Origin of the sequence: Apibacter mensalis (assembly GCF_001418685.1) — a bacterium.
Lineage (GTDB): Bacteria > Bacteroidota > Bacteroidia > Flavobacteriales > Weeksellaceae > Apibacter > Apibacter mensalis.
This window is the reverse complement of sequence record NZ_LIVM01000001.1, coordinates 57,672-173,014: the sequence shown is the minus strand read 5'-3', so window position 1 is coordinate 173,014 and position 115,343 is coordinate 57,672. Positions and strand designations below refer to the sequence as shown.

Genomic DNA, 115,343 nt, shown 5'->3' with positions numbered 1-115,343 from the left:
GAAAATAATGGAACAGCAAAGTTCCGGAGGAACAGGAAGGTTGATCACTTCCAACGGATGATAACTTCTGATTAAGGTAATTCCCCCCATTAGGGAAGGTGCTACATTATCGGCGTGACCATGTCCACAAGCCAGTTCTTCACCTTTTAGAGCAAAAGGCAATAATTCTTTTTTAGACATTGGTTCTCCTAAAAGTCGGTTAATTGCAAACAGACCGGCTATTGTACTTGCAGCACTTGATCCCAAACCGCTGCCGATAGGCATTTTTTTATGAAGTTCAATTTCAATTCCGTAATTTTTTTTACCCAAAAAATCGAGAATCATTTTCACACAAGCACTGACCGTATTTTTGTCCGGATGAGTGGGTAAAAGCCCTTGATCTCCGATTATTTTAGTGATTCTTATTCCGGGTTTGTCTACGCGTTTTAAATATACCTCATCTCCCGGTTCATTTAATGCTAAACCTAACACATCATATCCACAAATAAAATTAGCTGAAGTCGCCGGAGCAAATACATGTACACTATCTTTTTCTTTCATCGAAATTTGAAAACGTTCCATTTTTAGTTCGACAAATGTAAGCTAATTATGTTTGATATCAAAAGCCTGACTTTTTTTAAACAATATGTTTATTGGGTTGAAAATACTATAAAAAATAATACTATTTCGTTGATATATACGTCCAACTTGTTTAAATATTTTCTTATACCTTTTATTTTTCAAAAAAAGTCGATATGTTAAACCTATAAATTAATTCGTGGTAATATTAAGTCTGTAATTTTTCGTAAATTAAAATCCTATAAAATCCACTAGTAAAAGTGAATTATGTTTCTTTAATTATTAATTGGATCCCACGTTAATTAAATCAGCAAAAACTCCTGCTGCGGTAACCTCTGCACCTGCACCCGGTCCTTTTATTACTAAAGGATTAAATTTATATCGTTCCGTGGTAAAAGAAATAATATTATCACTTCCCGTTAGGTTATAAAAGGGATGAGAAGCATCAACCAATTCCAAACTGACAGAAGCTTTTCCATTTTCCAATTTTCCGATGTAGCGTAATACTTTATTTTCCATTTCAGCTTTTTCTTTCAACTCGTTGAAATAAGAATCAGATTTTTTCAATTCTTCATAAAATTCGTCAATAGAAGAAGCATTCATACAGCTTTCAGGAAGGATAGCTCCTAACTTAATATCGTTTTCTTCCATTTTATAACCGGCATCTCGTGCAAGAATCATCATTTTACGCATAAAGTCTTTTCCGCTCAAATCCTCACGAGGATCCGGCTCTGTATAACCTAACTTATGTGCTTTTTTGACTACTTCATAAAAGGATATATCGCCGATAAAATGGTTGAAGATATAAGAAATAGTACCGCTTACAATTGCCTCAATTCTAATGATTCTGTCCCCGCTGGTCATAAGATCTTTTAAAGTTCGTATGATTGGTAATCCGGCTCCTACATTCGTCTCATAAAAGAAATCTACTCCTCTTCTTCTGGCAGTATCTTTTAAATCTTTATATTCCTTATAGGAAGATGAATTGGCAATTTTGTTGCAAGTAACTACTGAAACATTGGATTCAAAAAGCTCCTTATAATACGTTCCGGTAACAGGACTTGCCGTATTATCTACAAAAATACAGTTGGAAAGATTCAAAAATTTTATTTTTTGGATAAATGTTTCCATATCGGAGGGTTCTCCACCGTTTATTCTTTCTTCCCATTGAGTTAGATCAATTCCTTCTTCATCAATGACCATTTTTCTGGAATTTGCAATTCCGGATATTTTTACCTCAATACCATTATTTTTACGTAAAAAGTTACTTTGAGCCTCAATTTGTCGTAACAGGGTGGATCCTATATTTCCGGTGCCTATGCTGAATACATGCAGCGTTTTGGTTAATTGAGTGAAAAATGCATCATGAACCGCATTGAGGGCTTTGGATATATTTTTACGTTTAATTATCACCGAAATATTATACTCAGATGAACCTTGTGCAATGGCATGTATGTTGATCCCGTTACGTCCTAAAGCTTGGAAGAGCTTACCGGATATGCCCGGGGTTTGCTTCATATTTTCACCAACTATGGCTAATACGCATAAGTTTTCTTCAACGACAAGTGGGTTTAGTTTATTGGTTTCCAGCTCTAATTCAAATTCGCTGTTGAACAATTGTTTAGCCTTTTGTACATCCTTCGGCTCAATGGCAAATGTAATGCTGTGTTCGGAAGACGATTGGGTGATAAGGATTACATTGATCTGTTCACGTGCCAATAAGGAAAAAAGTTTGCCGCTGAAGCCAATTTTACCAATCATTCCGCTTCCCGTAATATTGATCAGGCTTATTTCATCTATGGAAGAAATACCCCGAATCGGGTAAGTATTCTTGTGAGTATGTTCTTCAATTCTTGTTCCTTTAAAAGAAGGATTAAAGGTGTTTTTCAGTACAATAGGTATTTTTTTTCGAAAAGCCGGAATCATGGCAGGGGGATAAATAACCTTCGCCCCAAAATAAGATAATTCCATGGCTTCTGTATAGGAAAGTTCAGAAAGTGAAAAAGCTTTTTTCACTACGCGAGGATCAGCAGTCAGCATACCGTCTACATCAGACCATAGCTCTATTTCCTCGGCATTCAATGCAGCTGCCAGTATTGCAGCCGTATAGTCACTTCCTCCTCTTCCTAAGGTAGTGATCCGATTGTTCTCATTGGAGGCAATAAAGCCGGTAAAAAACAGGACTTGATTGGAATGTTTTTTATAAAATTCTTGCAGTAAATGTTCCGTAACCGAAGTATGCACTCGAGCATTTCCAAAATTACTGTCAGTTTTTATAAGAGTGGAGGCGTCTACATAAAGACTCTCCGAAAAATATTGTTGGGCTATTTGACTCAATAAAAAAGTGGAGCATTTTTCTCCATAACTTAAGATTAGATCTTTACTTTGAAGGCTGAGTTCCCTCAAGCTACAGACCCCTTGCAAAAGATCTTCCAGTTCATTAATAAAAATTTTAATTTGGGTAAATGCCGGATTTTGATTTTTTACCGTAATCATTTCTTTAATAACCGTAAAATGTCGTTGTTCAATTTCAATAAGTCCCTTTTTAAAATCATTTCCTTTAGAAGCAGTTTCTGCCAGTTCCGTTAAAATATTGGTAACTCCAACCATTGCTGACGATACTACTATAAATTTTTCTCCTGAAGTATATTTGTTTTGTAGAATATTAAGTACATTGTGTATACTTTGACCGGAACCGACTGATGATCCTCCAAATTTTACTATTTTCATACGATTACTATCAATTGGTTACAATTTTAGTGATTTTTTATAGGATTAAAAAATATTGCTTGAAAATGCATTTAAATAATTTATATCTGACCGGTAATGTAAGGTATGAGCTAATCATTTAAGGGGTATTAATAATTCGAAACATTGAAATTTGCTAAAAAATCTGGAGTTGATCGGTAGGCAAGTGGTTATTTTGTTCCGGTGTAATCTGCATTTTATTTTGCCTTTTTTATAGTTAAGGTATAATTAGGACTAACAAATTTGTTCACATAACACAACAACTTTCACACTTGAACCCTCAAAATAAGAGGATGAATAAAAAATAAACACTCAAATTTTTTAAAATTAGCAAAAAAAATTATATTTGAAAGATAAATATTTCTTAATTTTATAATACAATGGATGGTGTTTCTTTGTTTTTTACCCCTTACTCTCAAAATTCAAAAGAGCCTGTATTAAAGGTGGATTTTTCTTCCTTATATCATGAGTATGAAGTCGTCATAGATATGGAAAAAGAAAATACCAATACTAAAATAGAATATACAACCGGAGTAAAATATGAAAAACGTTCTCCTTCAGGAAATGCTGTAATCAGCATACACAAGCTGACCAAAACCTTTATCAATGGGATAGAAACTGACCTTATATCAGAAAAAATATCTGCATTAGCAGGCAGTATCTTTACCCCCTTACAAATAGAACTGAATCGTAAAGGAGAAGCTATTCAGTTAGCTGATTATGAATCTATTTTAAAGAAATGGAAAAAGGTACAAGAAGACCTGAAAAAAAATTATGCCGGACAGACGTTGAATAGCTATATAGAATGTATTAATCACGCCTTAAAATCTCCGGAATCGGTTTTTGAAAAACTGAAAAAGGACTGGTTTCTATCTTTGTACTGCATACCCCTGTATACCAAATATACAAATCCCCCTGAAAAAGAGATATGGAGACTTCCCTCCTTGCTAAAAGGAGAGGAAACAAGAGGATACTTTGTTTCTAAATCTTCTGAAAATTTAGAAGATTCAGACAACTCTATTTTAATTTTTGTACAAAATATAGATAATCCTGATGCTTTTGCTAATATCTATACCTTAGATAATAAGACCAAGCTGATAAAAAACATAGAAGCCGTAATTACTGAAAAAGAGGGCTATACCCTTAGGACAAAAATCCAATGTATAAAAATCCATAAAAAAGAAAAGGAAAATACCCCGATACCCGAAAAAAAGAAAGATTTTGACGAAGAAGCCGCATGGCAGAAATACCAGAGGAAGAAAAAGGGTTTTTGGGGGCGGTTGTTTGATGAATAATAGAAAAATGCCTGTTGGTAAATATAGATGAATGACTAAAAAGAGATAGAAACCTAATAAAAGACTATGAGCAAAAAATATTTTGTATGTCAGGGAGCTATTTGTCAATGTAATTTTGGAAATACACCCGACAAACTTTTAGTTAAAACCCAAAAATCTGTCTATTTGAATGACGGAGAAGGATTGTATAAACTGGCAGCTACAACCAAAGAACTGGGGCAAACCTTTTAAAAAAACACTTTCGGGAGCTGTTCTAAGAAAAATGGGAATCCTTGTATGGTTAATGTAACCGCATGGAAAGATTATAAAGACAATCAGAAAATTGTAGAAAATGATTCTTGTTTTCTGTTGGAAGACAGTGCAGCAGAATGTCCGGTAGGAGGAAGCGGCTGTATCAAGATTATTTTTCATGGTCAGGTTATCGATGTCCATTCCCAGCACTTTGAAAAATCTGATGAAACGGTATTGCAACAATTGATGCCCTTAACTGATGTAAATGAAATCATTAATGATATAGAAGATTGGGTAGAATAAAATAAGAAGTAACAACATAAGAAATAAGAATGTAAAGCATAAGTTCCTTAGGTCTTACTTTCTATTTCTAAAAACTAATAAAAAATATAAAAGTCATGCCTGAATATATTTACCTTAACCATACCGTAAAACAAGGAGAAACCCTGTGGGGAATAGCGAGGCATTATAAAGTAGAAGAACATAAGATAATTCAGTCAAATCCGGAAATAAAGATCATCCCCCAAGGAAATGGGAGATATGAAATAGCCAAGCTAAAAGAAGGACAGATACTACGAATTCCTCAAGAAAAAAAAGAAGCAAAGAGAGGCGTAAAAACCATAACCGGCAATACTATGCCCCAAGCGGGAGTAAAAGAAAAATACCGGGTAACAGAATGGTATGCGGGCACTCCTGAAAACCAACGAGATTCCACAAAAGTAAAATGGGCAGTTTATTACCAAAAAGAAGGCAAATATATACTCAAACTACAAAAAGAGATCGGAGAATTTACCTTTTACGAACAAGCCATCGGGAAAGACATTAGAGTAGTTGGCTATTTATATAGCCCCGAACTGGATAATGACAGCGCTTTGCCCATAAAAGTAGTATCTAATCCAACCCCCTCCATCACAAGCCTATCTTTGTACGACATCAATAAAACCAATCCCTTGCCTCGCAATGCGAAACTGAAACTAGGTCAGTCTCTTTATGTAGTAGCCAATACAACCAACAGTGTAGGCAAGAAAATAGAATTTACCCTACTAAAAAAAGAAGAAAAAGCAGCAGGGTCCGAATATATACCCATAACCCAAAAAACAGAAAAAGTATGTACGAAAGGCACAGCAACAACGGTATTTTATTTTGATGACCTAAGGTTATTGATGAGTGGCGAGAAAAGGCAGAAATATCGTGTAAATGCGCAATTAGAAGATTCAGAAACCACATATATATTCGAAAATGGAGTAGAAATAGAAAACCCGCGTCCCTCACAACCCACGCTCCGAAAAGAGACCGTTTTATACAAAGGCACCTCAGCCATACAAGAAGGATGGAACAAACTAAAAGAAAGCTACAAAAAACTGACCACTTCTGAAGAGCCACAAATACAAAGAGTAAGTTTATACATACCAGAAAATAAAACAAAAGTATCGTACGGAGAATATATAAAACTGAAAATAGAAGGTAAATATTTAAAAGGTCAAAATGTAGAATACACAATTTACGAAGATGACACCTATAGCAGAGAAGAGTTGGACGCAGGGGTTGTGCAGATGCAATCAGATGAACAAGAAGTAACTCTTCAGCTGACTCAAGAAATGTATAAAAAAGGCGGGACAGATTGGTATGAACTTATGGATGGAAAACATGAAATCTTTGTAAGGGTAAAATTAAAAGGGAAAACCCCAATACAAAGCACGGGAATCATAGAAGTAGATACCACGGTCATGAAAATGGAAACCATACCGGGGAACCGAGCAGTAACTACAGGAAAACCCGATAGAAAAGAAGAGAAAAAGGAAAGTAAATGCCCAAGATGCGATAAAGATATAACATTAGAAGAAATTAAAAATATATGTGTAGACAGTAAAGGCAAATGCTTAATTAAAGATGAAACATTAATTAAGGCAGCTATTCCATATTTAAATCAATATAGAAAAAAAGTAGGTATTAATACTTGTATAAGAAAAGCTCATTTTTTATCACAGATAGCTCAAGAAAGTAAATTTTATAGTACAGAAGAAAATTTTAACTATTATTGGGAGTCTCTAGTATTAACTTTTGGAGCTTTCAATACAGAGGAAGGGAAGAAAAAGGCAAAGTTGTGGGGAAGAGCTATTAAGGATAAAAATTCGAAAGGATATGTGGCTGTTTCTAAAACAAATCAAATTAACATAGCTAATTGGGTCTACAAGGATAAGAATAAAAATGGAAGTTTTAGTTCTGGGGATGGCACTACTTATAGGGGAAGAGGTTTTAAGCAAATAACATGGAAAAGTAATTATGAAGATCTATCCAATTATTTTAATAAAAATATGAAAATCGGAAATGAAGCTAATGTAGATTGGGTTAAAAATCCTTTGGATTTAACCAATAAACCTAAAGAGGCTATTACTTCTGCATTAGCTTATTGGGGTAAAAATAATATAAATAGTGTTGCTATAAAAAAATCAGAAGAATGTGTAAAATCTGTTACTAGAAAAATAAATCCAGCTTTAAAAGGACTTAATGAAAGAATCAGATTTTTTAAAAAAGCTGTTGATATTTTAAAAGTAGATGAATGTTTAAATGGAGTAAACAAGAGTAATAATAATGGTAAAGGAACTATAGTTGTTATATCTGGAATTGGAAATAAAATAAAAAAATCATGGGTTGTTTATGAAACAAATGTTTACAAAGATATTTCCCTTGAATCATATAAAAAACTAAAAAAGGATAGTAAATTACCTAAACCTAATTATAGTACATACCTTGCAAGAGATGCACATGGAGAAAAATATGGGAAGCATTCAAATAAAAGATACGGACCTAAAAATGAAACTCCTCCGGGTGAATATTTCTTAATTCCAGGTGTTTCTGGACAAAAATACAAAATGTATATTAGTAGTAATGGAACATCTGCTTCAATTAATGGAATTAATGGGATTAGAGGTGGGATTGCTATACATCAATATAGTCCTAAATATGCAATTGGTTGTCTAACAACAATTACTGGGAAAGATACTACTATTATCAATGAGCTTTTAGAAACTTTGACTGATTTACCTTTAAAAGATAATAAACCTGTAAGAATAATCATTGAAGAGCGTCTTGTAAAAGAAGAAACTTGGGAAGATCCAAAAATTGGTACAATTAAATGGACAGGAATTTTATAATTTATAAAGAATGAAATATATTTTCTTAACTCTAACAATATTCTTTTTTTACTCATGTAAAGGGCAAAAGGATAAAATCGATAATAAAAATACAATGAATACAAACAATAGAGAAAATGCTCCTTATAATGTTTATAAGGATGGAGAATTGGAAGTTAATTATGATGAAGTAATTACTAAAAATAAGAATCAAATTAAAAAAGAATTTCAAAAGTACAATTACCAATATCCCTCTATAAGTTTATTTATTGAAAAAATAAAATACTACTACAGTTTTGATATTAATAAGTATAAAGATACAACAGTAGTTTTAGATCAGAGCCTATCTCCCGTTATAGCTATTAAAGATTTACCCGCCCTTTATGTAGATAATCTTGAAGGAGAAGTAGATGGATTAACTTTACTCAATTACAATCAATTTATTTTTTATGATAGCAAAACAGCTCTACTATGGTTAAAAAAAGAAAGACCGGATTTAATTATAGATTTGGTAAAAACTTTTGGATTTGATAAGGATGATAATATTTTAAAATTTGTATTTGGTAATGTTGATTTTAAAAATAAATTTGCTTTAAAGGAATTAATTTTTGAAGAAAAAGATAATCTATATACTTTAAGAAATCATCTAGTTAAAAAAATCAGGAAAGTTGAATATAATAATCAAATAATTAATTCTTTTTCAGAAACAATTCAAGGTGATTTCTATTATACACTGTCTGATATTATTAAGGAAATGGCCGATACACCAAATGATTATAAAAATAATAATTATACAACAGCTTTTCTATTAAATGAATTAGCTCTATCAGGCATAACTGGATATATTGATTATTTTTATGAAAATTATCCTGCTTATAAAGAAAGCATTATAAATAATGGTTTTTACAATTTAAAAATGCTAAGAGAGTATACAGAAAAGGTTTATGAAAATAATAAATCTAATTTAGATAACAATGATATTTCTATTGTTAATTACATTCAAGACCCAGACGGCTATACGAATTTACGCAAAGAAAAAAGCACAAAATCAGAAATAGTTCAACAGCTCAAAAACGGAGAAGAAGTAGAAGTTCTAAATACATCAGATAAATGGTATTTAATAAAAACCAGAGAGGGAAAAGAAGGATATGTATATTATGATAGGATAAAAATAAAATAAAACATTTATACAGAACTTAATTAATAGAGAATAGGGAACTTTAAAATAGTTAATGGAAACCATACCGGGGAACCGAGCAGGCACAGCATTAGCCCCGAACTCTAAGAACTATACCGCCCCTAAAGACCCAAACGGAACACCCAAATGCAAACCTACCAAAGAAATATTTAAGGTTAATGACTGTATTTTACTCAGCTCAGAGAAAAAAGAGATGAATATAAAAAAAGGGAAAAAGAGCACCTTGGCTGAAAATTGTCTTGGATAAATCTAAAAATTAAAGAAAAAAAACAATCTTTTCTACAAAATTGAGTTTCAATTTATCGTAAGAAAGGTACAAGTTATAAAGGAATATAAGCTTTATGGTATGTATTATTCTTTTGCCGGTTGAAATCTTTAAAAATCAACTTCATCTTTTGGAACACAATGTCCAGTGGTTTCAGACACATTTATAAATTATAAAACATAGAAACTCATAAAACTTAATAAAAAAATAAATATTTATTTATTTTTGTGACGAAAAATAAAAGCTTATAGATAAAAAATTATGAATTGGATACTCTTAATTATCGGCGGTTTATTTGAGGTCGGATTTACTTTTAGTTTAGGACAAGCAAAAAATTCACAAGGAAATGCCGTGTATTATTGGTATATCAGCTTTTTAATCTGTATGATTTTGAGTATGTTACTATTGATTAAAGCCACACAAACCCTTCCTTTAGGTACTGCTTATGCAGTATGGACCGGAGTTGGGGCAGTGGGTACGGTGTTGTTAGGGATATTTGTATTCAAAGAACCGGCAACTTTTTGGAGAATATTTTTTATTATCACGCTGGTTAGCTCAATCGTAGGTCTCAAAATGGTTTCGAACCACTGAATATGTTTGAATTATAATTATACTTTTTTATTGATAAAAAGTTTTCTCTATTATTTTTTTCAATAAATAATAGCCTATTTTTTATATTTAAATTTGTAAAGTGTTTTTATATACTTTAGAATATAATTTCTTTAACCGATCATTATTCAATTAAACTCTTAACAATATAATTCACATAATCATTTTGTCAATTGAAGCAGTAAAGTTGGATGTTAAGTCTCTCATTTTAATTAACAGATCCTTATCATGAAACAAATTACTGTCAATTTCTTTTTACTATTTTCAAATTGTTTTTATGATTTTTGCTGGTATACCTCCAACAATTGTATTATCAGGTACATCTTTCGAGACGACTGATCCTGCTGCAACAACAGAATTTTCACCGATTGTTATACCCGGGAGAATAATAGCTCCGGCGCCAATCCAAGCGTTCTTTTTTAAATGGATATGTCCGACTTTTAATGAATGCCTATCCTTAGGAGAAACCGGATGTCCTTCAGATAATAGGTTTACATTAGGAGCAATGAATACATCATCGTCAATCGTAATGCCACCTAAGTCCAAAATGCAACAGTTGAAGTTGATAAATACATTCTTGCCTATTTTAATATGTTTTCCATAATTGATGTACAAAGGAGTAAACACAGTCACGCTTTTATCAATTATGCTATTTGTTATCCTACTTAATAGTTCTCGGATTTGGTTAGGATCTGAAGAATTGTTCATCTGAATCAAAAGCTTTTTTGTTTCATAAGATGCTTCGCGCATTTTATAAGCTTGTGGGTCATCAGGATGAACGGTTTCTCCATTTCTTAAACGTTCAAAAATATCTGTTTTACTCATGTTCTAATCTATTTATGCGGTTGAAAAATATTTATAAACCCTATCAGCGATAAAAAGAAAATTAAAATTATTCTTATACTATAAAACAAGATAAGGTCTTGCCAAAATAAGATGCTCTTGATATTTAATAGCTGAAACTATTTTATACTTACAAAGTTACGATAAAATGAATGAGTTGTCAACTGAGTCACTCATTTTAATTTTTCGACAGGCTCATTCCTTGCCACATCTATCTTCTTTCTAAGGTATCCTTATAAATCGCGTATGCTGCAAACAAATTGAAAAATTTTGAATCCTTAATTAGATAACAGAAGTATAAATCGGATACTCTTAATTATCATTGGTTTATCGGATATTGGATTTACAATTAGTTTAAAACCAGTAAAAAAATTTTTAAGGAAATACTGTGTATTATTGGTATGGAATCTTTTTAAACTATATGATTTATAGTGTGTTACTATTAATAAAAGTATGTACTGTGTCGTTAGGAATATTGGTGTTCAAAGAATCGGTAACTTTTTGGATAATATTTTAATTATTACGTTAATGAGCTCAATTATAGTTCTAAAATTCATTTCGAACCATTAAAATAGATTGTTATACTTGCTTTTGATGAATTCCTGTATATATAATATGGTAAATTCACTTTCAAAAATTTTTCAGATACTAAGATAAATTTTATCAACGAATTAGGCACAACCCCTGTAATACTACACATAAAAGAATTTATAATTAATCATTGAGTAGATTATGTTTTTATAAAATAAAAAAGCAACTAACCTTTATTCAGTTAATTGCTTTTTATTTTTGTACGGATGAAGAGAGTTGAACCTTATAATTCTTTTATATTTGATTATTATTAAATATATTTATATAAAATGTATAAATCTAAATTGGTGTAAAATAATCTAATTAAATACTTTATAATCTTGCAAATATCATGCATATTCTTGCTTTTATATTAGCGTAATTTTAAATCACAAAATCAAGGCTAATATTAATCCTTTCTATCAAAGGCAAAATAAAACAAGGTAGTAGAAATCGAATTTTAAGAGCAATAATCAGAACTTTAATAGCTTTGAACAAAACAGAACCAAGAGACTGGATTGAAAATATAGTTTTTGCTATAAATCGTGATAAAATGAAAAATCCTTTATCAGCGATATAAGTTATGCGAATAGTAGACAGAACTAACAAAAACTATTGATGTGATAAAATAATTATCTAATGCAACTAAAAGGTTTTTCTTTAATAAATATTTACAATTAATCAAATAATCAAAGGATAAAAAAATCCTTTGTTGATGCATAAGTAAGGGGAATCTTTGAAATCTCAGATTATAATCAGAGAAGGATTAAAAAAATTCGGAGTATGAAGAATAGGTGAAAAAAGCTTCAAAAAAGTAATAGAACTTTTAGGATTAAACAAGAAAACAGTTTATAAATATTATAAGGGAATGGTAAATGAACTGAGAATTAAATAGCGACAGCCCTTGTTTTTGCCCTGCACAATTAACAAATTACGTCATTTGATTATGAAAAGTTAGTATAAATTCACTTTGAAAGAAAATATTCCAAAATTGTTGGGTTGTGCTGCTAATATAACTACACTTATCAAAAGAAAATTTCAAAAATTTTAACGAAAAGCTAAATTGTTATTTTATATCTTCTTTTTATCTAAAATCATATAAATATTATTCATATTGAAGTAATATTTTATTAAATTAACAATAATGTAGCTATAATAAAATAAATAAAAAAAATATTAATTATATAATTTTAATATATTTATTGTTTTTATTTATATTTATTTTATATTTGTATGCTGTATTTATAATATTAGTTCGATTTTATCGCAAATATTAAATATATAAAAAATGAAAAAAACTAATCAAGAAAGAGAAAAAAGAATTGAAATTGGACAAGAAATTAATTACCAATTTAAATCAAAAAGAAATGGAAGTCATTAAAGGTGGAAATAAATCTTTAAATGAATCTTTAGATAAATCAATAACTATATCAATTACTGTTACTGTAACATACAGTTGGACTTGGTCTTGGTAAAAACAAATTAAACTTCAAAAGCCAAAGAGTTAAAATTAGATAAGAAACTAATCACCAATTTGAATCAAAAGGAAATGGAGATGATTAAAGGTGGAGCTAACTCTAATAATAATGAATTTTTAACAATAACATTGACCATTACAATTACAATCACCATTACAATTTAAAAAAAATTAAACATGATTTGAGTACAGTTATTCTAAATTATTTAGAGATAATTGTGCTCAAGCTTTATTTTAAGTATATAACATATGAAGAGCGTATCATTAATTGGAAATAATATAGATGTTTCCGAAGATATCCAGTATATAGGAACTTTCAGATTAGAAGGAGAAAAAATAAACGTTGGATTGGTTGAAGAAGAAAATTTAATTTTAAAAAGCTCAAGTGATCCAGATAATAGGGTCTTAGTTAAAAAAAGAGGATTCTCTTGTAATTATAGGGATAAAACGTTGATTTTGAATTATGATAATCAAATCAAATCATTAGGAGATAAAGGAGAATATACGTTTTCGTATATCGGATCTGAATTCGTGGGTGAAGTTATTGGGATTGGAAAAAATATAACCAATTTAAAAATTGGTGATAGGGTAGTTGCTAATGCATCATATCCTTCCTATTCTGCCGATTATATTGCAGGGTTACCATCTAATCATGCATCAAGGCGAATAGATGATTTTAAAGAAAATAAATTAATTAAAATACCTAATATATTATCAGATGAAATAGCTTCATCTTTTGTTATTGCTGCATTTACAGGATATTCCATGATTAGAAAGGTTGTTAAGGAAAATGCTAAGGTACTTGTTACGGCAGCTAAATCCAATACATCATTAGCTGTTATAAATGCTCTTAGGAATTTTCCGGTTGAAGTATATGCCATGACTTCTTCCAGTAAAAATAATGATATGCTTTATGAACAAGGGGTTAAGCAAGTTTTTGTTATAGATCACAATCTTAATGATTATCTAGAAGATGAAAATATAATTAAGTTTATTCGTGAAAAAGGATTTTTTGATGCTGTTATTGATCCATTATTTGATGTTCATTTAGGGAGAGTTATAAAACTAATGAATTATGATGCCAAATATGTTACATGCGGTCTATACAATCAATTTTCAAATTTTTCAGAAACAAATTTTAAAGAACATGGTACTCTTAATGAAATTATAAAATTAGCGATGATAAAGAATATATCTATAATAGGAAATTGTATTGGTTTGAAAGAAGATTTTGATTTGGCACTTCATCATTTTGAACGAGGAAAATTCAATATATTAATTGATAAGATATTTTCTATTGGACAAGAGGCCGATTTTTTTGACTTCACTTATAACTTTAAAGAACGATTAGGAAAAGTAGTGTATTTATATGAAAATTAAAAACCTATTAAATGAAGAAAATTCTTGCATTTATAAGTATATGTTATCTTATATCAGGTATAATAGGGGTGATTATCTGGAATATTCCGAAGTTACAAAGTCCTGTTAATCCCATTCAGTTACTATTCACATTATTATTAATGATTACTCCTGCTTTAGTAGCATTTATAGTAGAAAAAAGGAAATTTTTGGTAACATCAGAAAAATTTCAATTAAATTTTAAAAATATTAACTGGAAACAAACTATTAAATATCTATTAATAACCAACTTATTACTTCCAGTTTTAGTGATGATTTATGGGTATTTATTAGGGAATGTATTAGAAATTGAACCCTTTGGAAAACTAATTACAAGTTATCGACAACTAAGTCCAGAAATTTTACAAAAAATACCATCTATATTAAAAATTGACTATTTATTATTCATATTAGTTCCTATAATGTTTTCCGCAAGTTTAATGTCTTCAATATCTATAAATGGTTTTATTGCTTTGGGGGAGGAAATTGGTTGGAGAGGCTTTTTAGAGAAAAATTTAAATTTTTCTTTTTTTAAAAAAAATATAATAATCGGGATCATTTGGGGGGTATGGCACACATCCATAATAATATCTGGACATAATTATCTTAACCACCCTTATTGGGGGATTCTTATGATGGTTATATTATGTATTGCTATGTCATTTTACTTTTCATTTGCCTTAAAAAGAACACAAAGTCTTTTTGTCATTGGTGCTTTACACGGAGGAGTTAATGCTGTTGAACAAACTTTAGCTTTTATACAGATTGAATATATTGACTTATTTGGCCCTGTTGGATTATTGATGTTTTTTTCAATATCAACAGTATTTTTAATAGATTATACTTTAAGTAAAAAAAACAAATGAACAATTACATTTTGGAATATTTGCAGGAGTTGGTCTTGGTATATTTTCAAATGATGAGAATCAAATCATACTAAATAAGTTAGAACTCTATAAAAATCATGTTCAGTTGGACATGAACGTACTATTTTCAATTACTCAGGAAATAAATAAACAGCCTCTAAATAGGCAATTTTTCAAATATTATCCTAATACATCCATAAGCGAATATTCTTATAATGAGACGTTAAAATATATTGAATATGTTTACAAGGATGGTATTAGAAACCATTTGTTGACATCAGTAACAAATTCATATTATCTGGAAATAATTTTGAATAATTCTACAAAAGGAAAAAAAATAGATGAATTAGTAAATTTATTAAATCATATCTAAGTTGAAACACTATAATAATTTTAATATTTATCTAATTTTTCTTTAAACATATTATCTTAGAACATAATTATAGATGGGTAGCATGGATTAATTATATTTTGTGTTGCAGAATATTTAGGTAGTTTATAATTATTTATTCTACTTAACATGAATTTAAAATAAGATAATTAGGATTTAATGAGAATATATTTAATGAAATCTAACAAGAAGAATAGATAAAAGAAGGTTTTGTATTAAAAAATAAAATTTGAATCAATTTTTTGTTGTAACAATCACTTTAGATTTTAAGGGAAACAATATATCCATATCCCTTTTAGGTATTATTGATAATTATTTAAAATTAGCTGAATGGAAATTGAAAATTTTATTATTCAATAACCTCGACGTAAAAAATGTAGTAAAATCAATATATAGAGAAGGTCTTTATCTAATTCACTAAAATATAAACAAAATATAGATAGTAGGTATAAGGTTTAAAATTTGGGAAAATAGTACTAGTATATTTAATGAAAAATAATCTGTAAACATTAATTATAGAAATTATTCTATCAATCCTATTCTTACTATGCTTACTCTATTGTAAATATGGATTTTATAAATTAGTTATGTTTTTAGGAATGATAGATTTTTTTATTTGACTTATCAAGAAAGAAATATTAAAAACTTTTGGTTTTATTTATTGCTGTATTCAGCTTTATTAATCTACCCATTCTTTAAAGTAGCGTTAAGCCAAAACTATTTGGAATATAAATAAAGTAGATGTTATTTGGATTTGTTACTTGTTAGCAGTATATTTTTATGAAAACAAAAAGTTTGAACTTGTATCATCGTTTTACGAATGATATTTTATTAAATGATAAATGTATGCCAGAGATTTAAGAAAGTGTCTTAAACAGGTGTGCATATTATTGAGCATCTCTTTGAAATATATTTAATTTCTATTTCACAAAAAACATCAAATAAATTATCTAAATTCAAGAGATTAAGGTCTATATAAAGTTACTACCTTGATTAAAAAATGGAAATTGGATTTCTTTCGAGGGGGGCTTTGCTTATTTTTACTTTTTGTTTGAAATTTTTCAACTTTTTTATTTAGTTTCCTTACTCAAGTTACTATTTTAACTGGTATAGTATTCTATTGTAATTTTGTACAAAACAGTTATACAAAAGGAAAATTTATATTTCTTGAATTCGTCATTAAAAGAAGGTTTAAATATATTTTATTATTGAGGAAATGTGAAAATCAATGTCATGTGATTTTTGGTTAACTAAAATTTAATTATCTTTAAATTATGTGCATTCACTTTGTTCAAAGTCTTTGTTGTAATCTTAGTGTTAATATAATAGTGCAATAGTCTTGCAAATTCTACAAAATAAAAAAGCAACTAGCTACTATTCAGTTAATTGCTTTTTATTTTTGTACGGATGAAGGGAATCGAACCCCCACGCCTCACGGCACTAGATCCTAAGTCTAGCGTGTCTACCAGTTCCACCACATCCGCATACTGTATTCGGATTGCAAATATACATTTATTTTATAAAATGGAAAATAATATTTAAATTATTTTTTAATTCATAAGGTAGATCATTTTGATCACGCTAAAGAATTAAGTTTAATATAAGTTCGCAAAAAACATACATACTTTAAAACCTTTTATAATTAAATAATATAGTATCATACCAGGAATACTTATATATATTTTGAATTACAAAAAGTTATGATGAGTTTTCAATTAGTCTAAAAGTAAATTTTAATATATTAATATTTTGAATAAGCATCTGGTGAAATGGTTGTTTATACTACTCAAAATTACTAGTAATCGATACGTATAAAAATTTAAATGCAAATCATATAAAGTTTTAATTTTAGTACTATATAAGGTGAATCAATGATATTATAGAGCAAGTTTTATCTATAAGGTAGTAATTCTGTGTTATTTATAATGATTCCAGATTGTTAAATATAAATTAAAAACACCGACTTAAACTTTTTAAGTAAAATTCAATATCGTATATTTGCAACCTAACATTAAAATAAAAATGACTAAAAACGGTGTAAGCCCTAATAAAGAGATAGTTTTTAGCACTGAATCCTTACATAAAGTCCATGAAATTATTGCAAGATATCCGGAAGGTAAGCAAAAATCAGCCTTAATTCCAATTTTGCATATGGCACAAAAAGAATTTGGAGGATGGCTAGATGTCCCTGTTATGGATTATGTGGCTTCTTTATTAAATATTTCACCAATAGAAGTGTATGAAGTAGCTACTTTTTATACAATGTTTAATATGCAACCTGTAGGAAAATATGTATTGGAGGTATGTAGAACTGGACCATGCATGTTGAATGGAAGTGATCAAATAATAGAACATATTAAAGAGAAATTGCAGATAAAAGAAGGTGAGACTACTAAAGATGGTATGTTTACTTTAAAACCGGCTGAGTGCTTAGGCGCTTGTGGGTATGCCCCTATGATGCAAATTGGTAAATTTTATCATGAACATTTGACCAAGGAAAAAGTGGACGAAATTATTGACCTTTGCAGGGCAGGAAATATTGCAATAGATTAAACAATAAGTAAGAGGCATATACTATAATATAATGAGTAAAAAATTATTGCTTAAAAATATTGATGTAGAAGGAATAAAAACTTTTGAAGTTTTTAGGAAACATGGGGGATACAGTGCAGCGGAAAAAGCTTTTAAAATGACGCCGGATGAAATTTTGGAAGAAGTTAAAATCAGCGGTCTTAGAGGTCGGGGTGGAGCCGGATTTCCTACCGGATTGAAATGGAGTTTTTTGGCTAAGCCGGAAGGAGTGCCGCGTTATTTAGTGGTTAATGCAGATGAATCAGAGCCGGGTACATTTAAAGATCGATACTTGATGGAATACATACCTCATCAATTAATAGAAGGTATTCTAATATCGTCTTTCTGTTTAGGAGCTAATGTTTCCTATATTTATATACGAGGAGAATATTCTTGGATTCCTGAAATTTTAGAATATGCAATACAAGAAGCTAAAGCCCATGGTTTTTTAGGGAAAAATATAAAAAATACAGGATATGACCTGGAAATTTATGTTCAACGTGGAGCCGGTGCCTATGTATGTGGAGAAGAAACCGCTTTGTTGGAATCCTTAGAAGGGAAACGAGGAAACCCAAGATTGAAACCGCCTTTTCCGGCAGTTAAAGGATTGTATCAATGTCCTACCGTGGTCAATAATGTAGAAACCATTGCAGCAATACCGGCAATTATTTCGATAACCGGTGCGGAATATGCAAAAATGGGAGTAGGAAGATCAACGGGAACAAAGTTAATTTCGGCATGCGGAAATCTTAATAGACCGGGCGTATATGAGATTGATTTTAACTTAAGTATTGAAGAGTTTATTTATAGTGAAGAATATTGCGGAGGAATACCTAAAGGTAAAAAATTGAAAGCCTGTATACCCGGAGGATCATCAGTTCCAATTTTACCGGCAAAATTACTCTTAAAAACAGCAAATGGAGAAACGCGCCTAATGAATTATGAAAGTATGGCTGATGGAGGATTTATTACAGGAACGGCGTTAGGTTCAGGGGGATTTATAGTTTTAGATGAAGACCAGTGTATAGTAAGGCATACTATGACTTTGGCACGTTTTTATAACCATGAAAGTTGTGGACAATGTACACCTTGTCGAGAAGGTACCGGGTGGATGTACAGAATACTAAAAAAAATAGAAGAAGGACGGGGAACATATGACGATATCGATTTGCTATGGAATATACAAAGTAAGATAGACGGTAACACAATATGTCCTTTAGGAGATGCAGCTTCCTGGCCGGTTGCAGCAGCTATTAGACATTTTAGAGATGAATTCCAATGGCATATAAATAATCCGGAATGTTTAACAAAAAATTATGGTATAGCTGAATATGCAACTATTTAACAAAAGTAATTTATTGTTTTTATTGGCAATATTTGCAGTGGGTGCATCAGATGCCCAAGAACAAGAAAAAAACAAAAGAAAAGCTCACAGAAAAGGCGAAGTATATGCCTACTGGGGGTGGAACCGAGCTTATTATGGAAGGTCGTCCGTCCATTTTACAGGAAATGATTATAATTTTACCCTACATGGAGTAAAAGGTGACGATAAGCCGATTGGGTGGAACTTTCATGATTTTTTAGACCCAACCAGAGTAACTATACCGCAAGTAAACTATAGAATCGGTTATTTCTTCAAAGATAATTGGGCAGTTTCTTTAGGTATGGATCATATGAAATACGTAGTTAGACCCGGACAATGGGTTAAATCAACGGGAACAATAAATACTCCCGGATTTGAAAATGCAATTGTAGATGGGGAATACATTTATTTAAATGATGATTTTTTACATTTAGAACACACGGATGGTCTAAATTACCTGAATGCTGAATTAGAATATTACCATAATTTCATAAACTCCGGTTTTTTTAAATTTAATAGTATAGCAGGGGGAGGTTTAGGATTGCTTATTCCAAAAACCAATGCAACTATTATGAACCATGAAAGACATGATAAGTTTCATTTAGCAGGATGGGGATTAGATGCAAAAGTAGGAGCAGAATTACTATTCTGGAATCTTTTTTTCCTGAGAACGGAATTAAAAGAAGGACTGATATCCATGCCGGATATTAGAACAACTTCCAATAGCTCAGATAAAGCTTCTCAAAACATTTTGTATCTCCAATGGAATTATACATTCGGATTCAGTTGGCATTTTTAATGCACTAAGTTATATAAAAATCTAATGAACGAAGAACCCAATAAAATAAAAGTAACAATAGATGGAATTACTGTTGAAGTAAATCCAGGGATTCCAATTGTAGAAGCAGCACGGCAAATAGGAGGAGCCTCTGTTCCGCCCACCATGTGCTATTATAGTAAATTGGAAGGAAGTGGTGGACGTTGCCGCACCTGTTTGGTAGAAGTGACTAAAGGGTCAGAAAAAGATCCTCGACCTATGCCTAAGTTAGTTCCGGCTTGTCGTACTAATGTAATGGATGGTATGGAAGTAAAAGTTCTTACTTCAGAAAGAGTAATACAAGCCGTACAAGGAGTTACGGAATTTTTATTGATCAACCATCCTTTAGACTGCCCAATATGCGATCAGGCAGGAGAATGCAAGCTTCAAGATTTAGCCTATGAGCATGGTTTAGAAAAAACCCGATCTGAATTTCCAAGAAGGACTTTTCAATCCGATGATTTAGGTCCGTACATAAAATTAAACATGAATCGATGTATTCTTTGTGCAAGATGTGTATTAGTGGCTAATCAACTTACCGACCAAAGAAATCAGGGAATACTATTTAGAGGAGATCATGCAGAAATAAGTACGTACTTAAGCAAAGCCATTGAAAATGACTTTTCGGGGAACATGATTGATGTTTGTCCGGTAGGAGCTTTAACAGATAGAACGGCAAGATTTAAAAGTAGAGTTTGGTTTACAGAGCCGGTAAATGCTACTTGTACCTGTGAAAAATGTAGTGGCAGAGCAGTTTTATGGATGAAAGGAGATACCATTATACGGGTAACCGCACGTAAGGATGCATACAATGAAGTGGAAGAATTTATTTGTAATGATTGTAGATTTGAAAGAAAAGATTTAAAATATTGGAATATAGAAGGTCCAGCCCATATCAGCGATCATTCAGTAATTTCGGTAAATCATTACGAATTACCATTACCTAAAAATGATCCGCATTATAAAATAGGAAATTTTAAAGCTAAAACATTAGAATAAAATATAGTAATATGTGGTTTACAATAGTATTGGTGGTTATTTTATTTGTATTATGTTTAGGAGCTGCAGCTTATGAAACATTAATGGAACGAAAAGTAGCAGCCTTTTTACAAGATAGAATAGGACCCAACAGAGCAGGAATATTTGGTTTAATGCAACCTTTATGCGATGGTGGAAAGCTTTTTTTTAAAGAAGATTTTGTTCCTAAAAATGCAGAAAAATGGTTGTTTATTATATCACCGGGGATATTAATGCTTATAGCATTAAGCACAGGAGCAGTAATTCCTTGGGGGAAATCTTTATTCATAGCAGGCGAGTCTCATTTAGTTCAGGTAGCAAATATTGATGTAGGTGTTTTGTATATTATGGGGATAGTATCTATAGGGGTATATGGAATTATGCTAGGAGGTTGGGCATCCAACAATAAATATTCATTGTTAGGAGCAATAAGAGCTTCCTCTCAAATGATTTCATATGAATTGGCTATGGGATTGTCACTTTTATCAATTATTATGATGACCGGAACCCTGGATCTAAGAGCTATGGTTGAACAACAAGCTTCTAATTTATACGGATTTTCATTCTTCAATGGGATGGCTTGGAACGTATTTTACCAACCCTTAGCATTTATATTGTTCGTTACCTGTTCGTTTGCAGAATTAAACAGAGCACCTTTTGACTTAGCAGAATGTGAGTCCGAGCTAATAGGAGGGTACCATACAGAGTATGGTTCGATGAAATTCGGTACGTTCCTATTTGCAGAATATATAAATATGTTTATTAGTTCAGCTTTAATAAGTACCCTGTTTTTTGGAGGCTACAGCTTTCCGTTTATGAATGAATTGGCAAAAAACGGAACATTGGGAGAAAATGCGATAGGAATTATAAGCATAGTTGTATTTTTAATAAAAATAATCTTTTGTATATTCTGTTTTATGTGGGTAAGATGGACATTACCGAGATTTAGATACGATCAGCTGATGCGTTTAGGTTGGAGAGTTATGATCCCCTTGTCCATACTCAATTTATTAATAACTGCAACCGCTGTAGTATTCAGCTAAAAATAAAGAAAAAAGTAAAGAAAGATATTAAATTTATGCAGAGGCTTACCAATAAATCTAAGATAATTTCAAACAAAGAAATGACCTTAAAGGAAAAGATATATATACCTGCAATTTTAGGCGGTTTGAAAATTACTTTCAGTCATTTTTTTAAAAAACCGGTTACCACTTCCTATCCAGAAAAGAAGAGGGAATTCAGTCCCGTTTATAGAGGACGGCATGTACTTAAAAGAGACGATGAAGGTAGAGAACGATGTACAGCATGTGGATTATGTGCATTAGCTTGTCCTGCAGAAGCCATCACCATGGTTGCCGCTGAAAGAAAGCGAGGAGAAGAGGACCTATATAGAGAAGAAAAATATGCGGAAAAATATGAAATCAACATGTTGCGATGCATATTTTGCGGAATGTGCGAAGAAGCATGTCCTAAAGAAGCTATATTTCTTACCGATCGTTTAGTAATGCCGGAACATTTACGAAATGAATTTATATATAGAAAAGATAAGCTTGTAGAAAGCATGGACAGTAGGATAGACGTTTCACAAAGGCAAATAAAAAAATATACGGTAGAAAAATAATAAGTATGGAAGCAATTTTGTTTTATTTAGTATCTACATGTGCAATTGTGAGTGCATTATTTGTTGTATTCAGTAAAAATCCTATGTACAGCATCATTTCATTAATCATAACCTTTTTTTCCATATCAGGTTTATATATAATGTTAAATGCTCAATTTTTAAGTGTAGTCCAAATTATAGTTTACTCTGGAGCCATTATGGTATTATTCCTTTATGTTCTTATGATGTTAAATTTGAAAGAAAAAGACGAACCTTTGAAAGGAAGTGCCTTTCGAATTTTGGCAACCGTATGCGGAGGATTAGTATTCGTTGGCTTTGTCGGAGCATTAAAAGGATATCAACAAATAGATTTTCCTAACAATCCGGATAGTCAAATCGGGTTAACTAAAAACTTAGGTCACTTATTATTTAGTCAGTACGTATTGCCCTTCGAACTAGCTGGGATTCTATTTTTAGGAGCATTAGTTGGTGCAGTTATGATAGGGAAAAGAGATTTATAAAAAAAATATTTATTTTCTTGAAATAAAAAAGAAATGGTTAATAGTTTATTACAAAGTATACCGATAGATTATTTTATATACTTATCCGCATTACTATTTTGTATTGGAGTTACAGGAGTATTAGTAAGAAGAAATGCAATCATAATTTTAGGATGTGTAGAGTTGATGTTAAATTCAGTTAACTTATTGTTAACAGCTTTTTCTACCTACAAAGGAGATGCAGATGGACAAATATTAGTATTTTTTATTATGGTTGTAGCGGCAGCAGAGGTTGCTGTAGGGTTAGCCATCATCACCATGATGTATAGAAATACTCGATCTGTAGACGTTAGCTTATTTAATAGATTAAAGGGATAAGAAATGGAAAATATCATATATTTAATACCAATTTTACCACTTATTGGATTTATTATTTGTGGAACCTTTGGAAATAAAATGTCTAAAACGATTATAGGGACAGTAGCTAATCTAGCTGTTTGGGTACCTTTTTTCCTATCCGTGTATTTATTCAACAACTTTACAGAACCTGTAAAAGCATCTTTCTTTAACTGGTTTGAAGTAGATAATTTAAAAGTAAATTTTTCCTTTCAAATAGATCAATTATCCTTGGTGATGATGATGATTGTAACAGGAATAGGATCCTTAATTCATTTATATTCTATCGGATATATGAATGAAGATGAAGGCTTTTATAAATTCTTTTCCTATTTAAATCTTTTTATATTTTCCATGCTCTTATTAGTAATGGGAAGCAATTTCCTAATATTATTTATAGGATGGGAAGGAGTAGGATTCTGTTCGTATTTACTTATCGGCTTCTGGTACACTAATAAAGAATATGGTTATGCAGCCAGAAAAGCATTTATAATGAATAGGATAGGAGACTTAGGCCTGTTAATAGGAATATTTATTTTGTTTTATTATTTTGGAAGTGTGGAGTATTCTGACATAGCAGCAAAAGCCTATTTATTCCATTTAAATGATCCTATATTAATAACCGCTACCGTATTTCTTTTTGTAGGAGCCATGGGAAAATCTGCTCAAATACCTTTATATACTTGGTTACCGGATGCTATGGCAGGACCTACACCGGTTTCTGCATTAATACATGCCGCTACCATGGTTACTGCAGGTATTTACATGATAATCAGATCCAATGCCATTTACAATTTGGTGCCGATTACTTTAGACTTTATCATGTATATCGGTTTAGCCACTTCTATACTTGCAGCATTCATCGGCTTAAGGCAGAATGATATAAAGAAGGTGTTGGCGTATTCAACCGTTTCACAGCTAGGCCTCATGTTTACCGCCTTAGGAGCAGAAGCCTATACTACCGCTTTATTCCATGTAATCACTCATGCATTCTTTAAAGCATTATTATTCTTAGGAGCAGGAAGTGTGATTCATGCTATGAGTGGAGAACAAGATATGCGTTACATGGGAGGACTAAGAAAAAAAATCCCGGTTACCTATTGGACTTTCTTAATTGGAACTTTGGCTATTTGCGGAATACCGCCATTAGCAGGAATGTTTTCAAAAGATGAAATTTTAGTGACATTATGGACTAAAAATAAAATTATTTGGGGCTTAACTTTATTCTCCGCAGCCTTAACATGTATTTATATGTTCCGTTTACTATTTCTCACCTTTTTCGGAGATTTCAAAGGTACAGAGGAACAAAGAAAACATCTACATGAAAGCCCTGCAATTATGACTATTCCTTTACTAATTTTAGCCTTATTAACCCTAGTAGGAGGTGGATTAAACCTGCCACATTATTTAGGAGAAGGCATATCTCAAAAGTTAGCACACTGGTTACACCCCATTTATGTAGGTTTACCTGTACATCAAGAACCTTCATTTGGAACCGAAATGATGTTATTAGGAATAACTTTAGCTGTTATTGCTGTAGTTGCCACAGTTAGTTACAATAAATATGTTACTAGAAAAGTGCATGCAAATATGATAGAAAATATGAGCGGGTGGGAAAAATTTTCAGCACATGCAGCCTATATCAATGAATTCTATAATGAAGCCATTGTAAATCCGATTTTAAACTTAGGAAAATTTTTGAAAAATACAGTTGATAAATATATAATAAACGGAATTGTAGAAGGAATTGCAAAAACTGTTAAAGGATGTGGAAGCGTTCTTAGATTGATACAAAACGGTAACGTAGAATATTATGTTCTTGCAATGTCCTTGGGTATATTCATTCTATTATTAGTTGCAGAATTATTAAGTCATTAATTAAATACAAAAAGTAAAAAGATATAATGTTAACATTAGCAGTACTACTTTTACCAATCATAGGATCGGGCTTATTATTTACCTTAAGAGGGAATGTTTCAAAATATTTAGCTTTTATAATTGCAATATCCGAATTGGTATTAACCGCTATAATTTGGTATAATTTCAAAGCAGATTCGGGATTTCAATTTGAATTCGGAAAAGAACTGTATTTCTCACCGATTAAGTCTACGTTACATTTCGGAGTTGACGGCTTAACCCTATTGATGCTTTTATTAACCAATATATTAACGCCAATTATAATATATTCATCTTTAAAAGATAAACGTCCTTCCAGCTTTTATGCCCTAATTCTTTTAATGCAATTTGGATTACTAGGAATTTTCACTTCCTTAGATGGTTTGATGTTTTATATATTTTGGGAAGTAACTTTAATTCCGATATGGTTTATATGTGGAATTTTTGGTACAGGTGAAAACAAATTGAAAATAAACTATAAATTTTTTATTTACACTTTTTTTGGGTCTTTATTTATGCTTGTAGCATTAATATATATTTATTTACAAGCTGGTGCATTTGATTTAAATGCATTATATTCAGTTAAAATTTCTTCACAAGCACAAACGTTTATTTTTTGGATGTTTTTTCTGGCCTTTGCAATCAAATTACCTATATTTCCTTTCCACACTTGGCAGGCAGATACCTATACTATGGCACCTACCCAAGGATCCATGTTATTATCCGGTATCATGCTTAAAATGGGTGTGTTTGGAATAATAAGGTATTTATTACCTCTCTCACCTGAGGCAGTAGGAGGGACATCCGGTTCCATAGCTTTGATTTTATCTATAATTGGAATCGTATATGCCTCTTTAATCGCTATCGTTCAAAAAGATATCAAACGGCTTATCGCATTTTCTTCGATGGCACATGTAGGATTGATAGCTGCCGGTATTTTTGCAAGTGCACTAGTTTCCAAGCATTGCGGTGTTGACATAACAGGGATAGAAGGAGCCTCTATTCAAATGTTGGCACATGGAGTTAACGTAGTAGGACTATTTTATGTTGCGGATATATTAATTAAAAAGTTTGGTACCAAAGATTTAAGCAAAATGGGAGGATTAGCAACTAAAGCTCCTTTCTTAGCAGTTTTATTCATGATTATATCCGTTGGTACTATGGCGGTGCCGTTAACCAATGCTTTTATCGGTGAATTTCTTTTATTGAAGAGTATCTTTACTTTAAGTATATGGGGAGCAATTATTGCCGGATTAACCCTAATATTATGTGCGGTTTATGTTACTAAAATGTATGGAATGTCTATGTTTGGCAAAGGAAATAGAGAATTTTTAGAAGGTCAAAAGGATATTTGTTTACAGACTAAATTAGGATTGATCGTAATAACAGTATTAATTATAGTTTGTGGAATCTATCCTCAGCCCTTATTGTCATTATCTTCTCAAACAGCACAACAAGTGATATCTCTTTTAGTTAAATAAATTACATTATCAATTATAACAGATATTATTAGGTCCTAATAGAATAGTATATATCCTATTTTATTCAAAATATTAGAAAAAAAAATTAAACTAAATCCACTTAATGAATTAATAAAAATTTTTTTCATTAAAAAATATACAACCGAAAGACAATATTTGATAAAAAATAGTATATAGTCAGAAATCTTTCTACCCATAAAATATCATACTAAATGAAGTTGGTTAAAATATAAAAAAAGAATCTAAGGAAAATTGTTTCATATCACTGTGATTCCTTAATCGCCCTGCGATTTTACTATTAAAACTTAATCTACGTGGACTTTTTGGAATTACTGGGATCCACTCTCCCAATCCTGATTTAATTAATTTAATGGTTGTTGGATGTTCCATACCTAGTAATGACCATATAATTTTTCCAGTATCATAGTAAGATATTCATAAATAAAATACAAATGTTAATAAATTAGATGTTGAGGAATCCATACACCATCGTTTACGACATTACCAACTTTTAGCTTATACTACATCTAAATCGGTACTTTTAAACTGTGTAAATCATCCATTTTATTTAGCTTAAGAGTGGCAAAAGTGATGTTAAAAAGGACCGAATTGATTATTTTTAATCTTGTTTGCTTTTTAAATTTCTTCAGATGTTTTAAATTTACAGAATGTCAGATTTATTGAATCCGGATAAAAATAAATATTCAAAAGAAGATATTGCTCAGGAAGAGCAGGTACGTCCTAAAAATTTTCATGAATTTGTAGGACAATCTCATATTATGACTAATTTGGAAATTTTTGTTAAGGCTGCCATGCTAAGACGTGAATCTTTAGATCATGTTTTATTACATGGTCCTCCCGGTTTGGGTAAAACTACTTTAGCTAATATTATCGCAAATGAATTAAATGTTGGAATAAAAATTACCTCAGGACCGGTTTTAGATAAACCGGGCGATCTGGCGGGATTGTTAACCGGATTAGAAGAAAATGATGTCCTGTTTATTGATGAAATCCATAGGCTTTCTCCGATAGTTGAAGAATATTTGTATTCAGCAATGGAAGATTATAAAATAGACATTATGATTGAAAGTGGACCCAATGCAAGATCCGTACAAATTAATCTAAACCCTTTTACATTAATTGGAGCAACGACCCGTTCAGGATTATTAACAGCACCTCTTAGAGCGCGCTTCGGAATTAACTTCAGATTTGAATACTACCATACCGAATTATTAAGCACTATTGTGGAAAGAAGTTCACGCATTATGAATATGCCGATAGAACAACAGGCAGCAATAGAAATAGCATCTCGAAGCAGAGGAACTCCGCGAATCGCGAATGCTTTGCTAAGAAGAATTCGAGATTTTGCACAAATTAAAGGTAATGGAAAAATTGATGTTACCATTTCAGAAATCGGTTTGGAAGCATTGAAAGTAGACAAACATGGACTGGATGAAATGGATAATAAAATCTTAAGCACCATTATTGAAAAATTTAAAGGTGGACCTGTAGGATTAACGACCATAGCAACTGCTGTAGGGGAAAATCCGGGAACATTGGAAGAAGTGTATGAACCTTTTTTAATACAAGAAGGCTATCTTATGCGTACACCCAGAGGAAGAGAAGTAACAGAAAAAGCCTATAAGCATTTAGGTAAAATAAAAATGCTGGGTGATCAATCAGAATTATTTTAACATGAAATTTTATATTTATTTATTCATAGCAATATGTTTAGAAACGGCGGGAACATCTTTGCTTCCCATGACAAAAGAATTTACCAAATGGAAGCCTACGATCCTTTTTTTTGCTCTTTTTTTTGCAGCTTTATATAGTTTAACTAAAGCAATCCGAGCAATACCAATTGGTATAGCCTATGCTATTTGGTCAGGAATAGGAATCGTTTTAATTAGTCTTTCCGGTTACTTTTTATATAAACAAAAATTGGATATTCCTGCTATTATCGGTATAGTATTTATTATAATAGGAGTACTTATTATAAACATATTTTCTAAAACAGCAGGACATTAACTTTACTTAAATGAAAAAACAAAATGATACTTATAGAAAACGCTACAATTATAAATGAAGGACAATCATTTATAGGATCGGTTTTGTTGGAGAAAGATATCATTTCCGAAATATACAGAGGCAAAGTTCCTTCAGAAATTAGTGTTAAATCAACTAAAATTGATGCAAAAGGATTATGGCTGATTCCGGGAGTTATTGATGATCAGGTTCATTTCAGAGAGCCGGGCCCAACTCATAAAGGAGATATAGAAAGCGAGAGTCGTGCGGCAATTGCAGGTGGGGTCACTTCTTTTATGGAGATGCCTAACACCCATCCGCAAACTGTCAGTATTGAAGCGTTAGAAAATAAATGTAAAGTTGCTTCACAGAGATCTTTTGCTAACTATTCCTTTTATCTTGGGGCTACCAATGATAATATTAATGAGCTTAAAAAAGCAAACCCTAAAAAGATATGTGGGATAAAAATATTTATGGGATCATCAACAGGAAATATGTTAGTTGATAATAAAAGAACTTTAGAAGTTATTTTTTCTGAGATAAATATACCTGTAGCAGTTCATTGCGAAAAAGAAGAAATAATTAGAAAAAATATTGAAAAATATAAAGCCCTATATGGAGAATATATTCCTATATCTTGCCATCCTTTAATTAGAAGTGTCGAGGCCTGTTACCAATCCTCATTCGAGGCAATTGAATTAGCTCATAGATATGGAACACGCCTTCATGTATTACATATATCCACAGAAAAAGAATTAAGCTTATTTGAAAACAAACCGTTATCAGAAAAAAAAGTAACCGCAGAAGTCTGTGTGCACCATTTGTGGTTTACGGATGAAGATTACGAAAAATTAGGATCTAAAATTAAATGGAATCCGGCGGTAAAAACGATACAAGATCGCAATTCATTAATTAAAGCAGTTGCAGATAATAAATTAGACGTTATTGCAACAGATCATGCCCCTCATTTATTAAGTGAAAAAGAAGGAGGATGCTTACAAGCAGCTTCAGGAGGTCCTTTAATACAACATTCTCTATTAATGATGCTAGAATTAGTGAAACAAGGAAAAATAACCAGAGAAGAGGTTATTACTAAAATGTGCCATGCTCCTGCTCAATTATACCAAATTAAAAAAAGAGGCTATATACGTAAGGGATATTATGCAGATTTAGTTTTGATTAATCCTGATAAACCATATACCTTAACTAAGGGAAACATACTTTATAAATGTAATTGGTCACCTTTGGAAAATACAACATTTAGCTCAACCATTGAAAAAACATTCTTAAATGGCGAATTGGCTTATAGTGATGGAGAGGTAAAAAAGGTAAGAGGAAAGGCATTAGATTTTGACAGATAACACCTATAAATAAACATGAGCAAAAACATTAAATAATTCTTGATAAAATAAAAAATAAATTGTTTACATGAGTAAGCAAAGAGCACATAAAACTAATGTCGCCAGATTATTAGATCAATATAATATTAATTATGAGTTGATCCCTTATAAAGTGGATGAATCCGATTTAAGCGCTATGCATGTTGCACAATCCTTGGGAGAAAACATAAAACAAGTATTTAAAACATTAGTTTTACAAGGAGATAAAACAGGATATTTAGTTTGTATCTTGCCAGCAGATGAAGAACTTGATTTGAAACATATAGCTATAATCTCAGAAAATAAAAAATGTAATTTAATTCCGATGAAAGAATTATTTAAATTAACAGGTTACATTAGAGGAGCTTGTTCACCTATAGGAATGAAAAAATTTTTTCCATCCTATATAGAAAAATCTTGCTTAAGCTTCGAATCCATTTACGTTAGCGCCGGACAGAGAGGATTGCAAATACAAATAAACCCGAATGATTTAATTAAATTAATTCAAGCAAAAATATTTAAAAATCGTTCATGCAAATAAAATCTATGAGAATTTTTCTAAAAATAAGATTCTGTCCTATCTTTAGATTTTAGCAAATTTAAAAATGAGATAAAAATATCTCTATCTATGAAATATCATATAAAACGGAATGAATATGATAAAATATTTAATATACATAGTCTAAACAATTTTCTAAACATAAGTAAAGATAAAAGATAAATATATCAAATTGACCATGTAAGAAAAGGATTCTTGCAGATTAAAAAATAAAAAAATATTTTCATTATATTTAAAAACCGCAATAATTTCATTGATAAAACTTTCGTAAATTTGTATCCTAAAAATTTTAGAAGAATGATAAAAATTACTCTTCCTGATGGAAGTGTGAAAGAATTTGAAAATTCCGTAACACCGTTGGACGTTGCCAAATCAATATCTGAGGGCTTGGCTAGAAACACGATTTCTGCATTAGTAAATGGTAAACAAGTTGAAATTACTGATCATATTTCGGAGGATGCAACGGTTCAATTATTAACATGGAATGACCATTTAGGAAAGAAGGCATTTTGGCATTCTTCTGCCCACTTATTGGCACAGGCCATCATGGAATATTACCCTAATGCCAAACTGACTATAGGGCCGGCAATTGAAAACGGATTTTATTACGATGTTGATTTTGGAGAGGAAGTTTTTTCAGAAAAAGATTTTGAAAAAATAGAAAAGAAGATGTTGGAGAATGCAAAGAAAGATTCTACCTTCACAATCCGTTCTGTTTCTAAAAACGAAGCATTGGAAGCCTATAAAGACAATCCATTTAAGACAGAATTAATTGAAAATTTAGAAGACGGATACATAACTTTTGTAACACACGATAATTTTACAGATTTATGTAGAGGAGGACATATTCCTTCTACCGGAATCATTAAAGCGGTAAAAGTTCTAAATGCAGCAGGAGCTTATTGGAGAGGTGATGAAAAAAATAAGCAGCTGGTTCGCGTATATGGGATTTCCTTCCCTAAACAAAAGGAATTGACTGAATACTTAGAAAGAATAGAAGAAGCAAAAAAGCGGGATCACAGAAAATTAGGAAAAGAATTACAATTATTTACTTTCTCCGAAAAAGTAGGGGCCGGATTGCCTCTATGGTTACCTAAAGGAGCAAAACTAAGGCAAAAGCTTATAGACTTTTTAGGAGCAGCACAACAAAAAGCAGGATATGAAATGGTTGCTACCCCACATATTGGGCATAAAGATTTATATGTTACCAGTGGACATTACGAAAAATATGGAGCCGATAGTTTTCAACCTATAAAAACCCCCAATGAAGGAGAAGAATTTTTATTAAAACCAATGAATTGTCCACATCATTGTGAAATTTATCGATCTTCACCCTGGTCCTATAAAGATTTACCCAAGCGGTTTGCAGAATTTGGAACTGTGTATAGATATGAACAAAGTGGAGAATTGCATGGATTAACCCGAGTAAGGGGATTTACCCAAGATGATGCCCATATCTTTTGTACACCGGATCAACTGATCGGTGAGTTTGAAAATGTAATCGATCTTGTTTTATATACATTTAAATCGTTAGGATTTAAAGAATTTACAGCCCAAATATCATTGCGGGATAAGGAAAATAAGGAGAAATATATTGGAAGTGATGAAAATTGGGAAAAAGCCGAAAATGCCATCAAACAATCAGCCGAAAAGAAAGGATTGCCTACTGTGGTGGAATATGGCGAAGCTGCTTTTTACGGTCCAAAGCTTGATTTTATGGTCAAGGATGCCTTAGGAAGAAACTGGCAGTTGGGTACTATTCAAGTAGATTATAATTTACCGGAAAGGTTTGATTTATACTACATAGGAGCAGATAACGAAAAACACCGCCCTGTGATGATCCATAGAGCTCCTTTCGGCTCTTTAGAACGCTTTGTAGCCATTCTGTTAGAACATACCGCCGGAAATTTACCATTATGGTTAAGTCCTGAACCATATATTATACTTCCTATTAGTGAAAAATATATAGATTATGCAAAAAAAGTTTTGGATTTAATGGAAAATTCGGATATTTGCGGACGGATTGACGATCGTAACGAAAAGACAGGTAAAAAGATACGAGATGCAGAGATCAATAAAATTCCTTACATGTTTGTAATAGGAGAGAAGGAAGCATCCACTAATACCGTGTCAGTTCGTAAACGCGGAGAAGGAGATTTAGGTACTTTTTCTTTAGAAGAAGTAGTAAAGATGATGAAAAAAGCAACAAATAATCAATAAAATTTAAATACCATAGCACTTAACAGAAATAATTCAAGAGGGAAATATATCCCAAAGAAGCAAGAGCCAGAACACAAAATTAACGGAAAAATTGATGTTCCGGAAGTTCGTTTAGTAGGAGATAATGTTACTCAAGGAATATATCCGATAGAGAAAGCATTGTCCATAGCTGAAGATTTAGAATTGGATTTGGTAATGATCACAGAAAGTGCAAATCCACCCGTTTGTAGAGTTGTTGATTATAAAAAATTCCTGTACGAACAAAAAAAGAAACAAAAAGAACTCAAATCCAAGCAAACTAAAGTAGTGGTTAAAGAAATTCGTTTTGGACCGCAAACCGATGAGCATGATTTTGAATTTAAAAAGAAACATGCACAAAAATTCTTGGAGGAAGGTTCTAAATTAAAAGCATATGTATTCTTTAAGGGGCGTTCTATTGTGTTTAAAGATCAAGGACAAATTTTATTATTAAGATTAGCGCAAGAATTAGAAGAATGGGGTAAAGTAGAACAAATGCCAAAGCTCGAAGGAAAAAGAATGATAATGATGATGTCACCCAAAAAATAAGATAAAGTATAAATAGCTATCAAGTAAAGCTATTTATTAGTAAGTATAAAGTAAAAGAGCTCTTTATTTTTAATTTATGTTTTTCAGATATTGAAATAATTTTATTTCTGATAGATTTCAATTAGGATTAAAGTTGGTGGAAAATTTAAAATTGATGATCTAATTAAAATCTGAATAATTTTACTTACTATTTTTATAGACTTTGATATCATCCTTTGAATGCAAAATGGATACTTAATTTTTAATGAATTTTTTTTAAAATTGAAAATCCAGAAGTATTGTTAAAAATGCAAACTATTGCATGAAGAGGTTATGTCTTCTTTTCAATAACCATTTAAATAATAATTAACTCAAATCAAAAAAAACATTTGCAACGAAATTCATACAAATTTAAATTATATTCTAATAAAATTATATAAATATAAAAAAACATTCATAATTCTATAAACAATGTATTAAAACCATAAAAGAGATGTCTATACAAGAAATAAGTTAAAGTCTGAATGATTTGTTTATTTTTTAAAAAGTATATAATTTTGTAAGATTGATAACGAGGTAAATAAATAAGAAAATGCCAAAATTAAAAACAAAATCAGGTGCTAAAAAGCGTTTTTCAATTACCGGATCAGGGAAAATAAAAAGAAAACATGCATTTAAAAGTCATATTTTAACAAAGAAAAGCACAAAACGTAAACGTAATCTGACTTATTCTGCTTTAGTAGATATTGCAGATGAAAAAAGCGTTAAAAGACAATTATTAATTAAGTAAGAGAGAATATCTTTAAAAAGATGTTCCGGTTTTTTTAAATCATTTAAAAGTTTAACCCTGGAATGGGTAAAAAAGAGAAGATAAATGCTTCCACCCACTTCAAAAAAAACAAAAAAATATGCCAAGATCAGTCAATTCAGTAGCGTCAAGAGCACGCAGAAAAAGAATCCTAAAATTAGCTAAAGGTTATTATGGGAGAAGAAAAAATGTATGGACAGTAGCAAAAAATGCTGTTGAAAAAGGTTTACAATATGCCTATGTAGGTAGAAAGCAAAAGAAAAGAAATTTCAGAGCTTTATGGATACAGAGAATTAATGCAGGTGCAAGACAATATGGACTTTCTTATTCTAAATTTATAGGCTTATTAAAAGAAAAAAATATAGGTTTAAATAGAAAGGTTCTAGCAGATTTAGCTATGAACCATCCAGAGGCTTTCAAAGCTGTTGTGGATACTGTTAAAAAATAAATTTAATAATATTTTCGTTATCATATAAAAACACTCGCTTTAACGTGAGTGTTTTTTATTATGAGTATAATTGATCCAAAATGCTAAAGGATACTTAGAACAATTCTCTGATTTATCAAATATTTTAAAATTATTTTAGTAAAGTTCTGATTTATTAAAAAGTTTAAAATGGAATATCAGAATCCGGATCATCGATGTTGTCATCAATTCCAAAAGAATCACTAGGGTTAATGGAAGGTATATTTATGGAACTGTCAAAAGAAATTTCATCATTAATTTTACTTTCAAAAGTCGTGGAGCTTATACTTTCCTGCACTGAAAAATAATCTTCATCAATATCCGAAAACTTAGCTTGAGAACTGGTAAATCGTAAACGAATATCTTCTAAAGCTCCATTTCTGTGTTTAGCAATAATGAATTCTGCCTGCCCTAAACATGGGGATCCGTCTTCCCATGTATCCAATTTGTAATATTCCGGTCTATATATAAAGGCCACTATATCGGCATCTTGTTCAATAGCCCCTGATTCCCTCAAGTCTGAAAGTAAAGGTTTTTTGCTCCCTCCTCGAGTTTCCACAGAACGAGATAATTGTGACAGTGCAATAACCGGTATTTCAAGCTCCTTGGCAATAGCTTTTAATGAACGAGAAATAGTTGCTATCTCTTGTTCTCTATTTCCTATACCTTTCCCTCCGGCTGACATTAGTTGGAGGTAATCGATCATAATCATTTTTACGCCATGCTGTGAAACAAGTCTACGGGCTTTAGCTCTTAGATCGAAAACGGAAATTCCTGGCGAATCATCTATAAATATCGGTGCGTTTTCCAATTTATTAACTCTGGAATAGAGTTGTTGCCACTCTAATTCAGATAAATTTGCTTTTCTTAACTTTTCAGATTCTATTCCGGTTTCACTAGATATCATACGCATCATTAATTGCTCTGCAGACATTTCTAATGAAAATATCCCTATAGGAGTTTCGGCATTAATGGCAATGTTCCTCGCCATTGAGAGAATAAAAGCGGTTTTACCCATACCGGGTCTTGCAGCAATAATTATAAGATCTGATGGTTGCCAACCAGCAGTAATTTTATCAACATGCTTAAACCCCGAAGGAATTCCGCTCATTCCTTGTTTAGATTCCAATGATTTAATCTTTTTTAATGCATTGGATACTAGATTTTTAGCTTCATTGAAAGTTCTCTTCAAAGTACCGTTGGTAATTTCGTATAGTTGACTTTCAGAATAATCTAACAAATCGAAAACATCTGATGTTTCATCATACGATTTTTCAATCATATTAGAGGATATTTCGATGAGTTTTCTAAGTATATATTTTTCAAGAATAATTCGTGAATGATATTCAATGTGAGCTGATGAGGAAATTTTATTGGAAAGTTGAATCAAGTAAAAATCTCCTCCTGCAGCTTCCAAATTACCTTGGGACCGTAATTTATTGGATATGGTAAGAATATCAATGGGGTCTGTTTGCTTAAATAGATCCTCAATGGCTTCATAAATAAGTTGATGCTCTTTTTTATAAAATACTTCCGGAGATAAAATATCTATAATTTCATCTAAACCTTTTTTATCGATCATCATGGCACCTAGCACAGCTTCTTCTAAATCAATAGCTTGAGGGGGTAGCTTTCCTTTTTCTAAATGAATGATTTTGTTGGATTTAGGGGAATTATTGTATTTAGATTCTAGTTGTTCCATATTAGTTCCAAAAATATGCAAAATTACAAGGTAGACCTATCTTTTTTAAAAACAAATTTTTATAAGCTAATTGATAATATTTCCTTAATCCTTACAATAATTATTCATTTGTACAAATAAATTAAAATAATTTATTAAAAATTCTAGGGGCATAACATTTTTAATATTTAAACAAGCACGATAAAAGATATTCTAAATCGAATACTCAATATTTTAAAATTTTGGTTAAATGGGTAAATAAAATTATAAAATTCAGCTATATTTTTCATTAAAAAAAACATATTTATTTGACTTAAGAAAAAATATATAAATAATTTAGTAATTCAATTACATAAAAGTAATGGAATTAGAAAAGTTAATCTATCTTTGTTTACATGAAATGGGATGATATAATTGGTCAGCAGAATTTAAAAAAGCAATTGCAAAATTCAATAAGTGAGGATAGGATTAGTCATGCCCAACTTTACATAGGAAAATCAGGTTATGGGGTTTTACCTTTAGCACTTGCTTATGCATCGGAAGTAATTTGTAATAAATCCGAAAAATGTTTATTACAGACCAATCGATTGCAACATCCTGATTTACATTTATCGTTTCCTACGATTAATAATTCAACTGAAAAAAAAGTAGCGATAAGTTCCGACTATATAAAACAGTTTAGAGAATTTCTTATTGAAGACCCATACCAAGATATAAATCAGTGGTATAAATATATAAATGAAGATAAAAAACAAGGAATTATCTCTGTAAAAGAAATTGAGAATATTATTGATGGATTAAACTTAAAAAGTTTTGAAGGAGGATATAAAGTACAAATTATTTGGATGATAGAAACTATGAGAGTTGAAGCCGCCAATAAATTGCTTAAAATATTAGAAGAACCTCCCGCTAAGACTTTATTTATACTTATAGCTGAAGATGATAAAAAAATTCTTCCGACTGTTTTATCGAGATGTCATAAAATAACCGTTAATGCTATAAAAAGTAATGAAATATACGATATTTTGCAAAGCAGGTTTTCTTTAAAAAAAGAAGCTGCTGAAACCGTAGCGAGAAGAGCCGAGGGAGATTGGGGTCTGGTTTGTAAATTATTAAAAAATAATACAATACAAGAAGAATTTGAAAAATATTTTATTAGATGGAACCGTGCGGCGGTAATGGCTCCTAAAAAGCCTCAATATTTAAGAGAAATTGTAGATTGGTCTTTACAAGTATCTGCCTGGGGAAGAGAAAAACAAAAGAATTTTCTTCAGTTTTGTGCCGAAACGTTTAGACAGGCGTTACTTCAAAATTACGAATCTTCCAGTTTAGTGAATAACCCTTTAACCTACGAAAATTTTAAATGGGATCATTTTAGTCGTTTTGTTCATGGGAAAAATATAGAAGATATCTTAGAAGAGATTAATAACGCATTTTTTCATATTGAAAGAAATGGAAGTGCTAAAATTATATTTTTAGATATGGGAATCAAATTAACTCGATTTTTAGCTAGAAAAAATGACTAAATTTTAATTAAACAAGGTAAAAAAATCTTTTTTTGTTTAGTTGTCTGTAATGTTATTTGTATGTATTTCAACTTAATAACCTGTTTAACAGTGAGATAAATATAATTATTATTTAGAATAATTACAAATTAACAAAAAGTAAATGATATGTTAAAAAAAAGATTTGGCAATATAAAGCATATTTATATTTTTGCATAAGTCGCTTTTAATGGGACAATTATATTATAAATAAGTTTCATTCAATTGAAATCAATTATTATGAATAAAATTATAGCAGTATGTATGCTGACTCTCTTAACAAGTGTTTCTGTTTTATCGCAGAAAGTAAATGGAGATGTAAAAAATGGAGAGAAATTATTCAAAGACAATTGTACCGCTTGTCATGCTTTAGATCGTAAACTTACAGGGCCTGCTCTTAAAGGAATTGTAACTAAATTAACTGAAGAGGGCGCTGATGTCGGATGGATCCAAAAATGGATCATGAATAATGAAGCCCTAAGAAAAAGTGGAGACAAACGTGCGAATAAAATATTCGAAGAGAACAATCAAATTGCTATGGATGTTTTCGAAGGTAGATTATCAGAACAAAATATTGATGATATTTTAGCGTATTTAGAAAATCCACCTGTTCCGACTCAAGAAGTTACTCCCGTAGTAGTTGAAAAGAAAACTTCCAATGATCTAAACTATATTTTACTTTCTTTTGCCTCCATAGGAGTAATACTTATTTTCACCTTAATCAAAGTCAATAAATTAGTAAAATTAAAAACTTCAAGTGCAGAATTAACAGAACTTGAATCTACTAGAATTAAGAATTTTTCACAATTTTATGTACAGTATAAAGGCGTATTATATGCATTAGTAACTTTATTATTGGCTTTATCCTTTTATGGGGTATGGGCATGGTTAATGGGAATAGGTGTTGATAAAGGATATGCACCTGATCAACCCATTTATTTTTCACATAAAATTCATGCAGGAGAAAATAAAATTAATTGCCAATTATGTCATTCAGGTGCAAAATATGGAAAGGTATCCGAAATTCCTTCTCTGAGCGTATGTATGAATTGCCATAGAAATATCAGCGAATATACCGGTAAGTATATAGAGCCGGGTAAGTCTAAAGAATTCTATACTGCTGAAATAAAGAAAATTTATGAGCATATTGGCTGGGATGAAGAAAATCAAAAATATACCGGGAAACAAAATCCTGTGAAATGGGAAAGAATTCATAATATGCCGGATTTCGTGTATTTTAATCATTCTCAACACGTAGTAGCAGGAGAAAAAACGATAATAGCCAATTACAACAAGAAAAATCCAAATCATCAAATTGATGTGGTTTGTAAAGCTTGTCATGGCTCCATAGACACCATGAATGTAGTAAGAATGGCAAATGACTTCACTATGGGATGGTGTGTAGACTGTCACCGTACAACAGAGGTTGATATGAATAATGGATATAATGCAGCTTACTTTAATAAACTTCATGAAAAGCTGAAAAAAGAGTATGGTGAGGATAAATCTAAAATAACAGTAGATGCAATAGGAGGTTTAGAATGTGGTAAATGTCATTATTAATAAATTAAAATCATCAGAAGATCATTATGGCTTCAAAAGATAAAATAAAATTTAGGAGTTTAGAAGAATTGCAAGATCCTTCACTAACAGAGAAACTAGCAGCAAATGAATTTGTAGAAGAGCTTCCTATAGATGAATTTTTAGGAGATGATCAAGCAATGTTTTCTACAAAAACATCACGAAGAGACTTTTTGAAATTCTTAGGTTTTGGAACAGCGGCTGTAACTTTAGCTGCCTGTGAAGCTCCCATTATAAAATCGGTTCCTTACGTGGTTAAACCCGAGGGTATAATTCCAGGAGTGCCTAACTATTATGCCTCAACTCTTTATAATGGATTTGATATTGCCAGTGTATTAGTAAAAACAAGAGAAGGAAGGCCAATTAAAATTGAAAGTAATAAAAATGCTTCCCTGTTTGGTGGAAGCAGCGCTAGAAGTCAAGCTTCCGTTCTTTCCTTATACGACAATAATAGAGCAAAAGCACCTAAGCTGAACGCCTCCGAATCCGATTGGAAAACTTTAGATGATTATGTAAATAAAGGATTACAGGCAGCTAAGACGGCAGGTAAAAAAATTGTTATTTTAACCCCGTCTTTACCTTCTCCTTCAACTAAAAAAATTATTGAAGATTTTACAAAAGTATATCCAAGCACAGAACATATCATTTATGATGCAGTTTCTTACTCTCCTGCTTTGGATGCAGCTGAAGAGGTTTATGGAGTGAGAGCTTTGCCCTTATACGATTTGACAAAAGCCGAATTATTGGTTTCTTTTGCTGCAGACTTTTTAAATGATTGGAATGGAGGACATTTTGAAGAAGATTATGCAAAAGCAAAAACCCCGGGTAAAAATATGCTTAAGCATATACAAATTGAATCCAATTTAAGCCTATCAGGAGCAAGTTCGGATGAAAGATTACCATTAAAGCCTTCTGAAGTTCAAAAATTATTAGGTGAAGTTTATAAAGCATTAGAAGGATCTTCATCAAACCCAACCGCTAAAAAAATAGCTAAAGAGCTAATAGCGAAGGGGTCTAAAGCGGTTGTATTTGCTGAAGGCGATAAATCAACTTATGTCTTAGCAAATTTAATAAATCAGAAATTAAACTCATTAGCAGTTAGAAAAGATAAAGTATTATTGACTAAAGAATCCAATGATACACGTTTTACGGAACTACTTTCATGGTTATCAAGCGGACAAGTAGGTGTATTGCTTAATTTCAATACTAATCCGATATATTCTTATTCAGAAGGAGAAAAACTAAAAGAATTAATAAAAAAGGTGAGTTGTACCGTTTCTCTTTCAGAATATGAAAATGAAACAGCATCTTTATGTAAAGCCATTGCACCGGTTCCTCATTGGTTAGAATCATGGGGAGATATAAATCCGGCAACCGGTGTTTACTTATTATCACAACCAACAATCCAAAGAATTTTTGATACTCGGCAATTTCAAGATTCATTATTAGTATGGAAGAATGCAGGAACATTAACTAATACTGTTAAAACACAATCCGGAGTTACTCCGAAAGGAGCAACCCTACCGGCTGATTCCTTAGCTTCCCAATCAAAAGAGGCTATTCAAGAGGTAACGACCCCATTTAATTCCACCTATACTACAACAGCAACACCTCAACAAACTAATGCTTATTATAATTATTTAAAACAATATTGGCAAACACAACTAGGAAATAAGTTGGGATATAGTTTCAATCGGGCCTTATATAATGGATATAATGAAACTACCGAAACCATAGAATTAAAAGTAATTGGTGGAAATGTTGAACAGGCATTGTCGAATATAGCCGGTATTAAATCGGGAGCGTTAGAACTGAACTTATATCTTAAAACAGCTATTGGGGATGGAGTTCAAGCTAATAATCCCTGGTTGCAAGAGCTGCCTGATCCTATTTCTCGTTTAACGTGGGATAATTATATTACCATTTCATTAGATGATGCTAACCAATTGGGAATAACCAATGAGACTAATGGAAGAATGCAACTAGATGGTTCATTAGTAGATTTAACGGTCAATAGAAAAGTTATAAAGAATGTTCCCGTATTAATTCAACCGGGGCAGGCTAAAGGGTCAATTGGATTGGCTTTAGGATATGGCCAATCAAAATCAGGGAAAGTAGGTCAAACAGGAATTAATGCATATCCGGTTTATTTTAAATCAAGTTTAATACAATATAATGTAAATATAAAGCTGACTCAAGGGAAACATGAATTCGCATCGATGCAAATGCAAGGTACTTTAATGGGAAGATATGAAATAGCAAGAGAAGTTTCATTAGATACCTTTCTAAACGTGGATCCTAAAGAATGGAATGAGCCACTAAAAATGAATTCATATGTAGGAGAAGTTCCTATGAATAAGGTGGATTTATGGAGAGATTATGATAGTACGGATGGTCCTCATTTTAATCTTTCAGTTGATTTAAATGCGTGTACCGGATGTGGTGCTTGTATTATTGCTTGTCAAGCGGAAAATAATGTTCCCGTAGTTGGTAAAGAGGAAATAAGAATGTCTAGAGATATGTATTGGTTACGTATTGACAGATATTATTCTTCTAAAAAGCAAATTGAGCAAAAAGAAGAAATCTTAGAAAATTTGGATCAAGTTCCTATGTATAAGGAATTGATAGAACCTAATCCTACCAATCCGGATGTAATTTTTCAACCGGTTATGTGTCAGCATTGTAATCATGCCCCTTGTGAAACAGTTTGTCCGGTAGCAGCTACCTCTCATGGAAAACAAGGACAAAACCATATGGCTTATAACCGATGTGTAGGGACTCGTTATTGTGCTAATAACTGTCCTTATAAAGTTCGTCGTTTCAATTGGTTTAATTATGCACTTAATAATAAGTTTGATTATAATATGAATAATGACTTAGGCAGGATGGTATTAAATCCTGATGTTGTTGTTCGTTCCAGAGGGGTTATGGAGAAATGCTCCATGTGTATACAAATGACTCAATCAACCATTTTAGAAGCTAAAAAACAAGGTAGAAAAGTTGAGGATGGAGAATTCCAGGTAGCTTGTTCACTGGCTTGTTCTAGCGGAGCAATAAAATTTGGAGATGTTAATGATTCTTCATCAGAAATTGCAAGGCTATCAAAAGATAAAAGGAAATATGTACTGTTAGAAGAAGTAGGAACAAAACCTAATGTATTCTATCAGCACAAAATAAGGAATAGAAAAGAATCATAAAAATTTTAAGAAAGTTACTATGTCAGGACATTACGAAGCACCTATTCGCGAGCCGTTAATTTTAGGAAATAAAACCTATCATAACATTACGGAAGATATTGCCCGTCCTATTGAAAATAAAGCCGGCAAACTTTGGTGGTTTGCTTTTTATATTGCATTGGTAGCCTTTATCTATGGAGTGGGTTGTATCGCATATACGGTAGGTACTGGAATAGGAGTATGGGGGCTAAATAGAACGATAAATTGGGGATGGGATATTACTAATTTTGTATGGTGGGTAGGTATAGGACATGCAGGAACATTGATTTCAGCTGTATTATTGCTGTTTCGTCAAAAATGGAGACTTTCCATTAACCGTTCGGCAGAGGCTATGACCATATTTGCAGTGGTTCAGGCAGCCATGTTCCCATGTATACATATGGGACGTATTTGGTTAGCCTATTTTGTATTCCCCATTACTAATCAATTCGGAACTTTATGGCCTAATTTCAATTCGCCTCTATTGTGGGATGTATTTGCAATCAGTACCTATTTTTCCGTATCTGTGGTTTTTTGGTATATCGGGCTAATTCCTGATTTTGCCATGATTAGAGATAGAGCAGTTAAACCGGTAACCAAAAAGATTTATACTATCTTAAGTTTTGGATGGGGTGGAAAAGCCAAACATTGGCAGAGATTTGAGGAAGTATCCTTAGTATTGGCAGGTCTTGCAACTCCTTTAGTATTTTCTGTACATACCATTGTTTCCTTTGACTTCGCTACTTCAGTTATTAAAGGATGGCATTCAACGGTATATCCGCCGTATTTTGTTGCAGGAGCAATATTTTCGGGGTTTGCCATGGTACAAACCTTGCTTAGTGTAGTAAGAAAGGTATGCCATTTGGAAGATTATATTACTCAAAAGCATATCGAATATATGAATATTGTAATTGTTGTGACCGGAGGTATGGTAACAGTTGCATATATTACTGAATTTTTTATCGGATGGTATTCCGGAAGTAGATATGAAGATTTTACTTATTTCTCAGTGGGAGCGGCAACAGGACCTTATTGGTGGGCGTTTTGGTTATTAATTCTTTGCAATGTATTAATTCCGGCCTCTCTGTGGATAAAAAAATTAAGAAGAAACTTTTTATGGACCTTTATTGTTTCCATTGTTATTAATATAGGTATGTGGTTTGAAAGATTTGATATTATAGTAATTAATCTTTCAAGAGATTATTTACCGAGTGCATGGACCATGTTCCAACCTTCTTTTGTAGACGTAGGAATATTTATCGGAACTATAGGTTTCTTTTCAGTATTGTATCTGTTATATGCTAGAACTTTCCCGGTAATAGCTCAGGCAGAGTTGAAGACTATTATAAAAACATCAAGTGAAGGGTACAAAAAACATCATTTAGAAAATGAGCACCACTAAGACAATTATTTACGGTTTATACGGAGATGATGATCTCCTTATAGATGGGGTTAAACAACTTCGTGATAGAGGAATAAAAATCAATGAGGTTTATACACCTTTTCCAGTACATGGGTTAGATAAGGCGATGGGATTGAAAGAATCGAGAATGTCTGAATTTGCTTTTTTCTATGGAGCTTTAGGATTGACAGTTGCTACTTTACTTACTTGGTATACTATGAATTATGATTGGCAACAAAATATCGGTGGAAAACCGAGTTTTACTTGGACTGAAAATATGCCAGCTTTCATTCCAATTATGTTTGAGCTGACTGTATTTTTTGCAGCTCACCTAATGTCAATTACTTACCTTATTTTAAATAAGCATTATCCGGGACAAAAACCTCAAAATCCCGATCCAAGAACAACCGATGATAAATTTTTAGTTGAAATTTCAGACCAAAATTACGAACAAGTGAAGGAAATTTTGATTGCTACAGGAGTTGAGGAAATAACTGTAAAAAAAATTGAAGATGAAAAAATTAACTAAATATATTCTTTTTATTATAACAGGAAGTTTATTAATAATTTCTTGCAATAAGAAAAAACCCAGTTTGGTTTATTTTCCAGATATGTACTATCCGGTAGCCTATGATCCCTATCAAGAGGCAGTAATAGCTTATGGCGAACAAGGAACCACTGTTCCATTATTTTCTAAGCATGGAGGAGCAACCGCATTAGCTCCTGTTCCCGGAAGCATATCTCAAAATCCGGAAGGAATTTTACCTATGGATTTACCGAACACCCCTGAAGGATACGATGCATCTAAAAAAGTAACCGTTTCACCGCTAAATCCATTAACTAAAGATAAGGATTTAGCAAGAGGAAAAGATTTATATATAAAAACATGTTCGGCATGTCATGGAACAGCCGGAGACGGACAAGGAGACATCGTTCAATCCGGAGCATTTTCTGGAGTACCTAATTATAAAGATAGAGATATAACAGTCGGATCTGTACATTATGTAATGGAACATGGAAGAAATGCCATGGGCTCTTATGCGGGGCAACTATTACCTGGTGATATGTGGAGAGTTGCAGAATATGTTATAAATGAATTTAAACCTTCTGCAAAAGCAACCCCTGCAGAACAGACACAAACAACAGTACAATAATAACAGCTATGAGATATACATTTTCATCAAGTCTTAAATTAACATCCATAGTATTAATCGTAGTAGGATTGATAGCCTTTGGTATAGGGTATTATCAGAATTCACGTATAGATGAACATACCGTTAAAGAAATACTACACAAAAATGAAGAATTATCGAGTGCTCAACCCATGAATTCAGTTTATAAAGGAGATGTTATGTTTTCTAAAGATCATATACAACATGCAGAACATCAAATACATAACAGACCCTGGTCAGCATTTTTTGTGTCTTTAATGTTATTTTTTGGTATTTCAGCTACAGCCTTGTTTTTTGCTGCCGTACAGCATGCCGGTAATGCAGCTTGGTCCATTGTTGTAATTAGAGTAATGGAAGGTATTGCTTCGTTCTTACCGGTGGGAGGATTATTAATGATTACTTTTATTTTCCTTTCCACATATGGTGGTGAGCATGGCGGATTGAATCATTTATATCATTGGATGGATCCTGCTTTAACTGATCCTAACTCATCGCATTTTGATTTACTGATAAAATCAAAAGAACCATTCTTGAATAGACCATTTTTTGTTATAAGAACTCTAATTTATGTTGCAGGATGCCTATTCTTTTTATGGAAAATAAAATCATTAACCAGAAAGTTGGATGAAACCAAAAAAGTAGCCGACTATAAAAAAGTATATAATTGGAGTGTTGGGACTATTGTTTTCTTTGCTTTGGCATCTGCTTGTTGGGCATGGGATTGGCTTATGTCTATTGATCCCCATTGGTATTCTACCTTATATATGTGGTATGTTTTAATCAGCTGTTTGGTTTCATCAGTCGGTGTTATGTTGATTATCTCCATATATCTTAAAAAGAAAGGTTTTTTACCTGCATTTAATGATAATCATATGCATGATCTTGCTAAGTTTTTGTTTGGATTTAGTCTTTTGTGGTCCTATCTATGGTTTGCACAATTCATGCTGTATTGGTATGCTAATGTACCGGAGGAAACCGTATATTTCTTTGGAAGGTATAAATTATACGGATCTACTTATTTTACCATGTTGATCCCGAATTTAGTATTACCGTTTTTAATATTAGTTAGCAGTAAAGTGAAGAGAAATTACATAATTGTTCCCATCATGGCTTGTGTAGTGTTATTCGGTCATTATATGGATTTATTTAACATTATTATGCCGGGTACAGTTGGTGCGTTTTGGGGTATAGGGTTATTAGAAATCGGAGCTTTTATTTTTATGCTGGGATTATTTATTTTTACTGTAATGTATTCCATAAGTAAACTTGATCTTGAGGCGAAAGGTAATCCATACTATCATGAAAGTGAATTATTTGAATATCCTTTTTAGTAAATGAAAATATTTTCAATAAAAAAGCATCTCATTACAGAGATGCTTTTTTATTTATTATAAAATTTATTTTTGTCTGAAATATATTTCTATCGGAACTCCTGTTAACTCAAAGTTTTGACGTAATTTATTTTCTATAAATCTTTTATAGGGTTCTTTAATATATTGGGGGAGGTTTGCAAAAAATGCAAATTGAGGGGTTCGAGTAGGAAGTTGGGTACAGTATTTAATTTTTATATATTTACCTTTAATACTTGGTGGTGGTGTTGATTCGATAATGGGAAGCATAATTTCATTTAGTTTGCTGGTCTTGATTCTTCGTGAACGATTTTCATAGACTTTCATGGCTGTTTCAACGGTCTTATATACCCGCTGCTTAGTAACAGCAGAGGTAAAAATAATAGGTACATCGGTAAATGGAGCAATCTTTTCTTTTATAAAATTTTCAAAATACTTTAAGGTATTAGTTTCTTTTCCAACCAAATCCCATTTATTGACAACAATGACTACCCCTTTTCTATATTTTTGGGCTAAGAATAAGATATTCATATCTTGTTTTTCCCAACCTAATGTAGCATCTATCATTAAGATTACAACATCCGAATCTTCAATTGAACGTATGGAACGCATTACGGAATAAAACTCAAGGTTTTCATTTACTTTAGTTTTTTTTCGCATACCGGCAGTATCTATCAGTACAAATTTATATCCGAATTTTTCGTACAGGGTTTCAATGCTGTCTCTGGTAGTACCGGCTATATTTGTAACAATATTTCGTTCATTTTCCAATAAGGCATTGGTTAAAGTTGATTTCCCTACATTGGGTCTTCCTGCAATAGTTATTCTAGGTAAACCTTCAAAAGGATCTACGTAATTATCTTCTTTAAATGTAGCTACAATATCATCCAGTAGATCTCCTGTACCGCTACCGGTCATTCCTGAAATGGTATAATATTTTTCTATTCCTAAAGAATAAAACTCCATAGCTTCCGTTTCTAACATGGCATTATCAACTTTATTAACTACTAAAAAAACAGGTTTATCTGTTTTTCTTAACAGATTGGAAACCTCTTTATCCATATCTGTAATTCCTTCCGTAACGTCAACTAAAAATATAATAGCAGAAGCTTCATCAACGGCAAGTTCTACTTGTTTTCGTATTTCTTCTTCGAAAATATCTTCTGACCCAACCACATATCCTCCTGTATCAATAACAGTAAAATCGATTCCGTTCCAATCGCTTTTCCCATAATGCCGATCACGAGTAACACCGGCCACACTATCAACAATTGCTTCCCTCTTTTGTAATAAACGATTAAAAAGAGTAGATTTTCCTACATTAGGCCTTCCTACAAGCGCTATAATATTTGACATATCATATTTTTTGCAAAGGTAAATAAAAATAAAAAGCAGATTTATATAACTTTTATATAAACGTTAATGCTGATTTTATAAATGTATTAAGTTTTTTATATTCAAGTAATTTTGTCATACCAATAAAATTATGAATATTATTTATGAGAATTATGATTTTTGTTTTACTTTTGATTTATAAATTTTATTAATTAAAGGCGTTTTTTGATTTTGGAAAAAAGAATTAATGTAACCAAGGTATTTTTACCTCCGTTAGCTGAATATAATGAATATTTAGAAATTATTTGGAGAAACCAATGGCTTACCAATAGAGGTGAATTAGTTTTAAAACTGGAAGAGAAACTTAAGAAGTATCTTAATGTTAATAATATATTAGTTACCAATAACGGTACCATCCCTATACAAATAGCGTTGAAAAATGTTGCTAAGGGAGGAGAAGTTATTACTACACCTTTTAGTTTTGTGGCTACCACTTCTGCTATTGTATGGGAAAGTTGTACACCCGTGTTTGTTGATATTGATCCGGATCATCTCACTATAGATGAGAATAGGATTGAAGAAGCAATTACTGAAAAAACTACAGCAATTTTAGCTACTCATGTGTTTGGTAATCCTTGTAATGTGAAAATAATTGAAAAAGTTGCAAAGAAATATCAAATAAAAGTTATTTATGATGCAGCCCATTGTTTTGGCGTAGAATATGATAACAAATCTGTATTTGAATATGGTGATATAAGTACCTGTAGTTTTCATTCTACTAAACTTTTTCATACCGGGGAAGGAGGTGCTATTTTTTGCAAAGATTCCGAATTGATGAAAGAATTGAATTATAGTCACAATTTTGGTTATACTGAAACGAATGATATAAGTGGAGTAGGTATCAATGCTAAAATATCTGAATTACAAGCAGCAATGGGCTTGTCTGTCTTACATTATATTGATTATATAATAGCTGAAAGGAAAAAAATAGTTGATTTTTACAATAAATCTTTAGATTTTAATAAAATAAAATCAGTTAAAATAAGAGAAAACACCAAGTGGAATTACAGTTATTATCCGGTTATATTTAATTCTGAAAAGATACTTTTGAAGGTACAACAAAAATTAGCGGAACAAAATATTGTACCAAGGCGCTATTTTTACCCTTCATTAAATACTATAAATTATATTAAGTGTAATAAAATGCCGGTATCTGAAGCAATATCAGAAAAAATATTATGTCTGCCTTTATATGTAGGTTTAGAAATGAAAGATCTGGAAAAAATAGTAAATCTTATAAATAGATACAGTGAATAATAAATTTATATTTTAAAAAATTATTAAATCGAAATTAACGTTATGAAAATAAAAGAACCAGAATCAAAATACAGAGTACGATTTGCAGATTGTGATCCTATTGGACATCTTTCAAATCTCCGATATTTTGATTATATGCTAAATGCGAGAGAGGATCATTGCTTAGAAAATTATCAATTAGATAATTTTGAACAATCTAAAAAAACCGGGTGTTTATGGGTTGTTTTGCAAAATCAGATTGCCTATATAAAAGAAGTAAGATATAATAAAGATATTATAATTACAAGTAAAATTATAAAATATACAGATAGGACTAATACGATTGAAGTATTAATGTTGAATAAAGACAAGACTTTGACACATGCTGCTTTATGGGTAACTTTTATATATTTTAATTTAACAACAAGAAAATCTGAAATACAACCACAAAATTTCATGGATTTATTTCAAGAGATATGTGTGAATATACCGGAAAATTTATTTGAAGAAAGAGTAGAAAGTTTGAGAAGACAAAATAAAAAAATTATTTAAAAATATGATTGTATATGATTGTTAATGAAACCAAACTTAAAGGATGTTATATTTTGGAACCTAAAGTCTTTGAAGATTCCAGAGGTTTTTTTATGGAGACATTTAATTTTGAAAAATTTGAAAAAAAAGTAGGATATAAGCCAAATTTTGTTCAAGATAATGTTTCTAAATCTTCATACGGAGTTATACGAGGTTTACATCAACAGTCACCCCCATATTCTCAAGCTAAATTGGTATATGTGCTGCAAGGAAATGTAATTGATGTTGCTGTAGATGCTCGAAAAAATTCTCCTACTTTTGGACAGTATGTATCAGTTGATTTATCCTCAAGGAATAGAAAACAATTATTTATTCCCAAAGGGTTTTTACATGGATTTTCAGTTATATCTGATACAGTTATTTTTGCCTATAAATGTGAAGGATTTTACAATAAAGAAAGTGAACTTAATGTTAATCCTTTAGATAAAGATTTAAACATTGATTGGGGAATAAGAAATGATGATCGAATTCTTTCTGAAAAAGACTTAAATGCAATTTCATTCAAAGAATTAGAACCAATTGAATTATAATAGTTATGAAAAAAATATTAATTACAGGAGGAGATGGGCAATTAGGAAGATCAATTAAACAAAGAATAAAGGAAAAACCTCTTGTAAATTATAATTTTACATTTACGGATATTCAGGAGTTAGATGTATTGGATGAACTATTTGTAAAAACTTATTTTTTTTCAAACAAGTTTGATTACGTAATCAATTGCGCGGCCTACACAGCAGTTGATAAAGCAGAATCTGATATTGAGATGGCTGAAAAACTTAATGCAGATGCTGTAAAGTTTTTAGCCAAGGCAAGTGCATCTCAAAAAGCTACCTTTATACATATTTCAACAGATTATGTATTTTCAGGAGAAGAATCTGTACCACGCAAAGAAGATGATCCTGTTGCTCCTCTAGGCGTTTACGGTAAAACCAAATTAAATGGCGAGGTACTTGCACAATATTATAATTCTAAAACCTATATTATTAGAACAGCATGGTTGTATTCTCCATTTGGAAATAATTTTGTAAAAACTATGTTGACCTTATTTAAAGAAAGAGAGGAAATAAATGTTATAAATGATCAGATAGGATCTCCTACTAATGCATTAGATTTAGCAGATGCTTTGCTAACTATTATACAAAATGATATTGGCGCATATGGAATTTATAATTTCTCTAATGAAGGAGAGTGTTCCTGGTACCAATTTAGTGAAGAAATAAAAAAAATAAGTAAATCTAAAATAAAAATTAATCCAATACCAACTTCAGATTATCCCACTCCTGCAAAACGTCCTCAATATAGCCTGTTAGATAAAACTAAAATTAAAACAACTTTTGGAATTTCCATTTCAGAATGGAAAGATAGTTTAAAAGAAATGCTTAATAGATGAATATTATAAAATATAAATTATCTATATTTGTATAAAAAAATATGATTAAATTTATTTTATTTTCAATGTTAGGACTAACTTTACTGCTTACAAGTTGTGATAAACCGGCTAATGGCCAAGAAGTAGCACCAACTAACAGGTATTCATTCCAAGTCATAGTAGCTGCTGATGGTATAAGGACCTACGTTTTCGATGGCAAAACAGGAGATGTTTTTGTTAGAACCTCAGATGGAAAATGGTGGAATGATTCAGGAATTAAAACTGCCCAAAAAAGCAAATAAAAAGATAAATTCTTATTAAAAAAAACTCTTAATTACCTCTTATGATAGTTAAGAGTTTTTAATTATTTTATTATTGTGAAATAATAATTTTTAATAATAGAATAAAAATATTACGATAAATGTTTATCTCTCTATTAGTAGATAATCATTTTTTATTAATTGTACTCTCACATAAATTTTAATTAATGGTGAATAGGAAATGATATCTTTTTGTTTGACAAAATATAAATGTATAAAGTTCTTTTTTGAAAGTAGATTATTCAATTAGAAATGGCGATTTCATCACGTAAAATTAGTTTAAACATTTTTATTATAAAGGCATTCACTCTTGTAGTAAATTTATTAATAGTTAGTGTTTCTGCAAAATATTTCGGATTGTCTTTAGATAGAGATATTTGGATTATAGCCACCGCATTTATGGTCAATTTAAATAATACATTTTTTAATCCTATATCAGATGTTTTCAGGATAAAATATGTTCAAGTAAAAGAAGAAGAATCAATTCATTCAGCATTAATTAAAACAGGTTCATTATTGATCGTGTATACTGTTATGATTATTTTATTAATCATTATTTTTTTGTTTTTCGGTAAAAATATTATACAAGGCTTATTTGGTGTAGATGGCTTATTATTAAAAAAGTATTGTGTATATATTAATATTTTACTTTATAGTATTCTGTTTACACAATTTACTTCTATAGGTATTGGGATATTAAATGCCAGTAATATATTTTATATACCTGAAGTAACATCATTTTTTACTTCTCTTTGTAATTTAGCGATAATTTATTTTGGAACAAAATTTATAGGTGTGATCTCTTTATATGTAGGGCAATATTTTAATTTAATAACACTGTCTTTCGTTATAATATATTTCCTTAAAAAAAATAAATTACTACCAATTTTTAAATGGAGTAAAACCTATATATTACAAGCTAAGGTTTTCATAATATTTGGTATTCCTTTTTATTTTCCGTATGTAGTAGGTCAAATAAATTCATTAATAGAAAAAAGCTTGTCAAATAAAATGGGTATAGGTGTAATTTCAATGATTGATTATGCTCAAAAATTTACTTTATTGTTTCAAGTAGTATTTACTAGTATTATACTAACCGCAATTATTCCTCAGCTTACTAAAAATTTTTACAGAAAAGAATGGGAAGAATATTATACTTCATTCTATAATTATTTGAAGTTTATTATTTTAATAATTAGTTTTTTTGTTCCTTTATTATATTTAAACGCATATGAAGTTAATTATATATTTTTTAAAAAGGGTGAAGTGAGCATAAGTGATATAAAGCAAATTTCGCAATTAACAAAATTATATTCCATATCATTTATATCCATTTGTTTATATGTCTATATATCACCTGTAATGATTTCTCAGTTAAAAAATAAACAACAAGCTGTCTTAGGAGTTATAACCCAAATAGGAATTATTGGATTTAACTGTTTTTTTTATAAGATATATAATCAATCTACATTTCCTATTTCTATAGGGATATTTCATTTATTGATAGTTATTATAATGCTCTGTATAATATCTATTAATAATAAGAAAAAAATATTTATATATATTTTAAAATCACTGCTAATACTATCACTGCTAATAGGAATAGGAGAAATTATAAATTATTTCATTAGTTCAGATAACATATACCTATCTGTTATATTGAAAACCGGAATAATGTCAATCTTTGTTTTAGCTATTACTCCTATCTTAGGAATCAATATTATATTATATTTTAATCAACTTTTAAATATATGGAAATTAAGAATTTAACTTTAATTTTTTCACATTTAGAAAAAGAACATTTAGGTAAAGACGTATTTCTGGTTCCATATTACCTGGGTAAGGAGTTATCATGTGAAGTAAACATAGTATACCAAAAAACTAAAACAAACAAATTATTTGATAATTGTAGCTACTATAAGGGGGTGAAATTGCATTCATTAAAAAATTTATTTAGAATAGATAAATTACAAAATATATCTTTTTTAATATCTTCATTAATTTACATTATTTACAACGGTAAAAAGATTGATTTATTAATGACCTTTCATTTTCGTATAACAAGCGCAATTCTATGTTTGCTATATAAATTAGTTAATTCGAAAGGTAAATTTTATTTAAAGGTGGATGGTGGAGAGGATATTTTGGATGTAAGAAATAATTCATCATTTATTAAAAATTTTATTTATGATAAATTATTAAAAAGAGGTGATTACATATCAGTTGAAACTCATTTAGCATATAAATTATGGAATGAAAATTTAAATATTTCTGAAAAAATATTTTTGGTTGAGAATGGATTTGATGAAGAGCAATTAAGTAAATTATCAATTGATGTTATTCCCTTTATAGAAAAAGAAAATACATTTATAACTGTCGGACGGTTAGGCACAGCTCAAAAAAATACATTAATGTTTTTAAAAGCTATAGAAAAAATTTCAAATTTAAAAAATTGGAAATTTTATTTTATAGGCTCTATTGAAGAAAATTTCAAAAAAGAAATTGAATTATTTTATCGGAATAATCCATTGTTAAAAAATAATGTAATATTTACTGGTCCTATTAGTGAAAAAAGAGATTTATGGGAATTTTATAATAAAGCAAAAGTTTTTGTAATGACTTCAAGATGGGAGGGGTATGCGATAGTCTTTTCGGAAGCGTATCGATTTAATAATTATATTATATCAACAATTGTAGGTGGTGCTGAGGAAGTCATTACTAGAAATAATGGTTTTGGAAAATTAATTGAACAAGAAAATGATGATGAATTAAAATCTATTTTAGAAAATATAATTAATGATAAAAATTATTTTATAAAATATCCCAATAAGGATCAATCAGATCATTCCTGGCAAAGATGTTTAAAATTATTAGTGAATAATATTAAATCAAATTAAATTGATATATAAAATTATTATAGTAAATTATCATGGGTATTCAGATACACTAGAATGTCTGGAATCTTTACTTAAATCTACACAACAAAATTTTCAATTATTTATTGTTGATAACTCATTGGAGGATGTTGATTTTGAAATGTTTATAAAATGGAGTCATAATATTCCTCTAAATATTAATACAAAGTTCCCCGAATTAGTCTTTCCAACTACTGATAAATCAATCAATGATATACTATTTATAAAAGAAGAAGAAATTGATCATTTAAAATTAATTAAGCAAAAAATTATTTTTATCAGGGCAAAAGAAAACAAAGGTTTTTCTGCAGCAAATAATATTGCTTTAAAATATCTTAAAGAGCAAGATACATTTGACTACATTTGGTTGTTAAATAACGATACTGTAGTTCCTATTGATTTTTTGCAAAATATATCTGATAAATTAAATAAATCGAGTGAAAATATCGGTATAATAGGTAATTCTTTACGTTATTATAATTATCCTGAAAAATTGCAATGTGTAGCCAATAAATATAGTAATTGGCTTGCTCACACATTTCCGTTATATGAATGCATGAATTATTCAGATATTCCTAAAAAAGAGCTATACAATTTAATCCCAATTGGAGCTTCAATGTTTATAAAAAAAGAATGTTTTAAGGAAATAGGCCTTCTCGAAGAAGATTATTTTTTGTATTTTGAAGAATGGGATTATACTTGTAGAGCTAAGAAAAAATCATGGAAATCAATAATTTTTACAGATATATATATTTATCATAAACATGGTACAACTATAGATAAAGGGAATAATGAAGGTAAAAGTAAAACTTTATTTTCAGATTATTATTTGTTAATAAATAAAATAGTATTTGCTAAGAAAAATTTAAAATTTTATCATTTACCAACGGTATATTTAAGTTTTGCACCCATCATAATAAATAGAATAAGACGTAGGCAATGGGATAGGGTAATTATGATATTTAAGATAATTTTTGGATTAAAATTTGATTTAAAATGAGCAATAAAATTATGATTTTATCTTTAGGTAGAACAGGAAGCTTACCATTATATTCTGATAATATAGTTTTACATTTTCCTGAAAAAGCTTATGATTGTTATAAATCTAAATATGCCGTTGAAGGTATTTCAATTCCTAATCAAAAATCACTAATAACATATAAATCTTCCTTAACATTTATTTTAAATACACTTTTTATACTCCCCTTTTATATTATAGTTCTTTTACCAAAAATCGTGAAAAATTACAACATTCTATATTTACCCTATTTTCATTTATGGAATTTACCCTTTATTCTATTATTTAGATTATTAGGTCGCGATGTAGTATTAACAGTTCATGATGGTATTTTACATAAAGGAGAAAATGGCTTTTTTATTCAGCAATATTCTAATTTAAATATTAGATTGAGCACTAAATTAATATATTTAACCAACTATGTTAAAGATAATGTTGAGAATACTTTAAAGATTTTTAAATCAGATATAATAGTACCTCATGGTTTAATTAAAAATACATCGCTAATTCCATCTTCTTCTAAAATAAATAGAGGAAAGAATATACTTTTTATAGGGAGAATTAGTCCATATAAAGGTGTTGAACTTTTATCTGAAGTTATTGAAGATATTAGTGATAGCATAGAAAAATGCATAATAGCTGGTAAAAGCAATTATGAATTAAAAATAAAAGATACAGAAAAATTAAAAATACAAGATAGATATTTATCAGATGTAGAAGTCGGAGAACTTTTAAATTGGGCTGATATTTTAGTTTTACCTTATTTAGAAGCAACTCAGTCAGGTGTCATTACTCTAGGAATTAATTCAGAACTACCTATGGTATGTACTAATGTAGGTGGTTTTCATGAACAATTGAATGAAGATGAGTGTATTTGGGTTGAACCTAATAAAAAATCATTAAAAAATGGCTTATTATATTTAATTCAAAATTATGCAAAACGAGATTTTTTAATTAAACAAATGCAAAAAAAGAAATCATCTCTTAGTTGGGATACTATATCATTACAAATATTTAAATTCTTAACTAATAATGAATAATCTGTTAATTACTAGAAGTAAATTTGTTTTTTACAGTTTTGCACTTTTAGCATTTATTTTGGCAATTTTTTGTAGTTATTTATTGCCTAAAAAATATTTTTCAGATGCGTTAACTATTATTAATAATCCATGGAATTTAAAAGGTTACATAGGTAGTTTTCAATTTTCTATTTTATTTTATTCAATAACATGTATGAGATGGCTGCCTTATCCAGTGGTAGCTATGATACAATATCCAATATTAATTTATATTTTATTGAAAATATGTGTTCCACCAAACTTTGATAAAATAAGGATAAATAATGTATTGATGTATTTTTCATTTTTTATTTTAGGAATTTATTTATCGATGCAATCTAAAGATTTTATCACATTTTTATTTTGTGCTTTACTTATTAAAATAATTAAGAGAAAACATCATATTATTAGAAATCGAATTTTGATATGTATATTACTTATATTATTTTCTCTGGTTTTTAGAACTTATTATTTTATAGTTTTAATTTTGTCAATTTTATTTAGTATTTTACATAAACTAAAAATTAATAATATATATGCACTTATATTGTATGGTTTATTATTTATTATTATTATAAGCTTAACATATGGAGTATTTAAAGACGGTTATATGTCGGATAAAAATAGGACAGAATTAAATGAAGCTCGCTTCGATGATCCCAATATAAAACAAGAATCTAAATCTGCAATAGTTCCACCACTTCCAACTAATACTTGGTATGGAGAAGCTATATCAATTTTATATGGTTTTGTGGTCGTTAATATACCCATAAATTCGTTTTTATCATTTTCTCCTCAAGTTATAATGTTTTCAATATGGCAATTAACCCTATTTGTAAACTTATTCATAAAATTTAAAAATAAATTGAAAGCCAATAATCAAGAAAATAATTATAACTGGGCATTTTATATTACATTTACTTTTTTTATTGTGCAAGGATTATTTGAGCCAGATTTAGGGTCTTCCATAAGGCATAAAGCAGGAATATTTCCTTTGATTTATTTTATTTTATTTTATGATGTTAAAAAATAAGAAACTTGAAAATATAAATTTTATTTTTTTATTATTAATTTTAAGTACAATAATATTTAGGTCAATTTGTACAATTATAATTATATTATATGTCGTATTCCAGATTTTAGTTTATAGTAAAGTAAAATTTGAATTTAAACTCAATTGGTTAATAATTATCTTGTCAATGCCTTTTCTGATTGAAGTTTTAATGTTTTGGAATAATGATTACAATTATTATGGATTAAAATCTTTGGAAAAAAAAATAATTTATTTGTTTTTACCTTTTTTTGCCCTTTCTTCTCTTATTAAAATAGATGTTTTTAAATTAATAAATTATTGGACAAAAATAATGTGCATAATTTTAATTTGCTTTTTAATTAGGTATGTTCTTTTTTATAAAGATAATTTAACAAATTATTTAAATGGAATTGATGTATGGGATATGGGATATAGTTTTGCGAGATCTATAGATAATAATCATGCGCCGGCGCTTAATCTAATAGTGTCTTTTTGTTGTGTAAGTGCTTTATATATTTTTTATAATATAAACCCAAAAAATTGTTATGAAAAAATCCTTAATTTCATTACCTATGTTATTTTATTGTGTTTTGTTTTTATAATTAATACCAGAATAGCTGTTTGCTGCTCAGTATTAGGTTCAATTTTTATAACCTTATATAGATTTAAATCTTCATTTACAATAAAACAGACAGTATTAATTACATCCTTAATTATTATATTCACAGTTATATTTATAAGCATTTTTCCCTATACTATAAAGAAATACACAACTGTTTCATTTGGAAATATGGATAAAATTGGTAAGCTTGATGAGATTGAAAATCCTGAAGGTGAAATTTATAATTCGTTAGTTACAAGATTAAGTATTTGGAAATCAGCTATTGATCTATCTAAAAGAAATATTTGGCTTGGGGTAGGAGCCTCTGATGGAAAAAGAAAATTATTTGATTACTACTACGAATCAGATCAAATGTTTTTATTTAAATATAAGTTTCCGATTCACAATCAATATTTAGACTATTTAGTTAGATTTGGGATTATAGGTTTAGTGATATTAATAGTATTTATGGCATCACCTCTTTATATAGGGTTTAAATTACATAATTCGTTAATAATCTTTTATTCTATATCCTTTATAATATCTAATATTACAGATGATTTTTTAATACGATTTGATGGAATAGTATTTAGCTGTATCTTCACTAGTCTATTTGGATATCTTTATTTAAGCAATCCAAATAAATATTCTTTAGAATAGTAAAATTTTTATTTAAATCAAAGTGTTCCATGCATCTTTTAAGTCCAGCTTTTCCCATTTGATCCCGTGTTGAAGTATCTTTTAGAATTTCTATATATTCTTGAATATCATTTTCGTTAGTAAATAAGAACCCGGTTTTTCCATGTAATACAATGTCCTTGTTTCCTTCTATGTTGGTTGCAAGTATAGGTTTTTGAAAAGTCATAGCTTCTAATGGAGCTATAGGTAAACCCTCCCAAAGTGAAGTTTGAATGTAAATATCCAATTGATTTAAATAGGTAAATATTTCTTCTCTATTAAGCCAACCAGTTATAGTTATATTAGGTGCAGAAATTGTTTTTCGTAATTCGCCATCACCAATCCAAATAAAATTAAGATTTGGATTATTTAATGCAATTTTATTAAATAACCAAGGATTTTTTATATAAGAAATTCTACCAACTATACCTATAGTTATGCATTGGTTATAAACTTTAGAAGGCTTAAATTTATTTAATATATATTCAATATTAATTCCATTTCTTACCAATAAGGCCTTACCCATTTTTTTTCCATATTCAAATTCACTATCTCCACAAGCAATTGTAATACCTCCTAAAAATTTGGTAGTAAATTTTTCTATATAATAATAAAATTGTTTTTTTATAAAAGAAATATCCTTTCGTAAAAAAGAATAACCATGAGGCGTATAAAAAACGATAGCTTTATTATAAAATAATGAAACAATTTTACCTAATATACCAGCTTTAGAAGAATGTAGGTGAATAATTTGTGGTTGTAAAGATTTGCAAAGTTTTGTTAACTCATATATACTTTTAAAATCTTTTAATGAAATTTCTTTATTCATATCTGATTCTATTAGTGTAACTCCGTTTGACAACTCTTTTTTTAAGTCTAAATTGGAAACTTCAGGACGTTTAGAACTATAAGCAATAGTAGTATCAAAAATCATATTATATTTTCCAAAAAAAATTGATAAATCTTTAATATAAGTATATACACCTCCACCCAGAGCTTCAACTATATGTAAAACTTTAATTTTTTCTATCATTAAATATTTTTTTTAAAATTTTTACGTTTACTATCTTAATATTAATATGGACTAAAAATAGAAAAAATAAAAAATATTTATTAAAGAAAAAATGATTATTTTTATTGAATGTAAAATTATTTTTTATTTTATGTAAATTTAAGGATGTATGAGGTATACTCGATATTCAAAAAATAGCTATATTTTGCAATTAATACTCGATTTAGTTTTTATAATCATCTTATTCTTTCATTATTTAAAAATCCAATATCATCATTTAGGTATCCACGTAGTATCATTTAATGGATTGTTAGATGCTCACTATAAAGTTTTAATATTATTTTTAATGAGTTGGTATTTTATTTCATTGAAAACACATCTCTATGAGATAAAAAGAAATACAGGTATTGGTTTAATTTTAAAGAATAATTTATATCAAATAGTTATTTTTAGTATCATAGCCTTTGCTGTTTCGGGTATAAAAAAAGATGATTTATTTTCAAATAGGGTAACCCTATTTTTTTTAATAACTCTTTTTTTATTTACATTTTTAACCAGAGCTGTTCTTTTTCTGTTTTTAAAAATATATAGAAGTTTAGGAGGTAACTATAGACGAGTTATTTTTGTTGATGAAAATAAAAATACTCATTCTTTTATCAAATTTTTATCCAAAAGAAAAGATTATGGATATATAAATTGTGGAAATTTTTTATCAAATGTTCAAGATGATATAAAGAAAAATATATATGAATTTGATTTAATTAAGCTAAAGTATTTTATATTAGAAGAAGAAATACAAATTATATTTTTTTCTTTAAATGGAAAACTACCTCACGATGTTCATGATGAACTGGTAATATTAGCACAAAAACTCCACATTGAAATCAGATTTATTCCAAGCACAGTATATGATTCATTTTATAGTTTAACTTTAGAATATTATGATACATTTCCAATATTGTTATTTAAAAAATTCCCCTTAGATGATAGTTGGAACCAGATTTTAAAAAGAATCTTTGATATATTATTTTCATTATTTGTAATCGTTTTTATCCTAAGTTGGTTATATCCACTTATAAGCGTAGCTATTTTGCTTGATTCAGGCAAGCCGGTTTTATATCTTCAAAAAAGAGTTGGATTTGGAGGTAAAATATTCCACTGTTATAAATTCAGAACGATGAAAAACAGTAAAGATAATGATATTAAAGCTACTGTAAAAGGTGATTCAAGAATTACCAAATTAGGTGGTATATTACGTAAATCTAGCTTAGATGAAATGCCTCAGTTTTTTAATGTTTTAAAAGGTAATATGTCTGTTGTTGGGCCCAGGCCTCATATGGTAGTTCAAGATAACTATTACAATGATCATTTATTGAAATACAGTCTTAGACATTATGTTAAACCTGGAATTACCGGTTTAGCTCAAGTTAAAGGTTTTAGAGGAGAAATAAACTCTAAGGAAGATATGCAGAAAAGGATAATTGCAGATGTATATTATGTTAGAAAATGGTCTTTTCTTTTAGATATAATAATTATCTTGGGTACTGTATTTAAAACTGTAGGGGGAGATAAGAAAGCTATTTAAATATAATATTATAATAAAATAGCATTTTAAATTGGTAATTTATTTTAATAAAATATCTAAATTTGTGATATTTGAAGACAGTTAGTAAAATATTTGTTTTTTTTGCTACTTTAGTGATTGTAGTACATTCCTTTGTGCCCCATCAACATAAGGTAAGATTTGAAATTGCTCTTCACGAATGTTTTTTAACTGAATCTAAAAATAATCATTCAACCCATATATTTGAGAAGCTTGAGGATATTATTAAACATATAAATTTAGGAGAAAAAAATTTAGACGAATTTAAATTATCAATTACTAATTATGAATTTTCTCAGAATTTAATTTATATAATTTCGGAATTTTTATCAAATATTAATTTTCAATTATGGAATTTGGTAAAAAAAGATTCTAATTATTACTATATCTTTTCTAAAATCTCATCAGAGAATTATTTAGGGAGTGGTTTGAGGGCTCCTCCTCTATAAAAAGTTAAAGAATACCACTATATTATAATTTACGGAAATAATCAAATTAATTAACTATTTTATACTCCGTAAATAAAATTATTACTCGTATAAAATAATTAATTTTCATTTATACTTAGTTGTTATTTACGTTAATAATAGCTCTTTAATTTAACTTTTAAGAAAGTCCATAACAAAGAGTTTAACTATACATTTCTATTCGTAATTCATAAAAATATAATCATGTTTCAAACTATAATTGAGTTATCAATAAAATATAAATTATTGGTTGCATTGGGTGTTATCATGTTGCTGGTGGGAGGTTTCAATTCTCTTCAACATATTAGCATAGACGCTACTCCGGATATAACCAATAATCAGGTTCAGGTAGTAACCACTTCACCAACTTTAGCACCACAGGAAGTCGAGCAATTAATAACCATACCCTTGGAGTCAGAATTAAGAAATATTCCGGGGGTTATGGAAGTACGATCCATTTCGAGATTCGGTTTATCTATTATTACAATAGTATTTAAAGAAAGCATACCCATTATACAGGCTAGACAGTTGGTTAAAGAACAGTTAGATATCGCTAAAAGTGATATTCCAAGTGGAATAGGAGAACCGCAATTAATGCCAATAACCACAGGATTAGGTGAAATTTGCCAATATATAATTAAAGTTGATTCTGGATATGAATCCACTTATACTATAGAAGAATTAAGGACAATTCAAGATTGGATAATTAAAAAACAGCTTAATGGAATCGAAGGGATTATAGAAATTTCAAGTTTTGGAGGAAAAGTAAAAGAATATGAAGTTGCTGTAAATCCTATTTCATTACAAAATTATCATATTACTTTAGAAGAAGTTTATAATGCATTAGAGAAAAATAATCAAAATTCAGGGTCAGGTTATATTCAACAAAAACAACATTTATTTTATATCCGAACAGAAGGAAGGCTAAAAAATTTTCAAGATATTGAGAATACTGTTGTTGCAGTAAAAGAACAAGTACCAATAAAAATTTCAGATATAGCAAAAGTAAAATATGCTTCAGCTCAAAGATTTGGAGCTATGACTATGGATGGAAAGGGCGAAGTGGTTGGAGGAATCACATTAATGTTAAAAGGGGAAAATTCTTATAAAACAGTTCACAATGTGAAAGAAAGAATTAATAAAATAAAAAAGACATTACCGAAGGGATTAGATATATATATCTATTTGGATAGAGCCAATCTCATTGAAAAAACCATCTCGACTGTTAAAAAGAATCTAATGGAAGGAGGGATTATAGTAATTTTTGTGGTAATTATCTTATTAGGGAATATAAGGGCAGGGCTAATTGTAGCGTCAATTATTCCTCTTTCCTTATTATTTGCTCTGATAATGATGGACCTATTAGGAATTTCTGCAAATTTACTTTCATTAGGGGCTATAGATTTTGGAATTGTCGTGGATGGGGCAATTATAATAGTGGAATCGGTCATTTATGTTTTACATACAAAATATTTAGGAAGAAATCTTACTCAAAAACAATTAGATGAAGTAGTATCTAAAACGGCAGGAGAAATATATAAATCAGCAGCTTTTGGAATCATTATTATCATACTGGTTTTTATTCCGATTATGACTTTAAAAGGAATAGAAGGTAAAATGTTTAGACCCATGGCTATCGTCATTAGTTTTGCCATTGTAGGAGCACTTATACTTTCTTTGACCTATGTACCTGTGTTAACTAGCATTTTTCTCAGTAAGAATATTGAAAACAAAGCAACTTTTGCAGATAAAATTATAAATAAGCTAAAGTCAATTTATCTGCCTGTTTTGGAAAAAGTATTGCAAATACCCTATATCCTGATTGGATGCGTTTTTTTAATCTGGCTTTTATTCGTATTTGTTTTTGCTAATATGGGGGCTGAATTTGTTCCGACCTTGAAAGAAGGAAATATAGCGATGCAGATGACCATTCAGCCCGGAAGCTCATTAGAGGAAAGTATACGTACCACAACAAAGGTTGAAAAGATAATTAAAAATAACTTTCCGGAAGTACTGCATGTAATTTCAAAAATAGGAACAGCTGAGGTTCCAACGGATCCTATGGGAATAGAAGATTCAGATATTATGATTGTTTTAAAAGAGAAAGATCAATGGGTATCAGCAAAAACACAAGAGGAATTAGTGGCTAGAATAAAAGAAAAAATATCGGCAATACTTGGAGCAACTTTTGAATTTTCTCAGCCCATACAGTTAAGATTTAATGAGCTGATGACCGGAGCAAAGTCAGAGGTAGTAATTAAAATTTTTGGAGAAGATTCAGGAGAATTAAAAAAGTTAGCAGATCGATCCGCTAAGATTATAAAAAAAATAGATGGAGCAGTAGATGTAAAAGTAGAGCAAACCGAAGGATTAAAACAAATGAAAATAAGTTATGATAGGAATAAATTGGCACAATACGGATTAGATATTAACACATTAAATCAGGTTATAAAATCTTCAATAGCAGGTTTAAAGGCAGGAGTTATAGTAGAAGGTGAACGCCGTTTTGATTTGGTGGTACGATTAGATGAAAAATATAGAAAAAGTTTGAATTTAGAACAATTATATATACGTACGGCTGCTCATAATCTGATTCCTATTTCTGAAGTGGCATCCGTGAATTTTGAAACAGGACCAATGATGATTTCTAGAGAGCAAGCTCAAAGGAAAATACATATTAATGTAAATGTACGAAATTCAGATATAGCCACCTTGGTACAAAAAATTCAATCAAAATTAGAAGAAAATGTGAAATTACCACCAGGATATACTATTGAATATGGAGGAGCCTTTAAAAACCTTAAAGAAGCTACCTCTCAATTGAGCATCGCAGTTCCCATAGCTTTATTGATTATAATGGTATTATTATATGCAACTTTCAAAAGCTTTAAATATGCATTATTAATTTTTACATCAGTGCCCTTAGCCTCCATAGGAGGAGTTATTGCCTTGTGGATTCGAGGATTGCCATTCAGCATTTCAGCAGGAGTAGGTTTTATTGCTCTTTTCGGTGTTGCTGTATTAAACGGAATAGTTTTGGTAAGCGAATTAAATAGATTAAAAAAATCGGGTAAACATACTTCTCTCAAGGAAATAATAAAAAAAGGAGGAATAAACCGTTTACGTCCGGTAGTTATGACAGCGGTGGTAGCAACCTTAGGCTTTTTTCCTATGGCTTTGTCAACTTCAAATGGAGCTGAAGTACAAAGACCTTTGGCCATAGTTGTTATCGGAGGTCTTATAACATCTACTTTATTAACCCTATTGGTGGTTCCGGTCCTATATTATGTATTTGAAAATAAAAATTTTAAGAAGAATAAAAACCCGAAAATAATTATAATACTAATAATTTTCTTGGGGAGTATTTGTTCTGTTAGCGCACAAAAAAAAGTTTCTCTTTCCAATCTTATTGAACGAGCTTACCAAGAGAATAGGGAACTTAAATCAAGTGAATTACAAATTCAGAAAGAAAAGTTGGAAAAAAAATATGCCTATACTCTCAATTCTACTTCTATGACCATAGGATACGGACAATTTAACAATAGCAAAGCAGATTATCAGTGGGAGGTAACACAAAATTTAGGAAATATATTTTCACAAACTAAAAAAAAGAGTCTTGTTGATAGCCATTTAGAATGGCTTACTGCTAAATCATCTTTACAAAAACATATAATTGCCTTTCAATTAGATAAATTATATAATCAATGGATTTACTTGTTAGAAAAGAAAAATTTATTAATGCAAATAGATTCCATATACCAAGAAGGATTAAAAAAAGCTGAATTAAAATATATAAAAGGAGAGACGGATTATATGGAAAAACAATTTTTTAAGGCGGAATTAGAACAAATAATTCAACTAAAAGCAATAAATGAACAAGAAAATATGGAGGTTGAAAACAAAATATACTCTTTATGTGGAATAAGTGCAGATAATAATCTTTTACCACTCAATCAATTTAATAAATTAGAACTGAAAATCTTATCGGATAGTTTAGATTTTATATATCTTAATGAGTTAGATAAAGAACTGGAAGTTAGTAATAAAATCTTAGTTTTAGAAAAAGCCAAACGATTACCTGAGTTTTCCATAGGCGGGCTAATGCAAAGCATAGAACACAGCTACAGTTATTACGCGGGAGTCATCAGTTTAAGTATTCCTATATTTAATAATGAATACAAAAAACTTAAAGAACAGACTCTTCTTGAAAAGAAAAATGTTGATTATAAAAGAAAGGAAACTATACGAAATTTAAATTTGAAAATCAAACAACTAAGAAACCGGAAAAATTTTTTAGATAAGGAATTAAGCATTTTTGGTTTTTCCCATTCAGAAGAATTGCAAAAAATGATAAAAATAGCGACGATTAAATATCGATATGGGGAAATTGACTATTTACAATATTGCAGTATATTAAAAACATCTATAGATGCTCATACAACCTATTTAGATTTAGTAAATAATTACAATCAAACCCTAATTGAGCTGAACTATTTAACCCAACCCAATTAATTTATTTATTATGAAAATAACGATCTACATAAACCTGCTCTCTATTGTACTGATATTTTATTATTCCTGTTCTTCGAAAAATAAAGAAAATTTTATTGAAAATGAGTCCCAAGCACAATCAGCCCTTACCTTAAATGAGGAACAAATCAAAACCAATGGTATTAAATTCGGTAAAGCCAAGTTACGTGCTATGGAATTTAAAATTATGGTTACCGGGATTATTCATGCCTTACCCCAAAATAAGGCATCTGTACATAGTAAAGTAGAAGGATTCATTGGAAAAATAAATTATATATCCGGAGATTATGTTCGCAAAGGACAAGTATTAGCAACTGTAAGTAATCCATCATTTATTATTTTACAGAAACAATTTTTAGAAAGTTATTATAACATGAATTTGGCTTATAAAGATTATCTACGAAAGAAAGCCTTATTAGAAAGTGATGCAATTAGTAGAAAATCTTATGAACAATCATTAGCTCTATATCAAGTTTCAACTGCAGAATATGAAAGCCATAAATCAGAATTACAATTACTGGGATTTACACCCAATACTATAATTAAAACAGGAAAAATTAATCCGGAATTGAAAATTATAAGTCCTTTAAACGGCTTTATACAAGCGAAGGAAATTTCTCCCGGTAAACAAATAACTACTATGGATGAGCTTTTCTTAATAATCAATCAGGATAAAATTTATGTTGAATTAAATGTTCCATCAAAATATGCTTCAACTCTCTATATAGGGCAGAAAATTGAATTTACATGGCCCGATATTAAAGATACTATAAAAGGAGTCCTTCATAACATAGGAAAAGTAACTAATACAGAAAATAACACCATACAAGTTCATGCAGATATTCAAACAAAATTACCTGCTACTAATTTTTATGAGAATAGATTTGTAAATGCTTATATAATCAGTGAAAACAGTGAGGTACTGACAGTGCCAAAAGAGGCTGTTTATGAAGAAGAAGGTAAAAATTATGTATATAGTAAAAAAGGAGATCAAGTAGAACGTAAAGAAATAATAACAGGAATCTCAAATACTAATTATGTAGAAGTAAAAAATTTAGACCCTAATCAAGAGATTGTAATTTGCGGGGCTTATTATTTACAATCAGGAGAAATGGAGCCAGGACATAACCATTAATTAGAAGAGTAAGTAAACTTAATGATTTGATAAATTAATTTTTTATAATTTACAATATATCGGGGAATATAGATCCAAATTTATATTAAATAACTCCTATTCAACATAAAATCATGGAATTAGTGTTCCATGATTTTTACTTGCAGGTTAGTCTAAATAAAATTTTGCTTAAATGGGTGTTTATTAAACATTTAAGTTTCTTTTATGATTTAAAATTTCATTGAAAATAGCAGTATTTTTAACTTTGTTATATATGAATGAACAAATTATCAATAAACTCGCAATTTTGGCAGAATCAGCTAAATATGATGTTTCTTGTTCCTCAAGCGGAGTTGGACGAAAGAGTAAAGTTGGGGGTATAGGATCAACTTCATCTTCAGGAATTTGTCATACATTTACTGAAGATGGACGGTGTGTTTCCTTACTAAAAATAATGATGACCAATTATTGCATGTACGACTGTGCTTATTGTATCAGTCGTAAAAGCAATGATATTAAACGAGCATCTTTTAGTGTTAAGGAATTGGTAGAGTTAACCCTGGAATTTTATAAAAGGAATTATATAGAAGGTTTGTTTCTAAGCTCTGGAATAGTTAAAAATCCTGATCACACTATGGAAAGAATGATACGGGTAATTAAAGAACTCCGCACAGTGCATAGATATAATGGATATATCCACATGAAAAGCATACCGGGTGCCAGTAAAGAATTAGTTACTCAAGCAGGATTGTATGCGGATAGGCTCAGTGTAAACATCGAAATTCCAACAGAAAAAAATCTTAAATTTTTAGCTCCCGAAAAAGATCATAAGAGTGTATTTGCACCTATGAAGTACATTCAAAACGGGGTTTTAGAATATAAAGAAGAAAAGAAAAAATATAAATCCATCCCTAGATTCACCCCTGCAGGGCAAAGTACACAAATGATTATTGGTGCAACTAATGAAACTGATCAGGATATTTTGAAGGTTTCTTCGCTTTTATATATGCAGTCAAGTATGAGAAGGGTGTATTATTCGGGATTTATACCGGTTAATCCTTATGACAACAGGCTACCCGTATTGCAACAAGCTCCTTTGGTCAGAGAAAATCGATTATATCAAGCCGATTGGCTGATGAGGTTTTATCAATTTACGGCTGATGAAATAATTGATGATAAAAACCCCAATCTTGATTTGGAAGTAGATCCAAAATTAGCATGGGCACTACGCCATCCCGAAATGTTTCCCATAGATGTAAATTCAGCAGAATATAGACAAATATTACGTGTTCCCGGCATAGGAGTTAAATCGGCTAAATTGATAATGGCTTCTCGTAGGTTTGGTAAATTAGATATGTATCAACTAAAAAAAATCGGTGTTATCATAAAAAGAGCTCAATATTTTATTACATGTAGAGATTCCTTTGGAATAACAATTAATGAAATTAAGCCCGAATATTTAAAGAAAATACTTATAAGTAAAAAGCACAATACAAAAAATTCTAATCAAATTTCTTTGTTATTTCCCTAATAAGCAATAAAAAGTGATGATTATATTTTCTTACGATAAAACGTTAGATGGGCTTTTATGTGTAATTTATGAAGCATACCAAAGAAAAATATTTCCTGAAATGTTAATTCAATCGGGGGAAATACCCCCACTATTTGTTGATCAATTATTGGAAATACAGACACGAGATGAAATTGTTTCGAAAACTTGGGGTTATTTGGAAAAAAAAATGCCTAAAGAATCGATCAATATGATGCATGCTGTTTGGTTATCAGAGCAAAACGAAAGAGATTGGTTACTATATAAGTATATAAAAAAAGCCATAGACAGTAGATTTACCGGTCACACCGATTTTAGAGATGAGGTAGTTATAAGTATTAATGATTTAGCAAAAAAAGTATATAAAGAAGGCTACAATTGGAAACAATTTGTGAGGTTTAAGAAGTCGAAAGACGGAATCTATTTTGCTCCGGTTTATCCTATTTATAATAGTTTACCTCTTGCTATTCCCCATTTTAAAAATAGATTTTCTTCCCAGCCTTGGATTATTTATGATTTAAATCGCGATTATGGATTTTATTACGATACAAAGAAAGTGATCCAAATGACCTTGGAAAGAGATAATGAATATTTTAATTCGAAAAAAATTAATGAAAATTTATTAGATCCTAAAGAAATCCTTTTTCAAGAATCATGGAAAAAATACTATCAAGCTCTAACTATAAAAGAGAGAATTAACCTAAAACAACAAAAACAGCATATGCCTAAACGGTATTGGCAATACCTTACGGAGATGCAATAAGTATAAAGAATAATATTTAAATTTACCTATATTTATTATTTCAAAATTATTAATAATAAAATTATTTTTTTCTTAATTTTTTCAATTTATTTAACCAAATATTCTGTAGATTTATAAACATTAATGACTTTCCTTTTTCTTCCTTTTTGAAATTGAATAGGGTGGTTTCCAATTTCTTAGAACATTCATGGGGTGAATAGAAAGTAGCGTTATATTTTACAGAAAGAATCATATATTTAATTTCATTTCTGAAAATATAAATAGATCCGGATAAATAGAAAACAAATAATATAATATCCTATAATTATCCTAGCCATAAATATATATCATTAATTTAATACCTTAAATTAAAGTTTTTATATCTAGTACTAATTTAAAGCAAAAAAACTACCTGCTAAGCAGATAGTTTTATAGTTAAACTAAAAGTTATTTTAAAAAAAAATTAGAATTTGTATGAAAGTTGAAGTTTATAGTTTCTAGGATCGATTTGATTTATAAAACCTCCTCTATAATAGGAAGTATAACCAATTTTGTCAAATATATTATTAAAGAATAATTTTAAACCAACTTGTTTATATGTATACCCCAATTGAGCATTAACCGTTGTATAATCCGGCATATTAAACGGTTTGATACCCGGAGTAGTCCCGTGTCCATCAGTTCTTAGGTTTGAACTGTAGTCATTAATCGGACGATCACCAACATAATAAATTCCTACTCCCAAAACAAGATTTTTTAATGTTCCTTTATTAAATAAATATTGTACCCATCCGTTGGCTGTGGTATAAGGAGCATTCATAGGCCTGGAACCGTTTACATAAGCAACACTGTTTTTGTATTGAACATCTGAATAAGAATATCCTAAAATTATTTGTAAATTTTCCAGAATATGTCCATTTGCTTCAATCTCAACACCGTTTCTTCTTAGATCACCTGCTTTAGTGAAAAATCCTGTTCCCACTCCATTTTCATATATCTGATAAGAAATATCATTATTTTTTATAAAGTAATACGTAACGTTGAAATCCAATTTTTTATTAAACCAATCGGATTTTACACCTACTTCAAATTGATTGGTAACCGAAGATCCTATAGTACCTCCATCTTGAGTAGGATTACTTGCTGAACGTAAATTGGTTGTAGTAGCATAATTTCCAAAAAGACTTATATTTTTCAAAGGATTAACCATAATTCCTATAAAAGGGTCCCATGCTTCATTAGCAGCTCCCACATTTGGTTTTTTAGCATCTTGACTAAAACGCAATCCAACATTAGCTCTAATATATTCATTAATTTCAACTGCATCCTGGATCATTATCCCAAAAACTTCAGATTCGCTTGAACTGGTTAAAGCTATTGCATCAAAAGAAGACTTATTAATTCCTTTGGGTAATACATTAGGGATCTTATCAAAAATATTTATTACATCTATATTTATTGATCTATCAATAGCCGGAAGTCCTGTTTTAGGATCAACGATTACTTTTCCGTATTTATCCTTTCTGTATTTTCCATGAGTGATGTTATTCGTATTATTAATTTTATAATCAAATCCTGTTTGGAAAGTATGTTTAATCTTACCGGTATATAAATTTTTTCCGATTAAGTCAATTTGTATTACCTTGTTTTTATCTTCACCTTCAGACCAAGTTAAGGTTCTTGAACGTCTTGTGAAATCGGAAACTTTTTTACCTGTAACTTCATCTACATAGGTATAAGGACTAGCCAAAGAGCCTAATCCATAAGATTCTTCATTGTTTATTGAGGCTGCATATAAAGCGCGTAAGCTTAAAACACCATTTAATTTTCGAATAAATTTAGCGCTGTATGTGGTAGTCTTAGTATTTTTATTATCTGTTGCCCAACCATAAAATTTGTGTGTAGTATCTAATAAATTATTTCTATCAGAATCGGTTGAATTTACAGTACCTCTGTCCGGAGTAATATTATTATTAATATAATCCAATTCAAGAGTAACAGTTGTTTTGTCATCAGGTCTCCATTCAAAGGATGGATTTACATAAACCCTATTATTATCTACCCTGGGTTTATAGCTGTCCGCTCTTTGATAAGCTCCATTTAAACGAAACGCAGCAGTACCCTTTTTATCTAATACGGTTTGATAGTCAAAAGTCGGTCTGAATAATCCCCAGCTTCCGGTTTCGATAGCAACATTTCCTCCGGTCAAAAATAATGGGGTCTTAGTTACTACATTGATCACTCCTCCCGGACTTCCCAATCCATTTCCAATACCTTGAGTTATAGCCGCTGAACCCCGTAAAACTTGAATATTCGATACTCCCTGCATGTCGGTTAATAGAGAAGCAGATCGAAAATCTGAATCGACCTGTACCCCGTTTTTCAAAACAGGAGTTCCACGATATCCTCTGATAGACATACTTTCAGAGGCACCGCCATAAGTTCCGAATAAATTAACTCCCGGTACGTTTCTAACAGCATCGGTGATAGTAAGAGCTCCCTGTTCGTCAATAATTTCACTTGAAATCACAGAGATATTCTGAGGTAATTCTCTTGGAGCAACCGGTAAACGTGTAATCATATCTAAACCATGTATTTGCTTAGTTCCATATATAGTAACGTCATCAATATCTCCTTTTCCATATAAAGTTATGTTTATTTCTTTAACTTCATCAGGTTTAAGAATAATAGATTCTTTATAATCATTGAATTTAGGAGAAGAAACAATCAGCGTATGAAATCCTTCACTTAATTCCGATATTTCAAAAAATCCGGATTGATTGTTAATCTCAAAAATTTTTTCACCGTCAATGTAGATGATTGCTTTTTTAACAGGCTTGCCTTCTACGTCAAATAAATATCCTTTAATCCCTGATATATTTTGTGCTAATAGAAGCTGTCCTAAACATAAAAGAACAAAAACTATGTATGTTTTTTTCATAATATTTTTATTTTTAGGCAAATATAATTTTAATTTAGACCAATTACAAATAATGTGCATATTTTATTTTATCTTTTTTATTATATAGTTCAAATACAGCATTATAAGTTTATTTTCAGGGTGTATTATTTATAAATTCACTAATGAATAATTGGGTGATGTTTACAGGGTTAAATAGAGATCAACTCTAAAAAATATATTAACTTTGCAATCTAAATCAGAAAGTAGAATAAATTAGAAAGGATGAGTTTACCAGTAGATTATGTCCCTGTGCTTATACAGGTTGCAGTTGCTTTGGGTTTCAGTATACTAGCACTGGTCGGTTCAGCAATGTTAGGATCGAGAGTACACGGAAAAGTAAAGGATGACACCTTTGAGTGCGGGATAGCTTATGAAGGAGATGCCCGTTCGCCTTTTTCAGTTAAGTATTTTTTAACAGCAATATTATTTGTACTGTTTGATATTGAAATAATCTTTTTTTATCCGTATGCGTTGAATATCAGGGATTTTGGAGTTGAAGGCTTTTTAGCAGTATTAACCTTTATTTCTGTTTTTCTATTGGGATTTGTATATGTTGTTAAAAAAGGAGCTTTAGATTGGGAGAAATAGTAATAAAATCTCTATTTTAAATATTTTTAAAAAAAGACATGGCAGAAAAAAAAGTTAAGATTGTTGATGCTCCTGAAGGAGTAAGTGGGCCCGGATATTTTGCCGGAAGTTTTGATAAAATTATAGGATTGGCAAGGTCATACTCTTTGTGGCCGTTACCGTTTGCCACGTCTTGTTGCGGTATTGAATTTATGGCTATCCAAGCTGCCAATTATGATTTATCACGTTTTGGAGCAGAAAATATGTGCTTTTCACCAAGACAAGCAGATCTTTTAATGGTATGCGGAACGATTTCCAAAAAATTAGCTCCGGTATTAAAACGGGTTTATACTCAAATGGCAGAGCCCAAATGGGTGATGGCAGTGGGAGCCTGTGCTTCCAGCGGTGGAATTTTTGATACCTATTCTGTGTTACAAGGAATTGATAAAGTTATACCTGTAGATGTATATGTGCCCGGTTGTCCTCCCAGGCCAGAACAAATCATTGAGGGTTTTATGCAGATACAAGAAATAGCTAGAAATGAAAGTTTAAGACGCAGAGAATCTGCAGAATATAAAGAGTTGTTAAAATCATATGAAATATCTTAATTATGGAAGGAAAAATTATAGATAATCAAATGGTATTACAACTCATAACGGATGAGTTCGGTGATGGTATTATAAGGGCTTATGAACCGGATGGAATACTTACCCTTGAAATAAAAAAAGATATTGTACTTAGTTTATTAAAATTTATTAAAAATCATGATATTAAAATTGATTTTTTAACAGATGTATGTGGAATACATTATCCTAATAATAAAGGTTTCGAATTAGGGGTTATTTATCATCTACATAGTTTTATAAATAATTTTAGAATAAGAATTAAAGCATATTTTTCAATAAATAATCCTGAAATTGATTCAATTACCTCTATTTATTCTGCAGCTAACTGGCAGGAAAGAGAGACTTTTGATTTTTACGGAATAGTATTTAAAGGGCATCCCAACCTTACAAGAATATTAAACAGTGATGACATGGACTATCATCCTCTTTTAAAACAATATACGCTCGAAGATACTACTCGTACTGATAAGAACGATGCCATGTTCGGTAGATAATAAGTAAAATAAATAAGTTAGAATAAAAAAATGTCTGAACAAAAAAATATTAGTGATTTGATAGATTCATCAAATTCGGTGGACAAATACATGGTGAGGGAACAAGTTGATGGAGAATTACAAAAAATAAATTTAGGACCTACACACCCATCGACACACGGTATATTTGAAAATAAAATATTGATGGATGGAGAAAGGATTGTTTCAGCAAAATCCACAGTTGGATATATCCACCGTGCATTTGAAAAAATATCCGAAAGAAGAACTTATTCGCAAATTACTACCTTAACCGATAGACTTAATTATTGTTCATCACCTATCAATAACATGGGATGGCATATGACGATGGAAAAATTTTTGGGCATAAAAGTTACCAAAAGAATTGATTATATGCGTATCATTATCATGGAGTTGGCAAGAATTGCAGACCATTTAGTGTGCGATTCAGTAATGGGGGTTGATACAGGAGCTCTAACCGGATTTACTTATGTTTTTCAGGATAGAGAAAAAATATATGACTTGTATGAACAGGTTTGCGGAGCTCGAATGACTACTAACATAGGTAGAATAGGAGGATTTGAACGAGATTTTAGCCCTAAATTCCATCAATTGATTAAAGAATTTATTGCCGAATTTCCAAAAAGACTTGAAGAATTTGCTAATTTATTGGAAAGAAACAGAATCTTTATGGATCGTACGATCGGTGTAGGAGGAATCTCAGCAGAAAGAGCATTAAATTATGGATTCACAGGACCTAATTTACGAGCAGCAGGAGTTGATTATGATGTAAGAGTAATGAGTCCATATTCTTCTTATGATGACTTTGATTTTATTATTCCCATTGGAACTTCAGGAGATGCTTACGATCGATTTATGGTGCGTTTGCAAGAAATGAGAGAAAGTTTCAAATTGGTTAAAAATGCCTACGAAAATTTACCTGAGGGTAATTATCATGTAGATGTGCCTGAATATTATCTTCCGGATAAGCCGGATGTCTATACCAATATGGAAGCACTTATTTATCATTTTAAAATCATTATGGGAGAAACCGATATACCAACCGGTGAAGTTTTTCACTCTGTAGAAGGAGGAAATGGTGAATTAGGATTTTATATGGTTAGCGATGGCGGAAGAAGTCCTTACAGGTTACATTTTAGAAGACCTTGTTTTATATATTATCAAGCCTATCCGGAATTAATTAAAGATCAAATGTTATCGGATGCAATCATAACTTTAGGAAGCTTAAATGTCATTGCAGGAGAATTAGATGCATAAAGGTTACGAAACATAAATAATTGGTATAAAATACAGAAACTCTCATTATTGAGAGTTTTTTTTACACTTAAAAAGAACAATACTAAGAAAATAAAGGAAGATTAGAATTCATAAATTACAGAATATCAATAATGAACCTTAATATAGTTAAGGAAAATTGTTCGATAGAATTCACTATCTTTATTAATAGGAATAAACATATAAATAATCATATGGTCAGAATCTAATTTGTATAAATAAAAACTGTCTTTAATAGGATTATATTCCGATTTGATACAAGTTTTAGGGAGTTTATCAGTCTCATTCTTTGGAAAAAGAATTTTGGAAAGCTCAGAAATAGATTCAGTCATTAAAAGACCACTTTTTTTATCGAATGCGAAACATCCTGTGTAACTATCATTAGTTGAAAATGGCTTTTTAATAAATAAGTGAGTAAGATAATTGAATTCTAAAGTTTCATTAATTTCATAATTAATCCACTGATCGAAATTTTTTCCAGAGTAATCCGAAACAGATTTTAAAGTCCATGCACCATGTAAATCTTTTATATTAAACTTTTTTTGCGTTCTTTTTTTTAAATATTGTAAAACATCTTCGCGGACTTCATAACTGAATTTATCAGGATTAGCTTCCATTTCATAAACAGATCCGGATGCAAGGTCTTTAAAACTTCTTTTTACATATTTTCCACGGGTGTCTTTTTTTATTTCGAAAAGAATAGTAGCATTTTGATGATCTAATTCCATTTGGGAATATGTATAGACGCTCCAAAAAAGAAAAAAAATTATAATTAATTTCATAAATAATAGGATTTTTTAAATTATTACAACAGTACCACAAATGGAAACCATTAACATACTGCCTTTAGCACCTAAAGTTTCATAATCAATATGAATTCCAAATACAGCGTTAGCTCCTAATTGTACCGCATTTTCTTCCGGCTCTTTCAAAACGATTTGCCTAGCTTCAACCAGAACTTTTTCATAGGCGTTAAATCGACCACCGAAAAAATCAGTAAGGTTGGCTTTAAAATCTTTAATAAAATTAGCGCCAATAATGGTTTCCCCGGTGACGATCCCTTTGTACTCTTTGACAGTCAACCCTTCAAAAGAGTTAGTCGTAGTTAAAATCATTGACTTTTAAATTTAAAAGTTGCATGTAAATATAAAAGTATTCTGATAATTACAAAACAAAAAGCTTTAATCAATTAATTTATGAATAGATGATTACTACATATCCATAATCAAATAGTATCAGCCTTATTAGTTATATAAAATTGACAACTAATTTCAAATAAACACCTCATTATTTCAATTGAAAAAGCTTTCAAAGAAAAAGATATATATAATTGTCTTTCTATATTTTTACCCTTAATTTTGATGCTGATATAAATGAAGTATATATGGAGGCACCTATAGCAAAAAAAATATCTAAAAAATTAATTACTCATAACGATATAAGAATTGATAACTATTATTGGCTAAATGATAGAGAAAACCCTGAAGTTATAAAATATTTGGAGGCAGAAAATGCTTATACTAAAGAGCAGATGAAATCTACTGAACATCTACAAAACGAATTATTTGAGGAGATGAAATCCAGGATAAAAGAAGAGGATCAATCCGCACCTTATAAATTTAATCAATATTGGTACGCGACCAAATATATAAAAGGTGGAGAATATCCCATATATATCAGAAAAAAAGAATCCTTGGATGCTAAAGAAGAAATTATGTTTGATGTCAATGAAATGGCTATTGGACATAAGTTCTACCAAATTGGAAGTGTTAGTGTTAGTCCGGATAATACAATGGCCTGTTATTCAGTTGACACAGTTAGTCGAAGAATTTACACCATTCGAATTAAAAATTTAATAACAGGGGAATTACTTTCCGATGAATTAAAGGATACAACAGGAAATGTAGTATGGGCAAATGATAACCGAACCATTTTTTATTCCGTTCAAGATCCAAAAACCTTACGTTCATCAAAAATATATAAACATATTTTAGGAACAACACAAAAGGAAGATCAATTGATATTTGAGGAATATGATGAAACTTTTAATGTATATGTTACAAAAACAAAATCTTTAAAATATATAATTATAGGATCAGGAAGTACCTTGACGGATGAGTATAGATTCATTCCTGCCGATAACCCTGGAGCAGAATGGAAAATATTTCAAGAAAGAATAAGAGGGTTGGAATATTCATTTGATCATTATGAAGGCTTTTTTTATATTCTCACTAATAAAGATGGGGCGACTAATTTTAAAATAATGAAGACTCCTATAACTGATACTGCAATTGAGAATTGGATTGAAGTAATTCCACATAATGAGAAAATCTTACTGGAGGGGTTTGAACTATTTAAAAATTATTTAGTTACCGAAGAACGTGAACGAGGTTTAACTCATATAAAAATTAAAAGTTGGGATCATTCCGTTAATTATGAGATACCTTTTGAAGAAGAAGTTTATACAGTAGGAACTTCTGTTAACAGAGATTTTGATACTGAAATTATTAGATATCGTTATACTTCAATGACGACACCATGGAGTGATATAGATTTTAATATGCACACCAAAGAAAAAAAAGTATTAAAAGAGCAAGAAATTCTAGGTAATTTTAATAAAGATAACTATGTAACTAAAAGAATGTGGGCCCAGTCAAGAGATGGAGTGAAAATACCTTTGTCCTTAGTGATGAAGAAAAATACACAACCGTCTAAAAACACCCCATTATTATTGTATGCCTATGGGGCATATGGATATTCTATGGATGCAACTTTTAGCTCCATACGGTTGTCCTTGTTAGATAGGGGCTTCATTTATGTAATTGCTCATGTAAGAGGTGGGGAAGACTTGGGAAGACCTTGGTATGAAGATGGAAAAATGTTAAAAAAGAAAAATACATTTTTCGATTTCATTGATAGTGCTAAATATTTAATAGATAAAGGATACACTTCTTCCGATCATTTATATGCCAATGGAGGAAGTGCCGGTGGATTATTAATAGGAACGGTAATTAATTACTCACCTAAGCTATTTCATGGAGTAGTAGCAGATGTCCCATTTGTAGATGTAATAACTACTATGCTGGATGAAAGTATTCCGTTAACAACTGGAGAATACGATGAATGGGGTAATCCAAATGAGATAGAATATTATACATATATGAAATCATATTCTCCCTATGATAATGTTGAAAATCAAGACTATCCCCATATGTTGGTGACAACCGGTTTACATGATTCTCAAGTACAATACTGGGAACCGGCTAAATGGGTTGCAAAACTCAGGGATATGAAAACAGATTCTAATCTTTTATTACTCCAAACCAATATGGATGCAGGTCATGGAGGATCAAGCGGTCGTTTTGAATCCTTAAAAGAAGTAGCATTAGAGTATGCATTTTATTTATTTTTAGAAAAAAAATTAAATTAGTTAATGATCGTAGGTAATTTAAAAAATAATCCACAAAAGATAATTGATTATATGGGGAAAGACACTTATAAAAATAATAGTAACATTTTTTAAATTTCCTACACCTAACTAAATGATATTTTAATACAAACTTTATCGATTTAATTCAATGTAAATTAGTTTAGATGTAGAAAAAAGAAGAGGCTGTTAAACTTTAAAATGTAATACGAATAGGAAATAGTTAAATCATTTAGTGTTTTCTTTCAGTAACATATTTAAGCATAAGTTCCAAAGAATCGCGATTTTCATTTTTTGGAAAATTAATTAAAATATCCAAGGCTTTTTGTTTATACTCGTTCATCTTATCAACTGTATAACTGATCCCCCCGTTCTCCTTTACAAAATTGATTATTTCTGAAACTCTTTTTTTATCTTTATTATGATTTTTAATGGAATTTATCAACCATTTTTTATTTTCTTTGCTTGTATTGTTAAGTACAAAAATTAAAGGAAGTGTCATTTTCCTTTCTTGAATGTCAATACCTACAGGTTTACCAATAAGATTTGTGCTCGTATAATCAAATAAATCATCTTTGATTTGGAATGCAATCCCGGTATATTCTCCAAAAAGGCGAAGTTTTTCAGCATTTTCATCCGAACCATAAGTAGAGCGTACTCCGGATTCGCAACAAGCAGATATTAATACTGCCGTTTTTTGACGGATAATTTCAAAATAAACTTCTTCAGTAATATCAAGGTTACGACTTTTTTCCAGTTGAAGCAGTTCACCTTCAGACATTTCTCTTATAGTTCTGGAAATGATAGATAATAAATCAAAATCTTGATTATCAGTAGCTAATAACACGCTTTTTGAAAGAAGATAATCACCCACCAAAACTGCAATTTTATTTTTCCATAAAGCATTTATAGAAAAAAAACCACGTCTCATGTAGCTTTCATCAACTACATCATCATGAACAAGGGTAGCAGTATGGATAAGCTCAATTAACGAAGCCGCCCGATATGTTTTATCAGTAATTGTGCCGGTAAGTTTAGCTGTTAAGAAAACAAACATGGGACGCATTTGTTTACCTTTTCTTCTAACAATAAACTGGGTTATTCTATCCAGTAGTGGAACTTTACTTTTCATAGATTCATAGAATCTTTTTTCGAAAAGCTTCATTTCGTCTGAAATAGGAATTTTAATTTGTTCAGTAACTTTGTTCATTAGATTTCAAAAATAATCAAATTTTACATATTAATTTGAAATTAGAATTTTATTTTATAAAGAAAATGTAAAAAGATATTTAAAGTAAAGAGGTTATATACTAAAAATAAGTTAATACAAAAATAAAGAGTATAAACATAAAAAGAATTATTATATTTGTTGCTTAAGAACATATGAAATTGCAAAGACTAATGCAACAAAATAACTTTATTTCACGTTTAAGGCAATTATGCAATTATGTGAAATAATATTAAATAAAAATGAAAAAAGTTTTCTTACTGGTTATTCTGATTGGTACTTGTTGTTTAATGTATATAAAAGCTCAACGTAATGAACTAGGAATATCTATTGGAAGAGCCAATATAATTGGTGATATAGGAAAAACGGATTATATTGAAATATTTCCTATGGATAGGTATAGGATTCCAATTTCTTTAGGATTACTTTATAGGTTTAATTTAGATAATAGACAAAGTTTACGATTTAATTTGATTTATAATAGAGTATATTTTGATGACAAAAAAGCGAGCGAAGATTATAGAATTAAAAGAAAAATCTCAGGGAGTAATACAATTTTTGAAACCTCAGCTTTATTTGAATATTATTTCTTTGATATTAATGATATAAAATATTCAGGTTCTTCACCTTATATATTTGCAGGGGTAGGTGGATATGGTTTTTATGATAGAAAATATACTATCAATCATACAAGGGCTAAAGATTTAAATGGTTCTTACAGAGATCCAAATAATTATCAGGATTTTATAACAAAAGAAAATTATAAAAAATCTATGAAATTTGATTTTAATATCCCATTTGGAGTAGGATATAAGATCAAGATCAAATACGATTGGTTATTATCGTTTGAAATAGGTGCAAGATATACATTTCAGGATAACCTTGATTATAGTTCTATAAAAAACAAAAATATAACTATAAACATAGATCCTCAGTTAAACAGTATAAGTAATTCGAATCCTAAGCTTAAGGAAGAAATAAATAGAAGAAATACTGAGATAGTAGGAAAACATCAAACAGGTAATACATTTAAAAGCAATGATTGGTATTTAATATGGGGGATTAATCTAACTTATACATTTGGAAGGCCTCCATGTTATTGTTATTAAATTATAATTATTAATGTCTAAAAAGGATCTATTTATAGAAGAAAGTAAGTTACCCAGACATGTTGCCATTATAATGGATGGTAATGGCAGGTGGGCTAAAAAAAGAGGTATGATACGAAATCTTGGTCATCAAAATGCAATTAAAGCTGTCCGAGAAGCCATTGAATTTTGTGATGAAGCGAATATTCCTTACCTTACCTTATATGCGTTTTCAACAGAAAATTGGAGCAGACCCATATTAGAAATTAATTCATTAATGAGGCTATTGGTAAGCACTATAAGAAAAGAAGCAAAAAATTTAAAAGAAAGAGGAATAAGAGTTAAAGTAATTGGAAATATTGATAAATTTCCTAAGAATGTACGTGATGAATTAACCATACTTACTGCTGATACATGCAATAATCAAAAGGGCACATTGACATTAGCCTTAAGCTATGGCGCTAAAAATGAAATTCTCAATGCTACAAAAAAAATAGCGGTAGATTATTCAAACAATGAAATATCTTTGGAACAACTAAATGAAGATACTTTTAATCAATATTTATATACAAACGACTTACCTGATGTAGATCTTCTAATTAGAACAAGTGGTGAACAAAGGATAAGTAATTTTTTACTTTGGCAAATAGCTTATGCAGAATTATATTTTACAGATACCTTATGGCCTGATTTTAATAAAGATGAATTTTTAAAAGCAATAGAATTTTATCAGAGCAGAGAAAGAAGATTTGGGAAAATAAGTGAACAATTAAAAGTAAAGTAAAAGAAGTTAAAGTATACATGAAGAAATTATTAGCGGCCGTTTTAATCTCAGTACACATATTTATATTTGGTCAGGTTGCAGATAAAGTGCAAACATCAACGCAAGCACCCAAGGCTGAAGTTCAAAAGGATATGGACCCCTATAAAAAAGACGATTCTGCTTTACGTATTAAAGAAATCAATATTACCGGAACCGATAAATATTCTAAAAACCAGATTATGAGATATACAGGCTTATATGAAGGGGATATTGTAGAAATCCCGGGAATGCAAATTAATACCGCAGTCAAAAAACTTTGGGACTCCAAGCTTTTTGCTAATGTTGAGATCTTTTTAACTAAAATAGTAAATAAAGATGTATATCTTCGAATAAATTTAATTGCACTTCCAGACTTAGGAACTGTAAAATTTCATGGAATCAGCAAATCTAAGGGAGAAAAAATTATTAAAGACAATGGTTTAAAAACTAAGGCTAAGATTACTGATGATTTAAGGTCCAAGCTCCAAAACTCCATAAGAACTGAATATACAGATAAAGGTTTTCCCGATGCCAGAGCAATAATAAAAGAATCTACCAATCCTACTGATCCTAACTTGGTTAATTGGAATGTAACTATAGATAAAGGACCAAGAGTTAAAATTAAATCTATTAAAATTGAAGGAACTAAAGTATTAAAAGCTTCAACTGTAAGATCACGTGCGTTTAAAAATACTAAGCAAAAAAGATTTTATAGGTTTTGGAAGAAATCAAAATATGTTCCTGAGAAATATTTAGAAGATTTAAATAGGGTTGTTGAAACATTTCAATCGTATGGTTTCAGAGATGCAAAGATAACTTCAGATACTTTAATCAGAACCAATAAAAAAAATTTTGATATAGATGTTCATGTATCAGAAGGAAAAAGATATTACCTGGGAAATGTTACTTTCTCAGGCAACTCTGCTTATTCAAGCGAGACACTTTCTAAAGTTCTTGGATATAAAAAAGGAGAACCCTATGATGCGGTTGGTTTCAATAAAAAAGTATCAGGATCTGAAAAGAACGATGATATCTCGACTCTATACTATAATAACGGATATGTATTTGCAAATGTTATTCCAGTAGAAAAAGCGGTAAGGAATGATACTATAGATATTGAAATTAAAATAAGAGAAGGGGAACAAGCCTATTGGGATAAGGTTACCTTTTCAGGAAATACAAAAACTCATGATCATGTTATCCAACGCTCTCTAAGTACAAGACCCGGAGACCTTTTTTCAAAAGAGGATATACAAAGAACTATTATGGAATTAGCTCAAATGGGATACTTTGAGGCACAAACCTTACGCCCGGATATTACCCCAAAAGTAGAAACTCGTACTGTAGACGTTAATTATAAATTAGAAGAAAAAGGGACCAATAGTCAAATTGAATTACAAGGAGGATATGGAGGAAATCGTTTTATTGGTACTTTAGGTCTAACATTCGGTAATTTTTCATTTAATGATTTCTTTAAGAAAAAAGCCTGGAAGCCGATTCCATCCGGAGATGGACAAAGTATATCTTTAAGAGCCCAAGCAGGAAGTAATTATCAAAACTATAGTATTTCTTTTACAGAACCGTGGATTACAGGTAAAAGACCTACCTCTATGACTGTTTCTTTATACAGCACCATATTAAATTATAATAACTATTATGCAGAAGGAAAAAATAAATTAAATATATACGGTGGTCAAGTAGGTTTAACTACTCGTTTAAATTGGCCGGATAATTATTTTAGATTATCTTACGGAATCAATTATCAGTTATACTCTTTTAGAAATTATCCTTTTAATATAGCAGATGAAAATGCATCAGGATATACCACATGGGACAATGGTGAAAGTAATAATTTTAGTTTCTATGCAAGCTTAGGAAGATATTCTGCAGGATTTGATCCTATTTTTCCGACTATGGGTTCAGAGTTTGAACTATCCGTAAAATTTACGCCTCCATATTCAGCATTTAATAATGAAGATTATAGTAAAAAGACCGATAAGGAAAAGTATAAATGGCTTGAATATTATAAAATAAAGATGAGAGCTTACTGGTATCAGGAATTGGTTGGAAAATTTGTATTAAAAGCGGGAGGAGAATTCGGTTTTTTAAGTAATTATAATTCTAGAGTAGGGATACCTCCTTTTGAAAGATTTTATTTAGGTGGAACCGGGTTGTATGGAAACAGGTTTGATGGTAGAGAAATTATTCCTTTACGTGGCTATAGAGATGCAACATCTTTTGGAGGTGTTTCCGGTGAAGACATTACACCTTTAGGAGGAGGTACCTCTTATTCAAGATTTATGTTAGAATTGCGTTATCCTGTTTTATTAGGTGGAGCGACGAAAATATATGCCTTAACATTTGCAGAAGGAGGTAATACTTGGAACAATAATAAATCATTTAATCCGTTTGAGCTAAAAAGGTCTGCCGGTTTTGGAATTAGGATATTTATGCCTCAATTCGGAATGTTAGGCTTTGATTTTGCTAAAGGGTTTGATTCAACAATTAACTCTAATAATGCCAATGGTTGGGAAACCCATTTTATATTTGGGCAACAATTTTAGATGAATGTTAATTATATTGAATTATAATAATATCTATATAGATAAATAAAGTTTATAAAAACTTGGTATGATTTTAGAAAAGCCTTATATATAGTTACCATGAAGAAAACATTGACATATGCTCTGCTTTTGCTATTTAGTTTTGGCATCGCTCAAAAAATGGCTTATGTAGATACACAGTATATTTTAAAACAATTGCCGCAATATCAACAATCTGAACAAAGACTTAATAATGAAGTAAAAAAATGGCAGGAAGAAATTGTAAATAGACAATCCGCATTAGAAAAGCTTCGTATTGAATTTGAGAACGAAAAAGTGTTACTAACAGATGATCAGCAAAAATCAAGGTTGATGTCAATTGACAGTACTAATAAGGCCTTACATGAATTTATTGAAAAAAAATTCGGATCAAAGGGAGAATCAGTAAGCCTTAGGATTAATTTAGTCAAACCCATACAAGATCAGATTTGGAATGCAATAAATGCTGTAGCAATAAAAGATAAATATAATTTAATTTTAGATAAATCTTCTGATTTAATTATGATTTATACAGATTCCAAATATGACATTACAGATAAAGTGCTAAAACAATTAGGAATTGCAACAAAAAAGAAAGAAGATAAAAATGGTAAATCATCATCTGTAAAAAATTCTAATGAGGACGATAATAAAGAGTCTAAAATTAAAAATAGTGATAATTCTGATAAAGATGTAACAGATAATATAGAATCTACTAAGAAGCAATCTAAATCCGGATGGGGAAGAAAATACGTTCCTAAAAATAAACAAAGTAAAAAGGCACCGACAAAAAAAGATACTTTAAAAGATGCTTCTCTCGAAAAAGTCGGTGAGACATCAAGTAAAAGAGTGATTGATAATAACAAAACTAAAGATATTTCGAAGGAAGTTGATTCAAATTTGATAATAAATCCATCACTTCCTAATAATAAGGAAGTTAAAACTAATAAAGAGACTAAAACTACTATAAAAACTCAACCAAAATCAGGTTATGGTAGTAAATATGTTCCCAAGAAAAAAACTCAAAATAATAAACAAATTAATGATAAACCAAGTAAATAATAAAATTAGAATAAAAATGAAGAAAATCACATTAGTATTCCTCTTAACTGCATTTGTTGGAGCTTTTCAATTTGCTCAAGCTCAAAATATAGCTCATGTTAATTCTATGGAATTATTAAGCCTGATGCCGGAAAAAAAAGCAGCTGATGATCAGCTGAAAACTTTAGCAGATCAAAAGAAGGCAGAAATTAAAAAACAAGAAGATAGTTTTTCTTCTAAATATGAAAAAATTCAAAAAGATTTGCAAGGAAAATCTCAAGCCGATCTTGAAAAAATGAAAGATCAGCTTCAAAAATATGAAGAAGATTTTCAAAAAGATCAACAAAGTTTGGTTGCATTAAGAGAAGAAGCAGCTAAAGCTTTAGATAAAAAACAGGCAGATTTATATGAGCCAATTATGAAAAAAGCGCAAGATGCAATTGATAGTGTTGCTAAATCTAAAGGATACCTTTATGTATTTGATACTTCTCAACCCTCACTTTTATATGCAGAAGGGCCTAATATTCTAAATGATGTAAAGGCTAAATTAGGAATAAAATAATAGTTAAAATAGAAAAATTCAAAAAAGAGGCTTAAAACGCCTCTTTTTTATTGCAAATAGGTTTAAAGAAATAATTATATAATGAGGCATTCCCTATCATAAATTGTAAGGAATATATGATTCAATAGTAAGAATGTTCTAGATATAATTTTTATAAAATAAACAACAATTAGATTAAAATATAAAAACTTCCTACAGTCAGGTTTAAGGTAAAAATTCAAGTAACCTTTCTAAAGCCATTGCACGAGACCCTTTCAACAAAATATTTTGTGTAGGTATAGTGAAATTTTTAAGAAATTTTATCATATCAGAAGTGCTGTGAAATTTTAGAACATTACTTTTTTTATTTTGAGTAGAATAAAAAATTTCACCAACTAAATAAATGAAATTAAAATTTAACCGTTCTGCAAGATTTAAAATTTTTTGATGCTCTGATTCCGATTCATTACCCAGTTCAAACATATCTCCAATTATTATAGATTTAGTACCTTTAAAATGAGAGAAATTTTCTAAAGAAAGTTCCATGCTACTTGGATTAGCATTATAAGTATCTAGAACTAAAACAATACCTTCTTTTTCTACTATTTGAGAACGTTGATTTTGAGGTTGATAATTTTCAATTCCTTTTTTTATTTGATTAATTTTCATATTAAAATGAAGACCTAAGGAAAAAGCAGCACAAATATTTGAAAAATTATAAATGCCGGTAAGTTGAGAATTAACAATGGTATTTTGATACTGTATGCTAACTCGATTATGATTTTCTAATAATGTAAAGATGTAAGTTCCTTGAGAACCGAAGGTAATTTTTTGTATACCATCGCTCAAATTAATTTGTAAAAGATCATCGGTGTTAATTAAAGCAGATCTTCTATACTCTCTCAAATAGGTATAAAGTTCTGATTTTCCTTTAATCACTCCTTCCTTTCCTCCAAAACCTTCTAAATGTGCTTTTCCAAAATTGGTAATATAGCCAATAGTAGGTTGTGAAATACTGCATAATAATTCAATTTCATTAAGGTGATTTGCTCCCATTTCAATAATTGCAATTTCATGGTCGGGTTTTATTGATAAAATAGTTAGAGGTACTCCGATATGATTATTTAAATTGCCAGAAGTATATAAAACATTAAATTTTTCATTTAAAACGGAAGCTATTAGTTCTTTGGAAGTAGTTTTACCATTACTGCCAGTTAAGCCAATAACAGGAATATTTAATTGATTTCTATGATATCTTGCTAATTCTTGTAAAGCAAGTAAAGAGTTTTCAAAATAAAAAATACCCTCTTCAGGATCTGATAAACAAATATTATCTACAACGGCAGCTAAAGCACCATTTATAATAGCCTGTTTAGCAAATCTATTTCCATCAAAATTGCTTCCTTTTAAAGCAAAAAATAAATTACCTTTTTCAATTTTTCTAGTATCAGTAGCAATTCCTGAAGATTGCAAAAAAATGGAATATAATTCGATAATTGTCATATATAATTTTTCCTATTTTAATTGAATTTTACTATACAAAAATAAATAATTGTTAGTCACATAGATCAATAATTATCCTATATGGAAATATAAAAATTTTCATATATAAATATAAGCTGAGTAGTCAATTTTAATTAAAAAACTACGGAATTTCAAAGTAAATAATTTTATGAAATTTACTAATTTATAATATTGTGATTTATACAGCATATACGAGTTAATGTAAGATATTCTAAATTAAACGTCAGATTTATAATTATAAATAAAAAAACAGCTTATTAATAAGCTGTTTTTTATTTTTATATATTATTATAAATTTATAAAACCTTCATGTCGTGTAAAACCTTGTTCATATTTCTTACAGCATCAGCCGAAGCTTTAAATTTAGCTTTTTCAGTTTCATTTAGTTCCAATTCAACAATTTTTTCTATACCGTTTTTACCTAAAACCACAGGTACGCCAATACAAATATCGGATTCCCCATATTCTCCATCAAGATATACGGAGCATGGAATTACTTTTCTCTCATCTCGAATAATGGATTCAACCACAGCAGCACCGGCCGCTCCGGGGGCATACCATGCGGAAGTTCCTAATAATTTAGTTAAAGTGGCACCGCCAACCATAGTATCGGAAGCAACTTTTTCTAATTGATCCGGAGATAGTATTTTTGAAAAAGGTACACCTTGGCAAGAAGCTAAACGAGTTAAAGGAATCATTGTTGTATCACCATGGCCGCCTATAACTGTAGCTTGAATATCATTTTGAGAAGCACCACTGGCTAATGATAAATACGTTTTAAAACGAGACGAATCTAATGCACCTCCCATACCAATAACTCTTGATTTAGGTAAACCTAAAGATTTAAGCGCTAAATAAGTCATGGTATCCATTGGATTGGAAATAATTATCAGTATGGCCTCAGGAGAATATTTTAAAATATGGGTAGCAACCTCTTTCACGATTCCTGCATTGGTACCAATAAGATCTTCACGACTCATTCCCGGTTTTCTAGGAATACCGGAAGTAATTACAGCTACATGGGTTCCGGCAGTTTTAGAATAATCGTTAGTACTACCGGTAATAGTAGTATCAAATCCTAAAAGTGATGTGGTTTGTGTTAAGTCTAAAGCTTTACCTTCGGCAAAACCTTCTTTTATATCAACGATTACTAGCTCGTCAACAATTTCTTTCCTTGCAATGTTATCGGCACAAGTAGCTCCAACAGCTCCGGCACCTACTACAGTTACTTTCATATTTTAATACTTAATTTATTGTTAATAATTTTATCAAAGGTATAATAAGTTTACTTATAATAAAATGTCGTTTATCATCTTTTAAAACATAACTCTCCAAATTTAGATTCACTAATTTTTAATAAATTTGATAATTATTTTACATCCCACATACATGGAACATGAATTAACGGTAATAATACCGGTTTTTAATGAAGTAGATAATCTTGAACGAGTTAAAGAAGAAATGTTGTTTTTTTTAAAAGCAGCTAAGAAAAGGTCTAAAGTACTTTTTGTTAATGACGGCTCTAAAGATTCAAGTCTTTCGGTAATTCAGAAAATTTGTAACGAAAATCAAGAATTTACATATATATCTTTTGATAGAAATTATGGTTTAAGTACCGCAATTAAAGCAGGATTTGATTTTGCAAATACTCGATGGGTTGGATATATTGATGCAGATCTACAGACATCCCCTATGGATTTTAATATTCTTTTAGATTATGCTGATCAATACCAATTGGTTACGGGAGTCCGGGCTAATAGAAAAGATAGTATGGTTAAAAACCTTTCATCAAAAATTGCGAATGGAATACGTCGTGCATTTACTCATGATGATATGGACGATACCGGCTGTCCTTTAAAAATTATACAAACAGAATATGCGAAAAAAATTCCTATGTTTAAAGGATTGCATCGTTTTCTCCCTGCCATGATATTACTTCAAAAGGGAAAGATTAAACAACATCCGGTACAACATTTTGAAAGAATAGCCGGTAAATCAAAATTTCATTTATGGAATCGATTATTTGGGCCTCTCAGTGATTGTTTTGCTTATGTTTGGATGAAAAAAAAATATATCAATTATAAAGTTGCTGAGAGAAAAATATGAAAAATATCTTAGCTGAAAATTTCTTTTTGAATGAACTATTTATAAAGTATTTTACCTTGAGTTTAGGCTTTCTTGCCCAAATACTTTTTTCAAGTAGGATGATCATTCAATGGATTTCTGCTGAAAAAAATAAAAAAGTTACTTCCGACCTTATTTTTTGGCAGGTCAGCCTAGTAGCTTCATTCTTTTTATTCATTTATGGATATTTAAGACATGATTTTTCAATTATGTTGGGACAGTTGATAACTTATTATATATATATAAGAAATATACAACTCCATGATGCATGGATGAAATATCATATAGTTTTTAGATATGTATTATATTTATTTCCTATAGTAGCAATTATGTTAAGCCTCTGGAACAGTGCTTTTGATTTGTATAAACTTTTTAGCAGAGATAATATACCTCTATGGTTATTAATGTGGGGTAGTCTTGGGCAAATATTGTTTACTATGCGATTTATATATCAATGGATTTATTCAGAAAAAATAAAAAAATCGGAATTGCCAATGGGTTTTTGGATCTTAAGTCTTACGGGATCCTTAATGATCTTTATATATTCAATTATTAGAAAAGACCCTGTATTATTTGCCGGACATATTATAGGTATTATCGTTTATACAAGAAACATAATTATCTTGAATAAAAGTGATAAATAAAAAATATATTTTTAAAATATTTTTAAATTTTTTTCGATAGATATATAAATAAATATTTTTCAATTTAAAAAAATGTTATTTTAAATAAAGTAAAATATGCATGAAAAATAACAACGCTAGGCATATAGTATTACTCTTTTGCATCTCCATTATTATATTAGGAATAAATTTAGGTGTAATGCCGGTTAATATAATGGAGGCAAGAAACTTTATTACGGCAAGAGAAATGGTACAAGACGGTCATTGGATTTTGACTACATTAAATGGTGAGCCAAGGTATGAAAAACCTCCGCTTCCCACTTGGATGACTGCTTTTTTTGGATATTTATTTGGATTTCATGCAGTAGCAATTTTACGTGTATCAGTGGTTCTTGTAACTATGCTCCTTGTATTTTATATTTATAAATTTTCCTTAAAGTTAGGCCTAACTTGTCAAACCAGCTTTCATAACGGGTTAATTTTGTTAACTTCTTTTTATGTTTATTTTGCCGGAAGAGATAATCAATGGGATATTTACTGTCATAGCTTTATGACTGTTTCTATATATTATCTTTGGAAGATATTGCGTTTGAAAAATGCTGCTTTAAGAAATTTAATACTGGGAGGTGTTTTCCTCGCCTTTTCTATACTTAGTAAAGGTCCTGTTTCTCTATACGCATTATTACTTCCGTTCCTAATTTCCTATGGATGTATATATAAATTTAATTTTACAAATAAAAAGTTTCTTAAACCTCTATGTATTTACATACTTATTGGTTTGTTAGGAGGAATCTCCTGGTCTGTGTATATTCATTGGATGGATCCGGAACATTTAAATATAATGGCAAAAAAAGAAACAGCCAGATGGATTAATGATTATAATTCCAAATCCTTTTTTTATTATTGGAACTTTTTCACGCAATCCGGAGTATGGACTATATCCTCCTTACTGGCATTATTTTATCCCTACATGAAAAATAAGGTTTCCAACCTTAAAGCCTATCAATTTACTTTATTATGGACTCTATTTTCTTTACTTTTACTAAGTTTTATTCCTGAGAAAAAAGTAAGATATATTCTGCCAACCTTAATCCCTCTTGCCATTAACACGGGATTCTATATAGAATATATTCTTAAGGGAATGAAAAATAAAAAAGATACTATATTAATTAAGATAAATTTTGGGTTATTAAGTTTAGTTGGAATCGTTTATCCATTTGTTATTTATTTGATCTTTAGAGAGAAATTTACTCACCAATCAGATTGGGCCTTGTCCTCATCATTAGTATTATTTATAGTCGGAATAACTATAATGATCTTTCTAATAAAAAAATCATTGTATTACGTATTTTATTCAATCATACTTTTACAATGTTCGGTAATAATTTTTGTTTTCCCTTTAGCTAAAAGTTTTTTATATAATCCTAATTATAAATCGGTAAAAGAATTGCATAGATTTACCACTAATAAAATGACATTATATGATTATAAATATATGTCACCTGAGATCGTTTGGGATTATGAAGATAAGATTCCCCCTATAGATGATATAGGAATAAAGAATGAATTGGTGTTAAAAAATAAAACCTATGTAGGTATTCTTTGTTTTCAGAATGATACGGAAAGTTTAATAAAAAAATTTAGTACACTTTATACTGTTAAAAAAGTTTCCTATATTGATTTAAATACAGTCCCCCCCTCCAATAAATCTTACAAAGCTAGATTGGCTCGTGATTTTTTGGTTATTTATAAAAAATCATATTAATTGCTATCAATAACAATCGCAAAAAAAATTATAGTAATTATTTAAATATTTTTTTTAAAATACGTTTAAACTTAGCTTTAGATTCAATTTTACGATTAAATTCTTTTTGATAATGGGTGATTTTTGATTTAATTTCATTTAATGGGTAACCGGATATTTTAGAATATTCTTCCATTAATAGATCCAGATAGGGCTGTTCTTTTATATTATTTGACAAGCTCTTCATTTTTATATTAAATGATAATTCTTCATGAAATTCCATTCTGTTTAGATCTACTAGATACATTTCGTATCCATTATTTGTTCGTATTATAAGAGTATTACCGGGAGTGTTATCTTTAATATAAACACCTTTAGTGTGAACATAGTAGGAAAAATTTGCAAAGGCTTTTACACACTCAATGGAATCCGGTTGATCATATAATTCACGCAAGGTAAAATCATAGGAAACGTATTTGGATATATAATAACTTGAAGTAATACCTTTTATATCAAAATTTTCTATATAAGCCAATGGTTCAGGATTTAATATATTTAATTTAAGCAATTTTGTTCCGTGTTCAAAAGATCGTCTTGCCTTTGATTTTCTAAAATATCTATAAACAAATTTGTTTATCAGATGAGGTTTTTTAAAACTTTTAACAGTTATATAATCCCCATTAAAAGGAATTTTTTTTATAACATTTCTTTCTGGATTTCCAAGAATTTCGTCATAATTATCAAAATTAGTAATAATGTTTAATAATTCTTCTTTGCTGTCCAAATAGTTTTTATTCAATATGTACTTACGCATTTAGTATAAAAATTATAATTATTTTTTAATAATAAAATTAGCTTATATTTAAGGTTTTATAAGATAAGAGATTATTAATGAAATAGCAGGTATTTACAAAACAACAAATTTAATAAATTTTCGTTTTTTTATTAGTTTTGTCAATTATAAGTAATAAATGAAGAAAGTTATATATACAATTTTGATTTTAAGCCTTTTGGGAGGCTGTTCAACCAAGAAAAACGGGATAACACATCGAACGTATCATAGGATTACTTCTTGGAACAACACTTTATTCAATGGCCAAGAAGCATTAAATGATGAGTTGAAATCGAGGAACTTAAGGTATAGGGATAATTTTTCGGCCATTTTGCAAGTAGAGCCGGGTAATCCTTGGGTAGATAAAAAAGAAAGTTCCATAGATTTTACCTTATCAGATTCAGAAAATAACACATCGAATCTTTCAGGAGAGCTCAAGGATAATTTTAAAAACTTAGATGCTCAGGGAGCAATAAATTCTTTATCTGATGCATTGGGAAATATGCTAGGAGCAGGAAAAGATTCAAAAACACAAGGATACGACAAAGCTATAGAAAAAGGTAAAAAAGCAATTGAAAAACATTCTATGCTTATCAAAGGAAAAGAATACAATTCAATGATGAGTGAAGCTTATCTTTTATTAGCTAGAGCGTATTATTATAAAAGAGATCCTTTCGAATCTCTTAATTATTTGAATTACATGAATTCAACTTTATTTAAAAATACTAAAAGAGCTCAAGCAGAAGGTTATAAGGCATTAGCACTAGCACAAGCCGGAAATTCATTTCAAGCAAATGAGATTTATGAAAAACTCGTTAAACAAAAATTAAAAAAAAGGGATGAAAAATTTATCTCAAAAATATATTCTCAATTTTTAATTGATGAAAAAAGATATCAAGATGCTGTAAAAGCTTTAAACGTTGCTAAAAAATATAACAAGAGCGCTAATGACCAAGCACGTTTTAATTTTATCCAAGGTCAATTATCAGAAATATTAAAAGAAGAGGATCAAGCAAGAGATTATTATAATAGTGCCTATAAGAAAAAATCCGTTCCGGAGCTGGAAATTAAATCTCAAATAGCTTTATCAAGATTGTATAAAAAAGAAGATAGCTTAACATATTTAGGCAGAATTAAATTTCTAAAAGGGCTAACAAAAAAAGGATTGTATCAATCCAGAAAAAATGAAATATATTACGCAATGGGACTTACTTCCCTTAGAGAAGAAAGAGAAAAAGATGCGATGAATTATTTTTTTGCTTCTTTAAAAGAAAGAGAAAGCGATCCTCAAACACGAGCATTAGTATATCAAGAAATAGGAGATCACTATTTTTCAAAACAAAACTATGTATATGCAAGTGCCTATTATGATAGCGCTATATCAAGATTTGTTGATCCGGTTATGAAAAGAAAATTAGCGGTAAAAAATAAAGTATTAGATAATATCACGCAAAAATATTATTTAGTAAAAAAGAATGATAGTATTTTAATGATAGCTAAAATGACACCCAATCAAAGGAATACTTATTATCAAAAGTATATTAATCAAATCAAAGAAAAAGAAGAACAAAAAAGATTACAACAAGAAAAAATTCAGGGAAAAGAAAATACTACAGAATTTGCCACAGAAACTTTTGAAAACAACATGTTTTCATTAAATATGACAACTCCCAACACTAAAGGGAAATGGTATTTTTATAATAATAACCTTAAACAAGTAGGTCAATCAGAATTTAGAAAACAGTGGGGTGACAGAATGTTGGCTGATAATTGGAGAATGAGCAATAAAATTTCAAATTTAGAGGATGTAAAAATGCAATTATCCGGTCAATCGGATTCTAAAAATCCAAGACGCTTTGAAATTGAATATTATACAGAAAATTTACCTAAGACTCAATCAGAAATAGATGTTTTAAAAAAACAGAGAGATTCGGTAGAATTATCATTAGGAATTTTATATTTTGATAAGTTACATGATATAAAATCAGCTACCTCTACCTTGGAACATTTATTATCAACCAAGCCGTATAACGAAGAAATAACTGTATTGGCTATGTATAACCTGTACAGGTTTAATAAAGAAGAAAATAATAATTTATCAAAAAAATATTCAGATATAATAATTACTCAATATCCGAATACTAAATATGCCTATACTATTTTAAATCCTCAAACTAATGTATTAAATACCAATTCTTCAGAAGCAATATTGTTTTATGAAAATACTTATAAAAAATACGAGAAAGGAAATTATAAAGAAGCAAAAGAATTGGCAAGTCAGGCTCTTTTAAAATATCCCAACCATGAAATAATAGCAAAATTTATATTATTATCTGCTTTTTGCGATGCAAAATTAGGTAATAAAAAAGAATTTAAACAATCGTTGGAAAATATCGTTAAGGTTTATAAAGATAAAGAAGAAGGGAAAAAGGCAACAGAATTATTAAAAACCTTTAATAATATGAATAACAACGAGAAATTATTAAAAGCAAACGATCGTGAAATAAAAAAATAACGATTTATAATTAGAAATGATTCATACGAATTCTTATATATCCGAAAATGGATAAAAACAATAACTTAGATTTATGGTATTATTTAGGTTAATTAGTTATTATTGAACAATTCAAATTAAATTTTAACTAAATAGCACTACCTTAATTGGTTGGGTTATAAATTATTTTATGATTTAAATCATAAAATAATTTATAATCATTCTAAATAAAAAAACATATCTTTGAAGAGATAAATGGAAAAATTACTTTATGTTAAAATACAAGCAAAGAAGTAATTTTCACTGTGTGTTCTCATAAAATTGGTTTTATTTTATTTAGTTTTAAAAAGCAAAATTTTTAATTAAAAAAAATTTTGCTTTTTTACTTTATAAAGAAATTAATTGATATTATACTTATTACTTTGTAATTTTTATATTTAATTCCTCTAATTGTTGTTCATGAATATAAGAAGGGGCATCAATCATAACATCTCTTCCGGAATTATTTTTTGGAAAAGCAATATAATCTCGGATTACTTCTTGTCCCCCTAAAATAGCTACCAAACGATCAAAACCAAAAGCAATTCCGCCATGAGGTGGAGCTCCAAATTTAAAAGCATTCATTAAAAAGCCAAATTGAGCTTCAGCCTCTTCTTGAGAAAACCCTAATAAAGAAAGCATTTTTCCTTGTAATTCTTTGTTATAAATACGAACAGAACCTCCTCCAATTTCATTACCGTTTAATACTAAATCATATGCGTTTGCACGAACTTCCCCGGGGTTAGTATCTAAAAGGGGAATATCTTCGGGTTTCGGTGAAGTAAAAGGATGATGCATGGCTACATATCTATTTTCTTCTTCATCCCACTCAAGTAAAGGGAAATCAACTACCCATAAGGGTGCATAAACGTCGGGATTTCTTAAGCCTAAACGTTCAGCCAATTCCATTCGTAATGCACTTAATTGAGGACGTACCTTACTAGCTGCACCGGATAAGATCAGGAGTAGGTCGCCGGGATGAGCCTTAGCTTTTTGAATCACCGCTTTTAATTTTTCTTCAGAATAAAACTTATCTACTGAAGATTTAATACTTCCGTCCTCATTATAACGTATATATACCAATCCGGAAGCACCTATTTGAGGTCGCTTTACCCAATCGGTCAATTCGTCCAGCTGTTTCCTTGTATAGGAAGCACACTTTTCAACGTTTATACCTACTACTAATTCAGCTTCGTCAAATACTTTAAAACCACTATTTTTTAATTCTTCATTTAGTTCAACGAATTCCATTCCAAATCGAATGTCCGGTTTATCATTACCGTATTTTTTCATTACTTCTGCGTAGGTCACTCGAGGAAATTTATCAAAAGAAATATTTTTCAGCTCCAGTAAAAGATGTTTAGTTAATCCTTCGAAAGTGTCTAGAATGTCTTCTTGTTCTACAAATGACATTTCGCAATCTATCTGGGTGAATTCAGGCTGACGGTCTGCGCGTAAATCCTCATCTCGAAAACACTTAACTATCTGGAAATATTTATCTAAACCACCTACCATAAGCAGTTGCTTAAAGGTTTGGGGAGATTGAGGTAAGGCATAAAACTGGCCGGTATTTAAGCGTGAAGGAACCACAAAGTCTCTTGCTCCTTCGGGAGTAGACTTGATTAAAACAGGAGTTTCCACCTCAATAAATCCTTCTTGAGAAAGATAATTTCTTACCAGTTGGGCAACTTTACTTCTGAAAATTAATTTATTTTTAATTGGAGTACGTCTTATATCCAAATATCTGTATTTCATACGTAATTCTTCTCCTCCGTCTGTTTCATCTTCAATGGTGAAAGGAGGAACTATTGAAGGATTAAGTATGGATAATTCATCAACTAAGATTTCAACTCCACCTGTAGGTAAATTAGGATTTTTGCTGGTTCTTTCAATTACCGTTCCTGATGCTTGTATGACAAATTCACGACCTAATTTTTTTGCTTTATCTATGAGATCCTTATCAGTTCGTTGCTCATCAAAAACAAGTTGCGTAATTCCATATCGATCACGTAAGTCTATCCAGGTAACAAAACCCTTATCACGAATAGTCTGTATCCATCCGGCAAGAATTACTTGTTGTCCTATATTTGATTCATTAAGTTCTCCACAGGTGTTGGTTCTATACATATTATAATTTTTATACAAAAATAATTATAATCTGTTGAATAAGAATTAGAAATTTTGCATTAGCACCAGTTCTAAAAAAGACTGTGATTTTATAAGTTATTTTTTAAACGGTACTCTTTGCTGATAATTTTACTTTTCTCATTTTAATCATAAAATATCCAAAAAAACGAATTTACGATTTACCAATATACAACAGAGTTTTCTTTCTTCCGGTACTATTTTAAATTGGGAGGATTCATAATAATTTAAAATATAATTCCAAGGAACAATATGTTATCAACAAAATTATTTTTTGTAAATTTCTTCAAGATTTTTTTAGTAAAGTTAATTATAAGTTGATAAAAAGGTCTATTATATTCTATTGGCTTAAATAATGGAGATTAAAATACAGAATGATTTTTACAACCATTTTTTTCTTTTCAACCAATAATAAATAATAAGAGTGATTAGTATCATAACGACAATAATTATAGGATAACCCCATTTAAGTTCCAGCTCAGGCATAAAACGAAAATTCATACCGTATATACCGGCAATAAATGTTAGTGGCATAAAAAATATAGAGAATATGGTCAATGTCTTCATAATCTCATTGGTTTTTTGTGAAGAAAGAGAAATATAAAGATTAAGTAAGTTATTGAGATCGTCCATAACTTGTTCATAAAGAGTTGTCAATTTTAAATATAAATCTTTAGCATCTTGATAGGCTGCTTTCTCTTGTTTAGTCGGTTTAATGGAATTAATAACCTCATCCGAAAGTATTAATAATTTAGTGCACAGATTGGTTTTTCTTTTTAAAGAATAGATACTTTGTAAAACTTTAGAAGATGGATTTTTTAAAAAAAGCTTGTTTTCATAAGATTCTAATTTATCAATGATGTATAAGATGGAGTCATTATAAGTTTGTAAAACGCTTTTTAAAATTTTTATAATGACTAAATTAGTTGAGAAAGTATGTCCCATATTTTGACATTTATCAGCAATATCGTTAATAAATGACATTTCAATACGGTGGATAGTAATGAGTAAGGATTCATTAAAAAAAACGGCTATTTTATTAGATAAGTTTTCAATGGTAGTGTCTTTTTTATCTCCTTTATGTACTACTCTCAATATAAGGAAATTAATGCCATTCTCAGTTTCAAATTTTGGTAAATGATTGGGTTCTAAACTATCTGCCAGATTGTAAAAATTAAGATTACATTTTTCTGCAATTTCTTGCATTTCTTCTTTGGTGGGATTTAATAGATCTATCCACTCATAGTTGGACTGATGAATTATTCTTACTGCCATTAAAAACCTTTTTTGTAAAAATACTATTTTTAGAAATACGAATATTTAAAAAATAAATTAAATCATTTCAATTTTAAATGTATACAATAAAATAAATTATTAAATAGATAAAACTATCGCGTTTTACTTACAATTATTTTATTAATCAGCCCTAGAAAAGTTTTTTATAACTATTTACGTATGAGAGTGTAATATGTAAATAAAATAAAATTTGAATTTACCATAAATTGACAGTGATAGTACCTTATAAAACTTCTAACTCATATTTCTGGATATGTGCCCGAAATACCTCTTCAGTTCTTGCTGAAAAATAAATATCATTGATTCTGTTATTTTCATTATCGTATGTATACCAAAGTAAGCAATCCGGTTTCCAATACATTTGTAAACCACTATACCTTACCACATCTTCCCATTCGGTATGTGTTAAAATTTCAAGATCTTCATCCGAAATAGTTGAAATTCCAAAATATTCATAACCTCCTTGAGCGCACTGATAATATAGCATTACAGTTAAAAATTCAATAAGTGGGATTTGTTCTTCATACCATTCATTTTCATTTAATAGTTGATAAACTTTGGGGTTATGATTTTCAAGATTAATTTCAAATCCCCAGTAGCATATACTTTGATTTTCTTCTAAGAAAACGATTTTATTTTCATCTCTTTGAAGTTGACTTGGTAAAGCAAAACGATTAAAAGATTCCATCAACATAGTATTTTTTCCTGCCAATAAATATAAATCCCGTAAGATTTTAGGTAATATGAAACCCAATTTAAGTTCAACTTTATCTAGTTCAGAAGGCCTCACTCCGTCATTTTTAGTTAATGCCCTTCCTAATAGCCGTTCAGCCAAAGAATTAATAGTGTTCATTTTATTAATTTTATTCAAAATTATATATAAAATTAAATTTATAAAATGATTTTTAAATCTAGCGGTAGGTAAAGCAACCGGATTGAAATAATTGCAAACTTACTTGTAAGTTATTAATTAAGATCTTAAAATGAAATTTACATTAATTTCTAGTTATATTTGGGCGAAAATTGTAACAATGTATTATTGAAATTATAACATTATTACTGCTAATAACGTTTTGATAATGATTTAATTCAAGTAATTGTCAAAGTAAAATTATTAATTTTAATGACGCTAGATAATAATAGACATATGAAGCTTTTACTACTCAGTAATTCAACTAATGTGGGAGAAAGGTATCTGGAATTTTCAAAAAATCAGGTGCAATTATTCCTTGGTACTAAAAAATTAACTGTTATATTTATACCTTATGCAGCAGTAACATTTTCATATGACGAATACGAAAGTAAAGTAAATGAAGCCTGGAAAGTGATTGGAATTGAAGTGAAAAGTGTACATCATTTTTCAAATGCGGATGAAGCGATAAAAAATGCGGATGCCATAGTAGTTGGAGGAGGTAATACTTGGAAATTGGTGAAAGAATTACAACAAAAAAAATTACTTTCGCTAATACATGAAAGAGTTAAAACGGGAATTCCCTATATCGGATGGAGTGCCGGTTCTAATATTGCATGTCCTACACTTAGAACCACTAACGACATGCCCATTGTTGAACCGAAAAATTTCCATACCTTAAATTTGATTCCTTTTCAAATAAATCCACATTATATAGATATTCATCCTAAAGACTTTGGCGGAGAAACGCGTGAGCAAAGAATCATGGAGTTTATTACTTTAAATCAAAATTTATATGTAGTTGGACTGAGAGAAGGTACTATGTTACATTATGACAATGGAAAATTAAAGTTGATTGGAAAAAAACCGGCAAGAATTTTTAAATATAATCAGCCGATTAAAGATATGGATTCCGGAGAGGATTTTAATTTCCTGCTCAAATAACTGGTATATTAATTGTAAAATAAAAAAAATTTTGTATATAAATTAACCTAAACATGTCACTATATCCATTGGTATTTCAACCTTCTTTCCATTATAGAATATGGGGAGGAAATAAACTAAAACATTTCGGTAAATATATTAAGGAAGAGAATATTGGAGAAAGTTGGGAAATTTCCACAGTTCCGGGATTCGTTAGTGTGGTTTCCAACGGAATGTTAAAAGGAAAAAATTTAGACAATTTAGTTAAAAAGTATAAAGACCGGTTAGTTGGAAAAAAAGTATACCGGAAATACGGAGATAAATTTCCATTGCTTATTAAGATTTTAGATGCTGCTCAGCCCTTATCCGTTCAAGTTCATCCTAACGATGAGTATGCAGAAACTCACCATAATTCATTCGGAAAAACGGAAATGTGGTATGTTTTAGATTCAGAACCTGATTCTGAGATTATCCTTGGCTTTGAAAAAGGAGTTAATAAAAATATTTTTACTAAAAACATTGAAAAAAATACGTTAGATTCTATTCTTAGGAAGATACATCCTGAAAAGGAAAATGTTATTTATATTCCTTCCGGGAGAATTCATGCAATGGGAAAAGGAGTTTCAGTGATTGAAATACAGCAAAATTCAGATATAACTTATCGGATTTACGATTATGATAGAATTGATAAAAATGGAGAAAAAAGAGAATTACACCTTAAACAAGCTCAAGAAGTGATTGATTTTTCTTTTGTTGAAGAACCTTTTACTCATTACGATAAAACTGCAAAAGAAACAACCGCAATTGCTTCTCCATTTTTTACAGTTTCTAGGTTGGTGATAACTGAAAATAAAATTTTAGAGAACTTACAAGATTCTTTTCGTATAGTAATTTGTATAGATGGAGAATGCTCCATAATGAATCAGCTCATTTCAGTAACCCTTAAAAAAGGAGAAACTGTATTAATCCCCGCAGAATTAGTAAATGTTGAAATCAAACCTCAAGTAAAGGCAAAACTCTTAGAAGTTCATATAGACTAGATTAAATATGAAATATCTTAAGATCATAGCTGTAATCCTTTGGAGAGTTTGGTTTTACACCTTAGCAGCTATATGCACACTTACCATTGGAGTAGTTATTTATCTGATGACCTATCAGAATAATAATAAACTGACGTATTTCTTTATGCGAATGTGGGGATGGGTCATTTTTTATGGAACCGGATTTACTTATTCATTACTGTCGGAAGAAGATTTAGATCCTAAAGAAAACTACATTTTTATTGCTAACCACACCTCATTAATCGACGTAGTTTTAATGTATGTACTTCATCCTAATCACCCGATAATATTTGTGGGTAAAAAAGAGCTGGAAAAATATCCCGTATTTGGGAGAATTTATAAAAAGGTATCCATTTTGGTAGATAGGTCTAGCAGAGAAAGTAAACAAGCAGTATTTTCTGCCGTAAAAAAAGAGTTAACCCAACATAATAAAAACGTTGTTATTTTTCCAGAAGGAGGCGTTCCCAACAGGAAAGTTAAATTGGAGAAATTTAAAGACGGAGCTTTTATATCTTCCGTATATTGTAATAGTCCTATAGTCCTATATGTTTTTCATAATTTAAAAAATATGTTTCCTTTTGTTTTTAATTTAGGTTATCCGGGTAAGGTAAAAGTAGAACGAGTAAAAATATTGTATCCGAAAGGAGAAACTAAAAACTCATTAAAGGAAAAAGCCTACCAATTAATTTATGAAAGGATCAAAGATGATAAGATAGAATTTAATTAATACAAAATAAATAATTATATGTTAGATGGATTAGTAGAGTATGGATATATAGGATTATTTATTGCTTCCTATTTGGCAGCCACCATTTTACCCTTTAGCTCTGAAGCAGTGCTTATGGGGATATTTATTATGGGAGGAAATCCTTGGATTAGTATTGTAATTGCAACAATTGGAAATTGGCTAGGAGGTATGACCAGTTATTTTTTAGGAAGGCTGGGAAAAATAGAATGGATTGAAAAATACTTAAAAATAAGTAAAAATAAAATTGATCAGGTATCTCAAAAATTAAATAAAAAAGGAGCATATTTTTCCTTTTTTTCTTTCTTACCCATTATTGGAGATATTATACCCATTGCTTTAGGGTATATGAGAGCTAATATGTATATCGTTTCTATATCTATGTTAGTCGGTAAGCTGTTTCGTTATCTATTGGTTATGTATGCATTTAAAGGCTTTTCAAATTTTATTAAATAGAAAAATCTCTTTTTGAGTCTTTCCATTCTTGGAAATTATTGAGCTTATTTATATAGGAATAAATTTGCTGTGATAAAATATTGATTTCGCGAAGCTGATAAGTAATTAATGATTGATCATCCGTCAAAATATTTAGTTCATCTTCTTCTTTTTCTTTATATTCAATATTACAATCAAATGAAGATCTTTTGATGTTCAATAAACAATGATTTAAATTGTTTTCAATAGATGATATTAAGAGTTGATCTATTTTCAATGCTTTACTATTTTGATTAACATAGGATCTAAGAGAAGATATTCTTGTAGATAGAAGGTTTATAAAGGTTTGAATATTATATATATCAGACTTATAATTTTTTGAAATTTTCGGTTCCGATATTATTCTTTGAAAAGTACTCGATAGATTTGAAGTTCCCAGCAAAACATCCTTTCTGGAAAGTTTTATAACCGTATCAGAAAGCTTATCATCATTTAATAAATTGTATGTAATTTTTGAGAAATAATCTAAATTATATTTTAATAATTCTTCAATCAACACAGGAAGATTTTTATATTCCCAAGTGGGAAGAAAAGAAAAGCTTAAAACAAAGCTAATTACTACTGCAATAGTCGTTCCACCCAAACGATGATAAATATTTATCCAACTGTCGCTTGCACTATGCTCCAAAAAAATCAGAAGAATAACAAATATAGTTACAAAAGCAACCCCCGTTCTATAATTGATGGGTATAAAACTATATGCACCTACTATACATATAAAAGTAATAGCAGAAATCACATAAATGTTATGCGTAACAAGCAAAAGTCCCAAGGTTAGTAATCCCCCTATTAAAGTACCTTGCAATCTTTGAATAGACGAATTTTTTGTATATCCATAGAAAGGCTTTAAAATTAAAATAATGGTTAAGTATACCCATGCAAAATATTCAATTTTAAGTAAAGTGCAAATAAGGTAAGAGACCGATATGGCAACACTTACCCGTAACGCATGTTTGAAAATATTAGATCTTAGATTTAAATTGGCCTTGAAAGTTGAAAAACTATAGTTATATTGTCTTGTAAACTTTTCTAAATCCAAGTCTTCATATTGCTTTCGCTCTGATCTGAACTCTCCGTTAATAAGAGATTTAATTAAGCCGGTTTGTTTATAAAAGGATTTAAAAATAAAACGAACATGCTTTAAAGCATGGATGTCAATATCCGACTTTTCGTTATTTTTTTCTTCAAGAAAAAGTATTCGTTTCTTAAAATAATCAAGTTGAGTTGTATCAATAGTAACCGTAACCTTTTTATGAAAATTTATCGACCAGCTTAATTCGTAGAGAATATTCTCCATGTTGGCTAAGTGAGATTCAAAATCTTTTTTTAAATCACTTTTAACAAGAGAAACAATTAAATTATTATCCTGATAATTTAAAGATAAAAGCTGTTCATATAGATCAATTAATGCGCTGAAAATTAAGGTCATTTTTCTGCCCTTTGCAGAAAAGCTCTTAGCATTAATTCTCAATTTAAAAAGATTTTCACGAATATCTTCATGAGTGCTGTGTATTTTTGTTTGTCTTTCAAAAAGCCGATTTAAAATTTCTGTTTGTTTTTGAATATTGACAGGATTTTTAATTTTTAAGAGAAAATATTCATGCATAAGTTCAGTGTACTCATACAAATGTTTAATATTTTCACTTATTTTTTGTTCAATAACCCTATAAGGTTGGATTCTCCATAGTACTAAAGAAACGAATCCATACCATAACACTCCCATCATCATTCCCAACGTGTTAGTGATGATATGATTACCTTCAAAATTACATGCGTAGACCACACATAATAAAGAAGAAGTACTTACACTTACAGCGCGTGATCCGTATATAAAAAACATAGAGAAGAAAAACCCGCATAAGGTAATCCAAATACCGAAAAAAATTTCATGTGAAATCAATAGCTGACATATAAAAACTACTAAAAAGTAAAATAAAGCGGCAATCGATTGAGTATAAAATTTAATATGTAAGGACCCCGGATTGTCACCAAGCCCGGCTACAAGAGCCCCAGAAGAAGCAGCAATACCCATATCAGGTCTTTTAAGAAGCCATCCTACGAATAGAGGTATAACTATAGCCATTGCAATACGTAATCCGCGACTAAAATAAAACCCAAAAATAAAAAAGGTACTTTCTGAAATTATATGTTTAATTTTTTGCCGCATAAAAATCTATAAGCAGTGGTAGTAAATTAGAATTTCTAATTAGTTTTTATCCTTCAAGCCCAAAAATCATGTTAGATACGATAATAGCTAAAACTATGCAGGTTATAACTATATACATACGATCCTTTTCAATTGCAAAAGCTACTATTGAAAAAGCAATTCGTAAAATGGGAGTGGCTATTAAAACGGCTACCCCTAATTGTATAATGGCCATACCATCAAATTTTATAACGGCAGGTAAAAGTGTAGTTAATTCTCTTAAATAATTAGGAGCTCCAACAAACGTTTTAAAGTTGAGTTGTTGATCCGGATGTTGTGATATATAAATTATCCCTCCGGTAATTGTAATTATAGAAGAAAGAATAACTCCATAACGCAGCAACTTACCAATATAAAGTTCTACATCACGTTCTTCCCAAAATCTCCTAGATAAAAAATTACTCATAATACTATCAACTTAAAGTTTAGGAAAATTGATATTAGGGAACCATGTAGTCAGTGAAGGTTCTAATCCCCTATATATCATTTGGATTGCAAGAATAGCTATTACCAAACTGAAAATTTTACGTAATAGTTGTACGTTTATAGCCATCAATATTTTTGAGCCGATAAAAGCCCCGAACAAAACTCCTACCACAATAGGCATGGCAAGAAAGGGGTCAATCTGACCTCTTTGAAAGTAGATAACAGCACTGGCAGCAGCTGTTACCCCTACCATAAAATTTGAAGTAGTAGTTGAAACTTTAAATGGTATTTTCATAGCAGTATCCATTGCCAATACTTTGAGTGAGCCTGATCCGATCCCTAAGATACCCGATAGCACGCCAGCTATCGTCATTAGGGAAAAACCCGCACCGATGTTTCGGACATTGTATTTTTGAATTCCGTTAGGAGTAGGATAAGTTCCATTTAATTTCAGCCTGGTTGCAAATTTACTACCTGGAGCGCTATAATCTATAGAGGCATTTTTCTTTCTTAAAGTCATGATAGATGAAAAAATAAGTGTAAAACCTAAAATTATATAGATTGCAGATGTAGGGAGAAAAACTGCTATTAAGGCACCTAGTACTGCACCCAGCGTGGTTGCGATTTCAAGAAACATTCCAATACGCACATTAGTCATTCCTTCTTTAATATAGGCGGCAGCAGCTCCCGAAGAAGTAGCTATAGAAGTAACCAATGCAGTCCCAACTGCATATTTAATGTCTACTCCAAAACCAAGGGTAAGTAGAGGAATAATTACTACTCCGCCACCTAATCCGGTAAGAGAACCCAATGTACCCGCTGCAATTGCCCCAAAAAAAAGAATAATAGTAAAAGTTATTATAGTCAAAATGAATTAAAATTAAGAAATTAAGTAACAAATTTAGAGATTCCTTTTTAATAAGTTAATATTAATTTAAATTAAATTCTAGATTTGTATAAAAAAGAAATTTGGTTAAAAATAGTGCATTACGTATGAAAATACTATGTAGTATATAAGACATTACCCCCCCCGGGGATCTTATAGCCCTCACGGAATACTAATTGTTTAGTTATTTGGTTAATGTCCTTATAAAGAAATTATGTGATACTTATCCATTTAATTGAGTGAAAATACGCTCCCATTCCTTAGTAATCTTAGTAAGGTTATTCTTTAATTCTGTATACTTCTTAATATTTTCTTCTTTAGGGTTTTCCTTACTAAATATATCTTCAAAAGCAGAAATTTTTTGTTCCATCTCCTCAATATCATTTTCAAGCTTGAACAATTTATTTTCCAAAGATTTTTGTTCTTTAGATTTAAATTGTTTTTCCTGAGAAACTTTAATCGGATTACTTTCTGTCGTAACTTTTTGGGAAGTTGATTTCTCAATATCAACTTCTCTCATATTTTCTTTCTTGCGGTAATCCAAATATTCATTAATATTTCCCAAAAATTCCTTTACTTCGCCATTTCTGAATTCAAAAATTTTGTCGGCTAAATCATCTAAGAATTCTCGATCGTGAGATATCAAAATAAGCGTACCTGTAAAATTCTTTAATGCCTGTTTTAATATTGCTTTGGATTGTATATCTAAATGATTGGTAGGCTCATCCATTATCAATGTATTGAAGGGGCGAAGAAGTAATTTACATAAAGCCAATCGGTTTCTTTCGCCTCCAGAAAGAACAGAAACTTTTTTATGAACTTCATCACCTTGAAAAAGAAAAGAACCCAGCAAGTCTCGGACTTTTGGACGAGATTCTTCAGTTGCCGAATCTTCAGCTTCTTCTAAGATTGTTTTAGAAGCGTTGAGCTCTTCGGACTGGTTTTGTGCAAAATATCCGATTTGAACGTTGTGTCCTATTTCAAGTTTACCATTGTAAGATAATAAGCCAACTATAATTTTAGCCATAGTTGTTTTCCCTTGACCGTTCTGACCGATAAAAGCTATTTTCTCTCCTCGTTCTATATAAAAATTAGCATTTTCAAAAATAGTATGCGTATCGAAGGATTTACTTAAATTTTCCGCTTTAAAAATTATTTTTCCAGGTGTTATACTAGGCTCAAAACGAATATGAAAACGTGTTATGTCTTCATCTTCAATCTCAATACGTTCTACCTTATCTAATTTCTTTATAAGAGATTGAGCAAAAGAAGCTTTATTGGCTTTTGCCCGAAATTTACTGATTAATTGTTCTGTACGTTTAATTTCTTGTTCTTGATTTTTTTGTTGCTGAAGAAGTTTTTCCTTACGTTCTTGCCTTAAAATAAGGTATTTGGTATAATTAGCTTTATAATCTTGTATAGATTTATTGGATATTTCAATGGTACGATTGGTAACATTGGTTAAGAATTGTTTATCGTGAGATACTAATACCACAGCTCCGCTATAGGTAATTAAAAAATTTTCTAACCAAACAATTGATTCTATATCTAAATGGTTAGTTGGCTCGTCAAGAAGGAGTACATCATTTTCTTCCAATAAAAGTTTAGCCAACTCTATTCTCATTCTCCACCCTCCCGAGAAATCATTAGTAAGCCGGTTAAAATCGGATTCTTTAAACCCCAAACCTTTTAGAATTTTTTCAATCTCTCCATCAATATTGTAGCCTCCTAAGTGAGAGAACCGATCGGTAAGATCTGTTAAATCATGAATGAGCTTATGATATTCCTCAGATTCATAATCGGTTCTTGTGGCAAGCGCATGGTTTATAGTATCAATTTGTTCATTGATTATATTTAATTCTTTAAAAGCTTGTTTTGCTTCTTCCCATACCGTTCTTCCTTTTTCAAAATCTAAATCTTGCTTTAAGAATCCAATACTAACTTTCCCTTCTTTTTCAACATTACCCTCAGTAGAAGATTGCTCTCCGGATAAAATTTTTAATAAAGTAGATTTACCTGCTCCATTTTTACCCGCTAATCCAATACGATCATTTTTATTAATCCTAAAATTTACATTTTCAAATAAATAAGATCCTGCAAAATGTAAACCTAGATTCTGAACTAATATCATTTACTTATTAAATTTTGAACATGCAAAGATACTATTTTAAACTTAAATCCGTTGTTATGTTCTTTATTGAATGAAAATTATGTAAATTAGTTCTTTAATATAATTTTATGAAAAAGATATTATCAATAGTAGTAATAGCATTATGCTTTAATTTTGTATTCACTAGTTGCAGTGATGATGATAATGGCAACGTGGTAGTTAATACGGATACTATTTCAAAAGTATTTGAAATTGAAAGTTCATTTAGGTTTGACAATCAACTAGGTTGGGTTATTAATGGTGAACTTAGACCGGCTATAATTAACGGAGATCATTTATTAATATATAGGCTATCCACAGTAACCGGATCAGGTAAAGATGTATGGCAACTTATACCTCGAACCCTTTATTTAGACTTAGATAATGATAGGATTACCGAAAGCGAGTTTTCATACGATTATGATTTTAGTATTGAAGATTTTAATATTTATGCAAGGGGAAATTATGATTTGACTTTAACTCCTGGTTTAATTAATGAACAAGTTTTTAGGATAGTTATTATTCCGGGAAGCAATACCGGTAATGCCTTTAGTGGTAAAATGCCAATCGATTACAAAAAGTATAACGAGGTGATTAAGTATTATCATATTGATGATAGTAAGGTAATAAAATTGCAACCGATAATAAAATAATAAAGTAATACAACTTATACGATAAAAGAGGCTTATAAGCCTCTTTTTTTATGGAATTTATAAACAATATAAATTTATTATTTTTCGAAACGTTTCATAACTCTTTCGCTAACTCCTACATTGGAAAATCCACCATCATGGAAGAGATTTTGAAGAGTTACTTTCCTGGTTAGGTCGGAAAATAAGGTAATACAATAATTTGCACATTCCTCTGCAGTAGCATTACCTAGTGGAGAAATTTCTTCAGCGAACTCAATAAATCCGCCAAAACCTTTTACACCGTTTCCGGCAGTAGTCGGAGTAGGAGATTGCGAAATAGTATTTACTCTAACTCTATTACGAATTCCCCATTCATAACCGAAACTTCTTGCAATGCTTTCCAAATAAGCTTTATTATCAGCCATATCATTATAACCGGGAAAAGTTCTTTGTGCGGCAATATAAGAAAGGGCTACGATACTGCCCCATTCGTTCATGGCATCTTTATCCCAAGCTGTTTTCATAACCTTATGGAAAGAAACGGCAGATATATCCCATCCTTTAGTTAACCATTCGTAGTTTATATCAGTATAATCTTTATTTTTTCTGACATTAATAGACATTCCTATAGAATGTAAAATAAAATCAAGCTTTCCGAATTTTTCAAGAGCATGATCGAAAAGTTTATTCAAATCTTCCATAGAAGTTGCATCAGCAGGAACCGTATCTGAACCCGTCTTTTCAGCTAATGCATTAAGTTCCCCTTTTCTAAGAGCGACAGGTGAATTGGTAAGGATAAATTCAGCCCCTTCTGCATGAGCTTGTTCTGCAACTTTCCAAGCAATGGAGTTAGAATCTAGCGCCCCAAAAATAATTCCCTTTTTTCCCTTTAATAATCCGTGAGACATAGTATTTAATTAAAAATGTTAACAGAACAAATTTAGGTAAATATTTTTACATAGAACTGAAAAGTTTATTATTACACTTATGGTAAAAAAAATAATTTATAAAAAATAAATAATATTCACAGTAAATTTCGCATCATTCATGATGAAAGAAATAATGTTAAGTATAATTTGTGTATTTCAATATAATTCCTAGTAAAATATATCGATTTTTATGGAATATAGATTATCAATAGTCGGTATGCTAAACAATATCAAGTATTCTTTAAGATATCAATCATTGTTCATAAATTTGAATAAACATTTTAATATATGAGTAATACTAAAAACAGAATTGAATTTTTACGGAAGGAATTAACTGATTTAAATTATAAATATTATGTGTTAGATCAATCAGAAGTTTCGGATTATAAGTTTGACAAAATGATGGAAGAATTGAAGCAATTAGAAAAAGAAAATCCGGAATTCGATAGTCCCGATTCACCTACCCATAGAGTTGGAGGACAGATAACTAAAAGTTTTCCAACTGTAAGACATGAAAGACGGATGTATTCGCTGGATAATAGTTACTCATTTGATGATATTAAAGATTGGGCAGCAAGAGTTGCCAAATCTATAGATGAGAAAATTGAGTACGTATGTGAGCTCAAATACGATGGACTTTCCATAAGTATATTATATGAAAACGGTCAATTAGTTCAAGCGGTTACCCGAGGAGACGGTTTTCAAGGAGATGAGGTTACTCATAATGTGAAAACTATACGTTCGATTCCCCTTCATCTAAACGGACAATATCCGCAACGTTTTTATATAAGGGGTGAAATTATCATGCCTAAAAAATCATTGGAAAAGTTAAATAAAGAAAGAAAAAAAGAAGGCTTAGAACCCTATGCAAATCCAAGGAACACGGCCAGTGGCAGCTTAAAACTTCAGGATAGTGAGGCGGTGGCTAAAAGGGGACTTGATTGTTATTTGTATTATATGCTTACTGATGAAAGGGCGTACAGTACACAATGGGATTCTTTGCAACAGGCTAAAGATATGGGTTTTAAAGTTGGAAATTATGCTCGATTGTGTACCAATTTAGATGAAGTAATTAAATTTATCGAGTATTGGAATACCGAAAGATATAATTTACCCTTTGAAATTGATGGAGTAGTGATTAAAATTAATTCCATCTTTGAACAGGAGGAATTAGGTTATACGGCTAAATCTCCTCGTTGGGCGATTGCATATAAATTTAAAGCTGAAAAAGTAGAAACGCAATTATTAAGCGTAGATTATCAAGTAGGCAGGACAGGGGCGATCACACCGGTGGCAAATCTAAAACCGGTGTTGGTAGCAGGAACCACTGTGAAAAGGGCATCTTTACACAATCAGGATTTCATTACCAATATGGATTTACGAATTAATGATGTGGTTTTTGTAGAGAAAGGTGGTGAGATTATTCCTAAGATAGTGGATGTGAATTACGATAAAAGGGAACCGGGCATTATCAAGCTGGAATTTATTAAAAATTGTCCGGCCTGCGGGACTCCTTTAGTTCGAGAACCGGGAGAAGCTGCTCATTTTTGTCCTAATGAAAAGGCTTGCCCACCTCAGGTTATGGGAAGAATCGAACATTTTGTTTCCCGAAGAGCCATGAATATCGACAGTGTTGGAACCGAGACGGTTTCTATGCTCTATGAAAAAGGGTTGGTAAAAGACATCTCTGATTTCTATATCTTGAAAAAGGAACAATTAATTGAACTGGATAGAATGGCTGATAAATCGGCTCAAAATATAATAGACGGCATTGAAAATTCAAAACACATTCCCTTCGAAAAAGTTTTATATGCTCTTGGAATTCGTCACATTGGAGAAACAATGGCTAAGAAATTAGCTAAAAGGTTTAAATCGATAGAAGAATTACAAAAAGCAACTTTAGAAGAATTAGAAAATACGGCAGATGTAGGAAACAAGATTGCCATCAGCATTCAGGAGTACTTTGCAAAGCCGGAACATTTAATCCTTATTCATAAGCTTAAAGAATCGGGCTTACATTTTCAAACAGAAAACACATCGGAAGAAATTTCTCATATATTAGAGGGGAAAACATTCTTATTTACAGGAAAATTAACTGCTTTTACAAGAGATCATGCAGAAGAACTGGTTGAAAAGAACGGAGGTAGGAATATTTCATCCGTTAGTAAAAATTTAGATTATCTGATAGTAGGAGAAAAAGCGGGTTCCAAGCTGAAAAAGGCTGAACAATTAGGAACTGTACAAATTTTAGATGAATATCAATTTTTAGATTTACTTGAAAAAGAGGGGAAAAGACCAACAGATTAAAACTACTAAGCGGTTACATTCAAGTTAATAACTATTCAAATCAAGTGAAAAGATTAGAGTATGAACTGCAATAATCAATTGCAGTTCCTATATATCAATGGTTTCGTTCGAATAACACTTTTTCAATATCTTCCAGTTGAAACCCCTTTGCTTTCAAAAGGATAAGATAGTGGTATAACAAATCTGCTGCTTCGTTTTTAAACAAAACATCATTCGTATCCTTTGCCTCAATAACTACTTCAACAGCTTCTTCGCCGACTTTCTGAGCTACTTTATTAATACCTTTTTGATAGAGTTGGTATGTATACGATCCATTTGTTTTTTCATCAATTCGTTGATTGATAATATGTTGTAGTTTGTATACAAATCCTTTACTATGCTGTTCCTCGAAACATGAATAACTTCCCGTATGACATGTTGGCCCTTCAGGAGAAGCTTTAATTAAAAGAGTATCACAATCACAATCTATTTCAATCTTTTTTACCCATAAATAATGGTGGGAGGTTTCTCCTTTGGTCCATAATCGATTTTTGCTGCGACTAAAAAAAGTCACTTTTCCTTCTTTTTTTGTTTTTTCAAAGGCTTCTTCATTCATATAACCCAGCATAAGTACTTGCAAGGTAAGATCATCCTGAATAATTACAGGAATCAATCCGTTACTTTTATTAAAATCTAATTTCATCGTATAGGAATATTTTTGGTTTTTAAAAATCTTTTTAGTTCGGGGATGGGAATTTCATTAAAATGAAAAACACTGGCTGCGAGAGCTGCAGATGCCTTGGTAGTTAAAAACACATCTGAAAAATGCTCTTTAGTTCCGGCTCCACCTGAAGCAATAACCGGAATGTTCATGGTCTTTGCAACTTCATAAGTAATATCAAGGGAAAAACCGCTTTTCGTTCCGTCATGATTCATGGAAGTAAGTAAAATTTCTCCCGCGCCTAATTGCTCGGCTTTTTTTACCCAATCTAGCGTTGAAATCTTGGTAGGTGTTCTTCCTCCGTGAGTATATACTTTCCAGTCGGTATTTTCCTTCTTGGTATCAACAGCGACAACAACACATTGACTCCCAAAGCGTGAAGCAATATCCGAAATCAATTCCGGTCTTTTTATCGCTGAAGAATTAATACTTACCTTATCCGCACCTGCTTGAGTTAGAGAAAATACATCTTCAACAGAATTTATTCCTCCACCTACCGTAAAAGGAATGTTAATCTCATTGGCGATCTTTTCTACTAAGTGGATCAAGGTAGACCGGTTTTCAATAGTAGCGGTTATGTCCAAGAAAACTAATTCATCTGCTCCTTGTTGCACATAAGCCTTAGCCAATTCTACCGGATCTCCAGCATCGGTAAGGCTCACAAAATTCACTCCTTTTACTGTTCTTCCGTTTTTTATATCCAAACAAGGAATAATACGTTTTTTTAACACTTTTTTATTTTTAAGTAAGCATTAGTAATTAATTACAGGTAATAAAAATCCATTTTGATTTATTGAAACAGTAATCATTACTATATCAAATATCACTAAGAAACTGTTTTAGTTTTTCCAGTTTAATCTTTTTCTCATAAATAGCCTTTCCGATGATAACTCCTTCGCAACCAATCTCTTTCAATGTATATAAATCATCTAAGGAAGATACACCGCCACTCGCAATTAGATCTATTGAAGTTGTTTGAAGAATTTCTTTATACAGATCATTTGAAGGTCCTTTCAACATTCCATCTTTGGAAATGTCGGTACATATTACATAACGAATGCCCTTATTTTCATATTCTTTAATGAAGTTGATTACTTCT

Annotated in this window: 96 protein-coding genes, 1 tRNA gene and 2 pseudogenes (2 of these 99 cut by a window edge); 73 read left to right on the top strand and 26 right to left on the bottom strand. The window is 30.3% G+C overall.

Annotated features, from left to right (window positions below):
- Together ASC36_RS00715 and thrA are read right to left on the bottom strand one after the other, a co-directional pair.
- A protein-coding gene (locus tag ASC36_RS00715; protein WP_055424562.1) for a homoserine kinase crosses the window boundary here: on the bottom strand, positions 1–561 show its 5' portion. Its footprint begins 402 nt before the window's first position; only the first 561 of its 963 coding nucleotides appear in the window; it begins with the start codon at positions 559–561; its stop codon lies beyond the left edge, outside the window.
- Between the two features lie 279 nt (positions 562–840).
- A complete protein-coding gene (gene thrA / locus ASC36_RS00710) occupies positions 841–3,288 on the bottom strand; it encodes a bifunctional aspartate kinase/homoserine dehydrogenase I (RefSeq protein ID WP_055424561.1) in 2,448 nt (815 codons plus the stop codon).
- A gap of 398 nt (positions 3,289–3,686) precedes the next feature.
- Here thrA and ASC36_RS00705 point away from each other — a divergent pair, with 398 nt between their 5' ends.
- The 7 genes and pseudogenes from ASC36_RS00705 (at position 3,687) to ASC36_RS00680 (ending at position 10,020) form a co-directional block, all read left to right on the top strand.
- On the top strand, positions 3,687–4,601 hold the full coding sequence (locus tag ASC36_RS00705; RefSeq protein WP_055424560.1) for a hypothetical protein: 915 nt from the start codon (positions 3,687–3,689) through the stop codon (positions 4,599–4,601).
- A gap of 66 nt (positions 4,602–4,667) precedes the next feature.
- Positions 4,668–4,832 (top strand): DUF4280 domain-containing protein, encoded by a 165-nt coding sequence (locus ASC36_RS11010; RefSeq protein ID WP_245630710.1) that lies wholly within the window; start codon positions 4,668–4,670, stop codon positions 4,830–4,832.
- Between the two features lie 18 nt (positions 4,833–4,850).
- Positions 4,851–5,135: pseudogene (locus ASC36_RS11005) on the top strand (PAAR-like protein); the annotation flags it as partial.
- A 95-nt stretch (positions 5,136–5,230) separates the two neighbouring features.
- Positions 5,231–7,987: a LysM peptidoglycan-binding domain-containing protein gene (locus ASC36_RS00695; protein ID WP_055424559.1), complete on the top strand. Its 2,757-nt coding sequence runs from the start codon at positions 5,231–5,233 to the stop codon at positions 7,985–7,987.
- Positions 7,988–8,081: 94 nt separating this feature from the next.
- Positions 8,082–9,146 (top strand): SH3 domain-containing protein, encoded by a 1,065-nt coding sequence (locus ASC36_RS00690; protein WP_167336859.1) that lies wholly within the window; start codon positions 8,082–8,084, stop codon positions 9,144–9,146.
- Positions 9,147–9,198: 52 nt separating this feature from the next.
- A complete protein-coding gene (locus tag ASC36_RS00685) occupies positions 9,199–9,411 on the top strand; it encodes a hypothetical protein (protein ID WP_055424557.1) in 213 nt (70 codons plus the stop codon).
- A gap of 279 nt (positions 9,412–9,690) precedes the next feature.
- Positions 9,691–10,020 carry a DMT family transporter gene (locus ASC36_RS00680; protein ID WP_055424556.1) on the top strand — a complete coding sequence of 110 codons (330 nt, stop codon included), beginning with the start codon at positions 9,691–9,693 and terminating at the stop codon, positions 10,018–10,020.
- 282 nt (positions 10,021–10,302) lie between these two features.
- Here ASC36_RS00680 and ASC36_RS00675 read toward each other — a convergent pair whose 3' ends face one another.
- On the bottom strand, positions 10,303–10,863 hold the full coding sequence (locus ASC36_RS00675) for a sugar O-acetyltransferase (protein ID WP_055424555.1): 561 nt from the start codon (positions 10,861–10,863) through the stop codon (positions 10,303–10,305).
- 2,095 nt (positions 10,864–12,958) lie between these two features.
- Here ASC36_RS00675 and ASC36_RS11175 point away from each other — a divergent pair.
- The 4 genes and pseudogenes from ASC36_RS11175 to ASC36_RS00660 form a co-directional block, all read left to right on the top strand.
- Positions 12,959–13,093 (top strand): annotated as a pseudogene (locus ASC36_RS11175) (hypothetical protein); the annotation flags it as partial.
- A gap of 84 nt (positions 13,094–13,177) precedes the next feature.
- Positions 13,178–14,308, top strand: a complete 1,131-nt coding sequence (locus ASC36_RS00670; RefSeq protein ID WP_055424554.1) for a quinone oxidoreductase family protein — start codon at positions 13,178–13,180, stop codon at positions 14,306–14,308.
- An 11-nt stretch (positions 14,309–14,319) separates the two neighbouring features.
- Entirely contained in the window at positions 14,320–15,192 is an 873-nt protein-coding gene (locus tag ASC36_RS00665; RefSeq protein ID WP_055424553.1) for a CPBP family glutamic-type intramembrane protease, read from the top strand.
- Positions 15,193–15,208: 16 nt separating this feature from the next.
- Positions 15,209–15,565 carry a lantibiotic dehydratase gene (locus ASC36_RS00660; protein ID WP_141656160.1) on the top strand — a complete coding sequence of 119 codons (357 nt, stop codon included), beginning with the start codon at positions 15,209–15,211 and terminating at the stop codon, positions 15,563–15,565.
- Between the two features lie 1,420 nt (positions 15,566–16,985).
- Here ASC36_RS00660 and ASC36_RS00650 read toward each other — a convergent pair.
- Positions 16,986–17,067 (bottom strand) — tRNA-Leu (locus ASC36_RS00650).
- Between the two features lie 538 nt (positions 17,068–17,605).
- On the opposite strand from ASC36_RS00650, the gene nuoE reads away from it, so the two are divergent.
- The 18 genes from nuoE (at position 17,606) to rplT (ending at position 35,209) form a co-directional block, all read left to right on the top strand.
- Positions 17,606–18,136 (top strand): NADH-quinone oxidoreductase subunit NuoE, encoded by a 531-nt coding sequence (gene nuoE / locus ASC36_RS00645; RefSeq protein WP_055424550.1) that lies wholly within the window; start codon positions 17,606–17,608, stop codon positions 18,134–18,136.
- A 31-nt stretch (positions 18,137–18,167) separates the two neighbouring features.
- A complete protein-coding gene (gene nuoF, locus ASC36_RS00640; protein ID WP_055424549.1) occupies positions 18,168–19,499 on the top strand; it encodes an NADH-quinone oxidoreductase subunit NuoF in 1,332 nt (443 codons plus the stop codon).
- Positions 19,500–19,521: 22 nt separating this feature from the next.
- Entirely contained in the window at positions 19,522–20,316 is a 795-nt protein-coding gene (locus tag ASC36_RS00635) for a hypothetical protein (RefSeq protein ID WP_221400551.1), read from the top strand.
- A gap of 24 nt (positions 20,317–20,340) precedes the next feature.
- Complete coding sequence (locus ASC36_RS00630) at positions 20,341–21,333, top strand: 2Fe-2S iron-sulfur cluster-binding protein (protein ID WP_055424547.1); 993 nt, start codon at positions 20,341–20,343, stop codon at positions 21,331–21,333.
- Positions 21,334–21,344: 11 nt separating this feature from the next.
- Complete coding sequence (nuoH, locus tag ASC36_RS00625) at positions 21,345–22,394, top strand: NADH-quinone oxidoreductase subunit NuoH (protein ID WP_055424546.1); 1,050 nt, start codon at positions 21,345–21,347, stop codon at positions 22,392–22,394.
- Between the two features lie 80 nt (positions 22,395–22,474).
- Positions 22,475–22,972: a NuoI/complex I 23 kDa subunit family protein gene (locus ASC36_RS00620; RefSeq protein WP_055424688.1), complete on the top strand. Its 498-nt coding sequence runs from the start codon at positions 22,475–22,477 to the stop codon at positions 22,970–22,972.
- Positions 22,973–22,977: 5 nt separating this feature from the next.
- Positions 22,978–23,472 carry an NADH-quinone oxidoreductase subunit J family protein gene (locus tag ASC36_RS00615; RefSeq protein WP_055424545.1) on the top strand — a complete coding sequence of 165 codons (495 nt, stop codon included), beginning with the start codon at positions 22,978–22,980 and terminating at the stop codon, positions 23,470–23,472.
- 33 nt (positions 23,473–23,505) lie between these two features.
- Positions 23,506–23,829 (top strand): NADH-quinone oxidoreductase subunit NuoK, encoded by a 324-nt coding sequence (gene nuoK / locus ASC36_RS00610; protein WP_055424544.1) that lies wholly within the window; start codon positions 23,506–23,508, stop codon positions 23,827–23,829.
- 3 nt (positions 23,830–23,832) lie between these two features.
- Positions 23,833–25,725: an NADH-quinone oxidoreductase subunit L gene (gene nuoL, locus ASC36_RS00605; protein WP_055424543.1), complete on the top strand. Its 1,893-nt coding sequence runs from the start codon at positions 23,833–23,835 to the stop codon at positions 25,723–25,725.
- A 26-nt stretch (positions 25,726–25,751) separates the two neighbouring features.
- On the top strand, positions 25,752–27,224 hold the full coding sequence (locus ASC36_RS00600; RefSeq protein WP_055424542.1) for a complex I subunit 4 family protein: 1,473 nt from the start codon (positions 25,752–25,754) through the stop codon (positions 27,222–27,224).
- 668 nt (positions 27,225–27,892) lie between these two features.
- Entirely contained in the window at positions 27,893–28,918 is a 1,026-nt protein-coding gene (gene ruvB, locus ASC36_RS00595) for a Holliday junction branch migration DNA helicase RuvB (RefSeq protein WP_055424541.1), read from the top strand.
- 1 nt (position 28,919) lies between these two features.
- Positions 28,920–29,252, top strand: coding sequence for a DMT family transporter (locus ASC36_RS00590; RefSeq protein WP_055424540.1), 333 nt, complete (start codon positions 28,920–28,922; stop codon positions 29,250–29,252).
- Positions 29,253–29,275: 23 nt separating this feature from the next.
- Entirely contained in the window at positions 29,276–30,610 is a 1,335-nt protein-coding gene (locus ASC36_RS00585) for a dihydroorotase (RefSeq protein WP_055424539.1), read from the top strand.
- A gap of 67 nt (positions 30,611–30,677) precedes the next feature.
- A complete protein-coding gene (gene ybaK, locus ASC36_RS00580; protein WP_055424538.1) occupies positions 30,678–31,169 on the top strand; it encodes a Cys-tRNA(Pro) deacylase in 492 nt (163 codons plus the stop codon).
- A gap of 315 nt (positions 31,170–31,484) precedes the next feature.
- A complete protein-coding gene (thrS, locus tag ASC36_RS00575; protein ID WP_055424537.1) occupies positions 31,485–33,407 on the top strand; it encodes a threonine--tRNA ligase in 1,923 nt (640 codons plus the stop codon).
- Positions 33,408–33,455: 48 nt separating this feature from the next.
- Positions 33,456–33,974, top strand: a complete 519-nt coding sequence (infC, locus tag ASC36_RS00570; RefSeq protein ID WP_073961172.1) for a translation initiation factor IF-3 — start codon at positions 33,456–33,458, stop codon at positions 33,972–33,974.
- A gap of 571 nt (positions 33,975–34,545) precedes the next feature.
- On the top strand, positions 34,546–34,743 hold the full coding sequence (gene rpmI / locus ASC36_RS00565; RefSeq protein ID WP_055424536.1) for a 50S ribosomal protein L35: 198 nt from the start codon (positions 34,546–34,548) through the stop codon (positions 34,741–34,743).
- A gap of 118 nt (positions 34,744–34,861) precedes the next feature.
- Positions 34,862–35,209 carry a 50S ribosomal protein L20 gene (gene rplT / locus ASC36_RS00560; RefSeq protein ID WP_055424535.1) on the top strand — a complete coding sequence of 116 codons (348 nt, stop codon included), beginning with the start codon at positions 34,862–34,864 and terminating at the stop codon, positions 35,207–35,209.
- Positions 35,210–35,372: 163 nt separating this feature from the next.
- Here the strand turns inward: rplT and dnaB are convergent, their stop codons facing one another.
- Positions 35,373–36,929: a replicative DNA helicase gene (dnaB, locus tag ASC36_RS00555; protein ID WP_055424534.1), complete on the bottom strand. Its 1,557-nt coding sequence runs from the start codon at positions 36,927–36,929 to the stop codon at positions 35,373–35,375.
- 374 nt (positions 36,930–37,303) lie between these two features.
- Here dnaB and ASC36_RS00550 point away from each other — a divergent pair, with 374 nt between their 5' ends.
- The 7 genes from ASC36_RS00550 to ASC36_RS00520 all read left to right on the top strand — a co-directional run bounded on the left by ASC36_RS00550 (position 37,304) and on the right by ASC36_RS00520 (position 47,153).
- A complete protein-coding gene (locus ASC36_RS00550; RefSeq protein WP_055424533.1) occupies positions 37,304–38,434 on the top strand; it encodes a DNA polymerase III subunit in 1,131 nt (376 codons plus the stop codon).
- Positions 38,435–38,692: 258 nt separating this feature from the next.
- Positions 38,693–40,015, top strand: a complete 1,323-nt coding sequence (locus ASC36_RS00545) for a c-type cytochrome (RefSeq protein ID WP_055424532.1) — start codon at positions 38,693–38,695, stop codon at positions 40,013–40,015.
- A 26-nt stretch (positions 40,016–40,041) separates the two neighbouring features.
- Positions 40,042–43,230: a TAT-variant-translocated molybdopterin oxidoreductase gene (locus ASC36_RS00540; RefSeq protein ID WP_055424531.1), complete on the top strand. Its 3,189-nt coding sequence runs from the start codon at positions 40,042–40,044 to the stop codon at positions 43,228–43,230.
- Between the two features lie 19 nt (positions 43,231–43,249).
- Complete coding sequence (gene nrfD, locus ASC36_RS00535) at positions 43,250–44,650, top strand: NrfD/PsrC family molybdoenzyme membrane anchor subunit (protein WP_055424530.1); 1,401 nt, start codon at positions 43,250–43,252, stop codon at positions 44,648–44,650.
- Complete coding sequence (locus ASC36_RS00530; RefSeq protein ID WP_055424529.1) at positions 44,637–45,179, top strand: DUF3341 domain-containing protein; 543 nt, start codon at positions 44,637–44,639, stop codon at positions 45,177–45,179. Before nrfD ends, ASC36_RS00530 begins: the two co-directional genes overlap by 14 nt.
- A complete protein-coding gene (locus tag ASC36_RS00525) occupies positions 45,163–45,804 on the top strand; it encodes a c-type cytochrome (RefSeq protein ID WP_055424528.1) in 642 nt (213 codons plus the stop codon). Before ASC36_RS00530 ends, ASC36_RS00525 begins: the two co-directional genes overlap by 17 nt.
- Positions 45,805–45,812: 8 nt before the next feature.
- Positions 45,813–47,153, top strand: coding sequence for a hypothetical protein (locus tag ASC36_RS00520; RefSeq protein WP_055424527.1), 1,341 nt, complete (start codon positions 45,813–45,815; stop codon positions 47,151–47,153).
- 66 nt (positions 47,154–47,219) lie between these two features.
- Here ASC36_RS00520 and der read toward each other — a convergent pair whose 3' ends face one another.
- Positions 47,220–48,527: a ribosome biogenesis GTPase Der gene (gene der / locus ASC36_RS00515; protein ID WP_055424526.1), complete on the bottom strand. Its 1,308-nt coding sequence runs from the start codon at positions 48,525–48,527 to the stop codon at positions 47,220–47,222.
- 204 nt (positions 48,528–48,731) lie between these two features.
- On the opposite strand from der, the gene ASC36_RS00510 reads away from it, so the two are divergent.
- From ASC36_RS00510 to ASC36_RS00460, 11 genes are all read left to right on the top strand, one after another.
- A complete protein-coding gene (locus ASC36_RS00510) occupies positions 48,732–49,823 on the top strand; it encodes a DegT/DnrJ/EryC1/StrS family aminotransferase (RefSeq protein ID WP_055424525.1) in 1,092 nt (363 codons plus the stop codon).
- Positions 49,824–49,865: 42 nt separating this feature from the next.
- On the top strand, positions 49,866–50,354 hold the full coding sequence (locus ASC36_RS00505) for an acyl-CoA thioesterase (protein WP_055424524.1): 489 nt from the start codon (positions 49,866–49,868) through the stop codon (positions 50,352–50,354).
- A 14-nt stretch (positions 50,355–50,368) separates the two neighbouring features.
- Entirely contained in the window at positions 50,369–50,923 is a 555-nt protein-coding gene (gene rfbC / locus ASC36_RS00500) for a dTDP-4-dehydrorhamnose 3,5-epimerase (RefSeq protein WP_055424523.1), read from the top strand.
- 5 nt (positions 50,924–50,928) lie between these two features.
- Complete coding sequence (gene rfbD / locus ASC36_RS00495) at positions 50,929–51,783, top strand: dTDP-4-dehydrorhamnose reductase (protein WP_055424522.1); 855 nt, start codon at positions 50,929–50,931, stop codon at positions 51,781–51,783.
- A gap of 41 nt (positions 51,784–51,824) precedes the next feature.
- Positions 51,825–52,064: a hypothetical protein gene (locus ASC36_RS00490; RefSeq protein ID WP_055424521.1), complete on the top strand. Its 240-nt coding sequence runs from the start codon at positions 51,825–51,827 to the stop codon at positions 52,062–52,064.
- A gap of 270 nt (positions 52,065–52,334) precedes the next feature.
- Positions 52,335–53,852 (top strand): lipid II flippase MurJ, encoded by a 1,518-nt coding sequence (locus tag ASC36_RS00485; RefSeq protein ID WP_055424520.1) that lies wholly within the window; start codon positions 52,335–52,337, stop codon positions 53,850–53,852.
- Positions 53,834–54,979 (top strand): glycosyltransferase, encoded by a 1,146-nt coding sequence (locus ASC36_RS00480; RefSeq protein ID WP_055424519.1) that lies wholly within the window; start codon positions 53,834–53,836, stop codon positions 54,977–54,979. Before ASC36_RS00485 ends, ASC36_RS00480 begins: the two co-directional genes overlap by 19 nt.
- 1 nt (position 54,980) lies before the next feature.
- A complete protein-coding gene (locus ASC36_RS00475) occupies positions 54,981–55,997 on the top strand; it encodes a glycosyltransferase family 2 protein (RefSeq protein ID WP_055424518.1) in 1,017 nt (338 codons plus the stop codon).
- Positions 55,994–57,055 carry a glycosyltransferase family 4 protein gene (locus ASC36_RS00470; RefSeq protein WP_055424517.1) on the top strand — a complete coding sequence of 354 codons (1,062 nt, stop codon included), beginning with the start codon at positions 55,994–55,996 and terminating at the stop codon, positions 57,053–57,055. The genes ASC36_RS00475 and ASC36_RS00470 overlap by 4 nt, the downstream gene beginning before the upstream one ends.
- Before the next feature lie 628 nt (positions 57,056–57,683).
- Positions 57,684–58,106, top strand: a complete 423-nt coding sequence (locus ASC36_RS10590; RefSeq protein ID WP_141656158.1) for a hypothetical protein — start codon at positions 57,684–57,686, stop codon at positions 58,104–58,106.
- Between the two features lie 166 nt (positions 58,107–58,272).
- Positions 58,273–59,367, top strand: coding sequence for an O-antigen ligase family protein (locus tag ASC36_RS00460; protein ID WP_167336858.1), 1,095 nt, complete (start codon positions 58,273–58,275; stop codon positions 59,365–59,367).
- On the opposite strand, the gene ASC36_RS00455 is transcribed toward ASC36_RS00460, so the two are convergent.
- On the bottom strand, positions 59,312–60,418 hold the full coding sequence (locus tag ASC36_RS00455) for a glycosyltransferase (protein ID WP_245630708.1): 1,107 nt from the start codon (positions 60,416–60,418) through the stop codon (positions 59,312–59,314). The genes ASC36_RS00460 and ASC36_RS00455 overlap by 56 nt on opposite strands.
- 148 nt (positions 60,419–60,566) lie before the next feature.
- Between ASC36_RS00455 and ASC36_RS00450 the strand changes: the two genes are divergently transcribed.
- The 6 genes from ASC36_RS00450 (at position 60,567) to ASC36_RS00425 (ending at position 70,423) form a co-directional block, all read left to right on the top strand.
- Complete coding sequence (locus ASC36_RS00450; protein WP_055424514.1) at positions 60,567–61,982, top strand: exopolysaccharide biosynthesis polyprenyl glycosylphosphotransferase; 1,416 nt, start codon at positions 60,567–60,569, stop codon at positions 61,980–61,982.
- A 71-nt stretch (positions 61,983–62,053) separates the two neighbouring features.
- Entirely contained in the window at positions 62,054–62,449 is a 396-nt protein-coding gene (locus ASC36_RS00445) for a hypothetical protein (RefSeq protein WP_141656157.1), read from the top strand.
- A 222-nt stretch (positions 62,450–62,671) separates the two neighbouring features.
- Complete coding sequence (locus ASC36_RS00440; protein WP_055424512.1) at positions 62,672–66,979, top strand: CusA/CzcA family heavy metal efflux RND transporter; 4,308 nt, start codon at positions 62,672–62,674, stop codon at positions 66,977–66,979.
- A 10-nt stretch (positions 66,980–66,989) separates the two neighbouring features.
- The gene (locus ASC36_RS00435; RefSeq protein ID WP_055424511.1) at positions 66,990–68,132 is read left to right on the top strand and encodes an efflux RND transporter periplasmic adaptor subunit; all 1,143 of its coding nucleotides are present in this window, start codon (positions 66,990–66,992) and stop codon (positions 68,130–68,132) included.
- 253 nt (positions 68,133–68,385) lie between these two features.
- Complete coding sequence (locus ASC36_RS00430) at positions 68,386–69,642, top strand: putative DNA modification/repair radical SAM protein (protein WP_055424510.1); 1,257 nt, start codon at positions 68,386–68,388, stop codon at positions 69,640–69,642.
- Positions 69,643–69,658: 16 nt separating this feature from the next.
- On the top strand, positions 69,659–70,423 hold the full coding sequence (locus ASC36_RS00425; protein ID WP_055424509.1) for a TIGR03915 family putative DNA repair protein: 765 nt from the start codon (positions 69,659–69,661) through the stop codon (positions 70,421–70,423).
- Between the two features lie 61 nt (positions 70,424–70,484).
- Here the strand turns inward: ASC36_RS00425 and ASC36_RS10585 are convergent, their stop codons facing one another.
- Positions 70,485–70,655, bottom strand: a complete 171-nt coding sequence (locus tag ASC36_RS10585) for a hypothetical protein (protein ID WP_156332296.1) — start codon at positions 70,653–70,655, stop codon at positions 70,485–70,487.
- Positions 70,656–70,865: 210 nt separating this feature from the next.
- Positions 70,866–73,343, bottom strand: coding sequence for a TonB-dependent receptor domain-containing protein (locus ASC36_RS00420; RefSeq protein WP_055424685.1), 2,478 nt, complete (start codon positions 73,341–73,343; stop codon positions 70,866–70,868).
- Positions 73,344–73,586: 243 nt separating this feature from the next.
- On the opposite strand from ASC36_RS00420, the gene ASC36_RS00415 reads away from it, so the two are divergent.
- The 4 genes from ASC36_RS00415 (at position 73,587) to ASC36_RS00400 (ending at position 76,326) form a co-directional block, all read left to right on the top strand.
- Positions 73,587–73,952: an NADH-quinone oxidoreductase subunit A gene (locus ASC36_RS00415; RefSeq protein WP_055424508.1), complete on the top strand. Its 366-nt coding sequence runs from the start codon at positions 73,587–73,589 to the stop codon at positions 73,950–73,952.
- Between the two features lie 38 nt (positions 73,953–73,990).
- The gene (locus tag ASC36_RS00410; RefSeq protein ID WP_055424507.1) at positions 73,991–74,539 is read left to right on the top strand and encodes an NADH-quinone oxidoreductase subunit B; all 549 of its coding nucleotides are present in this window, start codon (positions 73,991–73,993) and stop codon (positions 74,537–74,539) included.
- Positions 74,540–74,556: 17 nt separating this feature from the next.
- Entirely contained in the window at positions 74,557–75,051 is a 495-nt protein-coding gene (locus ASC36_RS00405) for an NADH-quinone oxidoreductase subunit C (RefSeq protein ID WP_055424684.1), read from the top strand.
- Positions 75,052–75,141: 90 nt separating this feature from the next.
- The gene (locus ASC36_RS00400; protein WP_394331981.1) at positions 75,142–76,326 is read left to right on the top strand and encodes an NADH-quinone oxidoreductase subunit D; all 1,185 of its coding nucleotides are present in this window, start codon (positions 75,142–75,144) and stop codon (positions 76,324–76,326) included.
- 125 nt (positions 76,327–76,451) lie between these two features.
- Here ASC36_RS00400 and ASC36_RS00395 read toward each other — a convergent pair whose 3' ends face one another.
- Entirely contained in the window at positions 76,452–77,126 is a 675-nt protein-coding gene (locus ASC36_RS00395) for a hypothetical protein (protein WP_055424506.1), read from the bottom strand.
- 15 nt (positions 77,127–77,141) lie between these two features.
- Entirely contained in the window at positions 77,142–77,459 is a 318-nt protein-coding gene (locus tag ASC36_RS00390; protein ID WP_055424505.1) for a heavy metal-binding domain-containing protein, read from the bottom strand.
- 269 nt (positions 77,460–77,728) lie between these two features.
- Here ASC36_RS00390 and ASC36_RS00385 point away from each other — a divergent pair, with 269 nt between their 5' ends.
- On the top strand, positions 77,729–79,774 hold the full coding sequence (locus ASC36_RS00385; RefSeq protein WP_055424504.1) for a S9 family peptidase: 2,046 nt from the start codon (positions 77,729–77,731) through the stop codon (positions 79,772–79,774).
- A 229-nt stretch (positions 79,775–80,003) separates the two neighbouring features.
- Here ASC36_RS00385 and ASC36_RS00380 read toward each other — a convergent pair whose 3' ends face one another.
- Positions 80,004–80,981 carry a polyprenyl synthetase family protein gene (locus ASC36_RS00380; RefSeq protein ID WP_055424503.1) on the bottom strand — a complete coding sequence of 326 codons (978 nt, stop codon included), beginning with the start codon at positions 80,979–80,981 and terminating at the stop codon, positions 80,004–80,006.
- A gap of 260 nt (positions 80,982–81,241) precedes the next feature.
- Here ASC36_RS00380 and porG point away from each other — a divergent pair, with 260 nt between their 5' ends.
- The 5 genes from porG (at position 81,242) to ASC36_RS00355 (ending at position 87,074) form a co-directional block, all read left to right on the top strand.
- Positions 81,242–82,108 (top strand): type IX secretion system protein PorG, encoded by an 867-nt coding sequence (gene porG, locus ASC36_RS00375; protein ID WP_141656156.1) that lies wholly within the window; start codon positions 81,242–81,244, stop codon positions 82,106–82,108.
- A 13-nt stretch (positions 82,109–82,121) separates the two neighbouring features.
- A complete protein-coding gene (locus ASC36_RS00370; protein WP_055424501.1) occupies positions 82,122–82,871 on the top strand; it encodes an isoprenyl transferase in 750 nt (249 codons plus the stop codon).
- Between the two features lie 17 nt (positions 82,872–82,888).
- Complete coding sequence (gene bamA / locus ASC36_RS00365) at positions 82,889–85,453, top strand: outer membrane protein assembly factor BamA (protein WP_055424500.1); 2,565 nt, start codon at positions 82,889–82,891, stop codon at positions 85,451–85,453.
- 99 nt (positions 85,454–85,552) lie between these two features.
- Positions 85,553–86,533, top strand: coding sequence for an OmpH family outer membrane protein (locus tag ASC36_RS00360; RefSeq protein WP_055424499.1), 981 nt, complete (start codon positions 85,553–85,555; stop codon positions 86,531–86,533).
- Between the two features lie 16 nt (positions 86,534–86,549).
- Positions 86,550–87,074: an OmpH family outer membrane protein gene (locus ASC36_RS00355; RefSeq protein ID WP_073961177.1), complete on the top strand. Its 525-nt coding sequence runs from the start codon at positions 86,550–86,552 to the stop codon at positions 87,072–87,074.
- Positions 87,075–87,278: 204 nt separating this feature from the next.
- On the opposite strand, the gene ASC36_RS00350 is transcribed toward ASC36_RS00355, so the two are convergent.
- Both ASC36_RS00350 and mdh read right to left on the bottom strand, forming a co-directional pair.
- The gene (locus ASC36_RS00350; RefSeq protein ID WP_055424497.1) at positions 87,279–88,556 is read right to left on the bottom strand and encodes a UDP-N-acetylmuramoyl-tripeptide--D-alanyl-D-alanine ligase; all 1,278 of its coding nucleotides are present in this window, start codon (positions 88,554–88,556) and stop codon (positions 87,279–87,281) included.
- Positions 88,557–88,873: 317 nt separating this feature from the next.
- Positions 88,874–89,812 (bottom strand): malate dehydrogenase, encoded by a 939-nt coding sequence (gene mdh, locus ASC36_RS00345; RefSeq protein ID WP_055424496.1) that lies wholly within the window; start codon positions 89,810–89,812, stop codon positions 88,874–88,876.
- Between the two features lie 154 nt (positions 89,813–89,966).
- Here mdh and ASC36_RS00340 point away from each other — a divergent pair, with 154 nt between their 5' ends.
- The 3 genes from ASC36_RS00340 (at position 89,967) to ASC36_RS00330 (ending at position 93,089) form a co-directional block, all read left to right on the top strand.
- The gene (locus ASC36_RS00340) at positions 89,967–90,683 is read left to right on the top strand and encodes a glycosyltransferase (RefSeq protein ID WP_055424495.1); all 717 of its coding nucleotides are present in this window, start codon (positions 89,967–89,969) and stop codon (positions 90,681–90,683) included.
- Complete coding sequence (locus tag ASC36_RS00335; RefSeq protein ID WP_073961170.1) at positions 90,680–91,345, top strand: lipid-A-disaccharide synthase N-terminal domain-containing protein; 666 nt, start codon at positions 90,680–90,682, stop codon at positions 91,343–91,345. Before ASC36_RS00340 ends, ASC36_RS00335 begins: the two co-directional genes overlap by 4 nt.
- Before the next feature lie 100 nt (positions 91,346–91,445).
- Positions 91,446–93,089, top strand: coding sequence for an ArnT family glycosyltransferase (locus tag ASC36_RS00330; protein ID WP_055424494.1), 1,644 nt, complete (start codon positions 91,446–91,448; stop codon positions 93,087–93,089).
- Positions 93,090–93,126: 37 nt separating this feature from the next.
- Here the strand turns inward: ASC36_RS00330 and ASC36_RS00325 are convergent, their stop codons facing one another.
- The gene (locus tag ASC36_RS00325) at positions 93,127–93,882 is read right to left on the bottom strand and encodes a hypothetical protein (protein ID WP_055424493.1); all 756 of its coding nucleotides are present in this window, start codon (positions 93,880–93,882) and stop codon (positions 93,127–93,129) included.
- Between the two features lie 157 nt (positions 93,883–94,039).
- Here ASC36_RS00325 and porW point away from each other — a divergent pair, with 157 nt between their 5' ends.
- Complete coding sequence (gene porW, locus ASC36_RS00320; RefSeq protein WP_055424492.1) at positions 94,040–96,415, top strand: type IX secretion system periplasmic lipoprotein PorW/SprE; 2,376 nt, start codon at positions 94,040–94,042, stop codon at positions 96,413–96,415.
- A gap of 396 nt (positions 96,416–96,811) precedes the next feature.
- Here the strand turns inward: porW and aspS are convergent, their stop codons facing one another.
- From aspS to ASC36_RS00305, 3 genes are all read right to left on the bottom strand, one after another.
- Entirely contained in the window at positions 96,812–98,560 is a 1,749-nt protein-coding gene (gene aspS, locus ASC36_RS00315; protein WP_055424491.1) for an aspartate--tRNA ligase, read from the bottom strand.
- Between the two features lie 399 nt (positions 98,561–98,959).
- Positions 98,960–99,853: a CorA family divalent cation transporter gene (locus tag ASC36_RS00310; protein WP_055424490.1), complete on the bottom strand. Its 894-nt coding sequence runs from the start codon at positions 99,851–99,853 to the stop codon at positions 98,960–98,962.
- Positions 99,854–100,097: 244 nt separating this feature from the next.
- Positions 100,098–100,727 carry a hypothetical protein gene (locus tag ASC36_RS00305; protein WP_055424489.1) on the bottom strand — a complete coding sequence of 210 codons (630 nt, stop codon included), beginning with the start codon at positions 100,725–100,727 and terminating at the stop codon, positions 100,098–100,100.
- Positions 100,728–100,997: 270 nt separating this feature from the next.
- On the opposite strand from ASC36_RS00305, the gene pepE reads away from it, so the two are divergent.
- Genes pepE through ASC36_RS00285 form a run of 4 tightly spaced genes read left to right on the top strand, consistent with a single transcriptional unit; the run spans position 100,998 to position 103,970 of the window.
- The gene (gene pepE / locus ASC36_RS00300) at positions 100,998–101,729 is read left to right on the top strand and encodes a dipeptidase PepE (RefSeq protein WP_245630706.1); all 732 of its coding nucleotides are present in this window, start codon (positions 100,998–101,000) and stop codon (positions 101,727–101,729) included.
- Between the two features lie 53 nt (positions 101,730–101,782).
- Complete coding sequence (locus tag ASC36_RS00295; RefSeq protein WP_055424487.1) at positions 101,783–102,748, top strand: type I phosphomannose isomerase catalytic subunit; 966 nt, start codon at positions 101,783–101,785, stop codon at positions 102,746–102,748.
- Positions 102,749–102,755: 7 nt separating this feature from the next.
- Positions 102,756–103,496, top strand: a complete 741-nt coding sequence (locus ASC36_RS00290; protein WP_073961169.1) for a lysophospholipid acyltransferase family protein — start codon at positions 102,756–102,758, stop codon at positions 103,494–103,496.
- Positions 103,497–103,514: 18 nt separating this feature from the next.
- Positions 103,515–103,970 (top strand): YqaA family protein, encoded by a 456-nt coding sequence (locus tag ASC36_RS00285; RefSeq protein ID WP_055424485.1) that lies wholly within the window; start codon positions 103,515–103,517, stop codon positions 103,968–103,970.
- Here the strand turns inward: ASC36_RS00285 and ASC36_RS00280 are convergent.
- The 4 genes from ASC36_RS00280 to ASC36_RS00265 all read right to left on the bottom strand — a co-directional run bounded on the left by ASC36_RS00280 (position 103,963) and on the right by ASC36_RS00265 (position 109,658).
- On the bottom strand, positions 103,963–106,176 hold the full coding sequence (locus tag ASC36_RS00280) for an FUSC family protein (protein WP_055424484.1): 2,214 nt from the start codon (positions 106,174–106,176) through the stop codon (positions 103,963–103,965). The two genes, ASC36_RS00285 and ASC36_RS00280, sit on opposite strands and share 8 nt — an antisense overlap.
- A 46-nt stretch (positions 106,177–106,222) precedes the next feature.
- Positions 106,223–106,621, bottom strand: a complete 399-nt coding sequence (locus ASC36_RS00275) for a DUF1634 domain-containing protein (protein WP_055424483.1) — start codon at positions 106,619–106,621, stop codon at positions 106,223–106,225.
- A gap of 12 nt (positions 106,622–106,633) precedes the next feature.
- Positions 106,634–107,509, bottom strand: a complete 876-nt coding sequence (locus ASC36_RS00270) for a sulfite exporter TauE/SafE family protein (protein ID WP_055424482.1) — start codon at positions 107,507–107,509, stop codon at positions 106,634–106,636.
- 241 nt (positions 107,510–107,750) lie between these two features.
- Positions 107,751–109,658 carry an ATP-binding cassette domain-containing protein gene (locus tag ASC36_RS00265; RefSeq protein ID WP_055424481.1) on the bottom strand — a complete coding sequence of 636 codons (1,908 nt, stop codon included), beginning with the start codon at positions 109,656–109,658 and terminating at the stop codon, positions 107,751–107,753.
- A 107-nt stretch (positions 109,659–109,765) separates the two neighbouring features.
- Between ASC36_RS00265 and ASC36_RS00260 the strand changes: the two genes are divergently transcribed.
- Positions 109,766–110,329, top strand: coding sequence for a hypothetical protein (locus ASC36_RS00260; RefSeq protein WP_055424480.1), 564 nt, complete (start codon positions 109,766–109,768; stop codon positions 110,327–110,329).
- A 77-nt stretch (positions 110,330–110,406) separates the two neighbouring features.
- On the opposite strand, the gene ASC36_RS00255 is transcribed toward ASC36_RS00260, so the two are convergent.
- Positions 110,407–111,216 carry an enoyl-ACP reductase FabI gene (locus ASC36_RS00255; protein ID WP_055424479.1) on the bottom strand — a complete coding sequence of 270 codons (810 nt, stop codon included), beginning with the start codon at positions 111,214–111,216 and terminating at the stop codon, positions 110,407–110,409.
- A gap of 309 nt (positions 111,217–111,525) precedes the next feature.
- Here ASC36_RS00255 and ligA point away from each other — a divergent pair, with 309 nt between their 5' ends.
- The gene (ligA, locus tag ASC36_RS00250) at positions 111,526–113,544 is read left to right on the top strand and encodes an NAD-dependent DNA ligase LigA (protein WP_055424478.1); all 2,019 of its coding nucleotides are present in this window, start codon (positions 111,526–111,528) and stop codon (positions 113,542–113,544) included.
- 94 nt (positions 113,545–113,638) lie between these two features.
- On the opposite strand, the gene hisIE is transcribed toward ligA, so the two are convergent.
- The 3 genes from hisIE to hisA all read right to left on the bottom strand — a co-directional run.
- Entirely contained in the window at positions 113,639–114,226 is a 588-nt protein-coding gene (hisIE, locus tag ASC36_RS00245; protein ID WP_055424477.1) for a bifunctional phosphoribosyl-AMP cyclohydrolase/phosphoribosyl-ATP diphosphatase HisIE, read from the bottom strand.
- The gene (gene hisF, locus ASC36_RS00240; RefSeq protein WP_055424476.1) at positions 114,223–114,975 is read right to left on the bottom strand and encodes an imidazole glycerol phosphate synthase subunit HisF; all 753 of its coding nucleotides are present in this window, start codon (positions 114,973–114,975) and stop codon (positions 114,223–114,225) included. Before hisF ends, hisIE begins: the two co-directional genes overlap by 4 nt.
- A gap of 85 nt (positions 114,976–115,060) precedes the next feature.
- Positions 115,061–115,343, bottom strand: partial view of a 1-(5-phosphoribosyl)-5-[(5-phosphoribosylamino)methylideneamino]imidazole-4-carboxamide isomerase gene (gene hisA / locus ASC36_RS00235; protein ID WP_055424475.1) — the 3' end only. Its footprint extends 440 nt past the window's final position; 283 of the gene's 723 nt are visible here — the last part of the coding sequence; its start codon lies off the right edge, out of view — the gene reads right to left on this strand; it ends in the stop codon at positions 115,061–115,063.

Bases quoted from the DNA above. Each gene is read 5' to 3' on its own strand.
- thrA (WP_055424561.1), bottom strand. From the start codon at position 3,288: ATGAAAATAGTAAAATTTGGAGGATCATCAGTCGGTTCCGGTCAAAGT.
- ASC36_RS00705 (WP_055424560.1), top strand. From the start codon at position 3,687: ATGGATGGTGTTTCTTTGTTTTTTACCCCTTACTCTCAAAATTCAAAA.
- ASC36_RS11010 (WP_245630710.1), top strand. From the start codon at position 4,668: ATGAGCAAAAAATATTTTGTATGTCAGGGAGCTATTTGTCAATGTAAT.
- ASC36_RS00695 (WP_055424559.1), top strand. From the start codon at position 5,231: ATGCCTGAATATATTTACCTTAACCATACCGTAAAACAAGGAGAAACC.
- ASC36_RS00690 (WP_167336859.1), top strand. From the start codon at position 8,082: ATGAATACAAACAATAGAGAAAATGCTCCTTATAATGTTTATAAGGAT.
- ASC36_RS00685 (WP_055424557.1), top strand. From the start codon at position 9,199: ATGGAAACCATACCGGGGAACCGAGCAGGCACAGCATTAGCCCCGAAC.
- ASC36_RS00680 (WP_055424556.1), top strand. From the start codon at position 9,691: ATGAATTGGATACTCTTAATTATCGGCGGTTTATTTGAGGTCGGATTT.
- ASC36_RS00675 (WP_055424555.1), bottom strand. From the start codon at position 10,863: ATGAGTAAAACAGATATTTTTGAACGTTTAAGAAATGGAGAAACCGTT.
- ASC36_RS00670 (WP_055424554.1), top strand. From the start codon at position 13,178: ATGAAGAGCGTATCATTAATTGGAAATAATATAGATGTTTCCGAAGAT.
- ASC36_RS00665 (WP_055424553.1), top strand. From the start codon at position 14,320: ATGAAGAAAATTCTTGCATTTATAAGTATATGTTATCTTATATCAGGT.
- nuoE (WP_055424550.1), top strand. From the start codon at position 17,606: ATGACTAAAAACGGTGTAAGCCCTAATAAAGAGATAGTTTTTAGCACT.
- nuoF (WP_055424549.1), top strand. From the start codon at position 18,168: ATGAGTAAAAAATTATTGCTTAAAAATATTGATGTAGAAGGAATAAAA.
- ASC36_RS00630 (WP_055424547.1), top strand. From the start codon at position 20,341: ATGAACGAAGAACCCAATAAAATAAAAGTAACAATAGATGGAATTACT.
- nuoH (WP_055424546.1), top strand. From the start codon at position 21,345: ATGTGGTTTACAATAGTATTGGTGGTTATTTTATTTGTATTATGTTTA.
- ASC36_RS00620 (WP_055424688.1), top strand. From the start codon at position 22,475: ATGACCTTAAAGGAAAAGATATATATACCTGCAATTTTAGGCGGTTTG.
- ASC36_RS00615 (WP_055424545.1), top strand. From the start codon at position 22,978: ATGGAAGCAATTTTGTTTTATTTAGTATCTACATGTGCAATTGTGAGT.
- nuoK (WP_055424544.1), top strand. From the start codon at position 23,506: ATGGTTAATAGTTTATTACAAAGTATACCGATAGATTATTTTATATAC.
- nuoL (WP_055424543.1), top strand. From the start codon at position 23,833: ATGGAAAATATCATATATTTAATACCAATTTTACCACTTATTGGATTT.
- ASC36_RS00600 (WP_055424542.1), top strand. From the start codon at position 25,752: ATGTTAACATTAGCAGTACTACTTTTACCAATCATAGGATCGGGCTTA.
- ruvB (WP_055424541.1), top strand. From the start codon at position 27,893: ATGTCAGATTTATTGAATCCGGATAAAAATAAATATTCAAAAGAAGAT.
- ASC36_RS00590 (WP_055424540.1), top strand. From the start codon at position 28,920: ATGAAATTTTATATTTATTTATTCATAGCAATATGTTTAGAAACGGCG.
- ASC36_RS00585 (WP_055424539.1), top strand. From the start codon at position 29,276: ATGATACTTATAGAAAACGCTACAATTATAAATGAAGGACAATCATTT.
- ybaK (WP_055424538.1), top strand. From the start codon at position 30,678: ATGAGTAAGCAAAGAGCACATAAAACTAATGTCGCCAGATTATTAGAT.
- thrS (WP_055424537.1), top strand. From the start codon at position 31,485: ATGATAAAAATTACTCTTCCTGATGGAAGTGTGAAAGAATTTGAAAAT.
- rpmI (WP_055424536.1), top strand. From the start codon at position 34,546: ATGCCAAAATTAAAAACAAAATCAGGTGCTAAAAAGCGTTTTTCAATT.
- rplT (WP_055424535.1), top strand. From the start codon at position 34,862: ATGCCAAGATCAGTCAATTCAGTAGCGTCAAGAGCACGCAGAAAAAGA.
- dnaB (WP_055424534.1), bottom strand. From the start codon at position 36,929: ATGGAACAACTAGAATCTAAATACAATAATTCCCCTAAATCCAACAAA.
- ASC36_RS00550 (WP_055424533.1), top strand. From the start codon at position 37,304: ATGAAATGGGATGATATAATTGGTCAGCAGAATTTAAAAAAGCAATTG.
- ASC36_RS00545 (WP_055424532.1), top strand. From the start codon at position 38,693: ATGAATAAAATTATAGCAGTATGTATGCTGACTCTCTTAACAAGTGTT.
- ASC36_RS00540 (WP_055424531.1), top strand. From the start codon at position 40,042: ATGGCTTCAAAAGATAAAATAAAATTTAGGAGTTTAGAAGAATTGCAA.
- nrfD (WP_055424530.1), top strand. From the start codon at position 43,250: ATGTCAGGACATTACGAAGCACCTATTCGCGAGCCGTTAATTTTAGGA.
- ASC36_RS00530 (WP_055424529.1), top strand. From the start codon at position 44,637: ATGAGCACCACTAAGACAATTATTTACGGTTTATACGGAGATGATGAT.
- ASC36_RS00525 (WP_055424528.1), top strand. From the start codon at position 45,163: ATGAAAAAATTAACTAAATATATTCTTTTTATTATAACAGGAAGTTTA.
- ASC36_RS00520 (WP_055424527.1), top strand. From the start codon at position 45,813: ATGAGATATACATTTTCATCAAGTCTTAAATTAACATCCATAGTATTA.
- der (WP_055424526.1), bottom strand. From the start codon at position 48,527: ATGTCAAATATTATAGCGCTTGTAGGAAGGCCTAATGTAGGAAAATCT.
- ASC36_RS00505 (WP_055424524.1), top strand. From the start codon at position 49,866: ATGAAAATAAAAGAACCAGAATCAAAATACAGAGTACGATTTGCAGAT.
- rfbC (WP_055424523.1), top strand. From the start codon at position 50,369: ATGATTGTTAATGAAACCAAACTTAAAGGATGTTATATTTTGGAACCT.
- rfbD (WP_055424522.1), top strand. From the start codon at position 50,929: ATGAAAAAAATATTAATTACAGGAGGAGATGGGCAATTAGGAAGATCA.
- ASC36_RS00490 (WP_055424521.1), top strand. From the start codon at position 51,825: ATGATTAAATTTATTTTATTTTCAATGTTAGGACTAACTTTACTGCTT.
- ASC36_RS00485 (WP_055424520.1), top strand. From the start codon at position 52,335: ATGGCGATTTCATCACGTAAAATTAGTTTAAACATTTTTATTATAAAG.
- ASC36_RS00480 (WP_055424519.1), top strand. From the start codon at position 53,834: ATGGAAATTAAGAATTTAACTTTAATTTTTTCACATTTAGAAAAAGAA.
- ASC36_RS00470 (WP_055424517.1), top strand. From the start codon at position 55,994: ATGAGCAATAAAATTATGATTTTATCTTTAGGTAGAACAGGAAGCTTA.
- ASC36_RS10590 (WP_141656158.1), top strand. From the start codon at position 57,684: ATGTCGGATAAAAATAGGACAGAATTAAATGAAGCTCGCTTCGATGAT.
- ASC36_RS00460 (WP_167336858.1), top strand. From the start codon at position 58,273: ATGCCTTTTCTGATTGAAGTTTTAATGTTTTGGAATAATGATTACAAT.
- ASC36_RS00455 (WP_245630708.1), bottom strand. From the start codon at position 60,418: ATGATAGAAAAAATTAAAGTTTTACATATAGTTGAAGCTCTGGGTGGA.
- ASC36_RS00450 (WP_055424514.1), top strand. From the start codon at position 60,567: ATGAGGTATACTCGATATTCAAAAAATAGCTATATTTTGCAATTAATA.
- ASC36_RS00440 (WP_055424512.1), top strand. From the start codon at position 62,672: ATGTTTCAAACTATAATTGAGTTATCAATAAAATATAAATTATTGGTT.
- ASC36_RS00435 (WP_055424511.1), top strand. From the start codon at position 66,990: ATGAAAATAACGATCTACATAAACCTGCTCTCTATTGTACTGATATTT.
- ASC36_RS00430 (WP_055424510.1), top strand. From the start codon at position 68,386: ATGAATGAACAAATTATCAATAAACTCGCAATTTTGGCAGAATCAGCT.
- ASC36_RS00425 (WP_055424509.1), top strand. From the start codon at position 69,659: ATGATTATATTTTCTTACGATAAAACGTTAGATGGGCTTTTATGTGTA.
- ASC36_RS10585 (WP_156332296.1), bottom strand. From the start codon at position 70,655: ATGATTCTTTCTGTAAAATATAACGCTACTTTCTATTCACCCCATGAA.
- ASC36_RS00420 (WP_055424685.1), bottom strand. From the start codon at position 73,343: ATGAAAAAAACATACATAGTTTTTGTTCTTTTATGTTTAGGACAGCTT.
- ASC36_RS00415 (WP_055424508.1), top strand. From the start codon at position 73,587: ATGAGTTTACCAGTAGATTATGTCCCTGTGCTTATACAGGTTGCAGTT.
- ASC36_RS00410 (WP_055424507.1), top strand. From the start codon at position 73,991: ATGGCAGAAAAAAAAGTTAAGATTGTTGATGCTCCTGAAGGAGTAAGT.
- ASC36_RS00400 (WP_394331981.1), top strand. From the start codon at position 75,142: ATGGTGAGGGAACAAGTTGATGGAGAATTACAAAAAATAAATTTAGGA.
- ASC36_RS00395 (WP_055424506.1), bottom strand. From the start codon at position 77,126: ATGAAATTAATTATAATTTTTTTTCTTTTTTGGAGCGTCTATACATAT.
- ASC36_RS00390 (WP_055424505.1), bottom strand. From the start codon at position 77,459: ATGATTTTAACTACGACTAACTCTTTTGAAGGGTTGACTGTCAAAGAG.
- ASC36_RS00385 (WP_055424504.1), top strand. From the start codon at position 77,729: ATGGAGGCACCTATAGCAAAAAAAATATCTAAAAAATTAATTACTCAT.
- ASC36_RS00380 (WP_055424503.1), bottom strand. From the start codon at position 80,981: ATGAACAAAGTTACTGAACAAATTAAAATTCCTATTTCAGACGAAATG.
- porG (WP_141656156.1), top strand. From the start codon at position 81,242: ATGAAAAAAGTTTTCTTACTGGTTATTCTGATTGGTACTTGTTGTTTA.
- ASC36_RS00370 (WP_055424501.1), top strand. From the start codon at position 82,122: ATGTCTAAAAAGGATCTATTTATAGAAGAAAGTAAGTTACCCAGACAT.
- bamA (WP_055424500.1), top strand. From the start codon at position 82,889: ATGAAGAAATTATTAGCGGCCGTTTTAATCTCAGTACACATATTTATA.
- ASC36_RS00360 (WP_055424499.1), top strand. From the start codon at position 85,553: ATGAAGAAAACATTGACATATGCTCTGCTTTTGCTATTTAGTTTTGGC.
- ASC36_RS00355 (WP_073961177.1), top strand. From the start codon at position 86,550: ATGAAGAAAATCACATTAGTATTCCTCTTAACTGCATTTGTTGGAGCT.
- ASC36_RS00350 (WP_055424497.1), bottom strand. From the start codon at position 88,556: ATGACAATTATCGAATTATATTCCATTTTTTTGCAATCTTCAGGAATT.
- mdh (WP_055424496.1), bottom strand. From the start codon at position 89,812: ATGAAAGTAACTGTAGTAGGTGCCGGAGCTGTTGGAGCTACTTGTGCC.
- ASC36_RS00340 (WP_055424495.1), top strand. From the start codon at position 89,967: ATGGAACATGAATTAACGGTAATAATACCGGTTTTTAATGAAGTAGAT.
- ASC36_RS00335 (WP_073961170.1), top strand. From the start codon at position 90,680: ATGAAAAATATCTTAGCTGAAAATTTCTTTTTGAATGAACTATTTATA.
- ASC36_RS00330 (WP_055424494.1), top strand. From the start codon at position 91,446: ATGAAAAATAACAACGCTAGGCATATAGTATTACTCTTTTGCATCTCC.
- ASC36_RS00325 (WP_055424493.1), bottom strand. From the start codon at position 93,882: ATGCGTAAGTACATATTGAATAAAAACTATTTGGACAGCAAAGAAGAA.
- porW (WP_055424492.1), top strand. From the start codon at position 94,040: ATGAAGAAAGTTATATATACAATTTTGATTTTAAGCCTTTTGGGAGGC.
- aspS (WP_055424491.1), bottom strand. From the start codon at position 98,560: ATGTATAGAACCAACACCTGTGGAGAACTTAATGAATCAAATATAGGA.
- ASC36_RS00310 (WP_055424490.1), bottom strand. From the start codon at position 99,853: ATGGCAGTAAGAATAATTCATCAGTCCAACTATGAGTGGATAGATCTA.
- ASC36_RS00305 (WP_055424489.1), bottom strand. From the start codon at position 100,727: ATGAACACTATTAATTCTTTGGCTGAACGGCTATTAGGAAGGGCATTA.
- pepE (WP_245630706.1), top strand. From the start codon at position 100,998: ATGACGCTAGATAATAATAGACATATGAAGCTTTTACTACTCAGTAAT.
- ASC36_RS00295 (WP_055424487.1), top strand. From the start codon at position 101,783: ATGTCACTATATCCATTGGTATTTCAACCTTCTTTCCATTATAGAATA.
- ASC36_RS00290 (WP_073961169.1), top strand. From the start codon at position 102,756: ATGAAATATCTTAAGATCATAGCTGTAATCCTTTGGAGAGTTTGGTTT.
- ASC36_RS00285 (WP_055424485.1), top strand. From the start codon at position 103,515: ATGTTAGATGGATTAGTAGAGTATGGATATATAGGATTATTTATTGCT.
- ASC36_RS00280 (WP_055424484.1), bottom strand. From the start codon at position 106,176: ATGCGGCAAAAAATTAAACATATAATTTCAGAAAGTACCTTTTTTATT.
- ASC36_RS00275 (WP_055424483.1), bottom strand. From the start codon at position 106,621: ATGAGTAATTTTTTATCTAGGAGATTTTGGGAAGAACGTGATGTAGAA.
- ASC36_RS00265 (WP_055424481.1), bottom strand. From the start codon at position 109,658: ATGATATTAGTTCAGAATCTAGGTTTACATTTTGCAGGATCTTATTTA.
- ASC36_RS00260 (WP_055424480.1), top strand. From the start codon at position 109,766: ATGAAAAAGATATTATCAATAGTAGTAATAGCATTATGCTTTAATTTT.
- ASC36_RS00255 (WP_055424479.1), bottom strand. From the start codon at position 111,216: ATGTCTCACGGATTATTAAAGGGAAAAAAGGGAATTATTTTTGGGGCG.
- ligA (WP_055424478.1), top strand. From the start codon at position 111,526: ATGAGTAATACTAAAAACAGAATTGAATTTTTACGGAAGGAATTAACT.
- hisIE (WP_055424477.1), bottom strand. From the start codon at position 114,226: ATGAAATTAGATTTTAATAAAAGTAACGGATTGATTCCTGTAATTATT.